The organism is Catellatospora sichuanensis, from assembly GCF_007483665.1.
GTDB classification, from domain to species: domain Bacteria; phylum Actinomycetota; class Actinomycetes; order Mycobacteriales; family Micromonosporaceae; genus Catellatospora; species Catellatospora sichuanensis.
In genome coordinates this window covers 112989-226643 of record NZ_VIQO01000025.1, presented here as the reverse complement: position 1 = coordinate 226643, position 113655 = coordinate 112989, and the positions used below count along the sequence as shown (strand labels likewise).

The 113655-nt window shown below is 72.7% G+C and carries 101 protein-coding genes and 1 tRNA gene (3 of these 102 only partly in view); 47 read left to right on the top strand and 55 right to left on the bottom strand.

Features of this window, described 5'->3' with window-relative positions; genetic code table 11:
• Window positions 1-1570, top strand: the 3' portion of a protein-coding gene (locus FLL47_RS31695) for a glycoside hydrolase family 15 protein (protein WP_144125935.1). Its footprint begins 266 nt before the window's first position; the window shows 1570 of its 1836 coding nt (coding positions 267-1836); its start codon lies beyond the left edge, outside the window; its stop codon occupies window positions 1568-1570.
• A 106-nt stretch (window positions 1571-1676) separates the two neighbouring features.
• On the opposite strand, the gene FLL47_RS31690 is transcribed toward FLL47_RS31695, so the two are convergent.
• Window positions 1677-2351 (bottom strand): esterase/lipase family protein, encoded by a 675-nt coding sequence (locus FLL47_RS31690; RefSeq protein ID WP_144125931.1) that lies wholly within the window; start codon window positions 2349-2351, stop codon window positions 1677-1679.
• Between the two features lie 118 nt (window positions 2352-2469).
• Here FLL47_RS31690 and FLL47_RS31685 point away from each other — a divergent pair, with 118 nt between their 5' ends.
• From FLL47_RS31685 to FLL47_RS31675, 3 genes are all read left to right on the top strand, one after another.
• A complete protein-coding gene (locus tag FLL47_RS31685; protein ID WP_222106283.1) occupies window positions 2470-5238 on the top strand; it encodes a LuxR C-terminal-related transcriptional regulator in 2769 nt (922 codons plus the stop codon).
• Window positions 5239-5391: 153 nt separating this feature from the next.
• Window positions 5392-6735 carry a transaminase gene (locus FLL47_RS31680; protein WP_246158917.1) on the top strand — a complete coding sequence of 448 codons (1344 nt, stop codon included), beginning with the start codon at window positions 5392-5394 and terminating at the stop codon, window positions 6733-6735.
• Window positions 6735-7184 carry an Lrp/AsnC family transcriptional regulator gene (locus FLL47_RS31675; protein ID WP_144125925.1) on the top strand — a complete coding sequence of 150 codons (450 nt, stop codon included), beginning with the start codon at window positions 6735-6737 and terminating at the stop codon, window positions 7182-7184. The genes FLL47_RS31680 and FLL47_RS31675 overlap by 1 nt, the downstream gene beginning before the upstream one ends.
• A 76-nt stretch (window positions 7185-7260) precedes the next feature.
• On the opposite strand, the gene FLL47_RS31670 is transcribed toward FLL47_RS31675, so the two are convergent.
• The 9 genes from FLL47_RS31670 to FLL47_RS31630 all read right to left on the bottom strand — a co-directional run bounded on the left by FLL47_RS31670 (window position 7261) and on the right by FLL47_RS31630 (window position 16741).
• Entirely contained in the window at window positions 7261-7956 is a 696-nt protein-coding gene (locus FLL47_RS31670) for a class F sortase (protein ID WP_144126019.1), read from the bottom strand.
• Between the two features lie 85 nt (window positions 7957-8041).
• Window positions 8042-8548 carry a hypothetical protein gene (locus FLL47_RS31665; protein ID WP_144125922.1) on the bottom strand — a complete coding sequence of 169 codons (507 nt, stop codon included), beginning with the start codon at window positions 8546-8548 and terminating at the stop codon, window positions 8042-8044.
• A 70-nt stretch (window positions 8549-8618) separates the two neighbouring features.
• On the bottom strand, window positions 8619-9944 hold the full coding sequence (locus FLL47_RS31660; protein ID WP_144125919.1) for a vWA domain-containing protein: 1326 nt from the start codon (window positions 9942-9944) through the stop codon (window positions 8619-8621).
• Window positions 9941-11119: an AAA family ATPase gene (locus tag FLL47_RS31655; protein ID WP_144125916.1), complete on the bottom strand. Its 1179-nt coding sequence runs from the start codon at window positions 11117-11119 to the stop codon at window positions 9941-9943. Before FLL47_RS31655 ends, FLL47_RS31660 begins: the two co-directional genes overlap by 4 nt.
• Window positions 11116-12765, bottom strand: a complete 1650-nt coding sequence (locus FLL47_RS31650; RefSeq protein ID WP_144125913.1) for an ankyrin repeat domain-containing protein — start codon at window positions 12763-12765, stop codon at window positions 11116-11118. Before FLL47_RS31650 ends, FLL47_RS31655 begins: the two co-directional genes overlap by 4 nt.
• On the bottom strand, window positions 12762-13904 hold the full coding sequence (locus FLL47_RS31645; RefSeq protein ID WP_246158915.1) for a leucine-rich repeat domain-containing protein: 1143 nt from the start codon (window positions 13902-13904) through the stop codon (window positions 12762-12764). The genes FLL47_RS31650 and FLL47_RS31645 overlap by 4 nt, the downstream gene beginning before the upstream one ends.
• The gene (locus tag FLL47_RS31640) at window positions 13901-15418 is read right to left on the bottom strand and encodes an SDR family NAD(P)-dependent oxidoreductase (RefSeq protein ID WP_144125906.1); all 1518 of its coding nucleotides are present in this window, start codon (window positions 15416-15418) and stop codon (window positions 13901-13903) included. The genes FLL47_RS31645 and FLL47_RS31640 overlap by 4 nt, the downstream gene beginning before the upstream one ends.
• Window positions 15419-15443: 25 nt before the next feature.
• Window positions 15444-15516 (bottom strand) — tRNA-Cys (locus tag FLL47_RS31635).
• A gap of 388 nt (window positions 15517-15904) precedes the next feature.
• Window positions 15905-16741 carry a patatin-like phospholipase family protein gene (locus tag FLL47_RS31630; RefSeq protein WP_144125903.1) on the bottom strand — a complete coding sequence of 279 codons (837 nt, stop codon included), beginning with the start codon at window positions 16739-16741 and terminating at the stop codon, window positions 15905-15907.
• Between the two features lie 341 nt (window positions 16742-17082).
• Between FLL47_RS31630 and FLL47_RS31625 the strand changes: the two genes are divergently transcribed.
• From FLL47_RS31625 to FLL47_RS31605, 5 genes are all read left to right on the top strand, one after another.
• Window positions 17083-18003, top strand: coding sequence for a DUF4132 domain-containing protein (locus tag FLL47_RS31625; protein ID WP_144125900.1), 921 nt, complete (start codon window positions 17083-17085; stop codon window positions 18001-18003).
• A gap of 67 nt (window positions 18004-18070) precedes the next feature.
• The gene (locus tag FLL47_RS31620) at window positions 18071-22849 is read left to right on the top strand and encodes a hypothetical protein (RefSeq protein WP_144125898.1); all 4779 of its coding nucleotides are present in this window, start codon (window positions 18071-18073) and stop codon (window positions 22847-22849) included.
• The gene (locus tag FLL47_RS31615; RefSeq protein WP_144125895.1) at window positions 22846-24003 is read left to right on the top strand and encodes an ATP-binding protein; all 1158 of its coding nucleotides are present in this window, start codon (window positions 22846-22848) and stop codon (window positions 24001-24003) included. The genes FLL47_RS31620 and FLL47_RS31615 overlap by 4 nt, the downstream gene beginning before the upstream one ends.
• Window positions 23987-27598: a vWA domain-containing protein gene (locus FLL47_RS31610; protein ID WP_144125892.1), complete on the top strand. Its 3612-nt coding sequence runs from the start codon at window positions 23987-23989 to the stop codon at window positions 27596-27598. Before FLL47_RS31615 ends, FLL47_RS31610 begins: the two co-directional genes overlap by 17 nt.
• A gap of 49 nt (window positions 27599-27647) precedes the next feature.
• On the top strand, window positions 27648-29540 hold the full coding sequence (locus tag FLL47_RS31605) for a hypothetical protein (protein WP_144125889.1): 1893 nt from the start codon (window positions 27648-27650) through the stop codon (window positions 29538-29540).
• A 77-nt stretch (window positions 29541-29617) separates the two neighbouring features.
• On the opposite strand, the gene FLL47_RS31600 is transcribed toward FLL47_RS31605, so the two are convergent.
• The 4 genes from FLL47_RS31600 to FLL47_RS31585 all read right to left on the bottom strand — a co-directional run bounded on the left by FLL47_RS31600 (window position 29618) and on the right by FLL47_RS31585 (window position 33246).
• Window positions 29618-30382, bottom strand: a complete 765-nt coding sequence (locus FLL47_RS31600) for a SigB/SigF/SigG family RNA polymerase sigma factor (protein ID WP_144125886.1) — start codon at window positions 30380-30382, stop codon at window positions 29618-29620.
• A gap of 170 nt (window positions 30383-30552) precedes the next feature.
• Window positions 30553-31329 (bottom strand): GAF and ANTAR domain-containing protein, encoded by a 777-nt coding sequence (locus FLL47_RS31595; RefSeq protein WP_144125883.1) that lies wholly within the window; start codon window positions 31327-31329, stop codon window positions 30553-30555.
• A gap of 52 nt (window positions 31330-31381) precedes the next feature.
• Window positions 31382-32134 carry a GAF and ANTAR domain-containing protein gene (locus tag FLL47_RS31590; RefSeq protein WP_222106282.1) on the bottom strand — a complete coding sequence of 251 codons (753 nt, stop codon included), beginning with the start codon at window positions 32132-32134 and terminating at the stop codon, window positions 31382-31384.
• A 269-nt stretch (window positions 32135-32403) separates the two neighbouring features.
• Window positions 32404-33246 carry an SDR family oxidoreductase gene (locus FLL47_RS31585; RefSeq protein ID WP_144125880.1) on the bottom strand — a complete coding sequence of 281 codons (843 nt, stop codon included), beginning with the start codon at window positions 33244-33246 and terminating at the stop codon, window positions 32404-32406.
• Between the two features lie 159 nt (window positions 33247-33405).
• Between FLL47_RS31585 and FLL47_RS31580 the strand changes: the two genes are divergently transcribed.
• Both FLL47_RS31580 and FLL47_RS31575 read left to right on the top strand, forming a co-directional pair.
• Complete coding sequence (locus FLL47_RS31580) at window positions 33406-33660, top strand: DUF6343 family protein (RefSeq protein ID WP_144125877.1); 255 nt, start codon at window positions 33406-33408, stop codon at window positions 33658-33660.
• Between the two features lie 66 nt (window positions 33661-33726).
• Complete coding sequence (locus FLL47_RS31575; RefSeq protein WP_144125874.1) at window positions 33727-34080, top strand: VOC family protein; 354 nt, start codon at window positions 33727-33729, stop codon at window positions 34078-34080.
• A gap of 40 nt (window positions 34081-34120) precedes the next feature.
• Here the strand turns inward: FLL47_RS31575 and FLL47_RS31570 are convergent, their stop codons facing one another.
• Complete coding sequence (locus FLL47_RS31570) at window positions 34121-34699, bottom strand: TIGR03086 family metal-binding protein (protein ID WP_144125870.1); 579 nt, start codon at window positions 34697-34699, stop codon at window positions 34121-34123.
• A 108-nt stretch (window positions 34700-34807) separates the two neighbouring features.
• On the opposite strand from FLL47_RS31570, the gene FLL47_RS31565 reads away from it, so the two are divergent.
• Together FLL47_RS31565 and FLL47_RS31560 are read left to right on the top strand one after the other, a co-directional pair.
• Window positions 34808-35413: a putative antibiotic biosynthesis monooxygenase gene (locus FLL47_RS31565; protein WP_144125867.1), complete on the top strand. Its 606-nt coding sequence runs from the start codon at window positions 34808-34810 to the stop codon at window positions 35411-35413.
• Window positions 35414-35451: 38 nt separating this feature from the next.
• Window positions 35452-36072 carry an SGNH/GDSL hydrolase family protein gene (locus FLL47_RS31560; RefSeq protein WP_144125864.1) on the top strand — a complete coding sequence of 207 codons (621 nt, stop codon included), beginning with the start codon at window positions 35452-35454 and terminating at the stop codon, window positions 36070-36072.
• 9 nt (window positions 36073-36081) lie between these two features.
• Here FLL47_RS31560 and FLL47_RS31555 read toward each other — a convergent pair whose 3' ends face one another.
• Window positions 36082-36492 (bottom strand): sensor histidine kinase, encoded by a 411-nt coding sequence (locus FLL47_RS31555; RefSeq protein WP_246158913.1) that lies wholly within the window; start codon window positions 36490-36492, stop codon window positions 36082-36084.
• A 242-nt stretch (window positions 36493-36734) separates the two neighbouring features.
• Here FLL47_RS31555 and FLL47_RS31550 point away from each other — a divergent pair, with 242 nt between their 5' ends.
• Genes FLL47_RS31550 through FLL47_RS31540 form a run of 3 tightly spaced genes read left to right on the top strand, consistent with a single transcriptional unit; the run spans window position 36735 to window position 39101 of the window.
• On the top strand, window positions 36735-37454 hold the full coding sequence (locus FLL47_RS31550; RefSeq protein ID WP_186316017.1) for a glycine zipper family protein: 720 nt from the start codon (window positions 36735-36737) through the stop codon (window positions 37452-37454).
• A 32-nt stretch (window positions 37455-37486) separates the two neighbouring features.
• Window positions 37487-38497, top strand: coding sequence for an aldo/keto reductase (locus tag FLL47_RS31545; protein ID WP_246158911.1), 1011 nt, complete (start codon window positions 37487-37489; stop codon window positions 38495-38497).
• Window positions 38498-38510: 13 nt separating this feature from the next.
• A complete protein-coding gene (locus FLL47_RS31540) occupies window positions 38511-39101 on the top strand; it encodes a TetR/AcrR family transcriptional regulator (RefSeq protein WP_144125861.1) in 591 nt (196 codons plus the stop codon).
• Window position 39102: 1 nt separating this feature from the next.
• On the opposite strand, the gene FLL47_RS31535 is transcribed toward FLL47_RS31540, so the two are convergent.
• Together FLL47_RS31535 and FLL47_RS31530 are read right to left on the bottom strand one after the other, a co-directional pair.
• Window positions 39103-39762 (bottom strand): class I SAM-dependent methyltransferase, encoded by a 660-nt coding sequence (locus FLL47_RS31535; RefSeq protein WP_144125858.1) that lies wholly within the window; start codon window positions 39760-39762, stop codon window positions 39103-39105.
• A gap of 64 nt (window positions 39763-39826) precedes the next feature.
• Window positions 39827-40525 (bottom strand): hypothetical protein, encoded by a 699-nt coding sequence (locus tag FLL47_RS31530; RefSeq protein WP_144125856.1) that lies wholly within the window; start codon window positions 40523-40525, stop codon window positions 39827-39829.
• A gap of 75 nt (window positions 40526-40600) precedes the next feature.
• Here FLL47_RS31530 and FLL47_RS31525 point away from each other — a divergent pair, with 75 nt between their 5' ends.
• Window positions 40601-41677, top strand: a complete 1077-nt coding sequence (locus FLL47_RS31525) for a hypothetical protein (protein WP_144125854.1) — start codon at window positions 40601-40603, stop codon at window positions 41675-41677.
• 58 nt (window positions 41678-41735) lie between these two features.
• Here FLL47_RS31525 and FLL47_RS31520 read toward each other — a convergent pair whose 3' ends face one another.
• Entirely contained in the window at window positions 41736-42233 is a 498-nt protein-coding gene (locus FLL47_RS31520) for a hypothetical protein (RefSeq protein WP_144125851.1), read from the bottom strand.
• A gap of 307 nt (window positions 42234-42540) precedes the next feature.
• Window positions 42541-43467 (bottom strand): LysR family transcriptional regulator, encoded by a 927-nt coding sequence (locus FLL47_RS31515; RefSeq protein ID WP_144125848.1) that lies wholly within the window; start codon window positions 43465-43467, stop codon window positions 42541-42543.
• Between the two features lie 95 nt (window positions 43468-43562).
• Here FLL47_RS31515 and FLL47_RS31510 point away from each other — a divergent pair, with 95 nt between their 5' ends.
• Together FLL47_RS31510 and FLL47_RS31505 are read left to right on the top strand one after the other, a co-directional pair.
• The gene (locus tag FLL47_RS31510; protein WP_186316016.1) at window positions 43563-44711 is read left to right on the top strand and encodes a DMT family transporter; all 1149 of its coding nucleotides are present in this window, start codon (window positions 43563-43565) and stop codon (window positions 44709-44711) included.
• 349 nt (window positions 44712-45060) lie between these two features.
• Window positions 45061-45777, top strand: coding sequence for a hypothetical protein (locus tag FLL47_RS31505; protein WP_144125842.1), 717 nt, complete (start codon window positions 45061-45063; stop codon window positions 45775-45777).
• 158 nt (window positions 45778-45935) lie between these two features.
• Here the strand turns inward: FLL47_RS31505 and FLL47_RS31500 are convergent, their stop codons facing one another.
• From FLL47_RS31500 to FLL47_RS31490, 3 genes are all read right to left on the bottom strand, one after another.
• Window positions 45936-47414, bottom strand: a complete 1479-nt coding sequence (locus FLL47_RS31500) for a saccharopine dehydrogenase NADP-binding domain-containing protein (protein WP_144125839.1) — start codon at window positions 47412-47414, stop codon at window positions 45936-45938.
• Window positions 47411-48706 (bottom strand): type III PLP-dependent enzyme, encoded by a 1296-nt coding sequence (locus tag FLL47_RS31495; protein WP_246158909.1) that lies wholly within the window; start codon window positions 48704-48706, stop codon window positions 47411-47413. Before FLL47_RS31495 ends, FLL47_RS31500 begins: the two co-directional genes overlap by 4 nt.
• A gap of 108 nt (window positions 48707-48814) precedes the next feature.
• Window positions 48815-50338 (bottom strand): M28 family peptidase, encoded by a 1524-nt coding sequence (locus FLL47_RS31490; protein ID WP_246158908.1) that lies wholly within the window; start codon window positions 50336-50338, stop codon window positions 48815-48817.
• A gap of 161 nt (window positions 50339-50499) precedes the next feature.
• On the opposite strand from FLL47_RS31490, the gene FLL47_RS31485 reads away from it, so the two are divergent.
• Window positions 50500-50733: a hypothetical protein gene (locus tag FLL47_RS31485; protein ID WP_144125836.1), complete on the top strand. Its 234-nt coding sequence runs from the start codon at window positions 50500-50502 to the stop codon at window positions 50731-50733.
• 15 nt (window positions 50734-50748) lie between these two features.
• Here FLL47_RS31485 and FLL47_RS31480 read toward each other — a convergent pair whose 3' ends face one another.
• On the bottom strand, window positions 50749-51525 hold the full coding sequence (locus FLL47_RS31480) for a nucleotidyltransferase domain-containing protein (protein WP_144125833.1): 777 nt from the start codon (window positions 51523-51525) through the stop codon (window positions 50749-50751).
• Between the two features lie 306 nt (window positions 51526-51831).
• On the opposite strand from FLL47_RS31480, the gene FLL47_RS31475 reads away from it, so the two are divergent.
• Window positions 51832-52497, top strand: a complete 666-nt coding sequence (locus FLL47_RS31475; RefSeq protein ID WP_144125831.1) for a hypothetical protein — start codon at window positions 51832-51834, stop codon at window positions 52495-52497.
• 32 nt (window positions 52498-52529) lie between these two features.
• Window positions 52530-54158 carry an acyl-CoA dehydrogenase family protein gene (locus FLL47_RS31470; protein WP_144125828.1) on the top strand — a complete coding sequence of 543 codons (1629 nt, stop codon included), beginning with the start codon at window positions 52530-52532 and terminating at the stop codon, window positions 54156-54158.
• A gap of 11 nt (window positions 54159-54169) precedes the next feature.
• Here the strand turns inward: FLL47_RS31470 and FLL47_RS31465 are convergent, their stop codons facing one another.
• Together FLL47_RS31465 and FLL47_RS31460 are read right to left on the bottom strand one after the other, a co-directional pair.
• Window positions 54170-54622 carry a hypothetical protein gene (locus FLL47_RS31465; RefSeq protein WP_144125825.1) on the bottom strand — a complete coding sequence of 151 codons (453 nt, stop codon included), beginning with the start codon at window positions 54620-54622 and terminating at the stop codon, window positions 54170-54172.
• Between the two features lie 116 nt (window positions 54623-54738).
• Window positions 54739-55077: a DUF4190 domain-containing protein gene (locus FLL47_RS31460; RefSeq protein ID WP_144125822.1), complete on the bottom strand. Its 339-nt coding sequence runs from the start codon at window positions 55075-55077 to the stop codon at window positions 54739-54741.
• A gap of 204 nt (window positions 55078-55281) precedes the next feature.
• Between FLL47_RS31460 and FLL47_RS31455 the strand changes: the two genes are divergently transcribed.
• The 3 genes from FLL47_RS31455 (at window position 55282) to FLL47_RS31445 (ending at window position 59983) form a co-directional block, all read left to right on the top strand.
• Window positions 55282-56013 (top strand): Type 1 glutamine amidotransferase-like domain-containing protein, encoded by a 732-nt coding sequence (locus FLL47_RS31455; protein WP_425457781.1) that lies wholly within the window; start codon window positions 55282-55284, stop codon window positions 56011-56013.
• Window positions 56014-56270: 257 nt separating this feature from the next.
• Window positions 56271-59018, top strand: coding sequence for a carbohydrate binding domain-containing protein (locus tag FLL47_RS31450; RefSeq protein ID WP_246158906.1), 2748 nt, complete (start codon window positions 56271-56273; stop codon window positions 59016-59018).
• Window positions 59019-59365: 347 nt separating this feature from the next.
• Window positions 59366-59983 (top strand): hypothetical protein, encoded by a 618-nt coding sequence (locus tag FLL47_RS31445; RefSeq protein ID WP_144125816.1) that lies wholly within the window; start codon window positions 59366-59368, stop codon window positions 59981-59983.
• On the opposite strand, the gene FLL47_RS31440 is transcribed toward FLL47_RS31445, so the two are convergent.
• Window positions 59944-60393 (bottom strand): NUDIX hydrolase, encoded by a 450-nt coding sequence (locus FLL47_RS31440; protein ID WP_144125813.1) that lies wholly within the window; start codon window positions 60391-60393, stop codon window positions 59944-59946. The genes FLL47_RS31445 and FLL47_RS31440 overlap by 40 nt on opposite strands.
• Window positions 60394-60676: 283 nt before the next feature.
• Between FLL47_RS31440 and FLL47_RS31435 the strand changes: the two genes are divergently transcribed.
• The 4 genes from FLL47_RS31435 (at window position 60677) to FLL47_RS31420 (ending at window position 64786) form a co-directional block, all read left to right on the top strand.
• The gene (locus tag FLL47_RS31435; protein ID WP_144125810.1) at window positions 60677-61747 is read left to right on the top strand and encodes an endonuclease/exonuclease/phosphatase family protein; all 1071 of its coding nucleotides are present in this window, start codon (window positions 60677-60679) and stop codon (window positions 61745-61747) included.
• A 129-nt stretch (window positions 61748-61876) separates the two neighbouring features.
• On the top strand, window positions 61877-62377 hold the full coding sequence (locus FLL47_RS31430; RefSeq protein WP_144125807.1) for a hypothetical protein: 501 nt from the start codon (window positions 61877-61879) through the stop codon (window positions 62375-62377).
• Between the two features lie 15 nt (window positions 62378-62392).
• A complete protein-coding gene (locus FLL47_RS31425; RefSeq protein WP_144125804.1) occupies window positions 62393-63349 on the top strand; it encodes an asparaginase in 957 nt (318 codons plus the stop codon).
• 264 nt (window positions 63350-63613) lie between these two features.
• Window positions 63614-64786: a hypothetical protein gene (locus FLL47_RS31420; RefSeq protein WP_144125801.1), complete on the top strand. Its 1173-nt coding sequence runs from the start codon at window positions 63614-63616 to the stop codon at window positions 64784-64786.
• A 54-nt stretch (window positions 64787-64840) separates the two neighbouring features.
• On the opposite strand, the gene FLL47_RS31415 is transcribed toward FLL47_RS31420, so the two are convergent.
• The 6 genes from FLL47_RS31415 to FLL47_RS31390 all read right to left on the bottom strand — a co-directional run bounded on the left by FLL47_RS31415 (window position 64841) and on the right by FLL47_RS31390 (window position 73444).
• The gene (locus FLL47_RS31415; protein WP_144125798.1) at window positions 64841-67000 is read right to left on the bottom strand and encodes a transglycosylase domain-containing protein; all 2160 of its coding nucleotides are present in this window, start codon (window positions 66998-67000) and stop codon (window positions 64841-64843) included.
• Between the two features lie 83 nt (window positions 67001-67083).
• Complete coding sequence (locus FLL47_RS31410) at window positions 67084-67938, bottom strand: SMP-30/gluconolactonase/LRE family protein (RefSeq protein WP_144125795.1); 855 nt, start codon at window positions 67936-67938, stop codon at window positions 67084-67086.
• 82 nt (window positions 67939-68020) lie between these two features.
• Entirely contained in the window at window positions 68021-69790 is a 1770-nt protein-coding gene (locus FLL47_RS31405; RefSeq protein ID WP_144125792.1) for a serine/threonine-protein kinase, read from the bottom strand.
• A gap of 161 nt (window positions 69791-69951) precedes the next feature.
• Window positions 69952-70320, bottom strand: coding sequence for a PH domain-containing protein (locus FLL47_RS31400; RefSeq protein WP_144125789.1), 369 nt, complete (start codon window positions 70318-70320; stop codon window positions 69952-69954).
• Between the two features lie 28 nt (window positions 70321-70348).
• The gene (locus tag FLL47_RS31395) at window positions 70349-71440 is read right to left on the bottom strand and encodes a CaiB/BaiF CoA transferase family protein (protein WP_144125786.1); all 1092 of its coding nucleotides are present in this window, start codon (window positions 71438-71440) and stop codon (window positions 70349-70351) included.
• A gap of 18 nt (window positions 71441-71458) precedes the next feature.
• Window positions 71459-73444: a hypothetical protein gene (locus FLL47_RS31390; RefSeq protein ID WP_144125783.1), complete on the bottom strand. Its 1986-nt coding sequence runs from the start codon at window positions 73442-73444 to the stop codon at window positions 71459-71461.
• 193 nt (window positions 73445-73637) lie between these two features.
• Here FLL47_RS31390 and FLL47_RS31385 point away from each other — a divergent pair, with 193 nt between their 5' ends.
• Window positions 73638-74717 (top strand): YihY/virulence factor BrkB family protein, encoded by a 1080-nt coding sequence (locus FLL47_RS31385; protein WP_144125780.1) that lies wholly within the window; start codon window positions 73638-73640, stop codon window positions 74715-74717.
• On the opposite strand, the gene FLL47_RS31380 is transcribed toward FLL47_RS31385, so the two are convergent.
• Window positions 74718-75203: a glutathione peroxidase gene (locus FLL47_RS31380; protein ID WP_144125777.1), complete on the bottom strand. Its 486-nt coding sequence runs from the start codon at window positions 75201-75203 to the stop codon at window positions 74718-74720.
• 57 nt (window positions 75204-75260) lie between these two features.
• Here FLL47_RS31380 and FLL47_RS31375 point away from each other — a divergent pair, with 57 nt between their 5' ends.
• Entirely contained in the window at window positions 75261-75719 is a 459-nt protein-coding gene (locus FLL47_RS31375; protein ID WP_144125774.1) for a hypothetical protein, read from the top strand.
• A 61-nt stretch (window positions 75720-75780) separates the two neighbouring features.
• Window positions 75781-76941, top strand: coding sequence for an acetyl-CoA C-acyltransferase (locus FLL47_RS31370; RefSeq protein ID WP_144125771.1), 1161 nt, complete (start codon window positions 75781-75783; stop codon window positions 76939-76941).
• Here the strand turns inward: FLL47_RS31370 and FLL47_RS31365 are convergent.
• A complete protein-coding gene (locus tag FLL47_RS31365; protein WP_186316015.1) occupies window positions 76925-79759 on the bottom strand; it encodes an AfsR/SARP family transcriptional regulator in 2835 nt (944 codons plus the stop codon). The two genes, FLL47_RS31370 and FLL47_RS31365, sit on opposite strands and share 17 nt — an antisense overlap.
• Window positions 79760-79979: 220 nt before the next feature.
• Here FLL47_RS31365 and FLL47_RS31360 point away from each other — a divergent pair, with 220 nt between their 5' ends.
• Window positions 79980-80954, top strand: a complete 975-nt coding sequence (locus tag FLL47_RS31360) for a GNAT family N-acetyltransferase (protein ID WP_186316014.1) — start codon at window positions 79980-79982, stop codon at window positions 80952-80954.
• Here FLL47_RS31360 and FLL47_RS31355 read toward each other — a convergent pair whose 3' ends face one another.
• The gene (locus tag FLL47_RS31355) at window positions 80955-81404 is read right to left on the bottom strand and encodes a VOC family protein (RefSeq protein ID WP_144125762.1); all 450 of its coding nucleotides are present in this window, start codon (window positions 81402-81404) and stop codon (window positions 80955-80957) included.
• Window positions 81405-81461: 57 nt separating this feature from the next.
• On the opposite strand from FLL47_RS31355, the gene FLL47_RS31350 reads away from it, so the two are divergent.
• Window positions 81462-82067, top strand: a complete 606-nt coding sequence (locus FLL47_RS31350; protein ID WP_144125760.1) for a CGNR zinc finger domain-containing protein — start codon at window positions 81462-81464, stop codon at window positions 82065-82067.
• A gap of 1 nt (window position 82068) precedes the next feature.
• On the opposite strand, the gene FLL47_RS31345 is transcribed toward FLL47_RS31350, so the two are convergent.
• Window positions 82069-82251, bottom strand: coding sequence for a DUF4236 domain-containing protein (locus tag FLL47_RS31345; RefSeq protein WP_144125757.1), 183 nt, complete (start codon window positions 82249-82251; stop codon window positions 82069-82071).
• A 28-nt stretch (window positions 82252-82279) separates the two neighbouring features.
• On the bottom strand, window positions 82280-83197 hold the full coding sequence (locus FLL47_RS31340) for a PfkB family carbohydrate kinase (RefSeq protein ID WP_144125754.1): 918 nt from the start codon (window positions 83195-83197) through the stop codon (window positions 82280-82282).
• Between the two features lie 225 nt (window positions 83198-83422).
• Between FLL47_RS31340 and FLL47_RS31335 the strand changes: the two genes are divergently transcribed.
• A complete protein-coding gene (locus FLL47_RS31335; RefSeq protein WP_144125751.1) occupies window positions 83423-84196 on the top strand; it encodes a hypothetical protein in 774 nt (257 codons plus the stop codon).
• 145 nt (window positions 84197-84341) lie between these two features.
• Entirely contained in the window at window positions 84342-85397 is a 1056-nt protein-coding gene (locus tag FLL47_RS31330; protein WP_144125748.1) for a mechanosensitive ion channel family protein, read from the top strand.
• Here FLL47_RS31330 and FLL47_RS31325 read toward each other — a convergent pair.
• Window positions 85391-86431 (bottom strand): S66 family peptidase, encoded by a 1041-nt coding sequence (locus FLL47_RS31325; protein ID WP_144125745.1) that lies wholly within the window; start codon window positions 86429-86431, stop codon window positions 85391-85393. The genes FLL47_RS31330 and FLL47_RS31325 overlap by 7 nt on opposite strands.
• Before the next feature lie 42 nt (window positions 86432-86473).
• The gene (locus tag FLL47_RS31320; RefSeq protein ID WP_186316013.1) at window positions 86474-86821 is read right to left on the bottom strand and encodes an Imm51 family immunity protein; all 348 of its coding nucleotides are present in this window, start codon (window positions 86819-86821) and stop codon (window positions 86474-86476) included.
• Between the two features lie 326 nt (window positions 86822-87147).
• Here FLL47_RS31320 and FLL47_RS31315 point away from each other — a divergent pair, with 326 nt between their 5' ends.
• A complete protein-coding gene (locus FLL47_RS31315) occupies window positions 87148-87570 on the top strand; it encodes an NUDIX hydrolase (RefSeq protein ID WP_246158922.1) in 423 nt (140 codons plus the stop codon).
• Here FLL47_RS31315 and FLL47_RS31310 read toward each other — a convergent pair.
• Together FLL47_RS31310 and FLL47_RS31305 are read right to left on the bottom strand one after the other, a co-directional pair.
• Window positions 87560-91546 carry an AAA domain-containing protein gene (locus FLL47_RS31310; RefSeq protein WP_144125735.1) on the bottom strand — a complete coding sequence of 1329 codons (3987 nt, stop codon included), beginning with the start codon at window positions 91544-91546 and terminating at the stop codon, window positions 87560-87562. The genes FLL47_RS31315 and FLL47_RS31310 overlap by 11 nt on opposite strands.
• A gap of 122 nt (window positions 91547-91668) precedes the next feature.
• Entirely contained in the window at window positions 91669-92334 is a 666-nt protein-coding gene (locus FLL47_RS31305) for a TetR/AcrR family transcriptional regulator (protein WP_144125732.1), read from the bottom strand.
• Between the two features lie 48 nt (window positions 92335-92382).
• Here FLL47_RS31305 and FLL47_RS31300 point away from each other — a divergent pair, with 48 nt between their 5' ends.
• Together FLL47_RS31300 and FLL47_RS31295 are read left to right on the top strand one after the other, a co-directional pair.
• Window positions 92383-93087: an ABC transporter ATP-binding protein gene (locus FLL47_RS31300; protein ID WP_144125729.1), complete on the top strand. Its 705-nt coding sequence runs from the start codon at window positions 92383-92385 to the stop codon at window positions 93085-93087.
• Window positions 93080-93817 (top strand): ABC transporter permease, encoded by a 738-nt coding sequence (locus tag FLL47_RS31295; RefSeq protein WP_144125726.1) that lies wholly within the window; start codon window positions 93080-93082, stop codon window positions 93815-93817. The genes FLL47_RS31300 and FLL47_RS31295 overlap by 8 nt, the downstream gene beginning before the upstream one ends.
• A 5-nt stretch (window positions 93818-93822) precedes the next feature.
• Here the strand turns inward: FLL47_RS31295 and FLL47_RS31290 are convergent, their stop codons facing one another.
• The 3 genes from FLL47_RS31290 to FLL47_RS31280 all read right to left on the bottom strand — a co-directional run bounded on the left by FLL47_RS31290 (window position 93823) and on the right by FLL47_RS31280 (window position 96941).
• Window positions 93823-94905, bottom strand: coding sequence for a DUF5925 domain-containing protein (locus tag FLL47_RS31290; protein WP_144125723.1), 1083 nt, complete (start codon window positions 94903-94905; stop codon window positions 93823-93825).
• Between the two features lie 78 nt (window positions 94906-94983).
• Entirely contained in the window at window positions 94984-96441 is a 1458-nt protein-coding gene (locus tag FLL47_RS31285; RefSeq protein ID WP_144125720.1) for a PhoX family protein, read from the bottom strand.
• A 143-nt stretch (window positions 96442-96584) separates the two neighbouring features.
• Window positions 96585-96941: a MazG-like family protein gene (locus tag FLL47_RS31280; protein ID WP_144125717.1), complete on the bottom strand. Its 357-nt coding sequence runs from the start codon at window positions 96939-96941 to the stop codon at window positions 96585-96587.
• Between the two features lie 88 nt (window positions 96942-97029).
• Here FLL47_RS31280 and FLL47_RS31275 point away from each other — a divergent pair, with 88 nt between their 5' ends.
• Window positions 97030-98157, top strand: coding sequence for a DNA polymerase III subunit beta (locus FLL47_RS31275; protein ID WP_144125714.1), 1128 nt, complete (start codon window positions 97030-97032; stop codon window positions 98155-98157).
• Window positions 98158-98291: 134 nt separating this feature from the next.
• Here FLL47_RS31275 and FLL47_RS31270 read toward each other — a convergent pair whose 3' ends face one another.
• Genes FLL47_RS31270 through FLL47_RS31260 form a run of 3 tightly spaced genes read right to left on the bottom strand, consistent with a single transcriptional unit; the run spans window position 98292 to window position 100537 of the window.
• Window positions 98292-98840, bottom strand: a complete 549-nt coding sequence (locus tag FLL47_RS31270; protein WP_144125711.1) for an NUDIX hydrolase — start codon at window positions 98838-98840, stop codon at window positions 98292-98294.
• A gap of 24 nt (window positions 98841-98864) precedes the next feature.
• Window positions 98865-99704, bottom strand: coding sequence for an NUDIX domain-containing protein (locus FLL47_RS31265; RefSeq protein ID WP_144125708.1), 840 nt, complete (start codon window positions 99702-99704; stop codon window positions 98865-98867).
• A 50-nt stretch (window positions 99705-99754) separates the two neighbouring features.
• Window positions 99755-100537 carry a hypothetical protein gene (locus tag FLL47_RS31260; RefSeq protein ID WP_144125704.1) on the bottom strand — a complete coding sequence of 261 codons (783 nt, stop codon included), beginning with the start codon at window positions 100535-100537 and terminating at the stop codon, window positions 99755-99757.
• A 116-nt stretch (window positions 100538-100653) separates the two neighbouring features.
• On the opposite strand from FLL47_RS31260, the gene lysX reads away from it, so the two are divergent.
• Window positions 100654-103950 (top strand): bifunctional lysylphosphatidylglycerol synthetase/lysine--tRNA ligase LysX, encoded by a 3297-nt coding sequence (gene lysX, locus FLL47_RS31255; protein WP_144125701.1) that lies wholly within the window; start codon window positions 100654-100656, stop codon window positions 103948-103950.
• A gap of 184 nt (window positions 103951-104134) precedes the next feature.
• Window positions 104135-105049: a polysaccharide deacetylase family protein gene (locus FLL47_RS31250; RefSeq protein ID WP_144125698.1), complete on the top strand. Its 915-nt coding sequence runs from the start codon at window positions 104135-104137 to the stop codon at window positions 105047-105049.
• 23 nt (window positions 105050-105072) lie between these two features.
• Here FLL47_RS31250 and FLL47_RS43205 read toward each other — a convergent pair whose 3' ends face one another.
• Window positions 105073-105975 carry a hypothetical protein gene (locus tag FLL47_RS43205; RefSeq protein ID WP_186316012.1) on the bottom strand — a complete coding sequence of 301 codons (903 nt, stop codon included), beginning with the start codon at window positions 105973-105975 and terminating at the stop codon, window positions 105073-105075.
• A gap of 235 nt (window positions 105976-106210) precedes the next feature.
• Between FLL47_RS43205 and FLL47_RS31235 the strand changes: the two genes are divergently transcribed.
• Entirely contained in the window at window positions 106211-106963 is a 753-nt protein-coding gene (locus tag FLL47_RS31235) for a DUF2127 domain-containing protein (RefSeq protein ID WP_144125689.1), read from the top strand.
• A gap of 162 nt (window positions 106964-107125) precedes the next feature.
• On the opposite strand, the gene FLL47_RS31230 is transcribed toward FLL47_RS31235, so the two are convergent.
• Window positions 107126-107548: a YidB family protein gene (locus FLL47_RS31230; protein ID WP_144125687.1), complete on the bottom strand. Its 423-nt coding sequence runs from the start codon at window positions 107546-107548 to the stop codon at window positions 107126-107128.
• A 124-nt stretch (window positions 107549-107672) separates the two neighbouring features.
• Between FLL47_RS31230 and FLL47_RS31225 the strand changes: the two genes are divergently transcribed.
• Window positions 107673-108071, top strand: coding sequence for a hypothetical protein (locus FLL47_RS31225; RefSeq protein WP_144125684.1), 399 nt, complete (start codon window positions 107673-107675; stop codon window positions 108069-108071).
• Window positions 108072-108164: 93 nt separating this feature from the next.
• Here FLL47_RS31225 and FLL47_RS31220 read toward each other — a convergent pair whose 3' ends face one another.
• The gene (locus tag FLL47_RS31220; RefSeq protein ID WP_144125681.1) at window positions 108165-108935 is read right to left on the bottom strand and encodes an IclR family transcriptional regulator; all 771 of its coding nucleotides are present in this window, start codon (window positions 108933-108935) and stop codon (window positions 108165-108167) included.
• A gap of 35 nt (window positions 108936-108970) precedes the next feature.
• Here FLL47_RS31220 and FLL47_RS31215 point away from each other — a divergent pair, with 35 nt between their 5' ends.
• Together FLL47_RS31215 and FLL47_RS31210 are read left to right on the top strand one after the other, a co-directional pair.
• Entirely contained in the window at window positions 108971-109660 is a 690-nt protein-coding gene (locus tag FLL47_RS31215) for a bifunctional 4-hydroxy-2-oxoglutarate aldolase/2-dehydro-3-deoxy-phosphogluconate aldolase (RefSeq protein WP_246158904.1), read from the top strand.
• On the top strand, window positions 109650-110747 hold the full coding sequence (locus FLL47_RS31210) for a sugar kinase (RefSeq protein WP_144125675.1): 1098 nt from the start codon (window positions 109650-109652) through the stop codon (window positions 110745-110747). The genes FLL47_RS31215 and FLL47_RS31210 overlap by 11 nt, the downstream gene beginning before the upstream one ends.
• Before the next feature lie 114 nt (window positions 110748-110861).
• Here the strand turns inward: FLL47_RS31210 and FLL47_RS31205 are convergent, their stop codons facing one another.
• Entirely contained in the window at window positions 110862-111407 is a 546-nt protein-coding gene (locus FLL47_RS31205; protein ID WP_342780362.1) for a 2'-5' RNA ligase family protein, read from the bottom strand.
• Between the two features lie 65 nt (window positions 111408-111472).
• Here FLL47_RS31205 and FLL47_RS43200 point away from each other — a divergent pair, with 65 nt between their 5' ends.
• A complete protein-coding gene (locus FLL47_RS43200; RefSeq protein ID WP_186316011.1) occupies window positions 111473-112015 on the top strand; it encodes a hypothetical protein in 543 nt (180 codons plus the stop codon).
• 82 nt (window positions 112016-112097) lie between these two features.
• On the opposite strand, the gene FLL47_RS31200 is transcribed toward FLL47_RS43200, so the two are convergent.
• The gene (locus tag FLL47_RS31200; protein WP_144125672.1) at window positions 112098-112841 is read right to left on the bottom strand and encodes an SIR2 family NAD-dependent protein deacylase; all 744 of its coding nucleotides are present in this window, start codon (window positions 112839-112841) and stop codon (window positions 112098-112100) included.
• A 22-nt stretch (window positions 112842-112863) separates the two neighbouring features.
• Window positions 112864-113655 carry the 3' portion of a hypothetical protein gene (locus tag FLL47_RS31195; protein ID WP_144125669.1) on the bottom strand. 9 nt of this gene lie beyond the right edge of the window, so only the last 792 of its 801 coding nucleotides appear in the window; its start codon lies off the right edge, out of view; it ends in the stop codon at window positions 112864-112866.
• Window positions 113648-113655 carry the 3' portion of a metallophosphoesterase family protein gene (locus tag FLL47_RS31190; protein WP_222106281.1) on the bottom strand. 931 nt of this gene lie beyond the right edge of the window, so only the last 8 of its 939 coding nucleotides appear in the window; its start codon lies off the right edge, out of view; it ends in the stop codon at window positions 113648-113650. The genes FLL47_RS31195 and FLL47_RS31190 overlap by 17 nt, the downstream gene beginning before the upstream one ends.

The following is a 113655-nucleotide window of genomic DNA, read 5'->3' as shown; positions in this document are numbered from 1 at the left end:
CCTGGCGACCGGGCCCAACCGGCACGGCCACGGCCACGACCTCGGCGTCGCCGCACCCCACCTGCTGATCCGCTCGGTAAGCTGCCGCGACGGCGAGGTCGACGTACGCGTCAGCTACCAGCCGCGCCCCGAGTACGGCCTGCTGCGCCCGCTGCTGTCCCCGGTCGAGGGCGGGCTGACCGCCCGCGGCGGCGCGGAGTGGCTGGTGCTGACCACCCCGACCGAGCTCGCCACCCGCAACTGCGACGCTGAGGGCGGGCTGACGCTGCGGGTCGGCGACGAGGTGTGGTTCGCGCTGCACCGCTCGACCCTGGAGCAGGAGCCGGCCCGGGTCTGGTCGCAGGAGGAACTCGCCGATCGCATGACGGACACCGTGCAGGCCTGGCGGGCGTGGTCGAAGCTGCACCAGAACTACGAGGGCCCGTGGCACGACCTGGTGCACCAGAGCGGCCGGGTGCTGCAGGGGCTGACCTTCCGGCCCAGCGGGGCGATCGTCGCCGCGGCGACCACCTCGCTGCCCGAGGGTGTCGGCGGCGAGCGCAACTGGGACTACCGCTACTCGTGGGTGCGCGATGCGAGCTTCACCATGGAGGCGCTGTGGGTCGCCGCCTGTCCCGACGAGGCCGACGACTTCTTCGCCTTCATGACCACCGCCGCGGCCGCCGCGATCGGCCCGGACACGCCGCTGCAGATCATGTTCGGCGTGGGCGGCGAGCACGACCTGTCCGAGCGCACCCTGCCGCACCTGCGCGGCTGGCGCGACAGCCGGCCGGTGCGGGTCGGCAACGGGGCGTGGAATCAGCAGCAGATCGACGTGTACGGCGAGCTGCTCGCCGCCGCGTACCGGTTGTCCGACAAGATCACTGGGATGGACGAGGACATGCGCTCGTTCCTGGTGGCGCTGGCCGACGCCGCGGCCGTCCGCTGCCACGAGACCGACCAGGGCATCTGGGAGGTACGCGGCCCGGCCCGGCACTTCGTCTACTCGAAGGTGATGTGCTGGGTGGCCCTGGACCGGGCGATCAGACTGGCCGAGCGGCTCGAGGCGCAGGACCGCGTCCCGCAGTGGACGACCGCCCGCGACGAACTTCGCGAGCGCGTGCTGCGCGACGGCTGGAACGCCACCGCCGGGGCGTTCACACAGTACTTCGGCTCGGCGGACCTCGACGCGTCCTGCCTGATGATGCCGATCGTGGGCTTCCTGCCTGCCGACGATCCGCGCATGCTGGCCACCATCGAGGCCATCGCCGACCGCCTCACCGACGACCGGGGACTGGTCTACCGCTACCGCGCCGAAGGCGGCGTGGACGGCCTCGCCGGCGAGGAGGGCACCTTCCTGCTGTGCACGTTCTGGCTGGCCCAGGCACTGGCCGAGGCGGGCCGGGTCAACCGGGCCACCGAGGTCTTCGAACGCGCCGCCGCGTACGCCAACGACGTCGGCCTGCTCGCCGAGGAGGTCGACCCGCACACCGGTGAGCTGCTCGGCAACTTCCCCCAGGCCTTCAGCCACATCGGCCTCGTCAACGCCGCCTGGGCCATCACCCAGGCCCGACACCGCGCCGCCCTCTGACGGAGGAAGGGCACCTTGTCTGACGCCTCCCCACGGGAGAGCGCCCTCGCAGGGGGCGGCGCGTGCGAGGGCGCTCCCGGCGGCGCAAGGCCGTCGGTCCGTCCGGTCAGGACTTGAGCAGGGTGCGGACCCTCTGCGACACGGGGTCGCTGACCAGCAGCCAGGCGTGCTCGATGCAGCCCACGTTGGTGTTGGCGGCGCCGGACAGGATCGTGCTCTGGTCGGGGTTGATGAATTCGTCGCAGTTGGACCAGTAGGTCTGGTAGCGCACCCCGCCCGGCGTCTCGTCGCCGGCGTTGAGGTCGCGCAGGAAGGAGCTGTCCGGGGCCATCTCCGCGCAGGAGGTGATCAGCCAGGAGCAGATCGGGGTGAGGTTGGTGCCATGGTTGGGCCCGCCGAGCGACACCCACTGGTCCACGTACGACGTGCCGCCGAGGAACTTCAGGTACCACCGGGAGTTCAGGCTGCCCATGGAGTGCGCGACGATGTCGACCTTCGCCGCGCCGGTCTGCGCGCGCACCGAGTCGACCAGCGAGCGCAGCTGTGCGGCGGTGGTCTTGTTGGACTGCGCGATGTCGTACGACATCGCGAACAGCCTGCCGCCGCTCCACCCGTCAGCCTTGAAGTCGGCGATCATGTCGTTCCAGTTCCAGGCCCCGCCCTTGTAGCCGTGCACGAAGATGACCGGATCGCGTTCGGCGGCCTGGGCCGGCGACGGTGCGATCACGACCATGGCGAGTACGGCGCACAGCGAGCTGAGCAGGCCGGCTGACTTTCGCATCTGTCCTCCTCGATGGAGATCGGTGGGACAGAGCGTGGGTGATGTCGGGCGTGCTTCGCATCCGTGAAACAACGCATCGGTCTTTCGCACGACGTTAACTTGTGAGTAACTTCTGGACGTGACCCCGTTCCCGAGCCCGCTGCACGGCCGCGACAGCGCACTGCTGTCGCTGACGTCCATGCTGGACGGGGCCCGCGCCGGGCGCGGCGGTGCGCTGCTGCTGCGCGGACAGCCGGGGTTCGGCAAGACCGCGCTGCTGGCGTACGCGATGGGCGAAGCCCGGGGTATCCAGGTCTTGCACGGGTGCGGGATCGAGGCGGAAGCGGACCTGGCCTTTGCCGGGCTGCACCGGGTGCTGCGGCCGGTGGCCCGGCGCGTGCCCGAACTGCCCCCGCGGCAGGCCGAGGCGCTGCACCGGGTGCTCGACGGCGAGGCCGACGAGGCCGACAACCGCGCCTGCCTGCTGCCGGCCGCGCTGCTCGCGCTGCTGGCCCTGCTCGCGCAGGACGGGCCGGTGCTGGTCTGCGTGGACGACGTCGACCTGCTGGACCGGCCGTCGCGCGAGGCCCTGGCCTTCGCCGCCCGGCGGCTGGACCCCGCCGACGCGGTCACCGGTGAGGCGGTCGTCATCCTGCTCGCCTCCCGCGACGACGACGAGCTGCCGCCACCGGGGCTGCCGGTGCTGGCGCTGTCGGCGTTGGACGACGCGGCCTGCGCCGCGGTGGTGGACCGGGTCGCGCCGGTCGCCGTGGCCGAGGGCGTACGCCTGCGCCTGGCCGCCGCCGCGGCGGGCAACCCGCAGGCGGTCACCGAACTGGTCGGCGCCCTGACGCAGGACCAGCTGCACGGGGTGTGCCCGCTGCCCGAGCCGCTGCCGCCCTGCGTCGGCCTGCAGCGCTCCTTCCTGCGCCGGGTGCGGGCGCTGCCGGAGCAGGCCCGGCGGCTGCTGCTGATCGCCGCGGCCGAGGAGGAGCTGGACGCGAACCTGTTGATGCGCGCCGCCGACGCGGCGGGCATCGACCTGTCGGCGCTGGAGGCGGCCGAGTCGGCCGGGCTGCTGCGCGTCGGCCCGACGGGCGTGGAGTTCCGGCACCCTCAGGTGCGCGCCGGGATCTACCAGACCGCGCCGCTGTCGCACCGCCGCGCCGCGCACGCGCTGCTGGCCGGGCTGCTGGACGAGACCCACCGGCCGCTGCGCCGGGCCTGGCACCGGGCCGCGGCGGGCCTGGCGCCCGATCACGAACTGGCCGAGGAGCTGGAGTCGGCGGCCGCCGCCGCGCGCCGCCGCGGCGGGTTCGCGACCGCGTCGGCGGCCTACGAGCGCGCGGCCGAGTTGAGCACCGGCGACGACGGCGCCAAGGCGCGGCGGCTGGCCGCGGCGGCCCGCGACGCCTGGCACGCGGGCCGCTCCGCGCACGCCCGTGACCTGCTCGACCGCGCCCTGCCGGTGGCTCCGGGCGCGGCCGCGCGCGGCGAGCTGGAACTGCTGCGCGGCGACATCGACCTGCGCGACGGCCGGGCCACCGATGCGTACGAGGCGCTGCTGACCGCCGCGCACCGGCTCGTCCCCATCGACCCGGAACTGGCCATCCGGGCCATGATGCGGGCCGGTGAGGCGGGCGTGTACGCCGGGGACCACCGCCGGTTCCTGCAGGTCGCGGCACAGGCGGCCCCACTGCGCGGGGCGGGCTGCTCGCCGCAGGCCACGGTGATGCTGGACTACCTGGAGGCGCTGTCGGCGATCTTCCTGGGCCGGTTCGGCGCGGCGCTGGCCCCGCTGCGGGCGGTGCTCGACGGCGCACCGCGCATCGACGACCCGTCCGCGCTGATCTGGGCCAGCATCGCCGCGCTGATCCTCGGCGACAACGCCCAGGGCCGGGTGATGGCCTCGCGCGCGGTCGCGCTGGCCCGCGGGCGCGGGGCGCTCACCATGGTGCCCAAAGCCCTGGAGTTCAGCGCGTACGCCGAATTCTGGACCGGGCGGCACGCCGCCGCGACGGCCAACGCGCTGGAGGGCCTGCGCGCCGCCACCGAGACCGGCCAGGGCAACGGCGCCTGCCACCACCTGGCCGCGCTGGCCCTGCTCGACGCGATCCACGGCGACGAGCAGACCTGCCGGCTGCGCGCCCGCACCGCGCTGGACCGGGCCGGCCTGTACGGGCTCGGCCTGCCCGCCGCCCTCAGCACCTGGGCGCTGGCCTTCCTCGACCTGTCGCTGGGCCGCCACGCCGACGCCGCGGGCCGCCTACGCGGGCTGGCCAGGGCCGGGCCCGGCCAGGGGCACATGGCGGTGGCGGCGCTGTCGGTGCCGACCTACGTGGAGGCCGCGGTACGCAGCGGGGCGACCGACGCGGCACGGGCCGCGTTCACCACGTTCGAGCCGTGGGCCGACAGCACCAGCAGCCCGGACAACCTGGCGCTGGCCGCGCGCTGCCGGGCCCTGCTCAGCGAGGGCGGCCAGGCGGAGGAGCACTTCCGGGCGGCGCTGGAGCTGCACGCCGTCGGCGAGCGCGCCTTCGAGCGGGCCCGCACCGAACTGCTCTACGGCTCGCTGCTGCGCCGCCGCCGCAAACGCACCGAGGCCCGCGTCGAGCTGCGCAGCGCGCTGGAGTCGTTCGAACGCCTGCACGCCGACCGCTGGGCCGCGTGGACCCGCGCCGAACTACGCGCGACCGGCGAGTCCGCCCGGCAGCGCCTGGCCGAACCCGACGGCGAGCTGACCCCGCAGCAACGCCAGATCGCCCGCCTCGCCGCCCAGGGCGCCACCAACCGCGAGATCGCCGCCCAGCTGTTCCTCAGCCCCCGCACCGTCGAGCACCACCTCGGCAACATCTTCGCCAAACTCGCCGTCCGCTCCCGCGTTGAACTCGCCAAACTCCTACCCTGAACCCGCCCTGAGGAAAGGAAGGGCACCTTCACATCGCTATGTGTAGAGGAAGGGCACCTTCTTAACCTGGGCTTCGGAATTCAACGCATCACCGGAGTTTGGCTTTAGAAATCGTGTTAATGTGCGGCCATGACCACCCTTGATCGTAGTCGGGTGACCGCTCTGGTGGACCGGGAACGCGACTCCTACCGCGCCGAGCACCCCGAGTCGATGCGCGTGCACGAGCGGGCCGAGCACCTGTTCGGGCGGGTGCCGATGACGTGGATGAGCAAGTGGTCCGGCGGTTTCCCGCTCGCGTACGCCACCGCGCACGGCAACAAGATCACCGATGTGGACGGTCACACCTACCTGGACTTCGCACTCGGCGACACCGGCGCCATGGCCGGGCACAGCCCCCGGGCCACGGTGGCCGCGGTGCACCGGCGCATCGCCGTCGATGGCGGCATCACCACCATGCTGCCCACCGAGGACGCGGAATGGGTCGGCGCGGAGCTCACCCGCCGCTTCGGCCTGCCACGCTGGTCGTTCACGCTGTCGGCGACCGACGCCAACCGCTGGGCGGCCCGGCTTGCCCGCCTCGTCACCGGCCGGCCGAAACTGCTGGTCTTCTCGTACTGCTACCACGGCTCGGTCGACGAGACGTTCATCGTGGTCGGACCGGACGGTGCGCCGCGCAGCCGTGCGGGCAACGTCGCCCCCGCCGTCGATCCGACGCAGACCACCCGCGTGGCCGAGTGGAACGACCTCGCCGCGGTCGAACGCGAACTCGCCCACGGCGACGTCGCGGCGATCCTCACCGAGCCCGCGCTCACCAACATCGGCATCGTGCTGCCCGAACCCGGCTTCCTCACCGGGCTGCGCGAGCTGGCCACGAGGTACGGCGCGCTGCTGATGATCGACGAGACGCACACGATCTCGGCCGGCCCCGGCGGCATGACCGCCCGCGACGGGCTGCGCCCGGACCTCTTCGTCATCGGCAAGTCGCTGGGCGGCGGCATCCCGTGCGGGGCGTACGGCCTCACCGAGGAGATCGCCGCCCGGGTGCACCGGATCACCGCCGCCGGCGCCGCGGACATCGTCGACGTCGGCGGCGTGGGCGGCACCCTCGCCGGCAACGCGCTGTCGCTGGCCGCGATGCGGGCCACGCTGGACGAGGTGCTCACCGACGACGCGTTCGCGCACATGATCCGCCTGGCCGGGGACTACACCGAGGACGTGCGGCGCATCCTGGAGACCGCCGACGTGCCGTGGTCGGTCACGCAGCTGGGGGCGCGCGCGGAATACCGGTTCACCCGACCCGCGCCGCGTACGGGTGGCGAGTCCGCGGCGGCCGCCGACGACCTGCTCGACGAGTACATGCACCTGTACACGCTCAACCGCGGCATCCTCATGACACCGTTCCACAACATGGCGCTGATGTGCCCGGACACCTCCGACGCCGACATCGCCCGGCATACCGAGGTGTTCGAGCAGGCCGTCGCGGAGCTGGTCGGCTGATGGAGCTCGACGCGACCGACAAGGCGCTGATCCGGCGGCTGCAGGTGGACGGGCGGGCGTCGTACACCGACCTCGGGCAGGAGGTCGGGCTGAGCGGGCCCGCCGTACGCCAGCGCATCCAGCGGCTGACCGACGCCGGGGTCATGCAGATCGCTGCGGTCACCGACCCGCTCAAGACGGGACGTCCCGTGATGGCCCTGCTGGGCATCCGCACCGACCGCGACGCCGCAGCCGTGGCGGCGGCGCTCGGCGAGCTCGACGCCGTCGTCTACCTGGTGGCCACCGCCGGCTCGTTCGACCTGTTCGCCGAGGTGGTCTGCGCCAGCATGGCCGACCTGTCCGCGCTGATCAACGACCGCGTCCGCCCCATGCCCGGCGTGGCCGCGATCGAGTCCTTCCCGTACTTCGGCATCCACGTCCACCGCTTCACCTGGGGCGTCCCCGACTGACCCGGCCCGGTCCAGCCCGCATCGATCATGAAGTTGTGGCGGCGACACGCTGTCGAACCGTGCCACAGGTTCATGATCAACCAGTTGATCGGGCGGGGCGGGTCTTGGTGAGGGTGGCGAAGACGACGATGTTGTTGAGGTAGTTGCGGTCGGTGCGGTCGTAGGGCGGGCCGCAGGTCACCAGGCGCAGGCCCATGTCGTCGGTGGCGCCGTAGACGCGGTGGGCCGGGAACTCGTCCTTGGGGAAGGACTTGACGACGTCGACGGTGAAGGTGGCCAGGGAGCCGTCGAGGCGCTGCACCTCGATCTTCGTGCCGGGTTTGAGGGAGCCCAGCTGGAAGAACACGGCGGGGCCGCTGGTACGGGTGTCGACATGGCCGACGATGACCGCGTTGCCGCGCTCGCCGGGACTGGGCCCGTAGCGGTACCAGCCGGTCAGCTCCGGATGTTTCAGCTCGGGCACCTGCAGGCTGCCGTCGAAGTTGGTGCCCATGGTGACCACCACCGCGTCCACCTTGATCGACGGGATCTTCACCCGCACCGGCGCGGACCGGTCCAGCGGCCGGATCCCGCGCGCGTCGGGCCGCCGGTCGGTGTCGACGAGCTGGTAGCGCCCCGACGCGTCGTCGGAGGGCTGGGGCGGCCCCGCCGGGGTGATCAGGAACGCCGCCGCGATCAGCCCGATCCCGGCCAGCGCCGCGCCGGCCAGCAGCAGGATCGCCCTGCGGCCGGTGCGTCCCCGGCCGCGGTGGCGGCCCCGCGCGCGCCCGATCTCCGACGCGGGCAGCGGCACGACCTCAGGCGCGGAAACGGCTCGGGGCGCGGACTCGGGAGCGGGTCCGGTGCCGGACGCAGGCTCAGGCGCAGTGGTGGCCACGGTACCTCCGACGCAGCATCACGAGGGCGCCCAGGCCGGACACGGCCAGCAGGCCGGAGCCCGCGCCCAGCAGGGCCCGGCTGGGGCCGTCGGAGGTGGACCCGCCACCGCCCGCGGGTGCGCCGGTCGGCGAGACGACCAGCGTGCCGGCGCCCGTCTCGCCGTCACTGCAGGTGACGTTGAGCTGGTAGGTGCCCGGCAGTGTCGTCGACGGCACGGTGAGCTCGGCGTTGAACGCGCCCGGCCCGCCCTCGGTGTACGGGTTGAGCGTGATCTCGGACGGCCCGCCGATCGTGGTGCCGCTGACCGAGGCGGAGACCGCGCCCGCGCCGCAGTACGCGGCGAGTGTGAACCGGCCGCCCGGGGCGACCGCGGACGGGTTGACGGTGACGTCGGCCGCGGCGAGCGCCACCGACGGCGAGACCAGCGTCGCGGCGGCGACGCCGATGGCTGCGGACAGGGCCGCACGCCGAAGAGACGTACCCATGGCTGCTTTTCCTTCCCCGAGATCCGAAGATCTTCTGGGTATTACAAAAGCACCCTTTCTCGGACGCAGCTCATGTTTTGCCTGAAGTCATGGTGATCGGGATGGCCTCGATCCAGGATGGAGGCTTGGGCGCGTCCGCCCCGACGAGGCCGGCGATGATCCGGGTACGCGACAGCGCCGCGTCCGGCCACGGCGTGTACCCGTCGGTCAGCACGATCACGAAGTGCGGCGGCTCCGGCACGGCCAGCGCCGCGGTGATGCCCACCCGCATGTCGGTGCCGCCCCCGCCGGCCAGCACGACCTCGCCGACGGTGGACACCCGCCGCGCGGCGTGCACGTCGGCGTCGCAGGCCAGCACGGCGACCCGGTTGCCGCGTACGCCCACCGCCCGCAGCACCCCGCCGACCTCGGCCAGCACCGCGGCCAGGTCGTCGTCGGACATGGAACCCGAGGTGTCGATCACGATCGCCACCCGCGGCAGCGGGCGCCGCAGGCTCGGCAGCACCACGCCCGGCAGCGCGGCCCCGCGCCGCGACGGCCGCCGGTAGGTGTAGTCGACCGCGCCGCCCGCCCAGGCCGCCGCCTCGCGCACCGCCCCGGCGAGGGCCTGCCGCCAGTCGATCGTCGGTTCGAGGATCTGCTCGGCCCAGCGCTGCCAGCCTGCGGGCACGGTGCCGCGGCCGCGCGCGTGGGCCCGCACCGCCTGCGCGGTCTGCCGCCTGATCGCGTCGGCCTCCACCCCACGCACGATCGGCGCCGCCCCCTCGGCAAGCTCCCACGGCGACTGGTGCCCGTGCGCGCCCGAGCCGCACTCGACGGACGGGCAGTCGCAGGCAGCAACCCCGTTCGCGTCGCCGCTTGCGGCGGACCCGGCGCAGCGGCCCCGGCAGCGCGGGGTCGCGGGCAGCGACGGCAGGTACTGCTCGAACAGCCGGCCGGTGGGCAGGTCGTACAGCGCCGGGTGGATGCGGCCCTCGGGCAGCGGCAGGCCGTCCGCGACCAGGTCGTCGTTGATCTCGCAGTCCTGGGCGAGGTTGACCCGGTGGTGGTCGGCGCGCTCGTCTGCGGTCAGCCGGTCGGCCCGGCCGTGGTGGTCGCGCAGCAGGTGCGCCACCTCGTGGATCCACACCCCGGCCAGCTCCTCGACCGGCGTCTCCGCGACGAAAGCGGGGGACACGTAGCAGCGCCAGTGCCGGTCCACGCCCATCGTCGGCACCCGCTCGCTGGGCACCACGGTCAGGCTGTACAGCGCGGTGGCCAGGTAAGGCCGTTCTCCCGCCGCCCGGAACCGCGCGGCCAGCAGCTTCGCCCGGTCCAGCGGAACGCCGCGCGCCGCGGACGGGACCTGCTCCGCCGCTCCGCCCGGCTGCGGGCCCGCGGTCGATGCCGCGGTCATCGCGCCGCCGGGAGCATTCCCGACAGGCTCAGCACCTCGACGAAGGCGTCGATCGCGGCCGGCACCGGCCAGTCCGTGTCCCGCAGCGCGGCCAGGTCCAGCGCGGCCCGCGCGGCGACGTCGGGCACCCCCGCGTCCACCGCCTTGGCCAGCACCACCCAACCCGCGTCCCAGCGCTCGTGGGTGGTGCGCGCCTGCACCGCCGACACCACTGCGGTCAGGAACGCCAGCTGGCGGTCGCCCCGCTCGGGCAGCGCGAACGCCTTCGGGTCGGCCAGCACCCGCTCGGGGTCCGGCAGGTCCAGCTCCTCCAGGTACGTGCTGAACTCCAGGCCCGCGCCGTCTCCCACCGCGCCCACCAGGGCCGTGGTCAGCGCATCCCGGCCCGTGTCGGTGGCCAGGTGGAAGGCCAGCAGGCGCAGCGCCATCTCCCAGCTGCGCGGCGACGGCCAGGCACCACCCCGGCTGTCCGCGTCGGCGGGCAGGTGGTGCACCAGACCCGGCCGCGCGGTCAGGAAACCCGCGACGGTGCCCCGGGCACGGGCCACCGCTCCCGCCGTCCGCGCCGGATGCACCACCGGCACGGTGATCGCGGGCCAGGTGCCGGCCAGACCGCGGGCGACGACCCGCGGATCGTGCGTCCAGTGCAGGTGTACGAAGCGGTTGGCCAGCGGTGGGCTCAGATGCCAGCCGTCGGCCGCGCTCGCCGGCGGGTTCGCCGCCGCGACGATGCGGATCGACGCCGGCAACTCCAGGCTGCCGACCCGGCGCTCCAGCACCACCCGCAACAGCGCGGCCTGCACCGCCGGGGGCGCGGACGACAGCTCGTCGAAGAAGAGCAGGCCCTGCCCGGTACGCGCGAGCCGCACCGCCCAGTCCGGCGGCGCCATCGGCACCCCGTCGGCGGCCGGGTCGTCGCCGACGATGGGCAGCCCCGCGAAGTCCGAGGGCTCGTGCACGCTGGCGATCACCGTCTCCAGCGGCACGCCCAACCCGGCGGCGAGCTGCTGCAGCGACGCGGACTTGCCGATGCCCGGTTCGCCCCACAGCAGCACCGGCAGGTTCGCCGACACCGCCAGCGCCAGCGCCTCCACCCGGGGATCGGACACCGGCTCGCTACGCCACGCCCGCGTCGCCGCGATCAGCTCGTCCGCCGCCCGCAAAGCCTGACTCACTCGTGCTCCTCGATGTATTTCGCGATCAGTTTGAGGTCGCGGTGGTTCTCGCCGCTCTCGTCCTCGTAGTACTCGAAGCCCTTGTACTCGACGAGGTCCGTGACGGAAGTGCCGTTGTCGTCCTCGGCCCGCGGGTCTGCGCCCGCCTCGAGCAGGGCCAACACCAGCGCGGGTGTGCCGACCCAGCCCACCGCGACGTGCAGCGGGGTGCGCCGGCGGTGGTCACGGGCGTCGATGGGCAGGCCCGCGGCCAGCAGCCGGGGCAGCAGCACCTCGTGGTCGAGGCAGCGCAGCAGGTGCAGCAGGGTCGAGCCGCGGCCGTCGCGCACGTGCGGGTCCAGGCCCGCGTCGAGCAGTGCCAGCAGCGTGTCGGTGTCGCCGTGCAGGATGGTCTGCATCAGCTCGCGCCGCTGGTCCTGCAGCGCCCGGGGCAGCCGCGTCCTGCCGTCGGTCCAGCCCTGCTGGGCGGCGAAGCAGCCGGCCACCTTGCCGCCGAGCGCCCGCAGCGCCTGCTCCCGCTGCACCTCCTCGGGCGTGTGGTCGAGAGGTGCGAGCCGCCCGCCGGCGTTGTCGATGCGGTGCCACTGACCCCGGCAGCGCACCCGCACCGGCCCGAACGCCGGCCCGCGCGCCGCGGTGGGGTCGCCGGGCGCGTCCGGGAACAGCGCCGCGCGCACCAGCGGGTGCAGGTCCGCCGGCGTGATCAGGCCGCGATAGAGCAGTTCCAGATCAGGGGGTACGCGGTACAGCGGCTCGGCCAGCGCGGGCAGGTCGCTTCGGCGCTCGTCCTCGCCGAGCATCCTGGCCCGCACCGTGTCGCCGTCCGGGGTGAACAGGAAGCGCAACCGCCAGTCCGCGTTGAGCACCACGCCCTCGGCGGCGTACCGGCGGGCGAGCACGCGCACCGCAGGGGCGAGTGCGATCAGGTGCAGCCGGTGCCCGAGCACCTGCTCGCGGGTCACCTTGTAGTGGCTGTACCGGAAGGCGGGCAGCGTCTCGTCGAACTCCAGCCCGGCCTCGCGCCAGGCCTCGGCCAGCCGTTCGGCGGCGAGCAGGCCCGCGGAGCGTTCGGCCCGGGAGGGCGCCCCGTCGCCGCTCGCGGCGGCGAAGCCGTCGTACGGCACCGGCGCACCGTCGGCGGTGAGGAACGGCAGGCGGAACGCGTCGCCGCCGTACGCCCGGCGTAGCCCCGCCGTGTCGTCTGCGTGCCACAGGTGGCCGGGCAGTTCGGGGCCGGGCGCCTTGCCCAGCGGTGCCACGGTCAGTCGTAGGCGCTGCGAACCGTCCACGGTCTTGGGCAGTTCGATCTGCAGTGCCACGGTGTCCTGGTCGACCACGTCCAGGCGGGGCGCGAGCGTGAAGGTGAGCCCCGTGGCGAGGCTGGTGCGCCCGCCCAGCGCCCGCGGCAGGTGCCAGCGCAGCAGGTCGGGCGCGAACCCGGCCAGTTCCGCGCCGATCCGCTCGGCTGTTTCGGCACCGAACCGGCGGCCCACCTCGGCGAGGTCGACGTCCGTGTCGACCCGGCCCGCCGCGCAGGCACCGCGCCAGTCCCCGGCCAGCCGCCGGTCCATGCACCCGGCGATCATCCGGGGCGGCACGGCGTAGCGGCGCACCCGCTGCCAGACGGTCAGTTCGGCGTCGGTCACCGGTACACGCTCGCGATCGCGCTGATGTCGGGGTGCGGCTGCTCGGCCGGGCCGAGGGTGGCCGCGGCCAGTCGCCGCAGCCGGCGCGGCACGCCGTGGTTGATGCCCAGGTAGCGCAGCGGCATGTCGTCGTTCAGTGCGGCCAGCAGCAGTTTCGCGCCGCGTCCGGTAATGCCGGTGAAACGCAGGTCCAGCCGCCGGAGCCGGCTCGCGGGCAGCACCGCCGCCAGCGCCGCGGCGCCGGCGTCGCCGACCGTGTTGGGCAGCGCGCCCAGCGCCCGCTCCGACGGCGGCCGGGCCAGGTCGAGTGCCGTCCAGGCGCCGAGCCGCGCCGCCAGCGCGGCCACCCCGGCCGGGGTGAGGCCGTTGCCGCCCAGGCCCAGCGTCATCGGCAGGCCCTCGACCGCTTCGCCGAGCGCGGCCGCGCCTTCGTCGCCGAGGTGGTTGGCAGCCAGGTAGAGCTCGCGGACCCGGCCGTCGCGCACGATCGCCGACAGCGCCGGCACCGCGTCGGGACGCAGCCCGTTGCCGCCCAGGAACAGTCGCTCCAGCGGTGTGGCCCGGTGCGCCAGCACTCCGGCCAGGGCCTGCAGGCCGTGCCGGGTCAGTCCGGTGTTGACCAGGTCCAGGGTGCGCAGCGTGGTGTTGGCGGCCAGGGCCGCGCACAGCCGGGCCACGCCCTCGTCGCCGATCGGGTTGCGCTTGAGCCACAGCGCCCGCACCGTCGCGTCGGCGGCGAGCCGGTCGGCGAGCGCGCCCGCGCCGTCCGCGTCGATGCGGTTGCAGCCCAGGTACACGGTCTGCACGTGATGGCCGGGCGCGAGCGCGTCGGCGACCGCGCGGGCCCCGTCGCTGCCCAGGCCGTTGGTGCCCAGCAGCAGGTGGGTGGCGTGCGGGAAGCGTACGGCGGCCTGCACCACCCGGGCCGCGACCACCGGGCCCAGGCCCTGCTTGCACAGGTCGAGGCGGCCGTCGGGCTGCAGCGTGCCGCGCGGGAAGTCCTCGGACGCGGCCACCCCGGCCGGGTCGGCCAGCCGGGTCAGCAGCGCGTCGAAGTCCGCCGGATCGGCCAGGCCCGCCTCAGGGTGGGCGATCGCCGGGCAGCGCACCGGATTCGCGGCGGTCTCGTGCTCGGTCACCATGCCACCTGCCGGTAGTCCTTGAGGAACGCCCCGTGCACCGGGTCGCCGGCCTCGGCGCGCACGATCGGGTCGTACACCCGCGCGGCGCCGTCGATCACATCCAGCGGCGGGCGGAAACCGGCCTCGCGCTGGGCCTGCTTGTCCGGGTGCGGCCGCTCGTCGGTGACCCAGCCGGTGTCCACGCTGTTCATCAGGATGCCGTCGCCGTGGTAGTCGGCGGCCAGCGTCCGGGTCAGCATGTTCAGCGCGGCCTTGGCCATGTTGGTGTGCGGGTGGCGCTCGGTCTTGTTGTCGCGGGAGAAGCTGCCCTCCATCGCCGACACCTGCACCACGTGCCGCACCGGGTGCGGCGCGGCGGCCAGCAGCGGCCGCAGCCGCGAGGTCAGCAGGAACGGCACGAAGGCGTTGACGACGTGCACCTCCAGCCACTCGCGCGGGCTGACATCCTGGGCGTGCAGCGTCCAGCTGTTGACCTCGCGCAGGTCCAGCGGCTGGCCGGTCTCGTCGGTGTGCCCGGCGGGGAACAGCGCCTGGGCCAGTTCGGGCAGCACCAGGGCGGTGTCCGGGCGGTGGCGGGCGGGTGTGGCGGCGATCGCGGCGGCCGGGCCGGTCAGCGGCAGCAGTTCGGCCGCGCGCACCTCCCGGTGGTATGCCGCGGGCCGGTGCAGGGTCTGCGCGGCGTTGTTGACCAGGATGTCGAGGTGGTCCCAGCGCTGCCCGACGGCGTCGACGAGGCCGAGCACCCCGGCCAGGTCGAGGAAGTCGGTGCCGTGCACGTGCAGCCGGTGCGACCACTGGCCTGCATCGGGCAGCGCGGCGAAGCGGCGTGCCGCGTCCCGCGGAAAGCGGGTGGTGACCAGCACCTCCGCGCCGTCGCGCAGCAGCTTGAGCGCGATGTGGAAGCCGATCTTCACCCGGCCGCCGGTGACCACGGCGCGGCGGCCGGTCAGATCGCAGCGGGCGTCGCGGCGCGCGCGGTTGTGCTCGGCACACGGCGGGCACAGCTGGTGGTAGTCGGCGTCGACCTGCCGGAACCGCTCCTTGCACACGTAGCAGCGGCGCGGGCGGTGCAGCAGCGCCCGCGCGGGGGCGACCGGCTCGTCCGCCCCGGCCCGCACGGTCGGGTTCCCGTGGGGGAGCGGGTGGTGAACGGCCGCGGCGTGGGGAATCTCCTCGCGGAAACGGCTGGCGGTGGCCAGCAGCTGCCGGTCGATCTGCTCGCGGTGTGCCGCCCGGTCGGCCTTTCGGCGCTTCTTGCCGCCCCGGTGCGCCTCGGCGACCGCTCGCTCGACGGCCAGCGCCGCGGGCGCGCCCAGCTCGCCGCGACCGGCGGCGGCCAGCACCCGCAGGCAGGCGTCGAGATCGGACGGTGTGATCGGGCGGGACGGGGTCACCGGTTCCGGCGTTGCCGCGGACTCGGGTGTTGCCGCGCGGCCGGGCGTGGCCGCAGGGCCGGTCGGGGCAGCCGCGGGCACGCGTGCCGCCGGCACGTCCGTGCTGCTGTGCGGCATGCACCCTCCCCAGGTCCGGTAGGGGCGAGACTGGTCGGATTCGAACCGACGTCCTCCAGCTTGCAGTCAAGGCGCGACGACCTCTGCGCTACAGCCTCGCCGCGCGGGACGATACCCGACCCGACCGACAGACGACCGACCCGGCCACCGCAGGCCGCGGAGGCAGCGGTGAACAAGGGCACCTTCCTCCACGTATGGCTCTGTGAAGGTGCCGTCGCCCTCCTCAGTGGACGGTGCGGGAGGGGTTCGGGGCAATAGAAAGCGCCCGTCTTGGCAACCACGGGGGAAGTCGCCAAGACGGGCGTCATGTTCGAGCATAGCGCTACCTGAAAGCTTTGGCCACTCCGGGTCGGCAACAGCCGGCGAGAGTGGCATCACATCGTGTTTTTGCTGGTCAGCTCGTTGTCGCAAGGACCGGCGTGCGCGTTGCTCGGAGGTTGCTCGAAGGTTGCTCGGAGCATCGTGAAGGGACGGTCGGTGGCGGGCTCAGCACCAGACGGCGCCGACCTGCGTGACGACCAGTGCGGCCTGGCCGCGTCCGGCGCGGGCCGAGGCCGCCCGGCGGGCCGGGTCGAGCATGTTGCGACCGATGGCGGTCCGGGCCTCCCGGTCCGGGCTGATGACCGTCACCTGGGCACCGGCCGCCTTGAGCTCGGCGACGTGTCGGGCGGTGCTGGTGACCAGCCCGCCGCCGACGGTCACCGGCGCGATGATGACCACGCGTTCGTGCCCCCGGGCCAGGTCGGCGTTGGTCGCCGAGCGCATCCCGCCGTCGATGTAGCGGTGGCCGTTGACCGCCGCGGGCGGCCATACCCCCGGCACCGCGCAGCTGGCGGCGACGGCGTCGATGAGCTCCACCCCGCTGTCGCGGTCGAACACGGTGAACTCGCCGGTGTGCGCGTCCGACGCGGTGATCTTCAGGGGCTGCGCCGGCCAGTCGACCACGGGCAGCCGGGACGCGATGACCGCCTTGCGCTCCTCCGGCGTCATCGACGCGGCGGTCAGCGCGAGCGCGCCGAGCCGGGCCCGGTACTGCTCCGGGGCGCGGCTGCGCACCATCGCCCACCCGTACGCCAGCAGCGTGCGCATGCCGAGGCGCGCCGCGACCTCGTCCTTCGGGTCTTCGAGCTGGGTCTGGTAGCGCTCCTCCAGGCTCGGCTCGGTGGCCATCAGCGAGGCGACCACCGACCCCGCCGACGTGCCGACGAGCAGGTCTGCGGTGCTCAGATCCACCCCCGCCTCGGCGAGTCCGGCCAGGATCCCCAGCTCCCACGCGATACCGGTGACCCCGCCGCCACCGAGTACGAGCGCTCTGCCCTTCACCGCCGCCTCCTTGACCACCGCCGACGCCCTGCCCCGCGACCCGTCGGAACCGGTTCGCCGGGCGAACCGTACGCGCCGCTGGACCTCCGACGGTACTCCCGACGTGTGCGGTCACGCCCGTTTATGCCGCTGACATGGCCGTGCGCACGGCCCCGCGGCCGGTCCGGCGGGCCGCCCCGGCGCGGCAAGGGACCCCGCCGCGCGCCGCCGCGAGCGGTGTGGCCGAATGGTTCCCGGTCGGTATGCCGCGGACGGGGCGGGGCCGCGACCAGCCGTGTACGCCGGACTGTCGGCACGGTGGTTTAGCGTCCGGTGTCTTCGACAGGGAGGTGGCCGTCCACATGGGATGGTTGGTGGCATCGGGTGGCTATGAAGTCACCCTGCGCGGCAGCGATCTGATCGCCCGCAACGCCAAGGGCAAGGAGCTGAAGTCGGTGCCGTCGGCGCTGCGCGACGACCCGGTGGTGACCGGGCTGCGGCAGCTCACCGAGTGGCTGGGTCGGCATGAGGCGCAGTGCCGGTCCGACATCGAGCGGTGGATGGTCCGCTCGCTGCCGGTGCCCGTCGCCGTGCTGGCCGACGTGTGGGCCGACGAGACCTGGCGCGCTGCGCTGACCGACCTGCTCGTCGGGGTGCTCGACGACGACGGCGCGTTCGACCCCGACGAGGTGGGATTCCTGCGCGACGCCGCCGCCGGGCAGATCGGCATCGTGAACCTCGACGGCGACACGGTGCGGCGGCCCGCCGCGCGGGTGGTGATCCCGCACCCGGTGACCCTGCCCGACCTCGACGACCTGCGCGAGTTCGCCGCGGACCTGGGCGTGTCCCAGTCCGTGGACCAGTTGTTCCGGCAGATCTTCGTCCGCCCGGCCGAGGCGGATCCGTCCGCTCGGCGCATCGGGGAGTACGCCGGGGGCAAGTACGCCGAGCTTCGCCACCTGACCGCCCGCGCCACCAAGCTCGGCTACCCGGTGCGCGGCGGCAACGCGGTCTGCCGCGTGTTCGAGGTCGGCGTCACCGTCGAGGCGCGCTCCTGGGTCGGCTCGGACGACCCGTACTACGAGACCGAGACCGGGGACCTGGTCTTCACCGACCGCACCGGCACCTCGCTGACCCTGGGCGAGGTCGGTCCGGTCGCCTGGTCGGAGGGCACCCGCATGGCCGCCGCCCTGTACGCCGGGCGCGTCGTGGAAAAGGACGAGGACGAAGACGCGGGCGAGGACGCGGGCGACGCGGACGAGGACGAGGGGGACGAGGCATGAGCGAGCGCAGCGAACGAATCATGAACGCCGCATGGCATGACGGAGCCGAGCGCAGCGAGGTGCGGGCATGAGCGAGCAGAACATGACGCTGCTGGAGGCAGGGGCGGTGCTGCCCGCCGGGGCGCCGGTGGCCAAGGACGACACCGTCGACGCGCTGACCTCGCGTGCCTACCGGCACCCCGTGCTGGGCGAGCGCACCGTGGTGCGGCTGGTGCCCGGGACCATCGGCGCGGCCGAGGACCTGAGCATGGAGTTCCTCGGCTTCGACAAGCCCGCCCCCGTCAACGAGGTGGGCCTGGTCCGCCAGCAGGCGCTGGGCTTCCCGGCCTGGGCGCTGGTCCACGATCCGGCCAACGGCCACCACGCGCTGGCGCTGGTCAAGGAGATCGAGCGGCTGGCCCGGCAGGCGAAGTCGCGCATCGGCCCGGCCAAGGACGGCTTCAACGCCCTCGGTGAGCGGCTGGCCCGCGCCGTGCCGCACTTCCTGCCGACCTTCTATGAGGAGGCGGGCCGGGCGTTCCTGGCCGCCGACAGCACCACGTACGCGGCGACCATGTTCGGCAAGGCGCGCGACGCCGAGCGGGCCTACGCGCTGCGCATCGACGAGGAGCGCCAGCACGCGGTGTTCCTGGAGTTCGCGCTGGCCGGCGCACTGACCGCGAAGGCGCTGTCGCAGCACGCCCGCGAACTCGCCGCGCGCTGCACGCCCGCGGACGCCTACGAGCGCTTCCTGCGGCTGTGCGTGGAGCGGACCCTGGGCGGGCTGCCGCCGTACGCGCAGATGCACACCGACCTGCGCCGCCTGGCCAAGGCCGCCAAGCTCGACCAGGCCGAGGCCGACCGGCAGGTGCTCGGGCAGCTGCTGTCCGCGCCGTCGCTGTCGCGCGCACCGGAGGGCTTCTGGGCCGCGTACGCCGGGCCGCTCTCCGAACTGGCCGCCGCCGACCCGGCCCTGCGCGGCCGCCTGCTGGGCATGTTCCCGCAGCACGTCGCCGACGACGTCTGGCTGGAGGTGCTGGAGCGCGCGGGGGCGACCGCCGCGCTGACCGAGCCGCAGGGCACGGTGCCCTTCGCGGCGGAGTCGCCCGACGGCCCGGCGGGCTGGCTCGGCCGCTTCGACGTGCACCGCCAGCGGCGGGGCTGGCGGCTGAGCGGCCGCTCGGCGCACCTGCTGGCGCTGCTGGACCGGATGTCAGGGCGACTGAAGGCCGACGGGCTGCCGGTGGTGCTGTGCCGCCGGCACAGCGGCGTCGACCTCGACCTGCTCGACGCGTGCCTGGCGCTCGGCGTGCCGGTGGCCGATCCGGAGACCGCCCGCTATCTCGTCTCGCGCTGGCTGACCGACGAGCGGGAGGGCCGCCGCGACCTCGTCGCGCTCGCCGGGGACGGCCGGTTCCTGGGTGCGCTCGCGGAGGCCGTCGAGCAGCACCTGCGTCCGAACTACCGGGAGATCACGGGCGACCCCGAGCGGGTGCGTGCCGTCACGGCCGTGCCGGGCCTGCGCACCGCGGCGCACGCCCTGCTGGACCGGCTGGCCGCGCAGACCGCGGGACACGGCCTGCCCACGCTCGGCGCACACCTGGACCGGCTGGCCGTGCTGGGCTGCCCCGACGGCGTCGCCGTCAACCCGGAGGCGGCCGGGCAGCTGCTGGGCCACGACGTCGCCGCGCTGCTGGGCCGCACCCTGCGCACCGGGCTGCTCGACGAGCTCGGCTGGCCCGCGCTGGAGGACGCCGTCGCCCGGCTGGGCGTGACCGGCACCGACGACGAGGACAACCTCGCCGTCGTGGCGCAGTGGCCGCACCTGGTGCTGCGCCGCGGCGACCTGGTACTGGTGGTCGGCGAGCACGGCGTGGAGCTGGAGCACATGCTGCGCATCCCCGCCGACCAGCGCCACTACCTGTGGCGGCTGGTGCTGCGCTACGTCGACCGCCAGCTGCTGGTCTGCTGGGACATCGGCCGGGAACGGTCCGGCTACTGGAGCGGCGCGCCCGACGACGTGTTCACCGTGCCCGACAACGCCTTCGACATGAGCGACGTCGCCTCGCTGCCGCTGCCCCGTGGCGGCCGCACCGCCGGCGGCCGGCCGCTGCACGTCGGCGACCGCAGCGAGCGGCGCGTCGGCCGGGTGCTCACCGACGGCGTGACGCACTGGGTGGTGCGCCACAACGGCACCACGCTCGTCTGCCAGGAGTTCGACCCGGTCACCGGCGAGCGCGGCCGGGCCAGCCTGCCCGCGTTCTTCGAAGACGGCGCGGCGGACTCCGAGACGCTGGTGCTGGGCTCGTCCCGGCTGGCGCCGCGCGACCCAGGCGCGCCGGGCGCCGAGAGTGCGCTGCTCGGCTGGCGGGTGCGCCGACGCGCCGACGGCAGCCTGGCCGGACAGTCGACCGACGGCACCGCATACACCCTGCCCCCCACGGTCGCGAAAAGGGGCGAACTGGTCGGGGCGCTGCACCTGCCCGGCTCGGACGTGGTCTGCGGGGTGCTCTCCACGCACCACTGGCGCAACAGCACGCTGACCCTGGTCGACCCCGAGGGCCTGGTGCTCGGCGAGTACACGCCCCCGCAGGGCCCGTCGGCGTACGCCCGCGGCACCCGGCTGGTGCCCACGGCCGGCTACTGGCACCTGCTGCGTCCGCGCGACGAGGCCGGTTCGGCGGCGCTGCGCGCGGTCACCGACGAGGAGTGCGCGGCGCTGCTGGGCGAGGCCGTCGAGGCCGTGTCCGCCGCGGCGGACGCCGCCGCCGCGCAGGAGGCGCTGACGGATCTGGTCGCCCGGCATCTGCCCGCGGTCACCGACCCGTCGCTGCGGGCCGGGATCGGCGGGCTCGTGGAACGCGCCGCCGCGCACGTCACCCGGCTCGCCGAACTACGTGACCGGTGCGAAGGCCGCGCCGCCGCGACGGCCGCCGCGCCGGCCGAGCAGTGGGCCGGCGGCGTGCAGGACCATGTGCTCGCCGCCGCGCTGTCCGGTCTCATGCCGTACTGCTACAGCCGCGGCGACAGCGCGGTCCGGCTGCTCACCGGGACCGGCGCGGCGTTCACCGCCGCCGAAGCGCCCACCGGGCAGCTGGACCTGCAGGCCGACGACGACTGGTTCGACGTGCTCGGCGTGCTGCCCGCGGTGATGTACCGCGCGGCGAGCCCGGTGACTTCTCCGGAGCACCGGGCCGCACTGCTGGAACTGCTCGACGTGTGCGCCCGCAGCGGGCTGCTCGCGCCGGGCGCCAGGCTGCGTCAGATCCAGCTGAAGTCGGACAAGCCGGTCGACGAGGACGGACTGCCCGGCACGGTGCTGACCTTCGGCGCACGCCGGCTGCTGGTGCTGTCGGCCGACACCGACGACCGCGAGGTGACCGGCCTGGAGTACGCCCCCGACGGGGTGTTCGCGGCGCTGCCCGGCTACGCCATCACCAGGGAGAAGGCGCTCGACCCCGGCATCGCCACGCCCGACGTGCTCGCGGAGTTCACCCGCCTGCTGGCCGAGCACGGGCCGGTCGCCTGGCAGCAGGACCGGGTCGCCGTGCTGTCCGACGCCGCCGGGATCAGCCTCGCCGAGGCCACCATGGTGCTGGCGGGCCTGCCGCAGCACCCGTGGCACAAGGCGGAGTCCGAGCCGGTGCGCGAGCAGCTCGGCGGTGTCGACGCCGCGGCCGCGGCCGCCGCCGCGTCCCGGATGCGGCTGGGCCACGTGACCGTGACCGCGCGCACGCTGTCCCTGCTGCTGCCCACGGACCTCGGCACGCTGTGGCGGGACGGTCCGGCGATCGGGGCGTTCGCCGCCGCCTGGACGGAGCGCCACGGCGTACGCCGCCCGGTGCGCGACGAGCTGATCGTCGCCATCGACAAGGCCGGTGTGGACGGCTCGATGAACGCGTCCGACCTGATCCACGGCATCGCCAGCCCGGACACCTGCCGCTGGCTGCACGGCACGGTCAAGGGCATCGACGACGAGGACGTGCTGGTCGCACTGGCGAAATGCGTGCCGTGGCTGGTCTACCACCTGCCGGCCGACGACCCGATCCGGGCCGCGCTGCCGCGCGTGGTGGAGCTGGCCCAGGCCCGGCTGGCCGACCCGGGGCTGTCCCTGCCGGTCGGCTACATCATGGAGAAGAAGGCCGACGCGATGCTCGCGGCGACCGGTGCCACCCCGGTGACCGGCCCCGACGGCGTCTCGGCCGGTGCGGTGCTGCTGCCACCGGACACCGGCTGGCGCGTGGTGCACCTGCGCCCGGCGCTGCTGACCGGCGCCGACGACCCGGTGCTGCACGTGCTGCGGGCCAAGCTGGAAAGCCACGACGAGGGCACCTTCGCCGCGCTGCACGCGCTGGCCGGGGGCCAGCTCGCCCGGCTGGTCGGCTACCCGGTGCCGGCCGGGATCGACGGGTTCGCCCAGGACCCGACCCGTTCCGTGCCCGACCTGGTGGCACGGGTCGCGCAGGAGCGGGGCCTGCCCGCCGACGCGGCAGCGCTGTACCTGCAACTGCTCGCGCTGCCCGACCCGACCGACCGCAACACGGCGCTGTGGACGGGCTGGAAGCCGGCCCGGCTGAAGGCGGCCCGTGCCGCGCTGGCCGCCACGGACCTCGTGGTCGAGGCCAAGCGGCCGCGGGCCGGGCGCAGCCTGTTCCTGCCCGGTGGCTGGCTCGCGCTGAAAGCGCCGCACCTGCCGCTGGAGCGCTGGAAGCTGCCGCTGCTCATCGGCGGCGAGAACGGCGTGTCCGGGCTGGACATCGTGCTGCCGGTCGCGCCCGCGCCGCAGCTGTTCGACCTGGCCTGGGACAGGATCACCGCGGGCGACGGACCCCGATTCGACGAGCTGGTAACCGAGAGGCGCCGATGACCACCACCACCGCAGCCCGGCAGGTCGACCCTGCCGAGCACGCGCACGCCGGCGAGCTGGCGTTCCTGGCCGCGTACGACGGCGGGCCGCGCCCGCCCGGCTGGCGGCTCACCCCGCGCGCCGTGGTCACCTTCATCACCGGCAGCGACGGCCGCGAGCTGGAGCTGGCCAAGGAGGACCGCCGCGACGGCCTGCCGCACAAGCTGACCGTGCCGGCGAAGTTCGTCGGCGAGCGGGCCCTGATCGAGCGGTGCGTGGTCACCCTGGCCGGGGAGCGCGGCCTGCTGCTGGTCGGCGAACCGGGCACGGCCAAGTCGATGCTGTCGGAGCTGCTGTCCGCGGCCGTCTGCGGCACCAGCGAGCTGGTCGTGCAGGGCACCGCGGGCACCACCGAGGACCAACTGCGCTACGGCTGGAACTACGCGCTGCTGCTGGCGCACGGCCCGAGCAGCGAGGCCCTGGTGCCCTCGCCGATCCTGTCGGCGATGCGCACCGGCGGGGTGGCCCGCGTCGAGGAGATCACCCGCTGCCTGCCCGAGGTGCAGGACGCGCTGGTCTCGCTGCTGTCCGACCGCCGCATCGCGGTGCCGGAGCTGGCCGGCACCGACGGCGCGACCGTGCACGCCGCGCCCGGCTTCACCCTGATCGCCACCGCCAACCTGCGCGACCGCGGCGTGTCGGAGATGTCGGCGGCGCTCAAGCGCCGCTTCAACTTCGAGACCGTCGGCCCGATCGGCGACCTGGCGGCCGAGACCGCGCTGGTGGGCCGCCAGGCCCGCGCCGCGCTGGAGCGGGTCAAGGCCCCGTTCGCGGTCGACGACGCGGTGCTGGAGGCGCTGGTCACCGCGTTCCGGGACCTGCGTGAGGGGCGTTCGGTCGAGGGCTGGGACGTGGAACGCCCGTCGACGGTCATGAGCACCGCCGAGGCGGTCGCCGTGGCGACCTCGCTGGCACTGGCCCAGGCCTACTTCCCCGGCGACCGGGACGTGCTGTCGCTGCTGCCCGGGCACCTGCTCGGGGTGGTGCGCAAGGACGACCCGGCCGACGGCGCGAAGCTGCTCGGCTACTGGGACGGGGCGGTGCGCCGCCGCGCCGAGGACGGCGCGCGGCTGTGGCGGCGGCTCTGGGAGCTGCGCGATGTCCTCGGTGGCTGAGACGACGGCGCTGGACGGCGACCCGGCGGTCGCCGTCGCCGAGCTCGCCGGGCAGCGCGACCCGTTCCTGATCGGCGTGCGGCACCACTCGCCCGCGCTGTCGGTCGTGCTGCCCGACCTGCTCGACCGGTACGCGCCCGAGGTGCTGCTGCTGGAGCTGCCGCCGGAGCTGGGGCAGTGGCTGCCGTGGCTGGCCGACGCGGCCACCACGGCGCCGGTCGCCCTCGCCGGGGCCGTCGGCGACGCCGGGCCCGCGTTCTACCCGTTCGCGGACTTCTCACCGGAGCTGGTCGCGGTGCGCTGGGCGGTGCGCCACGGCGTGCCCGTCGTGCCGTGCGACCTGCCGCTGGCCGACCGTGCCTGGCACGAGCGGGAACAGTCCGTGCCGGGCCCGGCGGGGCAGCGGTTGTCGCTGGCGGGGGCGCTCAAGGGCGCCGCCACCGGCCGTGCCGACGAGGACATGTGGGACCGGATGGTCGAGGCCCGCGCGCCCGGCGCCGACCCCGAGGCGGTACGCCGGGCGGCGCTGCTGGTCGGCTGGGCGCTGCGCCGCGACGCCGAGACCGGGGACGGGGTGTCCACGCTGGACCTGCGCCGCGAGGCGTACATGCGCGGCTGCCTGGCCGAGCATGCGGGCAAGCGGGTCGCGATGCTGGTCGGCGCGTTCCACGCCCCGGCGCTGCGCGAAGCGGGCCCGGCGAACCCGGCCGCGGCGGGCACGAAGGTGGTGACGTCGCTGGTGCCGTACACCTTCGGGCTGCTCGACGCCCGGTCCGGCTACCCGGCCGGCATCCGCGACCCGCAGTGGCAGCAGTCCGTGCTGACCGCCGCGGGCGACCCGGCCCAGGTCGAGGCGGCGGCGCTGACCGCCGTCGTCGCGGTGTGCGCCCGGGTGCGCGCCGCCGGGCACCCGGCCGGACCCGCCGAGGCGCGCGAGGCGGTCCGGCTCGCCGTCGACCTGGCCCGGCTGCGCGGGCTGCCCGCCCCGGGCCGCGGCGAGCTGGTCGAGGCGCTGCAGAGCGTGCTCGCGCACGGCGAGGTGCTCGGCCGCGGCCGCGTCGTCGCCACCGCGATGGAACACGTGCTGGTGGGGGACCGCCGCGGGCGGCTCGCCCCCGGCACCCCGCGCTCCGGCCTCGGCCCCGCGGTCCGTGACCTGCTGGCCGCGCTGCGGCTGCCCGGGCCCGGCGACGCCGCCAAGGACACGCGCCTCGACCCGCTGCGTTCCGATCTGGACCGCCGCCGCGAGGTCACCCTGCAGCGGCTGGCCACCTGCGGTGTGGCGTACGCCGAACCGGTCGCCGGCGACGGCGGCGCGGGCGGCGTCGACGCGATCACCACCCGCTGGCGGTTGCAGTGGACCCCGCACACCGAGGCCGGCATCGAGGTCGCCGGGCTGCGCGGGGTGACCCTGGAACAGGCCGCCGAGGGCGCGCTGGCCGAGCGCCGCCGCCGCGAGACCGCCGCGGGCGGCCCGTCGGCGGCCGAGGTGATCGAGGGCCTGCACGCCGCCGCGGTGTGCGGCCTGCCCGCGCTGGCCGCCCGGCGGCTGGCCGAGGTCGCCGCGGTGCTGCCCGCCCAGGGCTCGCTCGCCGAGGCGATGGCGGCGCTGGCGCTGCTCGACCGGCTGCGTGTCGGCCACGTGCCGGGCCTGCCCGAACCGGACCGTACGGCCGTCGCGGCGACCGCCGAGGTGGTGGAGACCGCCGCCGTTCGCCAGGTCGACGGGCTCGCGGGTTCCGAGGACGTCGACGACGCGCGGGCGCTGGCCGCGCTCGCCCAGCGCGCCGAGGCGTCCGGGTCGGCACTGCGGCTCACCGACGCGCTGGCCCGGCTGGCCGCCCGCGGTACGCCGCTGATGGCCGCCGCCGCCGGTGCGGTGCGGGTGCTGCTCGGCCACGTCCCGCCGGAGGAGTTCGGGGTGCGCGTGGCCTCCTGGGTGGACACCGCGGGCACCGACGAGGCACGCCGCGCCCTGCAGGGGCACGTCAGCGGTCTGCTGGCCGTCGCCGAACCGCTGCTGCAGGCCGCCTCCGGGGTGCTGACCGGGCTGCTCGACCGCGTCGAGGCGATGCCCGACGAGGCCTTCCTGACCCGGCTGCCCGCACTGCGCGGCGGCTTCCACACCGCCAGCCCCGCCGGGCGCGACCGGCTGCTGGCCGTCGTCGACGAACGCCTCGGCGGACACGTCGCTGACCTCGGCGACGTCGACGACCCGGACGGACTGCTGGCCAGGCTGCTGGCCGACCGCGCGGGCCGGGCCGCACTGGTGGAATTGGGCCTGCTCGGCACCGACGGCCCGGCGTCCCACCCGTCGGCTGAAAGCACGGCCGGGTCCGAGGCCCCGACGGTAGGCGCGGAGATGTCCGGCGCCGGTGCGCCGGGAACGGCTGCGGCGACCGGTCCGGATCACCGCTCGACGCCGGACACCCGTGTCGCCGGAGTTCCTGCGGGCAGGACCGTCGACAAGGCGGCCCGGCCCGCGCCGAGCGGGGAGCTGTCGCCCGCCGACCGGTGGCGGCTCATCCTGGGCCGCGACCGCGCCGGCATGGGTGGCAAGGCCCGGCGGTACGCCACCGCCCTGGACGAGCTCTACGGCATGGGACGGGGTGAGGGCGCGCGCGAGGACCGCAGCGCGGGAGCGGGACGCGAGCCGTCGTTTCCCGGCGTACGCGAGTGGTCCGAGGAGCTGTCCGCGCTGTTCGGACCCGGCGTACGCGAGGAGGTGCTGGCCGCCGCCGTGGAGTCCGGCCGCCTCGACGCGGCACTGGAGCTCGACCCCGACGCGGTGCGCCCGTCCATGGACCTGCTGCGCGACGTGCTGTCGCTGGCCGGTGGCCTGCCCGAGGCGGCCGTGGCCCGGCTGCGCCCGCTGGTGGCCCGCATCATCGCGGAGCTGACCAGGGAACTGGCCACCACGCTGCGCCCGGCGCTCAACGGACTCACCACGCCCCGGCCCACCTCCCGCCCCGGCGGACGGCTGGACCTGGCCCGCACCCTGCGGGCGAACCTGGCCACCAGCCGCCGCGGCGAGGACGGCCGGGTCACCGTGGTGCCCGAGCGGCCCGTGTTCCGCACCCGTGCCCGCCGCGGCGTGGACTGGCGCCTGGTGCTGGTGGTGGACGTGTCCGGCTCCATGGAGGAGTCGGTGATCTGGTCCGCGCTCACCGCGTCGGTGCTGGCCGGGGTGCCTGCGCTGAGCACGCACTTCGTCGCGTTCTCGACCGAGGTGGTGGATCTGACCGACCGGGTCGGCGACCCGCTGAGCCTGCTGCTGGAGGTGAAGGTCGGCGGCGGCACGCACATCGCGGCCGGGCTGCGGCACGCCCGTTCGCTGGTCACCGTGCCCACGCGCACGCTGGTGGTGCTGGTGAGCGACTTCGAGGAGGGGTACTCCATGGGCGGCCTGCTGGCCGAGGTGCGCGCGCTGGTGGAGTCCGGCGCGACCGTGCTGGGCTGCGCCAGCCTCGACGACGCCGGACGGCCGCGCTACTCGGTCGCGGCCGCGGGACAGCTGGTCGCGGCAGGCATGCCGATCGCGGCGCTGAGCCCGCTCGAATTGGCCCGCTGGGTCGGGGAGCAGGTACGCCGGTGAACACGACGAGCAGGGAAGACGGCGTGCGCCACGGCAGAGGGGAGCGGCGGTGAACGGGCTGCCCGCGGTGACCGCCCCGGCCCTGGCGGAGACGCTCGACGCGCTGCCGGGCCGGTTGCGCAAGAAGGTCGACGAGGCCGTGACCCGGGCCGCGGCCTGGCCCGTGTCCACGGCGGACGACCAGGTCACGGTCACCGTCGACGAGGGCACCACGGTCACGCTGACGCTGACCGGCGGAGTGGTGCGCACCGGGGCCGACGCCCGGTGCAGCTGCCTGCTCGCGCCCAACTGCCTGCACCGCGTGGCGGTGCTGGCGCTGGCCCCGGTCCACGACGGCCTCGACGACGAACCGCAGCCCGACGAACCGCACAGCGCCGGCCCTGCCGATGCGGACGGCAAACCGGCAGCGGACGGGGTCGGCTCGACGGCACAGGCAGCCCCGGGCCCGTCCGGGCCCACCGTGGACGGAGCGGCGACGGCATCCCGCGAGACCGGCTCCGGCGGCGCCGATCCCGGTGACGTGCCGGTCCTGCTCACGCCACGGCAGCGGGACGCGGCCGAAGGGCTGTGGCGGGCCGGGGCGGCGGTGCTCGCGGCGGGCACGACGGGCAGCGGGCTGGTGCTGCGTACCGCGCTGCTGCGGGCCGTGCACGAGGGCCGCGCCAACGGCCTGCACCGGGCCGCCGCGGCAGGCACCCGGGTCGCCGCCGGGCTGCAGGCGCTGCGCGAGTCGCAGCCGCAGTTCCGGCTGGCCGAGCTCACCGACGACCTGCGCGAGCTGCTGACCGTGTCACACCGGCTGCGCGCCGACGACCTGCCCGCCGGGCAGTCCGCGGACCTGCTCGGCGTGGCCCGCCGCGGCTACGACCCGCAGGCCGGGCTGCGCCTGTACGGCCTGTGCACGGTCCCCGTCGTCGCCGAGTCCGGCTACGCGGGCACGGCCACCTACGTCGTGGACCGCGCCGGTCGGCTGTGGACGGTCACCGACGTCGCCCCCGGCGGCGCGGACCGGGCCGCCCGCTCCGGCGACACGGTGGTGGCATTGGGCGAGGCCGGGCTGACCCACCGCGAGCTGACCCGCGCGGGAATGATCGTTTCTGGGGGCACGGCCAGCGCCTCAGGCCGGCTCGGCGCGGGCAGATCGGTGCGCGCGGTGCGCGCCGCCGGGGCGGCCTGGACCGAGCCGCCCTTGCGAACGCTGTGGGAGGAGCCGCTGGACCAGCAGGTCAGCCGTGCCTTCGCCGCGCTCGCCGAGCCGGTCGGGGATCGCCTGGCCGGATCCGACCTGGTGTTCCTCTCCGTACGCCTGAGCGGCGCGGCCACCGGTGACGCGGTGCTCGCGGAGACCGCCGACGGGGCTCCGGTGGTGCTGACCGTGGCCGACGACCACCCGGAGCTGGCATACCGGGACAACCTGCGGCTGCTCGGCGCGGCGGCAGGCCTGGAACTGCTGGTGGTGGGCCGTCCCGACCCCGGTCGGCGGGCCACCGTCGAGGCGCTGTCGATCGGCATCGCGCCCGGCACCGGCGACGGGCTGCGCCTGCCGGCGGCCTGGTCCGGCCATGCCGACCTGGGATACGACCGCCTGCACCGCAGCCAGCTGCTGTCCGGTCAGCAGCAGGCGGCCGTCGCCGGGCGCCCGCCCGCGACCGGTGATCCGGCGCTGCAGCTGCTGCGCCGCCACCTGGAACGGGTGGTCAGCGGCGGCCGGGGCGTGCACGCGCTCGCCGACGACCAGGAGCGCCGGCTGCGGCGGGCCCGCCTGGACCTGGGCGCGTACCTGTCGGCCGAGCTGGGCACGGCCGCCCGGTTCCGGCCCCGGGACGCGTTCGGCCGCCTCACCGGCGACGACGCGGAGGGCTTCACCCGGGCCTGGCTGTCCGCGGCGGTGTACGAGCGGGCCGCCACACAAGCCCTCATCGAGGCCTCGTGGCTGTCGTGACATGAACCGCGTCGCCGGAAGCCGCACCGAGGTGAGGATCGGGCTCATCTCGGCGCGGTTTCCGGCGCCGGCCGGCCTCATTCCGGTATCGCCGCCCGCAGCCGGTCGAGCGTCTGTTTGAGCAGCCGGGACACGTGCATCTGGGAAAGGCCGATCTCGGCGGCGATCTCGGCCTGGCTCATCCGGCAGTAGACCCGCATGGCGAGGATGCGCCGTTCCCGGGGCGGGATCGCGGCCAGCACGGGGCGCAGTGACATGCGCTCCTCGACGGCCTGGTAGCGCGCGTCGACGTCGCCGATCCGCTCGATGAGGTCGGCGCCCGCGGTGCCGGAAGGCGGGGCGTTCAAGGAGATCACCCGGTATGCCTGCCACGATCCCACCGCGGTCAGCACGTCGGCCAGTGCAAGGTCCAGGTGGTCGGCGATGTCGGCCGCGCCGGGCGTGCGACCGCGCTGCTGGCTGAGTTCACTCGCCGCGGCGGCCACCACGTGGCCCATCTCCTTGACCGCGCGGGGCACCCGCATCCCCCAGGCGGCGTCACGGAAGTGCCGCTTGACGGCGCCGAGGATGAACGGCACCGCGTATCCGCTGAACGGGATCTCACGCTGGGGGTCGTAGCCGTCGACTGCTTTGATCAGCGCGAGGGCGGCGACCTGGGCGAGATCCTCCAGGCGCTCCCCGCGTCCGGCGAAGCGCCGGGCGAGCCGCCGGGCCATGGGCAGGTTCTCCTCGATGACCCGGGCGCGGATCCGGGCGCGTTCGGGGTCGTCCGCCGCCAGTTCGGCGCGCGCCTGCAGCAGTTGTTCGGTGGAACGGACCGGGCGCTCGGCAGAGATGGTCATACGGATCAACGCCCTCGACGGCTGGAGGCAGCGGCGTGCCGACCGGCCGGAAGCCTCTGCTGAGGCCACCGGTGTTGCCTGGTCTGACCGCGGGGTCTGGGCGGTGTGAAGGAAACGGTCGGCGTGGTTCACCCGACGCCGACCTGATCAGAGTGTCTCCGATCGTGTGCTCAGCCTACGCTGCCGTCGTGGTGGCGCAAGCGGATCGGCGGCTGCCCGGCAGCCATGGGCGTCGATCGTTCGGGCAGGACCGGCTCCGTCCCGTCGACCACCGCGCGGGCCAGTTCGGACAGCCGGCGGTTTTCGCGGCGGGCGGTCTCCCGCAGCAGGGTGAACGCCTCGTCCATGTCGATGCGGCGGCGTTCCGCGATGACGCCCTTGGCCTGTTCGATGATGATGCGGCTGTTGAGCGCGGTCTGCAGCTGCTCGGCGAGCGTCTCGTGGTGACGGATGGCGCGGGCCTGCAGCAGCCCGATCGTGGCCACGTCGGCGAGCGCCTGACCCAGCTGGATGGTGTGGTCGTCGAGCTTGCCGGGCCGGGCGCCGAAGAGGTTCAGGGCCCCGATGACGTCGGTGCGCAGGCGCATCGGCAGGGCGTGGACGGAGGCGAATCCACTCTGGGCGGCCTGGGCGACGAAGCGCGGCCAGCGGTCGGCGGCCGAAGACAGGTCGGGGACTGCCACCGCCTCGCCGGAGTGGAAGCACTCCGGGCAGGGTCCCTCGTCCGTCTGCAGCTGGAGCAGCTCCAGCAGCCGGGTCTCTTCGGTGGAGGCGGCCGCGACCCGCAGCGCGCCGCGCTGGTCGGTCAGCAGCAGGCCGGCCGCAGCCACGCCGAGCACCTGCGAGCACCGCACCGTCACCTGGTGGAGGAAGTCCATCAGGTCGAAATCGTCGACGAGGGTGTCGGCCAGCTCGACGAAAGCGTCGGCCAACTGTCGTTCTCTCATACGCGTCTCCCCCCACAACGATAGTCCTCGACGTGGTTTCGGTATCGGGCGGTCACGCGGGCACTCCCTCATCGTGATCATGGTTGTCCAGCGGATCGGGCTCGAACCGCAGCCGGCGCTCCACGACGTCGCGGGCCACATCGCCCAGCCTGCGATCGTGGGCGTAGGCGTAGGCGCGCAGCCGGGCGAAAGCAGCCTCGGCGCTGGTGCCGAGCTGCGCAATGATCATTCCGGTGGCCTGGTGCACCTGAGCCTGGTGCGCGGTCGGGTCGTCGCGCTGCCAGGCCAGTTCGGCGGTGTCAGGTTGTTGCCCCGCCACGCCGTCGAGCAGGGTCAGGGCGGCGGTTTCGGCGAACGCCAGCGCGTCGGCGAGCTCGTACCGGCTCATCGCGCCCGGCCGGGAGCGGTACAGGTCGAGCACGCCGAGCCGGATCGCGCCGAACTGCAGCGGCAGGGCGAACACGGCCTGCGCGCCGCTGCCCAGGGCGGCCGGGGTGAACACCGGCCAGCGGGTCAGGCTCTCGGACGACGACAGATCCAGCGCCAGCACCGGACCGCCGGAGGCGAACGCGTCCACGCACGGGCCCTGCCCGTAGGTCAGCTGCCACTCCTCAAGCTCCGCGGCGACCTGATCCGACGTGTGCACGACGTCGCGGACCGTGGAACTCACCATGATCGTCAAACCGGCCCCGTCCACATGCACGCCCTCCACCGCGGCGGCGCAGATGTGCGCCAGCGTCACAGGGGCGCCCTGCGTCTGCTTGCCGACCTGTGCCCAGACCCGCATGACCCGCTCATTGATCATGCTGCGCCGCTTGCCGGTGCTCTGCTCCGGCGCACGGCCAGACCCGGACGCACCACGCCGAGGTGAAATCGCGGGACGGCGACGATCGAACCAAGGATGCTCACGGAGACCTCCACGGAATCGACGTGCGTGACGTCGCCGGGGTCCGGAGCCAACGTATGCCTTCAGCCTACGCTGATCCGCGCCGGGATCGAGGGTCCGGAACGCGTCCGCGGAGCCGCGGGTCATCCGCCGGGCGGGCATGTTCCTGGGCGGGCGGATCCGGTGGCTCAGCCCAGCCGCAGCAGCTCCTCCAGGTTCACCGCGGGCGCACCGGTCAACCGCTCCACGGTGCCGGTGGTGGCGGCCAGCTCCCCCCGGGCGATGGCGAGGTACGTGCTTACCCACGCCTCGACCTGCCAGCCGGGAGCGCCGTAGGAGGCCCGGGAGGCGTACGCCTCCTCGACGGTCTCGTCGTGGTAGCTCGTCTGCCGCCCGGTCACGAACGTGATGATCTCGGCGACCTGCTCCAAAGTCAGCGCCTGCGGCCCGCTCAGCTCGTACGTCTGCCCGTCGTGGCGGCCGGGCTCGCGCAGCACCAGCGCGGCGACGCCCGCCACGTCGGCGATGGACACCCCGGCCACCCGGCCGTTGCCCGCCGGACCGCGCAGTACCCCGTCGCGCCCGGCGAACAGCGGCAGCATCTCCAGGTAGAGGTTGTTGCGCAGGAAGGTCCAGGCCAGCGGGGTGTCCCGCAGGTGCTGCTCGGTGGCCCAGTGATCGCGGGCGAGCGTGAACGTGGCGTCGGGGCCCGCGCCGAAGAACGAGGTGTACACCAGCCGGCGCACCCCGGCGGCCACTGCGGCGTCGATGAACGTGCGGTGGTCGTCGACCCGCTCGGCGGACTCCGCGCCCGAGACCATGAACACCGTGTCCACCCCGGTCAGCGCGTCGCGCACCGCCGCGCGCTCGCCGTACGCCGCTCGGCGCACCTCCGCGCCGGGCAGTTCGGGGGCGCGGCCGGGGTCGCGCACCAGCAGGCGCTGGGGCAGCCCGGCCTCGGCGAGGCGCTGCGCCACCCGCAGACCGAGCCGGCCGGTGGCCCCGGTGACGGCGATCGTAGCGCCGGACATGTGCCTCTCCCGCCTGGTAGGGGTCGGTTCTCATGGTAGGTGCGGGGCGGGCGGCCTACGCGGTGGCGCGGCCCGCTCCGGCCGGATCCGGCCGTTGCGCCACATTGCCGATCATCCTGAGCCGTCCTGATGCGGACTAGAATGGCAATCGAGGCCACGATGACAAGACAGAAGCCGGACGGCACCCACGATCACCCGTACAGCGCGCTGAACCTCCGGCTGGCACTGGCCGGGTTCGGACTGGTGTTCGCGGGCGTGCTGGCGGTCATCTCGTTCGCCTTCGGACTGACCTGGCTGGGCTGGTTCAGCGTGCTGCTGATGGCCGTCACGGTCGTCGACCTGATCGTGATCACCCGCCGGCGGCGGCAGCGCCGCCGGGAGGACCACGGCGCGCCGCACTCGCTCTTCGAATGAGCCCACCGTGCGAACCAGACCGCGGAAGCGTTCTGCTGCCCAGGTCAGGCGGCATATCATCAAGACATGATCAACGGTATGCATGCTCTGATCTACAGCACGAACGCCGACGCCGACCGCGCCTTCTTCCGCGACGTGCTCGGCTTCCCGCACGTGGACACCGGTGAGGGCTGGTTGATCTTCAAGGCGCCGCCCGCGGAGATCGCCTTCCACCCGGCCGACGCGCACACCCGCTGCGAGCTGTACCTGACCACCGATGACGTGGAGTCCACGGTGGCACAGTGGAGCGAGCGCGGCCTGGAGATCATCGTCGCGCCCGCGAAGCGCGAGTGGGGCACCGAGGCCGTGGTACGCCTGCCCGGCGGCGCGACCCTCGGCGTCTACCAGCCGACCCACGTCACCGCCTTCAGCGCGGCCTGAGCCCGCCCACCACCGCACCTGCGGCCAAGGGGCCCACGGGTCAGTCCGGGGCCCAGGACGGATCGCGGCCGAAGGCGGCCAGCAGGCGGTCCTGCGCGTCGGCTCCGTCGGGCAGATCGAAACGCGGGCCGATGACCCCTGCCCCGCGGTACGCGTTCTCCTCGGTGTCGAACCAGTCCGCGACCACCTTCACCGCCTGCGGGTCCAGCGCCGGGTCGACACCCAGCGCCACGGCCAGGTCCCAGGCATGGATGAGATGGTCGGCGGTGAGCTGGTAGGCGTACTCGCTGGCGGCGGTGTCGCCGAAGGACAGATGCACGATCCGGTCCATCGCCCCGGGCGCGGTGACCGCGGCCTCGGCCTCGCGGGCCGCGTCGGCGGCCGCCGTGACGGGATCAGCGCCGAGCAGGTCGCCGGCGAACCGGTCACCGACGTCGTCGACGGTGGCCCCGGCGAAGATCGGCACGGTCCAGCGGTCCTCGCCCACCAGATGATTGACCAGCGTACGGACGTCCCACTCCGGGCACGGCGTGGGCGACGACCACTGCTGCGGCCGCACCTGCGCGACGCGGTCGGTGAACTCGGCCAGACTGGCCCGGTAGCCGTTGAGCAGGTCCATGGCATCCACCTCGCCAAGCAGTATATGCAGGCAGAACGGGCCGAGATCCGGCTTCGGCGACCCGGGTGGCCGGTCGGGACGTACCGTCGGGGGGACGGGAGGTCCGCCATGTTCGTTCAGGTCATCCGCGGCCGCGTGGCCGACCCCGATGCGGCACGCGAAGCATTCGAACGCTGGGTGCGCGAGCTGTCCCCGGGCGCCGACGGCTGGCTCGGCAGCACCGGCGGGGTCACCGCCGACGGCCGGCTGGTCGTGCTCGCCCGGTTCGCCTCGGCGGAGGCGGCCCAGGCCAACAGCAGGCGTCCCGAGCAGGACCGCTGGTGGCAGGAGACCGCGCCGCTGGTCGCCGACCCGACCTTCCACGACAGCGCGGACGTGCGCGGGTATCTCGCCACCGGTTCCGACAAGGCCGGCTTCGTACAGGTCATCACGGGCCAGACCACCGACCCGGACCGGATGATGGACAGCGTCGTACGGCTGTCGGCCAGCCTGCACGCCTTCCGCCCGGACCTCATCGGCGGCACGGTGGCTCTGCACCACGACGGCACCTTCACCGAAGCGGTGTACTTCACCTCGGTGGAGCAGGCCCGCGCGGGCGAGCAGCGGCAGCTGCCGCCGGAGCTGCAGGGCGCCCTCGACCGGGCCGAGGAGCTGACCTCGATGCTGTCCTACCACGACCTGACCGACCCCTGGCTGCTGTCGCCGCCGCGCTGAGGGTCGCGCCCGCGGGGCCGGGCGCTTAGCATGGGCCGGTGATCTTCCAGCCACGTCAGCGCATCGTGTTCATCGGCGACAGCATCACCGACTGCGGCAGGCGCGACGCCGCCGCGCCCTACGGCAACGGCTACATGAGCCTGGTGCAGGCCCTCGTCACCGCCGACCGTCCCGAACTCGGCCTGAGCTGGGCCAACCGCGGCATCAGCGGCGACACCGTGCGCGACCTCGCCGCCCGGTGGGAGCGCGACGTCGTCGAGGAGCAGCCCGACTGGCTCAGCGTGAAGATCGGCATCAACGACGTCTGGCGCTTCTTCGAGAACCGGCCCGACGCCGCCGTGCCGCTCGACGAGTACGCGACGACGCTGCGCTCGCTGCTCGCCACGGCGGTCGAGCGCACCGGCTGCCGCCTGATCCTCGCCGACCCGTACCTGATCGAGTCCGACCGCGACGACCCGCAGTACGCGATGACCGGCGACTACGCCGCCACGGTCGCCGCGCTGGCGAAGGAGTTCGGCGCGCTGCACGTGCCCGTGCAGGCGGCGTTCGACCGGGTGCTCACCTCGACCCGGCCCGCCGACTGGGCGCACGACCGCATCCACCCGAACCTGGCCGGCCACGCCGTCATCGCCCGCGCCTTCCTGGACGTCATCGGCTGACCGCCCGCCTCAGCGGCGGGCCGCTGCTTCCGGCGTACCCGCGAGTTCTTCGTCGAGGGCCGCGGCCCGCGGCAGGGTGACCGTCACGACCAGGCCGCCGCCCTCGCCCGGCACGGCCCGCACGTCCCCGCCGTGCGCGCGGGCGACCGCGCGCACGATGGACAGCCCGAGTCCCGCGCCGGGCGCGGCCGCGAGCCGGTCGCCGCCGTACCGGTGGAACGGCTCGAACAGGCTCGGCACCTCGTAGCGGGGGATGACCGGCCCGGTGTTGGCCACCCGCAGCTCGACCGTGCCGTCGCCGCGGGACGTGGTGGACACCAGCAGCCGGCCGCCCGCCGCGACGTTGTGCCGGACGCCGTTGTCGCCAGGTTCTGCGCCGACCGACGAGGGCAGCCAGGCTGACGGCAACCAGCCCGGCATGAGCCTCGACGACCCGGAGTTCCAGGCCGCCATGAAGAAGTGCGACAAGTACGCCCCCGCCCCGCCCGGCGAAGGCCCCACCACTCACCGCGAGGGCTGAACCCGCGTGATGATCATCCGACTTGCCTGGCACGTGGGCGAATGCCGCGCCAAGATACGCCCGATTGCCAGGCAAGTCGGATGATCGAGACCGTCCGGGGGTGGGGGCGGGTGGGTAGGGTGCGCGTATAGGGGCGTATGCGGTGGGGGCGCTGTCGGCGCTGATCCAGGTCGCGGTGGCTGCCGTGGCCGGATTCCTGCTGGGTACGGGCGGGGCCGTGGTCGCCGCCGGAGCGGTCGCCGTGGTCGCGGTGCCGTACGGGTGGGCGGTCGGGCGGGTGCGGGCATATCCGCCGAACCTGCGCGGGGTGGCGCTGTTCGCGGTCGACCACAGCTGGAGCCTGGCCAACACCATCGCCGGGGCGGGCTTCCTGGCCGTCAACCTGGCCCGCGGGCACCACCTGGACCCGCCGCGCTGCTGCCGTCGCGGCCGGATCGACATCCACGAGCAGGCCATGCGGGGGTACGCCACCACGCTGGGCAACGTGATCGCCGGTGGCACCCCGGCCAACGAGCGCCACGAAGACCTGCACGTACGGCAGGCGCGCCTGCTGGGGCCGCTCTACCTGCCGCTGGTCGGGCTCAACTACGTCGTGTTCAGCGTGCTGCCGGTGTGGTGGCTCTACCACGACCATGACGGCTATCCGATCACCGGGCCGGGCCGCTACTTCACCCGCGGCGTCTACCTGCACGTCTGGCACGAGGCCTGGGCGTATCGCCGGGACGTCCGGGACCGGTACGGCGACCTGCCCGTGCCCAGGCCGGGCCGCCGGTTGTCGCGGCGGGTCCACCGCAGGGAGCGCCTGCGGCGCGGATCGCCAGGTGAAGGTGACCGCGCTCACTATACGAATGACAAAACTTGAAATCTGTCATCTGTCAGTCGTATCGTATCGGCATGGCTACCGACATCATGAAACTTCGCAGTCTGGGCACCTCCGGCCCGCGCGTCTCCGCTCTGGGGCTCGGCCTGATGGGCATGTCCGACCTGTACGGCCCCGCCGACGAGGCGGAGAGCATCGCCACGATCCACGCCGCCCTCGACGCCGGGATCACCCTGCTCGACACCGGTGACTTCTACGGCATGGGCCACAACGAGCTGCTGCTGCGCGACGCGCTCAAGGGCCGCCACCGCGACAACGCCGTCATCAGCGTCAAGTTCGGCGCGCTGCGCGACGCCGCGGGCGGCTGGAACGGCGTCGACACCCGGCCGGTCGCGATCAAGAACTTCCTCGCGTACACCCTCAAGCGCCTGGGCACCGACCACGTCGACATCTACCGCCCGGCCCGGCTCGACCCGAACGTGCCCATCGAGGAGACCGTCGGGGCGCTCGCCGACCTGGTCAAGGCGGGCTACGTGCGACACATCGGCCTGTCCGAGGTCGGCGCGTCCACGCTGCGCCGGGCCGCCGCCGTGCACCCGATCGCCGACCTGCAGATCGAGTACTCGCTGATCTCCCGCGGCATCGAGGCCGACATCCTGCCCACCGCCCGCGAACTCGGCATCGGCATCACCGCGTACGGGGTGCTGTCCCGCGGCCTGCTGTCGGGCCACTGGTCCCGCGACCGCGCCACCGTGGCCGGGGACTTCCGCGGCCACCTGCCCCGCTTCGCCGGCGACCACCTGGACCGCAACCTGGCCCTGGTCGACGCGCTGCGCGAGGTCGGTCAGGACAAGGGCGCCAGCGTCGCGCAGATCGCGGTGGCCTGGGTGTCGGCCCAGGGCGACGACATCGTGCCGCTGGTCGGCGCGCGCACCCGGGCGCGGCTGGAGGAGTCGCTGGGCGCGCTGCCGGTCGTGCTGACCGAGACCGACCTGGCCCGGATCGCCTCGGCCGTACCGGCCGGATCGGTCTCCGGAGACCGCTACGACCCGCATTCGATGTCGGCGCTCGACAGCGAGAGGTAAGGTCTGCCTCGTTATGGCAGATGCTCCGCTCACACCTGACCGGATCCTGGAAGCGGCGGAGGAGGCCCTCCGCCGCTACGGGCCGGCGAAGGCCAACGTCGTCGACGTCGCGCGCGCGCTCAACGTCAGCCACGGCACCGTGTACCGGCATTTCCCCAGCAAGGCCGCGCTGCGCAACGCGGTCGCCGAGCGCTGGCTCGCGCGGCTGTCCGAGCCGCTGGCCGTGATCGCCGCCGAGCGCGGCCCCGCCCAGCCGCGGCTGCGCCGGTGGCTGGACGCCCTGTGCGACGCCAAGCAGAGCCGGGCGCGCGACGAGCCGGAGCTGTTCACCACGTACTACCACCTGGCGCTGGAGGCCGACGAGGTGGTCCAGGCGCACGTCAACGCGCTGGCGGCGCAGCTCGGCGAGATCATCGCCGACGGGGTGGGCCGCGGCGACTTCACGGTCGGCGATCCGTTCCGGATGGGCCGGGCCGTGTTCGACGCCACCAGCCGCTTCCACAATCCCGCGCACATCGCCGAGTGGAACGACCCCGACATCAAGGCCGCGTACGAGGGCGTGTGGCTGCTGATCCTCAGCGGCCTCGGCGTGCCGCAGCGGTGAGTCAGGCCTTCGCCGGCCCGCGCAGCTCCCATACCCGGGTGTGCTTGACCGTCACGCTCTCCAGTGCGAACGGCACCGGCACGTCATAGGCGGCCACCTCGCGGAACAGCGGCTTGGGCAGGAACGCCCGGTCCGGGTCGCCGACCAGCACCCGCGCGCCGTTCTTGGCCGCCCGGCGCAGGAAACCGAGCATCCGGTCGGCCATCGCCTGGCTGTAGAACACGTCCCCGGCCAGCACGATCTCGGCATCGGCGGCGTCGCCGCCCAGGATGTCGGCCTGGTCCACGGACACCTGCGCGCCGTTGGCCGCGGCGTTGAGCCCGATCGCGGCGGCCGACAGCGGGTCGATGTCCACCGCGCGCACCGACGCCGCCCCGGTCAACGCCGCGGCGACCGCGACCAGCCCGGAGCCCGCGGCCATGTCCAGCACCCGCTTGCCCGCCACCGTCTCCGGGTGGTCGAACAGGTGACGGGCCAGCGCCTGCCCGCCGGCCCAGGCGAAGGCCCAGAACGGCGGCGGCTGCTCGCTGCGGTACTCGCCCTCGGTCAGCTCCCACAGGCCGATCGGCTCGTCGGCCTGGTGCAGCTTGAGCTCCGGCAGGAAGGGCACCGGGGCGAGCGCGGCGTACGAGCGGACGAAGTCAACAGCGGTGTCGGTCACCCCCGAAGTGTGCCGCCTGCTCGGCCGGGCCGCCCGTGCAGGGCCGGTGACGCCTGCCACCGCTTCATAACGCTCTGATCGGACCCTGCTCCTCGATCGTGATCGGGATCCGGGTGCCGTACCGTTTCGGCAGCTCGACCCGGGCTTCGTCGATGTCCTCGGCGGCCACGCCGACGGTGATCCCCGATCCCTGGCCCTTGCCGCCGACGGAGTTGACGTTGATGCCCCGTTTGCGCCAGTAGGCGAAGTCGGCGGAGATGCGATCGCCGAAGGCGGTCAGCGTGGCCGCGCTGAAGCGGGCGTCGCGCAGGTAGAGGCAGATGTCGGCGCCGGCCTCTTTCATGATGAAGGTGTCGAACGCGGCGTCGGGCACCCGGTGGACGGCTCCCTCACCGCGGTCCTCCACGATCTGCACCCCGGCGAAGGACTTCTGAAATCGGCTGTTCCCGGCCGCCGAGATGCGGTCGAGGGCGTCGAGCAGCGGGCCGTTGGCCGGGTACACGTCCATGCCCTGGGTCTGGTACGAGCTGGGCATGGGGCGGCCCTCGCGGCAGCCCGCGGTGGGTGTGCCCGAGGTGTCGTGCGGCAGCCGTGAGCGCGGTGTCTCGACTGCGGGGCTGCCGTCAGCGGCGCCGGAGGCGGGCGGTGTCCCGGGGCCGCCCGGTGCGGCGCCTGCCTGGTCGCGCTGGCCCGCGCATCCGGCGAGCGCGGTGGCGAGCAGGATCGCCGCGAGCAGGCGGCCGTGCGAGCGAGGGATCGTCATGTTGGGTAGACGCCGTGCCGCGCCTGCCGGTTGCGTCTGGGTGGTTTGCCCCGTTTAGAGGGTATGAAGCGATTCGTGCTCCTTGCGGCGGCGGTGCTGGCGACGGCTGTGGCGCTGTTGTCGGCCCCCGACCCGGACAGTCGGCCGTGGCCCGGCAAGCCGGATCCGGCCGCTGCCGGCGCGCCGGATCCGGCCGCGTCGGGGGAGACCGCCGTGTCGCCGGCCGCACAGACCGCCGAGCCCGCCGCACCGTTCGCGGAGAGTCCGTCGCGCCTGGTGCCCGGCGCCGCCGCCAAGGCCGGGCAGCCGATCGCCATCCACACCGCCGACCTGCCCGCCAGCGAGGCCTCGGGTCTGGTGGCCAGCCGCCGGCATCCCGGGGTCTTCTACTGGCTGCGCGACGGGGGCGGCGCCACCACGCAGCGGCCGCGGGCCGCGCTGTGGACCATCCGGCTCGGCGAGGACGCGCAGTCCCATCCCGTACGCCGCGGGGAGAACTTCCCGTTCGCGCAGGTCTTCGACGGGGCCAATACCGACTGGGAGGACGTCGTCATCGACGACGACGACAACCTGTGGATCGGCGACATCGGGGCGAACGACTGCGTGAGCAAGCAGTATCTCTACCGCACTCTGGAGCCCGAGCCGGACACCGACGACCCGTTCGTGGTGACCGCGAAGTATCCCCTGGCTTTTCCCGACCCGGCCCCGGGGTGCAGGACCCGCAACGCCGAGGCGATGCTCTGGCTGGACGGCGAGCTCTACATCTTCGCCAAGACCACCAACTCCCCGGTGTACCGGGCGGTGCTGCCCGCCGAGCGCAACGCGCCGGTCGCCCTGCTGCCGGTGACGAAGTTCGACCACGCGGTGAACAAGATCTCGGTCAGCACCGTCTCCGACGACCGGACCCGGCTGACCCTGGCCGGCCACTCCCGGTACTGGGTGTTCGCGGCCGATCCGGCGCTGACCGGGGACGCTTTCCTGCGCAAGGCGATGAGCGGCAAGCCGGTGCACACCGACACGTTCGCATCGGCGGCGGGCAACGCCTCGGTGGAGGGCGGCAGCTACGTGCCGGGCACCCACGACCTGCTCTTCGTCGCCGAGAACAAGGAGATCTTCCTGGTGCCCGACGGGCCGGTCGCCGACGTCCGCTGAGGTCCCGGCGGGTCGGACCCGTGCCGCGGGAGGGGCGGCACGGGTCCGGCAGCGTTGGTCAGCAGCCGCCGCAGTTGTAGAACAGGATGTCCCAGTGGTTGCCCTCGTCGGTGTAGAGGTTGCCGGCACCGGAGCGGTACTGGTAGCCCCAGCCGGAGATGTAGCCGACGTAGGTGAAGTGGGCCTTGATGTAGTTGCCGATGCACGCGTACTTGCTGATGTCGAGCTTGTAGCCGTTCCAGTGGCTGTAGGTGCCGGAGGAGTGGCCGGTCTCGGTGCCTGCGGTGATGTTGATGGCGCAGCCGCTGGCGCTCTTGAGCGTCTTGATGCCGTTGATGGTGACCTGGCGGACGTCGGTGAACGAGGTGCAGCTGGCGTTGTTGCGGTTGCTGCAGTTGCCGCTCGAGGACCAGGTGATGCCGGCTGCGCTCAGCTGCGAGGCCGCCTGCGAGTGGGTGAGGAACGTAGCGGCATGCGCGGGACTGGCGAACGCCAGCACGGACGCGATGACGCCGGCGACGACCACGGTGAGGGCCCGGGGTACGAAGCGGGACATGGGGATTCTCCTGGGGGTGTTGGAGTTAAATGCCGTCCGCTGCGCAGCGATGGGAAGATTTCTACCACACATAGAAATGTGACGCTAGATAGCAAAGTGTCACGCAGCTTGTCGTGATCCGGTGTGGACGGCGACGCCTCGCTCCACCGATCGAGCCACTCACCTAGCAGCCTAGGACGGTCTAGCCATGGTGCCGGGCACCATGACGACCCCGTGTTCGCCTGGTCAAAGGTGCGCCGCGCAGTGCACAGCGGAGCCGGTCCGCCGTGGCGAGCCGAAGGACGACGCCCGCGGCGGCGGGCGCGGATCAGCCGGTGCGCGCCCGCATCGCCCGGTCCAGGCCGCGCATCCGCGCGGTGACCAGGTCGACCACCACGCGGCTGGCGGGGGAGAGCTCGCCCTCCCGGTGGACCACGGCGAACGTCTCGTACATCGCCGGGCGCAACGGGGCCCAGCCCAGCCCGGCGGGCAGCCGGTCGCCAAGACCGTGCAGCACGCCCCGCCAGGTGACCGTGTCGGCCAGGCCGCGGGCCGCGATGTCCAGCGCCGTCTCGGTGTCCTCCACCTCGATCCGGGGACGCAGCGGGTGGCCGGTGCGCTGCACCGCCTGGGCGAGCTGGCGGCGGGTGGTGTCGGTCTCGCGCCAGCTCGCGTCGGGCAGCACCAGCTGGGCGGCGGCGAGATCGGCGGGCGTGATCCGGGCGTGCAGCCGGGTCGGGTCGGCGCTGACGTACACCAGCTCGTCGCGCAGCACCGGGGTGACGACCATGTTCTCGTCCTCGACCGGCAGCGCGATCACCGCCGCCTCCAGCCGGCCCTTGCGCAGGTGCTCGAGGACCTCGGCGGAGTTCTGCCCGACCAGCTCGATCCGCACCCCGGGGTGGCGCTGCAGCACGTCGGCGACCAGGTCGGCGGCGAGGTAGAACCGGGCGGTGCGGAACACCCCGAAGCGCACCGTGCCGGTCAGCAGCTCCCGCACCGAGGCGACGGCCCGCCCGGCCTCGTCGACGGCGGCCAGCGCGGCGGACGCGTGCGGCTGCAGGGCCCGGGCCGCCTCGGTCGGCACCAGGCCCCGCCCGACCCGCCGGAACAGGGTCGTGTCGAGCTGCTGCTCCAGCAGCCGGACCTGCTCGGAGATCGACGGCTGGGCATAGCCGAGGGCGCCCGCGGCGGCGGTGAACGAGCCGTGCTCCAGAGTGGCCAGGAAGCAGCGGAGCTGGTGCAGCGAAAGCAAGGTGCTCCCTCGGTTCGATCTATAGGAAATGCCTTTGGACAGCGCTGGAAACCAAGGCTACCTCGATGGCTGAACCCGACCTACCGTTCTGTGTCATGACCACCACCGTCGCCGCGCCCGCCGCCGTGAGCACGCCGCAAGCCCGCTCGGTTCGGCGTGGCACCGTGCTGGTGCTCGTCTCCGCGACGGGATTCGGCATGTCGGCGGTGTTCGCCAAGCAGGCGTACGCGGCCGGGTTCAACGTGCCGACCATGCTGGCCGGCCGGTTCGCGCTCGCGGCCGTGCTGCTGTGGGCCGTGGTCGCCTGGCGGCGCGCGCCGCTGCCCCGCGGGCGGGCTCTGGCCGTCTGCGTCGGGCTCGGCGCGGTCGGTTACGCGCTGCAGGCCGGGTTCTACTTCGGGGCGCTGGCCCGCATCGACGCCTCGCTGACGGCGCTGCTGCTGTACGCGTACCCGGCGCTGGTCACCGTGCTGGCGATCGCACTGCGCCGCGAGCGCCCGGACCGCCGCAGGCTGGCTGCGCTGGCCTGCTCGGCGGCGGGCATGCTGCTGATGCTCGGCGCGGGCGGCGTCGGCGGCTCGGTCGCGACCGGGGGAGTGCTGCTGGCGCTGGGCGCCGCGGTGGCGTACGCCCTCTATCTGACTGTCTCCGCCGGTCTGCCCGCCGGCCTGGACATCTTCGCGGTGACCGCGGTGGTCTGCACCTCGGCGGCCGTCAGCCTGGCCGCCGCGGGCCTGGCCACCGGCAGCCTGCACACGCCGCACCAGGCGTCGGGCTGGGTGTGGATCGTGCTGCTGGCCGTGATCTCCACGGTCGTCCCGATCGCCGGGATGTTCGTCGGCGTACGCGACGTCGGCGCCTCCGCCGCGGCGATCCTGTCCTGCGCCGAGCCCGCCGTGACGGTGGCCACCACCGTGCTGGTCTATGGCGAGCGCCTCAGCCCCGTCCAGGCCGCCGGTGGCCTGGCCGTCCTGGCCTCGGTCGCCGTCCTCCAACTGCGCCGCCGTGCTCCGCGCCGCCCCCTTCCCTCACTCGCGCCCCAGGTGCTTGCCGCCGCCGACCCGGCGTCGGACGACGTTCCTGCCGAGCCCGCGGCCGCAGCCGTGCGTGTGGGCGGCCGTGCCGTGCGCCGCCGCCTTGCCCGCCGCGCCCCCTCGGGCCCCGCCGCGAGCACCCGTCCGGCCGCCGACCCCGTTCCCAACCGCCGCGACCAGCGCACCCCCCAACACCCCGCCCAGAGGTAAGGAAGGGCACCTTCCCATCGCTATGCGTCATGGAAGGGCACCTTGTTAACGCGCCGGGCGCGTGACCTGCGACGCAGCGGTCCGTCGGTGGGCAGTTCGGCGACGCCGCATCGGCGTCCGATCGGCGGCCCGCTGGCTCGATAGCCGGCCTCCCTCGGTGGTCATCGCATTCCACCACCGGCCCAACGTCGGCTCCACCACGCGGCGACATGCTCAACGCGTGCACACTGCGGCACCCGACACCTGAGCGCGGACGGGGACGGTGCGGCGGCGAAGCGCAGCGGTATCGCCGCGGGCCTGATTCGGCGGTATCGTGCGCCGTTCCCTCGCCGAGTTCAGGAGCAGGACGTTGAGACACCTCATACCGCTGGTCGTCGTCGCCGCGTTGCTCGCGGGTGGCTGCGGTCCGGCCGCCCCGGTCGCCGCACCCACGCCGCCGTCGTCGCCGGTGGCATCGCCCACGCCATCCGCACCGGGCGCCCCGTCGCCCGCGGCCTCGCTGACCCCGATCCAGTTGATGGAAACGGCCATGGTCAGCGATGAGCTCCTGACGACGGTGGTGAACTCGGGTGGCCTGGAGGTCGTGCGCGCGTCCGACCGCGACTCCTGGCCGGGTTTCCCGGTCGGCATCGTCACCGCGTGCGGCGAGCGTTCGGCTTCGTCCACCGCGGACGCGAAGCGGGTCCTGACTCACGTGCGGTCCTGGACGATCGGCCAGGCCGGGATCGTCGGGCAGGACGTCTTCGTGCTGCCGAAGGAGCAGGCCAAGGACGTCGTGGCCAAGGTCGAGCCCATCCTGAAGGGGTGCAAGTCCTACCGCGAGGCGGGTGTCACCTTCCGCAAGATCGAGAGCACGAAGATCAGCGTGGATTCCGCTCTTTACCACGGTGCCGCGGCCTGCTACAGCGATCAGTCGACCAAGCAGGTGGTGTGCTACACGTACTTCGGGCGCGGGAGGGTGGTGATCCTGGTGAACACCTATGGACCTGACCAGGAGTCGACCGAGTTGCTGACGACGCAGGTCAAGTCGGCCGTCGAGTCCCGGCTCACCCAGCTGCCCGGGTGAGCGCCATGCCGGTCGGCCTGACCGGGCGCTGACCATACGGGCCGCCCGGGACACGCCCGAACGCGCAACGGCCCCGGTCACCAGCAGGTGACCGGGGCCGCGGCGTTAAGAAGGTGCCCTTCTACAACACATAGCGATGTGAAGGTGCCCTTCCTTTCCTAGACCAGGAAGTTTTCGAAGGCCCAGGGTTCGGTGTCGTCGCCGGTCTTCGGGCGGAAGTTGGCGAACGGGTCGTAGTACGAGCTGCGGGGGGTCCAGTCGGTGTGGACCGACGGGACCGGGCCCAGGTACGGGTTGGCCACTTCGAGGACGGCCTCGGCGTCGAGGTCGTCGGGGACGCACAGGCCCCGGTTCGGGTTGTTGACTATCCAGTAGACCGCGCCCAGCACGGACGCGGCGACCTGCAGCGTGGTGGCGTTCTGGTGCGGGACCAGGGCGCGCGACTCGTCGATGCCCAGCTGCGAGCCGACCCACCAGCCGTTGAGCTCGTGGCCGAGCAGGAGCACGCCGAGCTCGTCGATGCCGCTGATGATCTCGTCGTTCATGATGCGCTGGTTGGTCTGCAGTTCGTAGCCGTTCATGTGGCACTCGTGCAGGCTGTTCAGCGCGGCGTCGGAGGGCTGGTACGCGTAGTGCACGGTGGGGCGGTAGACCGCCTTGCCGTCCTCCCACACGGTCAGGTGGTCGCTGATGGTGAACGCCTCGCCGTGGCGCACCACCATGCCGATGATGGGGCCGCCGAGCGGCACCCAGGAGCGGACCTTGGTGGTGATGCCGGTCTGGGCGAGGCAGATCTGGTTCTGCGGACCCGACTCGTGGGTGTACGCGTGCTCGGGCAGCTTGGGCTCGTGCGTGCCCCAGCCCATCTCGGCGGGCGCGATGCCCTCCTCGTAGAAGCCCTCCACGGACCAGGTGTTGACGAACTCGCCGACCTGCTTGGGCTTGTCGCTGACCTGGGTGTCGCGCTCGGAGATGTGGATGACCTTGGTGCCGGTGTGCATGCCCAGCGCCGCGAAGTCGCGGTTGGCCAGGGCCTCCTCCAGCTTGGCCTTGCGCTCGGCGTCCAGCGGCTTGGACAGGCGCTCGGGCTCCTTGAGCATCGCGGTGGCGATGTCCAGCAGCGCGATCTTGGCCCAGTGGCTGACCAGGCCGGGGTTCGCGCCGTGCTCGACGATCGCGGTGGGGCCGTCGGACTTCCAGCCCTTGGCCCGCTCGCGCAGCTTCATGTGCCGGGCGTACAGCGTCCGCGACTGCGGGGTGGCGGCGAGCTGGTCGGCGTACGGGTCCCACTCCTCAACGGAGGTGTCGACGTAGAGGGTGCCGTGGCGCTGGCACCAGTCGATGATCACGCCGGTGTCGATGTTCCACGCCAGGTTGATCAGGACGTCGCCGTCGCCGACGTACTCGGCGAGCTTGGTCTCGATGTTCTCCGGGGTGATGCGCTCACGCACGTAGGTCGCGCCGGCGGCGGTGACCTCCGCGGCGGTGTGGGCGAGGTCCTCGAAGTCCATCACGGTCAGACGCGTGAAGTCCATGTCGACGTGGCGCAGCAGCAGGGGCTGCAGGCACTGCGACACCGAGCCGCTGCCGAGCAGGAGGATGCGGCCGCCGAAGGCCAGCTTGGGGATCGTGTTCACGCGTTGTCTCCGATACAAAACGTTGCTAAAGGTGCAAAACCGTTGAAGCCAACGGAAGAATACGTGGTGGTGTAGGCGCCGGTGCCGAGGATGTCGACGTAGTCGCCCGGTCTCAGATCCAGGGGCAGCCGGTAGGGCGCCTTCTCGTAGAGGATGTCGACGCTGTCGCAGGTCGGCCCGGCCAGCACGACCGGACCGGTCGGCTCCCCGTCGCGCGCGGTGACCAGGCGGTACTGGATCGCCTCGCCCTCCGTCTCGGCCAGCCCGCCGAAGCGACCGATGTCCAGGTAGACCCATCGGTGATCATCGTCGTAGGACTTCTGCGACACGAGCACGACCTGCGCCCGCAGCACTCCCGAGTCGGCCGCGATGAAGCGGCCGGGCTCGATCGCCAGCGACGGCCGCCAGGGGCCGAAATGTCGCTCGACCGCGGTGTTGATCGCATCGGCGTACGCCTGGATCGGCGCGACCGGCTCCTGGTATCCGGTGGCGAAGCCGCCACCGCAGTTGAGCAGCGTCAACTGGACGCCGCGCTCACCCAGTTCGCGGAACACCCGCGCGGCCTGGGCGATGCTCGGATCCCACCGGGACGGGTCCAGCTGCTGCGACCCGACGTGGAACGACACCCCGATCGGCACCAGCCCGAGGGTGCGGGCCTGATCCAGCAGCTCCACCGCCATGTCCGGGGAGCACCCGAACTTGCGGCTCAACGGCCACTGCGCGCCGGCGCTTCCGGCCAGCAGGCGGCAGAAGACGGCGGAACCGGGGGCATGCTCGGCCAGCTTGCGCAGCTCGGCCTCGCTGTCGAAGACGAACATGCGTACGCCGCGATCGTAGGCGTAGCGGATGTCCGCAGCCTTCTTGATCGTGTTGCCGTACGACAGCCTGCTCGGATCGGCGCCTTCGGAGAGGCAGAGGTCGATCTCGGCGGGGCTCGCCACGTCGAAAGAAGATCCCAGCCGGGCCAGAAGCCTGATCAGTATCGGCTGGGGGTTCGCCTTGACCGCGTAGAAGACCTGGGTCTCGCGGAAGGCGTCGGTCAGGCGGCGGTACTGCTGCGCCGCGACCTTGGGATCAATGACCAGGTAGGGAGTCTCTCGCTGGTCTGAATCGAGGAAGTCCTGGATCTCGCGGTTTCCTGCCGCGATCATGGTGACCAGGGTCTTGCCGTTGGTCATCGCCATCGTCTCGCTAATCCTCCAGTGAAGGTGTTGAATGCGGCCGTTCGATTGCCGACGGTGGAGTCTAGGGCCAAAGAGTGAACGGACAGCCCTCGGGATGCCGCGACGCACTGTGTCGATACTCATACTCCGAGTGGGTGACGTTGAGCTTGCGAAGTGACCGGAGCCCCACCCGTGCCGCCGGAACAGCGCAGGTGGGGCTCCGATGATCGACAGGCGTCAGGACACCGTGATCTTGACGTCGTCGACGCCCGCCTCGACGAGGCTCGCCGTGGAGGCGTCGGCGGCGGTGATCAGGATCCGCACCGACTGGCCCGCGTACGCCGAGATGTTCCAGGTGCCCAGTGCCCACGAGCCGTTGCGGTTGCTGGCCGCGCCCGCCTGGGTGAACAGCGTGGTGGTGCCCCCGTTGTGCGCGATGGAGACCCGGAAGTAGTCGGCGCTGGACGAGTTCGAGCCGTGTGCCAGATACCAGTTCAGCGCCAGGTTGATCGTTCCGCTGGCCGGCAGGGTCACCGCCGGGGAGCGGACGCTGCTCACACCGCCGTCGAGGTCGTAGTCGCCCGCGGCCGTGCCCGCCAGCCGTCCGGTGACCAGGTCGTTGGTCCCCGAGACCGTGGTGCCCAGCTGCTTGGCGCCGCTGGAATTGGTGTCGCCCGGGTCGCCGCGCTCCCATGCGCCGGTCGTGGCGGTGTCGGTGGCGCCCGGGTTGGTGGTCCAGCCGGTCGCCGTCTCGAAGGTGTCCGTCCACACCGAGGTCGCCGGGGTGCCGGTGGCCAGCGTCCAGAGGGCGTACGCCGCGGCGTCGCCGGCCCGGTTCAGCACCGTGTCGTTGATGTTGGACGGGTAGGTGTCGCAGGACGCGTGGTAGCAAGGGTCGTAGTCCCCGGTGGTACCGCCCCACTTGGCGACCTGCGCCGAGGTCTTGTTGGCGCTCGCCCCGGCGGCCACGCCCGAGGTCTGGATGCCGACCGCGTTGAACGACGCGTCATCGGAGCGGCCCGCGCCCTCGACGTTCTCCTCCGGGTTCAGGCCCGGGAAGTTCGTGTCGTAGTACGCCTTCAGGACCTGCCCGATGCTGGAGGTGATCCGGTTGATGAAGTAGCCGCCGTTGGTGGAGCCGACCATGTCGAAGTTGAAGTAACCCTTGATCTTGGTGCGCTCCGCCGCGGGCAGGGTGTTGGCGTAGAACTGCGAACCGTTGAGGCCCTGCTCCTCGTCGGTCCAGAAGCCGAACCGCACGTGGTTGAGCATCGACGGGTTGGTCGCGGCGAGGGTGAGCGCGATCTCCAGCAGGGTCGACGAGCCCGAGGCGTTGTCGTTGATGCCCGGCCCGGCGGCGACGCCGTCGAGGTGCGCACCGAACATGTAGACCGTGTTGGCGTCGCCGCCCGGCCAGTCCGCGATCACGTTCGGGCCGGCCCCACTGGTGCAGCCGGAGGTGCAGTTCTGCCTGACCACCGAGAACCCCGCGGCGACCAGCTTGTTGTAGACGTAGTTCACCGACGCGGTGTAGCCCGCGGTGTTGGCGCGGCGGTTGCCGCCGTTGCTGGTGGCGATGGTCTGGAACTGCTGCAGGTGCGCCTTCACGTTGGTCAGTGAGATGTCCGGCGCGGCCAGGGCGAGTGCCGCGGCTCGCGCGGCGACGGGCGCCGGGGCGGCCGTGGCGGCCGCGGGGGCGGCCAGCGCGGTGCCCGCCAGGGCGAGGGCGAGCAGGGCGCGTTTTGCTGCGTAGGGTCGCAAGGCCTGACTCCTCAGGGGATCACGGGTGTGCCGGGGGTTACCGGCAGGCGCAGACTAGCCATCGAAATGATTAATGCGAATAGATGGAAGTGGTGGTTGACCGTTCCGTGACCTGCGCCCGGCGTCGGCCTCATCCATCGTTCAGTTGCGCTGGACCGCGCATGATCGTCGGCAAACCCGACGGAGCGACAGGGAACCTGATCAGCACGACGGGCAGCACGCCCGATCACCTCAGGTCGTCCTCGCGCGGCATGATCGCGGTGGTGCGGCACATCACGTACCAACGCGAAGTCCGCGCCGGCGTCACGGTCACCGTGTACTCCACGCTGCAGGAAGTCCGCGAGAAGGGGTCGCCGATGCCCGCCGGGATGCTCGCCCGGCGAGCCCTCGGCTGAAGTCGCGCGGCCGGGTCAGCGCGTCCAGCGGGTGCGGGCGTCGGCCACGACGTCGGTGATGAGTCCCATGGAGGCCAGGCCGTCGGCGGCGGTGAACGGCACGTCGTCGCCGGCGCGTGCTCGGACGACCCGCTCGCACAGGTCGGCCCACTGCGGCAGCACCTCGGCGGTGTGCCGCGCGCCGCCGGTCTTCGTCGTCACCTCGCCCGTGGTCAGCGTGTGGTGCAGCCGGCCCGGCCCGGTCGCCGCCCACAGCACCGGATCCGCGGGCACCGGCATGTCCGGCGGCAGCGCCGCGAACTGTGGCGTCGCCCGGGCGGCGAAGTCCGCCCAGTAGCCGGACAGGTTGTCCAGCAACCACCGGCGCAGCACGCCTTCGTCGAGTGCCACCTCGGGCCGCTCGCCCAGGATCGGCAGACCGTGGCGCGCCAGTTCGAGCCAGGTCACGGGGTTGAGCTGCCCGCCGGCCTGCGCAGGCTGGAAATCGCCCGCCAGGATCTGCGGCGCGGTGTCGCCCTCGGCCGGAGGTGCGGCGAGCTGCGCGCGGGTCAGGTAGATGCCGTCGTAGACCGGGCCGTCCTCGGGCAGTGACAGATGCGCTTTCGCCAGTCTGGCCAGTTCCTCGGCGGTCGGCACGCGATCCATGACCGCGACGAAGTCGATGTCGCTGCGGCCCGGCCAGTAGTCGCCCAGCGGCACCGAGCCGGTGACGAACAGCCCCGTCACCAGGCCCCGCACCCGCTCGTCGAGCGCCCGGACGTGCGCGGCGGTCACCCAGAGTTCCTCGAACACCCGGCGATTATGCCCGCGCCGCCGCCACGCCGCCGTCCCGCGGTGGTCGCCGCCGCGCCGCCGTCCCGCGGTGGTCGCCGCCGCGCCGCCGTCCCGCGGTGGTCGCCGCATGCGGCAGTTTCGGGGAAAGTGGAGCAATGTCCGCCCGCATTCGTGCACTTTCCCCGAAACTGCAGCGGCGGCACGGCGGCACGGCGGCACGGCGGCACGGCGGGGCGTGATGTGCGTGGTGGCATTACGGCGTGGGGGCAGTCGGTCGTACCGCTGGGGGTGACGGGAGGGTCGGGGCGGCCTAGGCTGTCGCGAATGGCAGACGACGAGCGTCGATCGGTGCGCCGGTTCTCCCGGCTGCTCAGCCCGGCCGGGCTGGTGCTGGCGGGCCTGCTGTTCGCGGCCCCGTTCCTGACCGTGTCCTGTGACGCGCCCGGCGGCTACGGCCGGGCCGCGCCGGGCGGCACGACCACCTACACGGGTTGGGACCTGGCCACCGGCGGCACGCCGGACGTCACCGCGGACAAGCTGCTGCCACCCGAGCAGCAGCGCAACGATGTGCTCGCCCCGCAGCCGCTGGCGGGCACGGTGCTCGTGCTGCTCGTGGTCGGCGTGCTCATCGCGATCGGGGTGGGCCGGGCCCGCACCCGGCGCGGCGTGGTCGCCGCACTCGCCGCGATCGCGGCACTGTTCCTGCTGGTCAACCAGGCCACCGTGCGGGTGCTGGTGGAGGAGCGGCTGCGCGAGCAGCTCACCGGGCCGCTGCCGGCCGGCAAGGATCTCGGCGACTTCGTACACGACCAGGGCGGGTTCGGGTTCGCGCTGCTGGCGCTGGTGCTGGTGGCACTGGGCAACCTGGCCGGCTGGGTGCGGCTGGTCCGGGGCCCTGGCCAGGTGGCGGCCGCGGTGGGCGGCGAGGCCGTGACCGCAGCACCCGAGCAGGGCGGGCCAGCCGCGACGGCGGTGCTTCCGGAGGGCTAACGCTCGTTCAGCCGGTAGGGCAGGATGTGGAGATGGTCGCCACCCACGAGGTCTTCAATCAGGTGCCGCCGCTGGCCGGGCACGACGTCGCCGCCGACCCGGCGCTGCTTTCCGCGGTGGTCCGCGAGGGCGCGACCTGGCACCTCGACGACCTGCACCGGCTCGGCCGGCTCGCGGGCACCGAGCAGGCGCAGCGCTGGGGCGACGAGGCCAACCGGCACACCCCGCAGTTGCGCACCCACGACCGGTACGGCAACCGCGTGGACGAGGTCGACTTCCACCCGTCGTGGCACGAGCTGATGCGGGTCGCCGTCAGCGAAGGCCTGGCCGGCGGGCCGTGGGCCGACCCACGGCCGGGCGCGCACGTGGCTCGCGCCGCCGGGCTGCTCGTCTGGAGCGTCGTCGAGCAGGGCCACACCTGCCCGATCTCGATGACGTACGCCGCGGTGCCCGCGCTGCGCGCCCAGCCCGACCTGGCCGCGCGCTTCGAGCCGCTGCTGACCGGCCGGGTGTACGACCCGGGCCTGCGCGCCCCGCAGACCAAGGGAGGTCTGCTCGCGGGCATGGGCATGACCGAGAAGCAGGGCGGCTCGGACGTGCGCACCAACACCACCACGGCCGCCCCCGCCGGGGACGGCACCTGGCTGCTGCGCGGGCACAAATGGTTCACCAGCGCGCCCATGAACGACCTGTTCCTCGTACTGGCCCAGGCGCCCGGCGGCCTGTCCTGCTTTCTGGTGCCCCGGGTGCTGCCCGACGGCACCCGCAACACCTTCCGCATCCAGCGGCTCAAGGACAAGCTCGGCAACCGCAGCAACGCCAGCAGCGAGCCCGAATTCGACGACACCGTGGCCTGGCTCGTCGGCGAGCAGGGCCGGGGAGTGGCCGTCATCATCGAGATGGTGTCCCTGACCCGGCTCGACTCGGGCCTCGGCTCCGCAGCCGGTATGCGGGCCGCGCTGATGCAGGCCGTGCACCACGCCCGGCACCGGCACGCGTTCGGCGGCCCGCTGCTGGACAAGCCGCTGATGCGCAACGTGCTGGCCGACCTGGCGATCGAGTCGGAGGCCGCCACGACGCTGGTGATGCGGGTGGCCGGCGCGGTCGACCGGGCCGCCCGCGGCGACCGCGGCGAGCAGGAGTTCGCCCGGCTGGCCACCGCGCTGGCCAAGTACTGGGTGTGCAAGCGGCAGCCGGCGATGGTCGCCGAAGCCCTGGAATGCCTGGGCGGCAACGGCTACACCGAGGACTCCGGCATGCCGCGGCTGTACCGGGAGGCGCCGCTCAACGGCATCTGGGAGGGCTCGGGCAACGTCAACGCCCTCGACGTGCTGCGTGCGCTGTCCCGGGAACCGCAGAGCCTCGCCGCGTACGAGCAGGAGGTCGCGGCGGGCCTGGGCGGTGATACCCGGCTCGATCAGGCCTGGCAGGAGCTGCGCAAGGAGCTGGCCGACACGGCCGACGCCGAGCTGCGCGCCCGGCGCATCGTCGAGCGGATGGCGCTGGTGCTGCAGGGTTCGCTGCTGGTCCGGCACGCGCCGGCCGCGGTCGCCGACGCGTTCTGCGCCTCGCGGCTGGCCGGCGACCGCGGCCTGGCCTTCGGCACCCTGCCGCCCGGCCTCGACCTCGCCACGATCCTGGACCGGGTGCCCCCGGCCTGACCGCGTGGCCGTCAGGCCGGTGCGACCGCGATGAGCAGGGCCAGCAGACCGCCGATGATCACGATCCAGTGTGCCGCCAGCAGCGGCACGGTGAGCATGACCTCCCGGTCCGCGGTGTTGTAGGCACCCCGGTTGTCCTGGAGCAGCCGGGCGCGGTCGTCGGCGGGCAGGGCGAACTCGGCGAACAGCGCTTCCGCGCGGCGGCGGTGCGTCTCGACCTCCGACCGGACCACCGTCACCACCCCGATGCCCAGCCCGCCGATCACGATCATGGCCAGCCCCGCCACGGCGGTCCCGCCGCCGACCGGCCACTCCCGGTTGATCGCCTCGGCGAGCAGCGACAGCCCGAACAGCAGGGCCGACGCACCCAGGCAGGCGGCGCTCCAGGTCGCGGCGACCCGCAGGCGGTGGCGGATCTGCGCCCGCTCCTCCTGCCACAGGCGCAGGCACAGTTCGAATTCCATCGCGCGCTCCCCAAGATCGGTGACGCGCCAGGCTAGCGTTTCGTCGCCGGTCGCGCTGCCCCTCTCGACGCGGTCGGCGGGCCCGGTCGCGTCGTCCGTGCCCGCGCGGCGGCAGGTCAGGACGTGGCGCCGACCGTGGCGACGCTGAACAGGCCGAACGTGCCGAACATCGTGACGGCCATGACGCACCACAGCACGAAGAAGGCCGCCATCAGGCCGGTCAGCACCCAGCCGACGACGACGCCGGCATTGGCCAGCTCGATGCCGCGCTCGCCCGTGGCCGCGATCTGCTGCTTGGCCTTGTTGCCGAAGTAGATGCCCAGCGGGGGCAGGACGAAGATGCCCAGCGCCAGCGACAGGATCGCGTACGTGTTGTACGGCGGCTGCGGCGGGTAGTGGCCGTACGGGTACGGCGGCTGCTGCGGTGGTGGGGTCTTCGGCTGCTGGTCGGTCATGGTGGCCCTCCTCGGACGCTCTGCCGTGCAGGCTAGGTCACCCCCGCCACCGGTCGTCGTGGCAGCACGACGGCCAGTGGGTGTTAACAAGGTGCCCTTCCTCTACGCATAGCGTTAAGAAGGTGCCCTTCCTTTACGTCGGTGGTCGGATGTGGACAGAACTTCGGCACGACCGGCGGGCCGCGCCGGGTGTGGCATGATCACCTGATGGCCCGTCCACCGCAGATCTTCGCCGCGTCCGGACTGCTGCGCCCGCCGCCGGGCGTCCCGCCGCGAAAGCGCAGCCTGCTGATGGAGCACGCGGTCTCGCTGACCGGGGTGCGCCGCGCCAGGATCTGCTACGTGCCGACCGCCGTGGGCGACGACCCCGCCGCGATCGCCGCCTTCCAGCAGGCGTTCGACGACACCGGGCACACGGTCACCCACCTGCGGCTGTTCCCGCAGCCCAACCACGCCGACGTGCGGGCGCACCTGCTGGCGCAGGACCTGATCTGGGCCGGCGGCGGCAGCGTGGTCAACCTGCTGGCCGTGTGGCGGGCGCACCGGCTCGACGCGGTCATGCGCGAGGCGTGGGAGGCGGGCGTGGTGCTCGGCGGCGGCAGCGCGGGCAGCATCTGCTGGCACGTGGGAGGCAGCACCGACTCGTTCTCCGACGACCTGGACCCGGTCACCGACGCGCTGGCGTTCCTGCCGTACAGCAACGGGGTACACCACGACTTTCCGGACCAGCCCCGCCGCGAACGGTTCCACCAGTACGTCGGCAGCGGCCTGCTGCCCGCAGGCTACGCCACCGACGACGGCACCGGGCTGCACTACGTGGGTACCGAGCTGGCCGAAGCCGTCACCAGCGCCGAGGGCGCGGACGCGTACCGGGTCGAGATCGGCGCCGCGGGTGCGGTGAGCGAGCGCCCGCTGGGAGCGCGGCTGCTGTCCTGACCCGGTCCGGAAGTGCGGCCGATGCACGGGCCGCGCGGTGCGGCGTACCCGCCGGGTGTTGAAAGGAATTTCAGTCGCCTCTGTTGCAGGGGTGGCGGGTCAGGCGCATGCCATAGATGAGTGCGGCTCTTTACATGCCTGAAATCTGTTGCTAGCTTTCAGAAACTTTCAATCGCCTTGCGCAAGAACGGTGTCCGCATCCACAACGGATGGACCGGCCTCCGTCGATGCCGCACGGCCCCGTGTGAGGAGCTGTCGTGAGCGCTCGACGTCGTGCTCGCGCCCGGTGGGGAGCAATGCTGCTCGCCCTGACCGGTCTCGTCGCGAGCCTGGTACCGCTGCTGACGCTGCCCGCGTCGGCTGCCAACACCGTCACCGTGTTCTACCGGCCGAACGCGGCCTGGACCACGGTGAACATCCACTACGCGCCGACCGGCGGGGCGTGGACGACCGTGCCGGGCGTGGCGATGGACGCCGCCTGCACCGGCTGGCGGAAGAAGACCATCGACCTGGGTACGGCGACCGGGCTGCAGGCGGTGTTCAACAACGGCTCCGGCACCTGGGACAACAACAACGGGGCCAACTACGCCCTGGGCACCGGAAACGTGACCGTGTCCGGCGGAGTCAAGGGCACCGGCGACCCGTGTGCCACCGCCTCGCCGTCCCCGTCGTCCTCACCGGCCGCGGGCAACGACGTCACCGTGTTCTACCGGCCGAACGCGGCCTGGACCACGGTGAACATCCACTACGCGCCGACCGGCGGGGCGTGGACGACCGTGCCGGGCGTGGCGATGGACGCCGCCTGCACCGGCTGGCGGAAGAAGACCATCGACCTGGGTACGGCGACCGGGCTGCAGGCGGTGTTCAACAACGGCTCCGGCACCTGGGACAACAACAACGGGGCCAACTACGCCCTGGGCACCGGAAACGTGACCGTGTCCGGCGGAGTCAAGGGCACCGGCGACCCGTGTGCCACCGCCTCGCCGTCGCCGTCGACTTCGCCACCGGGCTCGCCGTCCCCGACGCCGTCCACCTCGCCGAGCACCCCGCCGCCCGCCACGACCGGCACCATGCTCGGCGGCGACCCGCGCAAGGACGCCATCTACTTCGTGATGACGGCCCGGTTCTACGACGGCGACACCGCCAACAACCGCGGCGGCAGCCAGCACACCAAGTCCGGCAACGCCGCCAACGGCGACCCGATGTTCCGCGGCGACTTCTCCGGCCTGATCCAGAAGCTCGACTACATCAAGGGCCTGGGCTTCTCCGCCATCTGGATCACGCCGGTGGTGCTCAACCGGTCCGACTACGACTACCACGGCTACCACGGCTACGACTTCTTCCGCATCGACGCGCGGCTGGAGTCGCCCGGCGCGAGCTACCAGAGCCTCATCGACACCGCACACGCCAAGGGCCTGAAGATCTACCAGGACGTCGTCTACAACCACAGCTCCCGCTGGGGCGCCAAGGGCCTGTTCACGCCGACCGTGTACGGCGTGCGCGACAGCCAGTGGAGCTGGTACTACGACGTGCCCAACCCGTCGTTCACCTACGACGGCCTGTCGGTCGAGCCGGGTTCGGGCAAGAGCCACTACACCGGCGACCTGTGGTCGACGCCGGAGCCCGCCGGAAACACCTGCCGCAACTGGGGCGTGTTCAGCGGCTTCTACAGCGCCGAGGGCTACAAGGTCTACAACTGCCAGTGGCCCAGCCCCACCTCCGGCATGTTCCCGAGCAACCTGTTCCACCAGTGCTGGATCGGCAACTGGGAGGGCGAGGACGCGCGCAGCTGCTGGCTGCACGAGGACCTGGCCGACTTCAACACCGAGAACCCGGCGGTGCAGCAGTACCTGATCGACGCGTACAACCGGTTCATCGACATGGGTGTGGACGGGTTCCGCATCGACACCGCCGTGCACATCCCGCGCGTCACCTGGAACCGCCGCTTCCTGCCCGCCCTGGAACAGAAGCTGATCAGCAAGTACGGCGCCGCCAAGGCCAAGGACTTCTACGTCTTCGGCGAGGTCGCCGCGTTCGTCAACGACAAGTGGAACCGTGGCTCGGTCAACCACTCCGCCCAGTTCTTCACCTGGAAGGAGCGGGCCACCTACAGCGCCAATGACGTGACCGCGGCGATCGAGCAGTTCAACTACGAGAACAACCTGGGCACCGGCAACCAGCCCACCAGCACCAACGCCTTCCTGCAGGGCAACGTCTACCACGCGCCCGACCGCACGCAGTTCTCCGGCATGAACATCATCGACATGCGCATGCACATGAACTTCGGGGACGCGCCCAACGCCTTCAACAACGGCAGGGACAGCGACGACAGCGTCAACGACGCCACCTACAACGTGGTGTACGTCGACTCGCACGACTACGGCCCGAACAAGTCGAGCACCCGCTACGCCGGGGGCACCGACGCCTGGGCCGAGAACATGTCGCTGATGTGGACGTTCCGCGGCGTGCCCACGCTGTACTACGGCTCGGAGATCGAATTCCAGGCCGGCAAGCAGATCGACTGCGGGCCCAGCTGCCCGCTGGCGACCACCGGCCGGGCCTACTACGGTGCCAACGTCGAGGGCAGCGTCACCGCCCCCGACTTCGGCGTGGTCTCCAGCGCCACCGGTGCGGTCGCGACGACCCTGAACAAGCCGCTGGTCAAGCACCTGCAGCGGCTCAACCAGATCCGCCGGGCCGTGCCTGCGCTGCAGATGGGCCAGTACTCGACCGAGGGCGTATCCGGCCAGATGGCCTACAAGCGCCGCTACACCAGCGGGACGGTGGACAGCTTCGCGCTGGTCACCGTCTCCGGCAGCGCCACCTTCACCGGCGTCCCCAACGGCGTATACACCGACGCGGTCACCGGCACCTCCATCACCGTCACCAACGGCACCCTGTCCGCGACCGCCTCCGGCAAGGCCAACCTGCGCGTCTACGTCCTCGCCCTCCCCAACAACCCCGCCCCCGGCAAGATCGGCGCCGACACCACCTGGCTCCACTAGGCCAGAACGAAGGAAGGGCACCTTCTTATCGCTTTGCGATGTAGAAGGTGCCCTTCTTGACGCCTGCCGGCCTCGGTGGTGTGGGCGCCTGGCGGCCCGCGGCCGACGACGGCGGGCGAGCGCGACCGGGCGTATCCGCGCGGTCCGCGGCTCGGGCGCGCAAACTGTACGGTCGGATTGCCGACCGCGGCACCCCCGTCCTGACCAGGCCGAACAGTGGAAAGCGAGCGCCGGACGCGGACGACTGCGCACAAGGCACTAGCTCACAGTGGCATCGGCGTCGCACAATGCGGATCATGCGTTGGTTCGGTCCCCGATGTCCCGTCAGTCCCGAGGAGGACGCCTGGTTGGCGTCGTCCCTGGCGTGGCTCGTGGGCGAGTTCGGCCGTGGGCCGCTGGAACTGCCGCCGGCGCGCCCGGCGGACCTGGTGCCCGCCGGATACCGCGGTGGCGTGCAGGAGGCGCGCACCCTGCTCGACGCGATCTGCCTGCGGATGGGCGTCGACCCCGTACGGGTCGAGCTGGAGCTGCACTCGCGGCAGGTGCCGGACGGGCACCTGCGCCTGCGCGAGGGCCACCCGGTGATCGCGGTGGCGTTCGGGCACGCCGCCGATCCGGTGCCGCTGGTGGCCACGATCGCACACGAACTCGGGCACGTGCTGCTGGTCGGCGACGGGCGGATCAAGCCGGACCAGCCTGACTCCGAGCGGCTCGCCGATCTGGTCACGGTCTACTTCGGGCTGGGCGTCTTCGGCTCCCGGGTGGCGGTGCGGTGCTCGCGCCGCCGGTCCGGCATGACCCTGCCGCTGTACGCATACGCGCTGGCGAACTACGCATGGCACCGCGGCGAGAGCGCGCCGGACTGGCTCGGCGACCTGCGCTTCGGCTCGCGCGTGCAGGTGCGACGCGGGCTGCGGCACCTGGCCTACCGGGCAGCTGACCCGGCCTCGGCCCACTCGCTGTAGGGCGTGCCGTCCCGCAGCCGCGCCAGCGCCGCGCCCGCGTAGCCGACCAGCGGTGATGGCAGCTTGCGCAGCGAGAACCAGTGCAGGTCGGCGCACTTGTCCGGCTCGGCGTTGACCGGGCTGCCGGACCACTGGCGGACCTGGAAGAACAGGTTCAGCCGCGGCGGCGACTCGTGGTAGTGCAGCAGGTGCACCAGCTCGGCGTGCGCGGGGTCGAGGGCGAGGCCGAGCTCCTCGGCCGACTCGCGCACCAGCGCTTCCAGCGGGGATTCGCCCGCCTCGAGATGCCCGGCCGGCAGGTGCCAGCACCCGTCGGACCAGCCCGTGTTGAGCCGCAGACCCAGCAGCACGTCGTCGCCGCGCCGGAGGATCAGGTGTACCGCGACGATCGCCTGTGCCCTGTGCTTCACCTGCGCATTCTCGAACGCCTGTACGAGCGCCGTCAAGCGGCGCGCCGATCGTGTTCGGGCCGGATCTATCGTGACCGCCAGAGCTGGTTGGCCATTTCCCTGGTTGACCGGCCAGCCCTCGATGTCTGACGCATATATCACAAATGAGCCGTTCCGACGGTGAACTCCTTTCTCGCCGTTCCTGAGACGTATGGGCGATTTCGCCGTTACCGTCGTGGTGCCCAGATTCTGGTGGTGACGGCGCGCGTTCAAGCGGAGCCGAGCCGGCGTGAGGAGAGACCGAATGAGACGAAGGCTGTTTGCACTACTGGCCGCCGCGGGGTTGGCCGCCGCCGCAGCGGTCCAGGCCACCCCGGCTCAGGCAGACACTCAGCGAAAGCTCGAGATCGCCACATACAACGTCTACCTGGGTGCCGACCTAGCACCTCTGGCTACCGCACCGACCCCGCAGGAACTCGTCCGGCTGGCCGGGATCGCCTACGACCAGATGGTCGCCACCGACTTCCCCGCCCGCGCCCGAGCCATCTCGCATCTGCTCAGGCGGGACCGACCTGACGTGGTGGGCCTCCAGGAGGTGGCCCTGTGGCAGCGGGGACCACTGGGCGGTTCTCTCCAGATCACCTATGACTTCCTGGACATCCTGCTCCGCGAGCTGGCCACGGCCGGTCTTCGTTACCATGCCGCCGCGGTCAACACCACGAACACCACCACCTTGCCCATCAGCGCCACTGAACAGGCGAGCTTCACGGACCGGGACGTGATCCTCGTACAGGACCGGGTCCGGGTGACGAACGCGCAGTCGAACATCTATGCCGCAAAGCTCGTCTTCACCACTCCGGCCGGGGTCACCTTCACCAGAGTGCGCGGTTGGTCGACCGTGGACGTGGGTGTCGGACACAAGCGGGCGCAGGTCCGGGTGGCCAACACGCATTTGGAGCCCGCGCCGCCGGCGATCCGAAACGCCCAGGGCCAGGAGCTGCACACCGCACTGGCGCAATCGCCGCTTCCGGTCGTCGCGGTCGGCGACTTCAACGCCACACCCACGGACGCGACAGGCCCGTACGGCACGTTCGCCACCGGCGGCTATGACGACGCCTGGCTGGTCGCCCGTGGCGCAGCGGACGGCTTCACCGCCCTCCAGGACGCCGATCTCCGCAATGTGCCGTCCAAGCTGGACCGGCGTCTCGACTACGTCTTCTACCAGCCCGCACAACTGTCGGCTGTCTGGGCCGAGCTGATCGGGGAGGAGCTGCGAGACCGGACGTCCACCGGCTTGTGGCCTTCCGATCACGCCGGTCTGGTGGTGACGCTGCGCCTCAACTCCAAGGGAACCGGTCACGATTCCGGCCGGTGATCAGAGCGGCGAGTGCAGTCGGGCACCACAGTCCCGCCTCGGAAACGTAGCGGCCCCGCACCGGTCAGAGGTGCGGGGCCGCTCATGTATCGTTTTGTCCGGTGCGGACGGCGCGTTTAGGATGCCGCCATGACCACCCCCGTCACCACCACGGCCGACCAGAGCCTCAAGCCACTGCGACTGCTGTTCACGCTCGCGCTGCTCGGCTACGTCGCGCTTTACCTCGGCTTCCAGTTCCTGCGCTGGATCCTGCCCGCGGAGCACACGACCCTGATCTCCCGTTCGCAGTCGGCCGGTTTCCTGGACCTGTTCCTCATGGCGTTCCCGCTGGTGGCCGTCCTGATCGCCACGCACCTGAGCCCGCAACTGGCCGGCTCGAAGATCTTCGCGCTGGTCGCGCTGATCGAGTACGCCGTGGCGGTCCTGCTCGGCGGCGTCACCTTCCTGATCGGACTGGGCGGCCTGGGCTGGGTCGACACGTTCCCGGAGACGATCGACGCGCTCGGGCACGTGGTGCTCGCCATCGCCCGCCTCGGCCTGGTGGCCCTGGCCGGATACGCCGTGCTGCGCGTCTTCCTGGCCCTGGGCGGCCGCGTCACGCTGCCCACGGCGCTCAACCCGCCGGCCTGAGCACGGGGAGCTCGGATGGGCAACCGGGTCCTGCTGCTGGCCACCAAGGACACCATCGCGTACCGGCGGCGCGCCGGGCGTGAGTCCGTCGCGTCGGGCGCGGAGCTGCTCGCCGCGGCGGGCCCGGTCGGCGCGGACGTCACCGTCGTGGACGTGACCTCCGAGCCGGGCTGGGACATCTCGCCGACCACCATGCTGGCGCTGGGCCGCCGGGTGCGGCAGGCGGCGGGGGACTACGACGGCGTGGTGCTCACCCACGGCGTCGACACCGTCGAGGAGACCGCGTACCTGGTGGACCTGATGGCGGGTCCGGCCGCCGAGCGGGCCGCGATCGTGCTGACCGGCGCGGCGCGGGCGCTGGACGACGACGACAGCGACGGCCCGGCCAACCTGGCCGCGGCGCTCACCGCCGCGGCCGACCCGGCGGCGCGGGGCCTGGGCGCCGTCGTCTGCGCGGGCGGCGAGCTGCACGCCGCACGCTGGGTCACCCTGGCGGACGCGTCCGCCGGGTTCAGCTCGGCGCCGCACGGGCCGCTCGCCCGCGTCGTGGACGGCCGGGTGCAGCGCCTGGCCGTGGCGCCGCCGCGCCCGCCGTACGGCGGCGGCGAGCCGGAGTGGGACGTCGCGCTGTTCAAGACCCACCCCGGCATGGACCCCGGGCTGCTCGGCGGCCTGGCCGACCGCGGCGTGCAGGGGGTCGTGCTGGAGGGCACCGGCCAGGGCAACGTGCCGGCCAGCCTGTTCGCCGCGATCAGCGACCTGGTCGACGGCGACATCCCCGTGGTGATCGCCTCCCGCAGCCACCACCCGGCCGCGCCGGGCGAACTGCCGCGCGACGTGGGCATGGCCGAGCGCCTCGGCGCGATTCCCGCCCGCGGCCTGCGGGCGGAGAAGGCCCGCGTCGCACTGATGGCCGCGCTCGGCGACGGGTACGGCGTGGACGCCGTGCGGGACTGGTTCACCCGTCTCTGACGGAAAGGAAGGGCACCTTCACATCGCCATGCGTTGTAGAAGGTGCCCTTCCCATCGTTTGAGCTGGATCGTGGCTGCCGGCGCCGGTCACCCGGTCGGGTGAGCCTTTCACCCGCGAGGCGGCGGGACCACCGGTCCGGACTACCGTGTCGCACACCCGGTCCGTCCATGTGTAAGACAGTTGACTGTCAATCGCTCTGATTTGCCCTAGTCTGCGGCTTGAATACCGTTGCCGCGCCGTGCGCGCGAGATCTGGGGAGCGCCATGGACGTCAGAACCGTCGGCGGGACGACGCGCCTGCAGCCGGACTTCACCCGGGTCAACGAGTTGGCGGTGCGGACAGAACGGCTGCCGCGGCGGGAACGTGACGGCGTGCTGCCGTTCCCCGGCGCGATGTGGCTGTGGGTCGGGCTGTCGACGCTGCTCCGCCTGGCGGTGTGGGCGGCCGCGGCCGTGTTGGGCGTGGCCGTCGTCGCGGCGGCGGCGGTGCAGCCCGGTGTGCCGGGGCCGGTGCTGTTCGCCACGGCGGCCGCGCTGCTGGTCGCGCTGCTGGTCCGGGTCGGCCGCGGGCTGCGCCGGCGCAGTGAGGCGAGCAGGCAGGCAGCGGTGGCCCGGGAGTACTGGTCCTGGCGGCGGCCTCCGGTCCGCTTCGAGCGCGAGCCCGCCGCCCTGGACCTGCCGTCGTGGCTGAGCGATCCGATGCACCGGCGGCTGCTGCGCGTCGTCCGCCCGCGCCGCATCGCCCCGCACGCCGACCGGGTGAGCTGGGCCCACCGCTGGGCGCGCAGCCGCGAGCTGCGCGCGGTGGTGCCCCGGCTGACCGGAGTGACCGCCCTGGCCGCCGTGCTCACCGTCGCCGCGTGGCGGGCCGGCTGGCTGAGCGTGCACGCCCCGGCGGCGGTGCCCGCGGACGTGGAGCTGGGCGACCGGGTGCCCAACCCGGACGTGCTGGCGGCGCTGGACGTCGTGGTCGCCGCCGTGGCCGACTACACCTGGCACCTGGTGGACATGGTGCCGCTGCTGGGGCTGGCCGACGTCCTCGGCTGGGCGCGCCCGGCGGCGCTGGCCTCCGGCGGCCTGCAGGACGGCCTGGCCGTGGTGTTCCGGCTCGCGGTGCTGCTGATCCTCGCCGCGACCGCGGCCGCGATGCTGGGCCGCCGGGTCGACGTCGACGCGAAGCCGCCGCTGCTGGCCGGGCAGGTCGAGCGTGCCCTGGTGGAGGAGCTGGTGAAGGCGCGGCGGCTGCTGGAGGGCGGGACCGGGCGGCACGACCAGCGGCTGTTCGACGCCGCCTGCCGCCGGTTGCGCACCGACGCCGTCGCCCTGCCCGCGCCGTACGAGCAGTGGACCGCCGAGTCGCTGTGCCACGCGCTGGCGCTGGAGCAGTCCTGGATGAGCGACTGGCGGGTGCCGGAGCAGCGCTCCGTGCTGTCCTGAGGGCAACGCGCCGCCCCACCCGTGCGGCGGGTGGGGCGGCGGTCCGGGAGGGCCTCAGTTGAGGATGTCGCTGGAGGGCGGGTTGAAGTCGCGCACCGGCTTGTCCTTCAGGGCGTACTTCAGCGAGTTCGTCACCGCGTCCAGCGGCATGTTGTAGTTGCCGTCGCCGGCCACGTTCTTCACGTAGTCGGGGTCGGCGATGAAGCTGGCCGCGGCCAGTTCGGGCGTGAACCCGACGAACCAGGCGGCCCGGGTGTCGTCGGTGGTGCCCGTCTTGCCCGCGATCGGGCGCTCCATCATGGGGTACACGCGGGAACCGGTGGACCAGTCGCCGCAGCTGCCGCGGGCGGCCTTGTACCCGGTGACGCAGCGCGCGGCGTCGGTGGCGGCACGGGCCACGTCCTGGCTGAACACCCGGCTGCACTGCGGGGCGGCGGCTTCGACCTGCTTGCCGTCGACGGTCGTGGTGAATTCGGCGCCCTGCGGCGTCTTGATGGACAGCACCGGGCTGGGCTTGCAGTACATGCCCTCGGCGGCGACGGTCGCGTACGCGTTGGCCATCTCCAGCGGGGTCGTGTCGGCGACGCCGAGCGTGAACGCGCCCCACTTGTCGGCGTGCTTGGGCGAGGCGTGCAGCCGGTCCACGTCGGTGTGCCAGACCAGGCCCATCTTCTCGGCCATCCGGACCGCCTTGTCCGAGCCCACGGCCTGCTCCAGTTGCACGAAGTAGGTGTTCACGGACTTGCCGAAGCCGGTGTAGATGTTGTGCTTGCCGGTCATGCTGCCGCTGGCGTTGGACGGGCACCAGCGGTTGCCGCAGGCGGCCGGCCCGCCGGGCTCCACCACGTAGATCGAGGTGTAGCGGTGCGGTGCGTAGAACGACTTGGACATCTTCATGCCCGAGTCCAGCGCGGCGACCATGGTGAACATCTTGAACGTCGACCCGGCCTGGTAACCGGGGATGTCACCGCCGCCCAGCAGCGGCGCGACCGTGTTCGGGTAGCTGCCCTTGACGTTGAAGGACCGCTTGATCGGGTCGGAGTTCGGGCCGTTCTTGCTCTGGTCCATCGAGTAGACGCGGTTGACCGACATGACCAGGACACGGCCGGTGCCGGGCTGGACCACCACGTTGCCGTACGCCAGCCGCATGTCGGTCTTGGACCGGCTCAGCAGGTCCTTCATCGAGTACGCCTGCAGGTTCGGGTCGAGGCTGGTCACCACCTTGAAGCCGCCGGTGCGCAGCTTGTCCAGCCGGGCCACCGGGTTGGGCCCGAACGCCGGCTGCTGCATCCACCAGTTCTTGAAGAAGTCGCAGAAGAAGCCCCAGTCGCGGTTGGCCGCGGGCACCGAGCCGCAGTCGCGCGGCGGGCTGCTGAGCTTCAGCTTGATCGGCTCGGCGGTTGCCTTGTTGGCCTGCTCGGTGGTGATGAAGCCGAGGTCGGCCATCCGCCGGATGACGTAGTTGCGCCGGTCGAGTGCCGGGGTGGTCTGGTTCGCCGGGTCGAACGACGAGGGCGCCTTGACCAGGCCGGCCAGCGTGGCGGCCTCGACCAGGGTCAGGTTCTTGGGCTCCTTGGAGAAGAAGATCTGGGAGGCGGCGTAGATCCCGTACGCCCGATGGCCGAAGTAGGCCATGTTCAGGTAGCCCTCCATGATCTGCTGCTTGGTCCACTGGCCTTCCAGCTTGATCGCGAGCCGGATCTCGTTGAGCTTGCGCTGCGGGGTCTGCTCGGTGGCCGCGACCGCCTCCTGGGCCGTCGTGGCGCTGTCGCGCAGGGCCATACGCACGTACTGCATGGTCAGCGTGGAGGCGCCCTGGGAGACCTCGCCCTGCTGGCGGTTGGCCACGAAGGCGCGGGCGATGGACTGGAAGTCCACGCCCATGTGGGAGTAGAAGCGGGCGTCCTCGGCGGCGAGCACGGCGTTGACCACGTTCGGGTTCAGCGAGCTCAGCGGCACGAACTTGCGATGCTCGTCGTAGAACATCGTGATCAACGACTTGCCGTCGTTGGCGTAGACGTACGTGGTCTGGCCGACCTGATGCTCCTTGAGCTGGGTCGGCAGGCTCTGATAGATGGCCGCGCCCTTCATGGCTCCGATGCCCGCCGGTACGGCCAGCGGTAGCGAGGCGAGGGCAAGCACGACCCCACCCAGGACACCGGCGCGGAGCATTCCGCTGTACCGGCCGAAAGCGCTGATTAACCGCTGCACCATAGCCACGAATATAGGCAGCTCAGCATACCGAAGTGAGGCAGATTCACTAATGCTTATGCGGATCGGTCCCGTGTGGAGAAAGCTCAACCGCGAAAGCAGTCCGCGGGCCGCCCCACCACGTCCACCGGCTGGTGGGCGTAGACCAGGCCGGCGTGCGGATCGTCGGGCCGGCCCACCGCCGCCGTCGTGATCACCAGGGTTTCCAGCCGGGGTCCGGCGAACGCACAGCTGGTCACCAGCGGGGTCGGCAACGCGACCACCCGGTCCAGCCGGCCGTCCGGGGTGTAGCGGCGCACCGCGCCCCCGGCCCACAGCGCCACCCACACCCCGCCCTCGGCGTCCACGCACATGCCGTCGGGGTGACCCTCGTCGATCCGGGTGAAGGTGCGCCGCGCCCCCGGCTGCCCGGAGCCGAGGTCGTAGTCGTAGGCGTCGACGCGGCCGGTCGGGGTGTCGATGTGGTACATCGTCGCGCCGTCGGGCGACCAGCCCAGCCCGTTGCTGATGGTCAGCCCGGTGAAGACGGTCGTCAGCGCGTCCGCGCCCGGATCGAGGCGGTAGAGCGCACCCGCGCCGGGGCGCTCGTCGTAGGCCATCGTGCCCAGCCACAGCCGCCCGGCCGGGTCGGCCTTGGCGTCGTTGGAGCGCATCCCGTCGGTGTCACCGGGGTAGCCGGGCAGCCGCTGCCGGCCCCCGCCGGGCAGCAGGCGCACCGGACCTTCCGGCAGGCAGGCCACGAAACCGCCGCCGCAGGCCGGCACCGCCGCGCCGACGTGCGCCGAGGTGCCCACCTCGCCGGACTCGCCGCCGTCGGCGGAACGCCACAGCACCCGGCTGCCGAGGATGTCGACCCACCAGACCCGGCCGTCGCGATGTGCGTACAGCGGTCCTTCACCCAGCTCACAGCGCCGGGAGTCGAAGACCTCCACGTCCGACATCGGGTCACCTCTCGGCCTGCTTCACGGGCTCACCCGCCGCCCACGCCGCCCACCCGCTTCACCATAAACCGGGCGGGCCGGCTCAGAAGGCGCTCTGCCACATCGAGATGTTACGGAAACGTACCCGCCACGGCGCGACGCCGACCTTGCCCACCGTGGACACGCCCAGGATCACGCGGCCCTCCACGAACTGCGCGTTCTCCACCGGCACGCGGGTGAGTTCCTTGGTGCCCAGGTACACGCGGAACTGCGGCCCGGCACCGGAGATCGTCACCTTGGTGAACTTGCCCAGCGTCAGCGGCTTCTCCAGCGGCGGGAAGTCCATCAGCGTCCGGACGACTCCGTCGCCGTCGCCGTGGCGCATCATGCGGACCTTGTCCTGGCACACCCGCAGCTCGTAGCCGCGCAGGGCGCGATAGCGGAACCAGATCCCGGCGCAGGCCCCCTTGTCGATCAGGGCAACCTCCACCTCGACCCGGAAATTGGTCCGGTTGTCGTCCGGGCCGCTGCACTGGTAGCTCCAGTCCTTCAGGGTGGTCACCAGGAACGACTGATTCTCGTAACGGCAGGTGGCCCCGTTGACGTCGTCCTCGCGCACCGGCCAGCTGATCGGCCGGTTCAGCTTCTCGAACCGGTAGGGGTCGGGACGCGACGGTTTCGGTGAGGCCGAGGGAGACAGCGAGACGGCCGGGGACGGCGTCGGGGACGCGCTCGGGCTCTGGCTCGGGCTTGGCGACGGCGTGGGGGAGGCGCTCGGCGAGGCGGTCGGCGACGGCGCCGCGGCGAACCCCGCCGGCAGCGCGCCGGTCAACAGGGCGACGGTGAGGCCGCCCAGCAGCAGCGTGGTCGCGCCGAGCCCGGCGGCGGCCGGTTTGGCCCAGCGCGAGTCGCGCAGCCGCGGCGTGTCGGTCTCCGGCCGCAGGCTGGTCGGATCGGCGTCGACCACCGCGAACTTGCTGCCCGCCTCGGCCGCCGCCGCGGCCTGCCGGGGCAGCTCGCCGGAGCTCAGTGCCCGGTCCGGCCCGCGGGTGAGCAGCCGGTCCAGCAGGTCGCGGGCTGTCGGCCGGTCGGCGGGGTCCTTGGCCAGAGCCGCCTCGACCAGCTCACGCAGCGGCCCGGTGAGGCCGTCGAGGTCGGGTTCGGCGGTCATGATGCGTACCGCGACCGCGGGCATCGAGTCGGCGGCGAAGGTGATCCGGCCGGTGCCCGCGAACGCGACCACCGCGCCCCAGGCGAACACGTCCGCGGCCGGGGTCAGCGCCTTGCGCGCCTTGGTGTCCAGGCGCTCCGGGGCCATGTACGCGACGGTGCCGATGAGCTGGTCGGTGCGGGTGTTGCCGGGCTGCCCCTCGACCGCGCGGGCGATGCCGAAGTCGATGACCTTCGGCGTGCCCGGCGCCAGCAGCACGTTGCTGGGCTTGAGGTCGCGGTGGATGACGCCCGCGCCGTGGATCGCGGTCAGCGCGGTGGCCACGCCGATGGCCAGGCCGTGCAGGTTGGCCGGGGTCAACGGGCCGCGCTGCTGCACCACGCTGGACAGGCTGGGGCCGTCCACGTACTCGACCACCAGGTAGGGGGAGTCGTGGTCGGGGTCGGCGTCGAGCACCTCGGCGGTGCAGAACGGCGGCACCTGCTTGGCCCGCTCCACCTCGCTGCGGAAACGCTGCCGGAACTCGGGCTCCCCGGCCAGGTCGGCCCGGATCACCTTGACCGCGACGAGGCTGTCCTTCGGATCGCGGGCCAGGTAGACACTGCCCATGCCGCCCTCGCCCAGGCGTCCCAGGAGCGTGTAACCGCCCAGCTCACGAGGGTCCGTGGGCCGCAGCGGCCGCGAAGCGTCGGCGCCGACCATGATGGAGCGATCTCCCGTTCTCGATGCCCGTCGAGGCCGCGGCATGACGCGCCGCGGCCTTACGGACTGTCCCCGCTGAGTCACGCGACATCCTGCCATTTGCCGGCCGTCGCCGTAACCCTGCCGCGTCACCAGACGCCTGACGGGGGCCGAGAGGTTGCTCAGCTCGTGATGCGGTGCAGGATCAGATCGTGGACATGGTGTGACTTCTCGTCACCGCGGAACTCCATCTCGTACACGTGCGTGCCGACGTTGATGGCGATCGCGCCGGTCGAGAAGAACTGCCCGGCCCAGGACTTGTTGCTGACCACGCTCACGCTGGTGATCTTCGCGTAGGGGATGCTGGTGATCGCGGTCTTCTTGCCCACAAAGGACTTGTCCTGAATGATCACGCGGCGGTCGGTGAGCCCGATGAAACCCGTGCCCGCCCCGATGGCGTCGTAGACAGCGATCACCTGCTCGCCGGGCAGCAGCCCGCTCTGGATCTGGGCGAGCTGCTCCTTGCGGTCGTACACGATGCTGGTCGTCATGCCCTGACGCTAAAGGCGGCCCGCAACCTCAGCCCGGCTCGCACCAGTCGGCCAGGACCTCCGCGGTGTGCTCGCCGGGCAGCGCCGGAGGCCGGTCCAACTCGGCCGGGGTGCCGGAGAACCGCGGCGCGGGTGCGGGCTGCGTCACACCGTCACGCACCACGTACGTGCCCCGCGCCGACAGCTGCGGGTCGGCCGGCGCCCGGCCCATCGACAGCACCGGGGCGACACACGCGTCGGAGTCGGCGAACAGCTGCGCCCAGTGCGCCTGGGGCGCCGCCGCGAACCGCTGCGCCAGCCGCTCGCGCAGCTCGGGCCAGCCCGCCCGGTCGTACTGCGGGGTGTCGGCCGGCAGGTCCAGCCGGGCCAGCAGCACGGCGAAGAACTGCGGCTCCAGCGCGGCCACCGCGACGTGGCGGCCGTCGGCGGTGGCGTACACGTCGTAGAACGGCGCGCCGCCGTCGAACAGGTTCACGCCGCGCTCGTCGAGCCAGGTGCCGCCCGCGTGCATGCCCCACTGCATCGCTGTCAGGTGCGCCACCCCGTCCACGATGGCCGCGTCGACGACCTGGCCCGGTTCGCCGCCACGCACCCGCCACAGCGCGGCGAGGATGCCGGCCACCAGATACATCGCCCCGCCCGCGAAATCGCCGAGCAGGTTGAGCGGGATCTGCGGCGGACCACCGGCCCGGCCGATCGCGTGCAGCGCGCCGGTGACGGCCAGATAGGTGAGGTCGTGCCCGGCGGTGTGCGCCCGCGGGCCGTCCTGGCCCCAGCCGGTCATCCGGCCGTACACCAGCTCCGGGCGGCGGTGCAGGCACACGTCGGGCCCGAAGCCCAGGCGCTCGGCGACGCCCGGCCGGAAGCCCTCGATGAGCACGTCGGCCCGGTCGACCAGGCGCAGCAGCAGCGCCACGCCGTCCGGGTCCTTCAGGTCGACGGCGACCGCGCGCTTGCCGCGGTGCAGCAGGTCGAACCGCGGGTCCACGGCGGTGACGCCGCCGCCCGGACGGTCCACCCGAACCACGTCCGCGCCCAGGTCGGCGAGGTACATGCCGCAGAACGGAACGGGGCCGATCCCCCCGACCTCGAGCACCTTCAAGCCGTCCAGCGGACCCATGGCGGTGATGGTACGCAGCTATTCGCGGCTGAAGGTCCACACCCCGTTGGTGTCGATCACGACCACGACCGTGCCGCGGGGCAGCATGGTCTCGCCGGTGAAGTCGCCCTCCTGGTTGATCAGCGTGGCGCTGTCCGAGCCGATCGCCTGCACCGTGAACTTGCCGGTGCCGCGGTGGTCGAACGCGACCTTGACCGACTCCGCCGCCGTGCGCGGGATCAGCAGCACGTCCGCGCCCACCCCGGACGCGGTGCCGCTGAACGTCTGCGCGGACGCCAGCGGCCGTACCACCATGCGCCAGCCGCCGTCGGCCTGGATGCTCACCGCGTCGGGCCGCATCTCGCCCAGGTCCAGCGGACGTACTCCCTCATAGCTGTCCGCGGCGCTGACCAGCGTCTGGATCTCCTGGCCGTCGGCTTTGACGGTGCGGACCACGAACGGGCCCGTGCCGGCGTAGGTGAGCGCCACGGTGTGGAAGGTGTCGCCCAGCTCCACCGGCACCACCTGCGGTCCGACGCCCTCGAACACCTGGTCCTGCGGCAGTGCCTCGGTGGCCCGCCGGCTCGGGGTCGGGATCGGTCGGCCCTGCGCCTGCCGGGTCGGCTCCGCTTCGGGCACCGCGCCGATCGCGGTCGCGCTCGGGTCGGCGACCGCGGCCGGTGAGCCGTCACCCCAGCGCACGGCGAGGAATCCGCCCACGCCCAGCACGGCACACAGCATCAGTCCGGCCGCACCGGCCAGCCCCCAGACCCACCACGGCCGACGTGAAGGCGGCGCGGCGTGCGCGGGCACGTGCTGTGCCGCGTGGGCGGGCACGTGCGAGGCGTCGGGCTGCGGCGTGGCCGGGTCGGCCGCCGGCTCCGCAGCGAACGCCATGACCGGGACCCCCGTGACCGGTACGCCTGCCGTCGGTATGCCGCGATCTGCCGCGGGGTCCTCCGAGGACGCCGCGTCGGGCGGCGACGGCCACGCGATGCCCGAGGTCAGCGGGGCCGTGGCGGCAGGTTCGGGCGCAGGCTGCGCGAGTTCGGCAGCCGTGACAGCCTCGGGTGTCGTGGCGGCGAAGTCGGGCAATCCGATGCCCGCGGCCTCCGGCGGCGCGGCCATGGCCACCGGTTCGAGTTCCGGCCGTGCCGCCGTGGCGGCTGCCGGTTCCAGCTCGGGTGGTGCGATCGGGGCTGCCGCCGGTTCGGGTTCGGGTCGCGCCCACGTTGTCGCCGCCGGTTCCGGCTCGGTCGGCGTCGGCACCCCCGGCATCGGTTCATCCGTCGGCTCGGCCGCGGGAGTCGCTCCGTCGTCCTCGGTCGCGCGGGCCCACGTCGGTTCGGCGGACACCGCGGGTTCGTCGGTCCAGGCCGGTGCGGCCTGCTCGTCGGTCCAGGCCGGTGGCGCCTCGTCGGGCAGGGCCGGTTCGGGTGCGGGCTCGGTGATCCAGGTGGGCTCGGCCGTCATCGCGGGATCGACCGACCAGGCCGGCCGCGGATGCTCGTCGGACCACACCGCGTCCGCGGCCGCGTCCATCGCCATGGCGGTCTCTGCCGCCAGGACCGGCGCCGGTTCCGGTTGCGCCGCGGCAGCCGGTCCGGCGTCCGCGGCCGGTGTCACCTGCTCAGCCGTCGCCGGTTCGGGCGCCTGCATCGCGGCGGCCGACACAGGCTCCGGGTGTGGCGCCGGGTCCACGTCGGTCGCGGCGGGTTCGGCGACCGCGTCCCCGTCCGACCAGGCCGGCACCGCGTCGGGCACCGGGTCCGACAGCGGCACGCCGGCCACGGGTCGTTCGCGCGGCGGCGTCGGGTTGCCGATGAGTTCGTCGAGGCTGGTGAACGGCCCGTCGTCGTCGGGCAGCTCGAACATCAGGGTGGGGTCGTCGGCCCCGTCGCTGACCCAGAACTGCCAGTCGTCGGGCGCGGGCGGCCAGGCAGGATCGGGTCGCCAGCCCGTCGGCGGAGTCCAGTCCTCCGGAGGCTCCGGCCATCCCGGTGGTGAGTGGTACTTCCAGCCCATCGCCCTACCCCCGTCGTACTTGCCGCAGCGCACCGACGTGCACTGCCGTCACCGGGGGTGACCTGATAATACGTGCCGGACGCGGTCCGTGTGCGTGATCCACAGACGACGCCGTGACCGTGCCGAGCTTGTCGGGCGCCGTTCACCTCTGATGTCATACGGGGGTATCGATCGCGCGGTGGCGGAGGCAGCGGTGGCACGTACGAGGGAACCGGGCCGGGCACACCGGGAGCGGCTGCTCCACATCCTGGCCCGCGGGCCGGAGCGGCCGTCGCAGCTGAGCTTCCGCGCCTGGCTCGGGGTGGCCCGCCGCACCGTGGTGGAGCTGCTCAACGACGAACTGGCGGACCGTGCCGCGGCACTGACCTACTACAGCGTGACGTCGATCCTGCCGGGCATGCTGGTGCTGGTCGCCGGGGTGGGCCTGTTCGGCCGCGCGACCGGCGACGCGGTCGCGGAGAACCTGAGCCAGCTGACGCCGCCACCGGCCCGGCCCGCCGTGCTGGAGATCATCGACAATCTGCGTTACGACCAGCGGGCGGCGGGGGTGGCCCTGGCGGTCGGTCTGGCCATCGCGTTCTGGTCGGCGACCAGCTATATCGGCGGGTTCATGCGCGCCGCGAACGTGATCTACGACGTGCCGGAGGGCCGGCCGCTGTGGAAGACGGTGCCGGTGCAGCTGTTCGTCACCGCGGTGACCGGCGTGTCACTGGCCGCGAGTGCGCTGGCCGTGGTGCTCAGCGGCCGGGTGGCCACCAGTGTGGGGCGCGCGTTCGGCGTCGAGGACACCACGGTGAAGGTGCTCGACGTGGTGAAGTGGCCGGTCCTGGTGGTGGTGATAAACCTGCTGCTGGCGCTGCTCTACTGGGCCGCGCCGAACGCCCGGCTGGGCGGGTTCCGGTGGATCACACCGGGCACCATGGTGGCGATGGGCACCTGGATCACGGTGTCGGGCGGTTTCGCGTACTACATCGCGACCTTCGACTCGTACAACCGGACCTACGGCGCGCTCGGCGGCGTCATCGTGTTCCTGGTGTGGCTCTGGCTGACCAACGTCGCGGTGCTGCTCGGCGCGAAGTTCGACGCCGAACTGGGCCGGGCGCGGGCCATCGCGGCCGGTATGCCGCCCGACGCCGAGCCGTACCTCCCCCTGCGCGACGTGCCCAAGCAGGAGCAGCCGCGCAACGGGCTGCCCGCCCTGGAGGCAGCCCCCGCGGCCCCCGCGGACCAGCCGGCGGACGAGGAGGTACGGCCCGACGAGGGCCGGCCGTGATCAGGCCAGGGCGCGCTCGACGGTCCCGACCAGCTCGGGCGACTCCGGGGTGACCTGCGGGCGCAGCCGGGCGACGACCGCGCCGGACCGGTCGACCACGAACTTCTCGAAGTTCCACTTCACGTCGCCGGCCTCGCCGTCGGCATCCGCGGTCTGCGTGAGCAGGTCGTACAGCGGGTGCCGGGCGGGGCCGTTGACGTCGACCTTCTCCGTCAGCGGGAAGGTCACGCCGTAGTTCACGTCACAGAACTCGGCGATCTCCTCGGCGCTGCCCGGTTCCTGCCCGGCGAACTGGTTGCAGGGCACGCCGAGCACGACCAGCCCCTGGTCGGCGTAGGCCTCGGCGAGCTTCTGCAGGCCGGTGTACTGCGGGGTGAGCCCGCAGCGGGAGGCGACGTTGACGACGAGCACGGCCTTGCCGCGGTACTGGGCGAGGTCGGCGTCGCCGCCCTGCAGGGTCTTGATCGTTACGTCGTAAAGGCTCATGGGGGCCAACCATAGCGCCGGTGCCGGGACCCCGGGCGGTCTGTCACGATGTCCGGCATGACGAGCATCGAGCCCGATCCCGGCGTGAGCCCGGCGGCCCGCGCCGCCCGCGCCGCGGGATGCGCCTTCGTGTCCCTGGCCGTCTGGATGGGCCTGGCCTACGCGGTGATCCAGCTGCGGGGCTGCGTCGGCGGCATGGAGTGCCTGGGCGATGCGCTCGGCGTCATCTTCCTGTGCCTGCTGGGCGCGGCGCTGTCGATGTGGGGCCTGCTGCGGCTGGCCCGGGTGCGTCCGGCGTGGCAGGTCGCGCTGGCCGGGCCGGGGGTGTTCCTGCTGCTGGCGTTCGGTCTGCTGGGGCGGTCCTTCCGGAACGTGCCGCAGCTGTGGGTGGTCGCCATCATGGCCGCGTATGCGCTGGCCGCGGTGCTGGTGGACCTGCGGGTGTCCGGCCGGGCGCGCTGGATCACGGTCGGTGTGCTGGTCGCGCTACTGGTGGCGGGACTGGCCCGGTTCTGATCGCGGATCCGCGCCGAGGACCTGAGTGACCGTTCAGGTTACTTCGCAGTAGGCTGCTGTCATGCGTGATGCGGTGATCATCGGAGCGGTGCGTACCCCTGTCGGCCGGCGCAACGGCGGCCTGTCCGGCGTGCACCCCGTCGACCTGGCCGGGCAGATCCTGCAGGACCTCGGCGACCGCACCGGGTTCGACCCGGCCGACGTCGACGACGTCATCCTCGGCTGCGTCTCGCAGACCGGCGAGCAGTCCTGGAACATCGGCCGCAACGCGGTGCTCGCCGCGGGCTGGCCGGAGACCGTGCCCGGCACCACCCTGGACCGCCAGTGCGGTTCCAGCCAGCAGGCCGTGCACTTCGCCGCCGCGACCGTGCTGTCCGGCCAGGCCGACTTCGTGGTGGCCGCGGGCGTGGAGTCGATGAGCCGGGTGCCGATGGGCTCGTCTGTCGGCGAGCTGGGCTTCCCGTACGGACCCGAGGTCCGCAGCCGCTACGCCGGGGTCGAGGGCTTCGCCGGGGACGCCCCGGTGCCGTTCAACCAGGGCGTCGGCGCGGAGATGATCGCCGCCCGCTGGGGCTTCGGCCGGGCACAGCTAGACGAGTACGCGCTGGCCAGCCACCACAAGGCCGCGGCCGCCTCGGACGGCGGGCTGTTCGCCGCGGAGATCGCGCCGGTCGGCGACGTGTTCGCCGACGAGGGCATCCGGCGCGAGACGTCGCTGGCGAAGCTGGGCCAGCTGGCGACCCCGTTCAAGGCCGACGGCGTGGTCACCGCGGGCACCGCGTCGCAGATCTCCGACGGCGCGGCCGCGATCGCGGTCACCACGTCGGCATGGGCCGCCGAGCACGGGTACGCCCCCATCGCCCGCATCCACACGGCCGTGGTGGCCGCCGACGACCCCGTGATCATGCTCACCGCGCCCATCCCGGCGACGGCCAAGGCGCTCAAGCGGGCCGGGCTGTCCATCGCCGACATCGGCGCGTACGAGGTCAACGAGGCGTTCGCGCCGGTCCCGCTGGCGTGGCTGGCCGAGACCGGTGCCGACCCGGCCCGGCTCAACCCGCGCGGCGGCGCGATCGCGCTCGGGCACCCGCTGGGTGCCAGCGGCGCGCGGCTGCTGACCACGCTGGTGCACCACATGCGCGACAACGGCATCCGCTACGGGTTGCAGACGATGTGCGAGGGCGGCGGCATGGCCAACGCCACCATCATCGAGCTGCTGTAGGCACCGGCAGCTTTGCGCTGACGCGCTCGGCCTCGGGATTGCCGAGCGCGGTGAGGATGTCGACCGCCTGCTGCCATGCCTGCCGGGCCCGCTCGGGATCCCCGGCGGCCAGCCGGCTGTCGCCGATGTGGTCCAGCACGCCGGCCTCGTTGAAGCGGTCGCCGGACTGCCGGACCAGGCCCAGCGCCTGCTGGAAACACCGGTCCGCCTCGTCGTGCGCGCCGAGATGGTGATGCGCCTTGCCCAGGCTGTCCCAGGTGGCCGCCTGGCCGTTGCGGTCGCCGAGTTCCTCCAGGATGGCCAGCGCCTGACCACATCGGGTGAGCGCGTGCCCGTACTCGCCGAGCTGCGCGTGGTCCCAGCCCGCCGCGTTCAGCGCCCGCGCCTCGCCGTAGCGGTGGCCCGCCGCGCGGAACAGTTCCAGGGCCTGCTCGGCGTGGCCGAGCGCCTCGCGCCAGCGGCCCTCGCGCTCCAGCGCCCAGCCGATGCCGCGGTGGATGTGCGCCTGCCCGTGCTGGTCGCCGACGGCGGCGTACAGCCGCAGCGCGTGTCCGTAGTGCTCATGCGCCTCGTCCAGGCGGCTCTGGCGGGTCAGCACGAGCGCGAGCCCGCGGTGGGCCTTGCCCTGATCGCCCTGATCGCCCGCATGCAGCGCGGCGGCCAGCTCGAGGTGGTGGATTTCGGTCAGGTCGTGCCAGCGACCCTGGTAGTCCAGGAACGTCTGGACCGTCCACGCGAACCGGCCGACATCCCCGACGGCCTCGGTCGCGCCGGCCTGCCGGATGCAGGCCAGCAGCACCGGATGCTCGGCGGTGAACCAGCCGAGCGCTGCCGCGTGGTCGGCGACCTCCTCGGCCCGGACCCCGGGCACGATCGGCGCCAGCGTGATCGTGTCGCGGTGCGGCGACAGCAGCCGAGCCGCGGCGAACGCCGTGTGCAGGTAGTGGTCCAGCAGTCGGCGTGACGCGGCGTGCCGGTCGGCAGGCGGCTCGTCGGCCATGGCGAGTTCCGCGGCGTACGCCTTCAGCAGGTCGTGCGAGCCGAACCGACCGGCCGGGCCCTCGGTGACCAGGTGAGCCTGTGCCAGCGTGTCGAGCGCCTCGCGGGCCTGCGCCACGGGCACCGCGGCGAGGCTGGCCGCGGCTGCCGGGGTCAGGTCCGGGCCGGTGTGCAGCCCCAGCAGCCGGAACATCCGCGCGGCGGGGTCCGGCAGGCTGCGGTAGGACCAGGAGAAGACGGCTCGCACGTTCGTCGCAGCGTCCCAGCCGGCGAGGGCGTCGAGCCCTTCCTGCCCGGCGCGCAGCTGCGCGGCCAGTTCACCGAGCGCGGCATCGGGCGAGGTCGCGGCCTTCGCGGCCACCACGGCCAGCGCCAGCGGCAGCCCACCGCAGATCCGTACGATCTCGTCGACCGCAGCCGGCTCAGTGGACAGACGGTCCCGGCCGAGTCGGCGGCTCAGCAGCTCGCGTGCCTCCGCCGCGTCGAGCAGTCCCAGCGTCAGCGGCCGGGCGCCCTCCGTCACGACCAGGGCGGGCAGCTGTTGCCGGCTGGTCACCAGCACGAGGCAGCCGGGCGAGCCGGGCAGTAGCGGGCGCACGTGCTCGGCGTCGCGGACGTTGTCCAGCACCACCAGCACCCGCTTGCCGGCCAGCAGGCTGCGGTACAGCCCGAGCTGGCCGTCCAGGGTCGTCGGCATCCGGTGCGGTGGCACGGCCAGCGCGTCGAGGAAGCCGCGTACCGCTTCCGCGGTGCTCAGAGCCGTGCCGGCGGAGTCGTAGCCGCGCAGGTTGAGGTAGAGCTGGCCGTCCGGGAAGCGGTCGGCGATCCGGTGTGCCCAGCGCACCGCCAGGGTGGTCTTGCCCACCCCCGCGGTGCCCGAGATCGCGGAGATGACCACGGTGGTCAGGCCGGTCGTCGGGGTATCGGGCAGCAGGTCGTCGAGGCGGCGCAGCTCGTCGGCCCGGCCGCTGAACACGGGCGTGTCGGCCGGCAGCTGTGCCGGCACCGTGGGCATGTGCGTCCCGGCCACTGCCCCGCCGTAGGCGAGTGTGTCCAGCTCGGACACCCTCACCCCGGTCAGGTGGGGGTCGTCGCGCAGCACCGCGGCGTGCAGCCGGCGCAGTGCCGCCCCGGCGTCGATGCCCAGCTCGTCGGCGAGCCGGACACCGGCCGCCCGGAAAACCTCCAGCGCGTCGGCGCGCCGTCCGGCCCGGTACAGGGCCAGCATCAGCAGCGCGAGCAGGCTCTCGCGGTACGGGTTGGCGGCGGCGAGCGCGGCGAGCTCAGGAACCGCCTCGGCCTGGCCGCCCAGGTCCAGCCGCAGGCCGAGGCTCTCCTCACGGGCCCGCAGGTGCTCCTCCGACAGCCGTTGCACATCCTCGGCCAGCAGCGCGTCGGCGGGCAGGTCGGCGTAGGGCTCGGCGCGCCACAGCAGCAGCGCGCGCTCGAACAGGTCCGCGGCGGCGGGGTCGTCGCCGGCGCGGCGGGCGGCCCGGGCCTGGCCGAGTAGGTCGGCGAAGGCGAGGCTGTCCAGCTCGGCGGCGGTGGCGGCGATCCGGTAACCGCCCGGGCCGTGGGCGACCCGGGCCGGGTCGCCGAGGGCGGTGCGCAGGCGGTGCACGTACACCTGCAGGGTCTTGCGGGCGGTGGCGGGCGGGCTGCCGTCCCACAGCGTGTCGGCGAGCCGGTCCGCGGAGATCGGCTGGTTGGCCCGGCTGAGCAGCACGGCGAGCAGGCGGCGCAGCATCGCGGCCGGCAGCTCCACCGGCTGCCCCTCGCGGTGCACCGCCAGCGGTCCCAGCACGCCGAATGTGATCACGCTTGCTCCCATGTCCCGCCCAGGGTGTCGGACCGTCCTGTCGACGGTCAAGTCAGCGCGCAACCGCCGCGCAACCGGCCGCGCGGAGGATGGCGGCATACACGGTGGGGCGTGGCGATGCGGCCTGTCGGTCTGTCAACGGGGGCGGGCCGCCGGGCCGCCCTTCCCCGTGCCGCAAAGTCGATGGCGTGAACGGGGTGAGGCGCGCTACAACACCGGTATGACTGTGGCGCTGTTCGATCCACGGCTGGGTCTGCGCGAGCAGCTGGCGTGCTGGCATGAGGTGGTCGCGGCCGCGGACGCCCAAGACGACCCGGGGCATGGGTCCATGCCCCCGGCGGCGCGCGCCGCGGCGCTGCTCGCGCCCCGTCCGGACGGCCGGGTGTTGCGCTGGCTGGGCTGCGCAGACGGCGAGGTGGTGGGGCTGGCCGAGCTGTTCCTGTCCGATCGGGAGAACCTCGGCTGGGGTTTTGCCGAGGTGATCGTGCATCCGCGGCACCGCCGGTCGGGCCACGGGTCCGCGCTGCTGGCCGCGATGCGCGCGGCCGCGTCCGACGCGGGCCGGGACACGCTGGTGCTGAGCGCGGTCCGGGGCACCCCGGGGCCGGACTGGGCGGCGGCGTCGAGCGCGCGTAAGGCGCAGGAGCTGTGGGAGTCGGAGGTCGACCTGGGTTCGCTCGACCCGGCGGCGCTGGGGGACCGCCCGGTGCCGGGATACCGGCTGGTGTGCTGGTCCGAGGAGGCGCCCGAGGAACTGCTGGCCTCGTATGCCGAGGCGGTGGACGCGATGGCCGACTCGCCCGACGGCGGGCTCGGTTACCGGTCCGCGCCGAACACGCCTGACCTGGTGCGGGCCAGGGAGCGCTGTGCGCGGGCGGCCGGGTTGCAGCGGCGGGTGGTCGCCGCGGTGCATGAGGCCAGCGGAACGGTGGCCGGGCTGACCGTCCTGGAGGTCCCGCTGCTGGCCCCGGAACTCGCCCACCAGGACGACACCGTGGTGGTGCCCGCGCACCGGGGGCGCGGGATCGGGCTGTGGCTGAAAGCGGAGATGGTGCGCCGGCTGGCCGCCGACGGCGGGGTGGTGCGCCGCGTGCGCACCACCACCGACCCGTCGAACGGCCACATGCTGGCGATCAACGACCGGCTGGGGTATCGCCGCATCGGCGTGCGCGAGCAGTGGAAGCTGTCCGTCTGATCACTGCACGCAGAACTCGTTGCCCTCGGGGTCGGCCATCACCACGTGGTGGGTGCCCGGTTCCTGCACCTCGCGCAGGATCGTGGCGCCGATGCCTTCCAGGCGCTTGACCTCGCCGTCGCGGCGCTCCGGACCGGCGTGCAGGTCCAGGTGCAGCCGGTTCTTGGCCTGCTTGGGCTCGGGGACCCGCTGGAACAGCAGGCGGCGGCCGAGGCCGGTGCCGCTGACCGGCTGCACCGGGTCGTCGGGGTGGCGCACCGCGGCCAGGTCACGGAAGGCCTTGCGGCCGTCGACCTCCAGGTAGAGATCATCGCCGAGCACGCCCTGGTCGATCAGCTGGTCGATCAGGACGGAGTTGTCCTCGACCTGGTAGCCCAGGGCCTGTGCCCAGAACGCGGTCTGCGCGTGCGGGTCGGCGCAGTCGATGACGACCTTCCAGTCCAGTGCCATGACGCTCTCCTCTCGTCCGGTCTGTACCTCTGCCATGTAACCACATATAGTGGTTACATGGAACCGGGCTTCGTGTTGCGTCCACCATCGGGTGGGGTGTTCCGGTTCGATCCCGGCACGCTCTGGCTGGACCTGCTGGTCTCCGGCGGCCCCGGTGACCTGGCGGTGTTCGAGACGCTGCACGCGCCGGCCGATCTGGCCACCTGGTCGGAGCTGTGCCGGCTGCGCCTGGATCCGGCGCGGGTGCACGTCACCGAGGCAGAACTCGCGGCCGTGGTGCGGCTGCGCAACGGGCTGTGGGAGCTGGCCCGGGCACTGATACACGACCGCCCGGCCCCGCCCGGGATCACCGCACTGGTCGACGACGCGGCGGCGCGATCCCCGCTGGCCCCCCGGCTGCAGGCCACAGGTGCCCGCTTCGATCGGGTGTGGACGCTGCCCGCCACCGGCACACAGTTGCTGTCGACGGTCGCGCGGGACGTCGTCGACGTGCTGACCGGCCCGTATGCTGACCGGGTGCGCGAGTGCGGCGGGCAGAGATGCGGCCTGGTGTTCCTGGACACCTCCCGGCCCGGCAGTCGCCGCTGGTGCTCGATGGAACGCTGCGGCAACCGCAGCAAGGTGCGCGCCCTGCGTGAGCGGCGCGCACCTGAGCCGGGTTAGCTCAGCTCTTGCCGCCCTTGTCCTGCTTCCAGGACCACGGGCCAGGCAGGTCGACGCGGTGGGCACGGGTGCGGGAGTTCCACGACCAGCGACCGATGCGCAGACTCCAGGAGGACATGCCGCCCTTGGTGAAGTTGAACCGCAGGGGGCCGAATTTGAAGGACTTGCGGAACAGCAGGCTCATGCACCCCATGTAACCGCACGCGCACCACTCAAAACGTCTGACCGCGTGCCAGTAGCCCGGCGAGGTCAAGCGGGTCCACTTCGGTCGCCGTGACCGTGCAGGCGTGTGCGCCGGTAATCGCACCGTACGCCGCACAACGCTGCGGCGGCAAGCCGCTGAGCAGTCCATACAGGAATCCGGCGGCGAACGCGTCGCCCGCGCCGTTGGAGTCCACCACCGGCCGCGGCGGCGGCACCGAGGCGAACCGGCGCACCGTTTCGTCGTCGCTGGTCAGCAGGTAACCGCCCCGGTCGCCGTCGGTCGCGACCGCGACCCGGGCCCGGCCCAGCGCCAGCACCCTCCGCAGCGCCGCCTCGGGGTCGGCCAGCGCCGTCGCGGAGACGAAGACCACATCGGCGGCCGCGGCGAACTGCTCGTGGTACGGGTTCTCGCCGTCCCAGTTGTGCAGGTCCGTGGAGACGGTCACGTCGAGGCCCGCGAGCTGGGCCAGGGCGTGCGCGCCAGGATGGGTGATGCAGACGTGCACGTGGCGGCAGCCCGCGGCCAGCTCCGCCAGCAGCGGTACGGGGAAGCGGTCGTGCTCGCCGCCGCGGCTGACGTCGTACAGCGACAGCCGCCGCCCGTCCGGGCCCACCAGGTTGACCGCACGCTTGGTGCCGGTGCTGCTCGGCAGCTCGGTGAACCCGATACCCGCCTTCTCGTGCAGCGCCCGCACCAGCGCGCCCTCCGGGTCGTCGCCGAGCACGTCGACGTGGTGCGTACGCAGGCCCAGTGCCTGCAACCCGAGCGCGAGGAAGTCCCCGGTCTGGCCGGCCCGCGTGGTGATCGCCGGAACCAGGTAGCTGTCCGCGTAGGGCAGCGGCAGCTGCGGGACCTCGACGATGGTGTCCACGCCGGCGCCGCCGAGCACCAGCACATCGAGTTCACGGTGATGAGGAACACGCATGGTGTGTCGCCCTTCGTCGATGGGTAGTCGACGTTTCAGCCCGTACGGTCCGCAGCCGAGGTCATGCGGCATCCGCCGAGGTCGCGACGTGTCGTCGCCGATCATCACGGAGACCGGGCCGCCGCGTCAAGGCATTCGCGCCGCACGGCGACCTTGGCGGAGCCTGACTAGGCTCCGGAAGCTGTGCCCCGGGACCGCATCGGGGCACCGATGGGGAGGAACCACGTGAAGACACGACGTTTCGGGGTAGCGGCAGTAGGCCTGATCGCACTCGCCACCCTGGCGACCGGGTGCAAGTCGACGGGGCAGCCGGGCGCGAGCACATCCGCCAGCACGTCGGCGTCGGCGTCGGCGCCCGCTCAGACAGCGGCGGCCGCCGAGGCGCTCGCCGCGGCGGCGGGCAAGCTCAAGCAGACCACGGCCAAGATGACGATGACCATGTCCGCGGGCGTGGCCGGCGCGAACGTCACGGGCCGGCTCGACGGGCCGGGCCGCAAGACCGCCTCGACGATGGACGTCATGGGCATGAAGATGGAGTTCGTCCAGATCGCCGACGAGGTGTGGCTGAAGGCCGCCGACGTGCCCGGCATGCCGAAGGGCTGGATGCACATCGACGTCACGAAGCTCGGGCCGCAGAGCTCGCTTCGCAAGTCGCTGGAGGACCCGTCCTACAGTTCGAAGATGCTGGCCACGGCCACGCAGGTGCAGTGGGACGGCACCGGAAAGGTCAAGGGCGTGCTCGACCTGAGCCAGGCGCCGTCGGTGAACTCGTCGATGGCGGCCACGCTGGGCGAGAAGGTCAAGGCCGTGCCGTTCACCGCGACCATCGACGACCAGGGTCGGCTGACCTCGGTGACGGTCGCCCTGGGCGAGCTGGCCCCGACCGCGGGCCTGGGCGACATGAAGATCGGCTACAGCGACTTCGGCGCTCCGGTGACCATCGACAAGCCGACCGGCGAGATCGTGGAGGCCCCGGCCGCGGTACTGGCCGCCCTCTGACGCCCCCACGGCGCTGACGCCACCCGCACCCGTTTCCCGGGCGCGGGTGGCGTTTCACGTATCGGGAGCCGGGTAGGCGTGGCAACGTGATCACTGCACCCGTTGTGAGAGGTGGACCCGTGCCGACCTGTCCAGGGGTCCGCTGATGGACGCCCAGCACCTGCTGCGCGCCGTGGTCGTGGTGGCCGCGGCGCTGCTGGCGGCCCTGATCGCCGGATGGCTGTCCGCGGTGGTGGTGCGCCGGATCGGCCGTCGCCGCTACCGCCGCTTCATGGAGCACCTCAGCCAGGCATGCCGCCGGCCGTGGCGGGCGGTGCTCGTGGTGGTGGCCCTGCTGGTCGCGCTGCCGTTCACCGACCTCGCCGGCCCGGCCCGCGAAATGGTGCACCATGCCCTGGTCATCGCCCTGATCGGGGCGTCGGCCTGGCTCGTCGTGCGGGTGCTGTTCGTGCTGGAGGACGCCGCGTTCCGGCGGCTGCCCGTGGACGTGGCCGACAACCGGCGCTACCGGCGGGCCCGCACCCGGATCGGCATGCTGCGCAGGCTCACCGCGGTCACCGTCACCCTGCTGGCCGTCGCGTCGATCCTGATGACCTTCGCGCCGCTGCGTACCCTGGGCGCGTCGCTGCTGGCCTCGGCCGGGCTGGCCGGGGTGGTGGCGGCGCTGGCCGCGCACGCCACGCTGGCCCACATCTTCGCCGGTCTGCAGCTGGCCTTCACCGACGAGCTGCGCCTCGACGACGTGGTGGTGGTCGAGGGGGAGTGGGGCCGTATCGAGGAGCTGCGGCTGACCTACGTGGTGGTGCGGCTGTGGGACGAGCGGCGGCTGGTGCTGCCCACCACCTACTTCACCACCACGCCGTTCCAGCACTGGACCCGCAACGACTCGCGGGTGCTCGGCGCGGCGACGCTGCACCTGGACCACCGCATGCCGGTCGACGCGCTGCGCGCCGAGGCGCAGCGCGTCGTGGAGGCGTCGCCGCTGTGGGACCGGCGCGACTGGGTGCTGCAGGTCGTCGACACCACCGAGACCACCATGGCGGTACGCGTGCTGGCCTCGGCCGACGATGCCGCGAAGGCCTACGACCTGCGCTGCGAGATCCGCGAGAAGCTCATCGCGTACGTCCGCGAGCACCACCCCGAAGGCCTGCCGCAGACCCGGGTCGCGGTGATCTCCCCGCCCGAGCCGCGTGATCAGTAGCGCACGCTGATCCGCCGCTCGACCGCGTCGACCCGGACGTCGCCGCCGATCGGCAGGATCAGCTGCGGGTCGGTGTGGCCGATGTCCAGGTCCAGGACGAGCACCGCGTCGGGGGCGTACGCGGCCACGGCCTGCCGGACCGCGTCGAGCTGCTCGGCCCGGTACGCCGCCTTCTGCTCGGCCGTGGGACGCCGCTCGAAGTTCCAGGCCATGGGCCGTCCGACCAGCACGGCCGCGAAGCGTCCCAGCATGTCGCGCTCGCCCATGTTGCGCAGCGTCCGGAAGACCTCGTCGGCGCTCGGCATCTCCTCCGAGGTCTCCACGACCAGCACGTGCCCGTCGAAGCGCTCCGGCGGCGCGACGAAGCCCGCCTGCGACAGCCAGGACAGGATCTCCAGGCAGCCGCCCCACAGCGGGCCCTCCACGACACGCTGTGGTCCCTCCCAGGTCCAGCCGTCGACCGGCCACATCCGCGGCGGCACGCCGCGCAGCGAGGCGTCCGCCCAGTCGTTCGGTTCGTCGCCGTGGTCGGCCGATGCGGTCAGCTCGTGCCAGCCGGAGGTGAACAGGGCCGCGCGCAGGCTGCTCGCGGACAGCGGGTGCATCCCGCCGCCGCGGGCCAGCGAGGTCATCACGGCACCGCCGTGATACGCCACGATGCCGAGGCCGAACAGGTGATTGAGCAGGTTGGTGTTGTCGGAGAAGCCGAAGAACGGCTTCGGGTCCGCCCGGATCACGTCGTCGTCGAGGTGGCGCAGCACGGTGATCTGGTCGTCGCCGCCGATGCTGGCCATGACCGCGGCGATCGACGGGTCGGCGAAGGCCGCGGTGATGTCGCGGGCCCGTTCGTGCGGCGCGGCGGCCGCCGCGCGGGTGGTCGGGAACTCCACCGGGACCAGCCCGAACTCATCTCGCAGCCGGGACAGGCCCAGGTCGTACACGTCCGGGAAGACCGCGGGCAGCCCAGCGCTGGGGGACAGGATCGCGATGCGATCGCCGGGGCGGGGTTTGGGCGGGTAAGTCATGTCGGCCATGGGCCGGAACCTAACCGAAAGGTCCGGCCGCAGCATCCGATATCAGTCGAGCAGGCCCTGTTCCTCGGCGCGGGTGATGGCGTCGGCCAGCACGTCGAGGTCGACGACCGCGTCGCGGATGGCGGCGGCCACCTCCTGCAGCGGTTCGGTCTCGGCAGCGCGTACGGAGAACAGGTCGGCCTCGGAGTCGAACTCGACCTGGTCGAGCACCTCCGGCGAGCGCTCGGACAGCAGCACCTGCACCACGCCCTCCCAGGCGTAGCCGTTGCCGAGCCAGCCCTGCTCGTCGAAGATGTCCACGTAGTCGTCGAAGTCGTCGAAGGTCAGGCTGAACTCACCGGAGTCGTGCTCGACCAGTGCGCAGGGGTCGAAGTCGGGGTCACGTGCCATGCCCGCGAGCATAGGCCGCGGCATATGTCATTGCGGTTTCGTCGAAAGGCCGACTTCGCCTCCGCCGAACCGGTGAATTTCGCGCGGTCAACCTGCTGTTCGCAGCGCGTCCACCCGCGGGGCACGCGAAGCGGGGGAGTCCAGGCCGAAGCTGCGCGGGTCACCGACCATCACGCCGGCCGGCCCGCCGGCCCGCCGTCGCCGGGGTGTCGCGCTCGGCCGAATTCTGGCAGGTGTGAGCAGGAACAAGCGCTCTGAGTGGCGAATCAGCGGTTCGACCATCTGTGCGACCGCGCGAGAACGTGGCAGGCTTTCTCTTCGTGACGATGGTCAGGCAGTGGCAGCGGGTCTCGGCGTACGGGTTGGCGCGCGAGGGCGACACCGTGCTGCTCGTGCAGATCGGCCGCAGCGCCCACGGGGACCTGGGCAAGTGGATGCCGCCCGGCGGCACCATCGAGCACGGCGAGCACCCGGCGGAGACGGTGGTGCGCGAGTTCGCCGAGACCACCGGCCTGGAGGTCCGGGTCGACGCGCTGCTGGAGGTCGGTTCGGACCACCGGCAGCTGACCGGCGGCATCGACTTCCACGGCGTGTTCATGCTCTACGGGGTGACCGTGCTCGGCGGTGATCTGCGTCCTCAGCCCGATGGCATCATGGTGGAGCCCAGCTGGCATTCGGCGTCCGAACTGGACCAGATCCCCATGCTGGACGCGATGCGCGACGTGCTGCGCAGCGCCGTCAAGAAGTAGCGCTGCCGCCGATCGTCTCCCTGCGGACCTGGCGCAGCGTCTCGGTGATGCGCGGCCCGCGGCGGGCGAAGCCCAGTGCCGTGGTGGCCTCGGCGACGACCTCGTCCTCGGTGCGGTTGAGGCCGTCGCTCTCGATCCAGCGGATCAGGTCCGCCAGCGTCTGCCGCGGCACCTCGGTGATCTGCGTCGCCGATGGCAGCTCGGGTCTGGGCAGGCTGCGCGGGGTCGCCGACGGCAGCCGCAGGGTGACGCCCTCGGCCACGGAGTCCATCGGCAGCCCGGCCGACTCCGACACCGCGAGGTCGTACACGGCCCGCGCCTTGGCGATCTCGACCTCGCGCTGGCGCATCCAGTCCGTGGACCAGATTCGGTGGAAGCGCCAGCCCAGCCGCTCCAGGTGCTGCTGGCGCAACCGGTCGCGGTCGCGCACGGTCGGCGAGGCGTGGTACGACGCCCCGTCGGCCTCGATCGCCAGCACCAGCCGCTCCGGATCGTCCGGGTGGGTGGCGGCGAAATCGATGCGGTGCCCGCCGACGCCGTGCTGCACCACCAGCGGGATGCCCGCCGCGGTGAGCTTGGCCAGCACGTCGGCCTCGAACGGGTTCAGCGCCGGGGCGGTGACCGTGGCCAGGGTCTCGCGGCGGCCGCCGGAGGAGGCGTACGCCAGGAAGTCGCGCAGCATCACCGCGCCCTCGGCCCGCAGCCGCTGCGGGTCCATGTCCAGGTGGGTGAACGAGCTGACCACGGTCATCCGGCGGCGGGCGCGGGTGATCGCCACGTTGAGCCGCCGGTGGCCGCCCTTGGTGTTCAGCGGCCCGAAGCGGTAGAGCATCCGCCCGTCCAAACCCTTCGGGTAGCCGACGGTCAGGATCACCGCGTCGCGCTCGTCGCCCTGCACCCGCTCGATGTTCTTGACGAAGAACGGCTCGTGCCCGTGCTCGGAGAAGTACGGCTCCAGCTCCGGCCGGGTGGCCAGCGCCCGGCGCAGCGCGGCGTCGACCCGCTCGGCGTGGGTGATGCCCATGGTGATGACGCCGAGCGACTCGGCGGGGCGCTGCGCGGCGTGCGCGAGGATCAGCTCCACCACCCGGCGCACCTCGGCGTTGCCGCTCTCGCCCGACGCATCCGGGTCGGCCTCGCCGGTGACCAGCACGTGGCTGATGCAGTCGCCGGCGTCCGCGCCCGGGAACGTGGTCAGCGCGTTGCCGTTCGGGCTGTACACGTGCCGGTCGGAGAACGCGATGAGCCGCTCGTCGCGGCTGCGGTAGTGCCAGGCCAGGTGCCGCACCTGCGGCAGCGGCAGGGTGTGCGCGAACGCCTGCAGCAGCGACTCGACGTCGTCGCCGAGCGCGGTGCCGTCGTCGGGAGTGTCGGCGTCGCCGTCGGCGCGCTGGAAGAAGTTGGTCGGCGGCAGCTGGTGCTCGTCACCGGCCACCACGACCTGGCGGCCGCGCATGATGGCGGGCACGCCGTCGACCGGCTCGACCTGGCTGGCCTCGTCGAAGATGACCACGTCGAACAGCACCCGGGCCGGCAGCACCTGGCTGACCAGCAGCGGGCTCATCGCCCAGCACGGCTTGAGCGCGGTGAGCGCGTCCGGCGCCTGCTCGAACAGCCGACGTACCGGCAGGTGCCGGGCCTTCTTCGCGGCCTCCCGGCGGACCAGCTGCTGCTGCTCGGGAAACTCGTCCAGCACCGCCATCAGGTTGCGGGCGGCCAGGTGCCGCACCCGCTGCGCGGCCGCGGTGATGTGCGCGGCGTCGGCGGTGTGGAACTCGGTCACCGCCGCGTGCAGGGCCGCGCCGTGGAACGTCGACAGGTGCTCGTCGGTGAAACGCACGTGCTCCAGCACCGAACTGAGCCACGCGTGGTCGAACGCGGCCCCGGCCCGGGCGGTGTCGCCGCCCACGCCGCGGACCGCCAGCTCGTCCAGCAGCCGCCGGGCCCGCCACTCGACCAGCCCCGCGGCCAGCTCGTTGCGGCGCGCGGTGCGCAGCAGGTCGGCCTGGTCGCCGGCGAGCCGGTCCAGTTCGGGTTGCAGCAGCGTCAGGTCGTCGTTGTCGATCGGCACGTAGCCGCGCAGCGACTCGAGCGCCCCGGTGAACTCGGCGAACACGGCCAGCGCGGCGGCGGCCGACGGGCTGGTGCGCGGCGGCTGCCCGTCGCGGCTCACCACGCGCCAGCGGGCCAGCTCGTCGGCCGCGGCGACGGCGGCCTCGTGCAGCTCGGCGGTGCTCGGCCGGCCCGGCGCGATCCAGTGTGCCCGGATCTGCTTGAGCACCTTGCGGCGCTGCCAGAAGCCCATGCCGGCGCGCTCGGGGCCGGTCGCGGACGCGGTGGCCCAGGCGCCGAGGTCGGCGGTGTACGCCTGCGGCCGCAGCCGCCGCAGCGTCACGTCCACCTCGGACAGCAGCGCGGCCATCTTCTGCGCCGAAGACAAGGTGCCCGGCACGGACAGGCCCAGGTGCGAGGCCAGCGCGGCGAGCTGCTGCCGGGCCGGGGCCAGCGTGGTCGCGGCCTGCCCGGCCAGCGCGTACGCCAGCTGCGCGGCGGCGCGGTCGGGGATCGTCGAGCGGACCCACGGCCCCGGGCCGGGCTCCGGGTCGAACGCGCCCAGCTGCGCCAGCTCCGTCACCGCGGCGCGCAGCCGCGCGGCGGTCGGCGCGTCGAGGCGGGCCAGGTCGTCACCGGACCAGCGCTGCGGGGTCATGTCCGCAGGGCTGATGCCCAGCAGCCGCGACTGCAGCTCGAACATGGACAGGCCCCACGGGTCGTGCCGGGTGTGCAGCGCGGCGTGGTGGGCCGACAGTGCGGTGCGCGCGTCGACCAGGCTGCGGTCGGTGTCCTCGGTGGTCGGCCGGGTCTCGTGGCGCGCCCGCTGCAGCCGCGAGTCCAGGGCCCGCGCCAGCTCGCGGCGGCTCTGCTGGTCGCCGTGCAGGTTCTGCACGAGGTCGTCGAGGCCGACCTGGTTCAGCCGGTCCAGCACCGCGTCGATGGCGGCCCGTTTCTCCGCGACGAACAGCGCCGTGCGCCCGCGTGCCGCCAACGCCATGATCATGTTGGCGATGGTCTGGCTCTTGCCGGTCCCCGGCGGACCCTTGACCACCAGGTGGTGCCCGGCCACCGCGGCGTTGACCGCGTAGCTCTGCGACGAGTCGGCGTCCAGCACCAGGAACTCGTCGGCCGGGGCCAGCCGGTCCGGCGCGTCGGGTTCGACCGGCGCGGTGGCGTACAGCTCGCTCAACGCCCGCGGGTCGCCCGCCAGTGCGGCGATGACCTCACTGCTCTCCAGCAGCTCGCCGTGCTCGGTGATGTCGGCGACCATGGGCAGCTTCTCGTAGAGGAATGTGCCCACCAGCAGCTCCGGGCTGACCGTGAAGCCGCGCACGTCCTGCGCCGCCTTGGCCAGCTGCTCGAACAGCGGCGCAGGATCGTAGGGACCCTCCGGCAGCGCGTCGAGCAGCGTCTCCGGATCGATGTCGAGCCGGTGCTCCTTGAACAGCTTGAACAGCAGCACCGGGTTGACCGTCGGCTCCGGATCGAGGATGAGCGCGAAGTCGGTCTCGGCAGCCGACGTGGTGCGTACGGTCAGCCGGTGCAGCAGCACCGGTGAGCGCGGCGTGCGGTCCGGCTCCCACCAGCTGGCGATTCCGCTGGCCAGGTAACCGACGTCGACGCCGCGTTCCTCGGCGAGGGTGCGCATCCGGGTCCGGATGGTGCGCGCGCGCCGCATCGCGTCGGCGTGCGCGACGTCGTCGGGGAACAGCTGACGCAGCGTCACCGTGCGCCCGGCCGTCAGCATCGTCACCGCTTCCGGCCGCGCGGTGTCCAGCCGCAGCGTGCCGGCCCGCAGATCGCGGTAGTACGCCAGTTGATTACGCCCGGAGTCGTCCACCAGCGCATCCGCCCACCGCCTGGTGGCGAGCGCGACATGGGACGGCTGCGGCAGCTGCGGTGCGCTCTCGGACACGGTCACGGCCCAACGATGGCAGACTCCCGCACCTGCGCCAAGCGCCCCACCGAAAGGAAGGGCACCTGCACATCGCTATGTGTAGCGGAAGGGCACCTTCTTAACCCTGTGTGAGCTGGACCGGCGCGTCAACGTCCGGACTGTCGGTGAACCGGCGCCGCCGGCGGGACGTGGCTCGTGATGACGTGCATCAGGTCGTCGAGCCCGGCGTCGAACTCGGCGTCCCAGTCGGCCGGCTGCGCCAGTACCGCCGAAAGTTCTTGATGCGCGGGCGCCGCGCCGCCCGCGGCCTCGGCCCGGTCGTGCCGGCGCGGGTCGGCGGGTGGGAAACGGCCGGCGACCTCGCCGAGCGAGAAGCCGAGCACGAATGTGGAGACGAGCCGCTCCAGGCGCGGCACCTGCGCCTCTGGCACGCCCGCGTCGAGCAGCGCGCCGTAGATCGCGTCGACCAGGCGCACCGCGTCGGGGGTGACCGCGGGGCGGGCCAGCAGCAGCAGGTACGTGGTGCGGTGCCGGTGGGCCAGCGCGCGGCCCGCGTGGGCGATGGCGCGCAGCCTGACGTGCCACTGCCCGGCCGTGCCCGCCGCGGGCAGCAGCTCGGCCAGCAGCAGGTCGACCAGGCCGTCGAGCAGGGCGTCCTTGTTGCCGACGTGGGGATACAGCGCCATCGGCGTCACCCCGACCCGCGCCGCGACCGCGCGCATGGACAGCGCGTCGAGGCCGCGCTCGTCGGCCAGCGCCAGCGCGGCGGTCAGGATCTCCCGCCGCCGGGCCTCGACACCCTGCTCCGCCATGTTCTACAGTGTAGATCTATACAGCGTAGATCACAAAGGAGGCGCGGCATGCTGCACGCGTCCGGCCTGCGCAAGGTGTACGGCCCGGTCACCGCCCTCGACGGCTTCGACCTCACCGTCGCGCCCGGCGAGATCTGCGGCCTGATCGGCCACAACGGTGCGGGCAAGAGCACCTTCGTCGAGATCGTCACCGGCCTGACCCGCCCGGACGCAGGCGCCGTCACCGTGGGCGGCCTGCCGCCGGCCCGCGCCCGCCACCTCGTCGGCCTCGCCCCGCAGGAGATCGCGCTCTACCTGTCCGTCACCGTCGAGCACAACCTGCGCCTGTTCGGCGCGCTCGCCGGGCTGCGCGGGCGCGGCCTGCGCCAGGCGATCGACGACACCGCGCAGGCGCTCGGCCTCACCGACGTGCTCCGGCGGCCCGTGGGCCTGCTCTCCGGCGGGCAGCGCCGACGGGCCCAGGCCGCGACCGCGATGCTGCACCGGCCCGCGCTGCTGCTGCTCGACGAGCCGACCACCGGCGCCGACCCCGGCACCCGCGCCGCACTGCTGCAACTGCTGCGGGCCCGCGCCGCGGACGGCGCCGCCGTGCTCTACACCACCCACTACCTGCCCGAGCTGGCCGATCTCGGGGCCACGCTCGCGGTCTGCCGGGCCGGGCGGGTCATCGCCCGGGGCAGCCAGGACGAGCTGCGGGCCGGGCACCAGACCCTCGACGACCTCTATCACGCCCTGGCGGTCGATCATGCGTAGCCTCGCCCTCGTCCGGCTCAACCTGGCCCTGCTGGCGGCCGAGCCCGGGGCGGTGATCAGCCGCATCGGCATGCCGCTCGTGATGATCACCGTGCTGCGGCCGCTCTACCGCGCCGCCATCGGCGACCAGGGCACCACCCATGCCGTCACCGGCATGCTGGTGCTGTTCTCGCTGCTGGGGCTGTCCATCGTCGGCGGCTCGCTGCTCACCGAACGCTCCTGGCACACCCTGGACCGGCTGCGGGCCACCCCCGCGTCACCGTGGCAGATCCTGACCGGCAAGGCGGTCGCGCTCGGCGGGGTGCTGCTGGCCCAGCAGGCGGTGGTGCTCGGGTACGGCGTGGTCGCGCTCGGCCTTCGGGTCGCCCGCCCGGACCTGCTCGCGCTGGCGGCCCTGGCCTGGGCGGTCACCCTGCTGCTGCTCGGGGCCGCGGCCGCGATGACGGTACGCAGCCACAGCGAGCTCGGCGCGGTCAACGACCTCGGCGCGCTGCTGCTGTCCACGCTCGGCGGCGCGATGGTGCCGCTGTCCCTGCTGCCCGGCTGGGCGCAGACGATCGCGCCCGCGTCCCCCGGTTATTGGGCGCTGCAGGCGCTGGGCGGCGCGGCGGCCGGGGACACCGCGGCCGTGCTGCGTGGCAGCGGTGTCCTGCTGCTGGTCGCGTTCGCCGCGGGCCTCTACGCCGCCTGGCGCATGAACCGCGGCTGGGGCCGCAGTCGCCTGCTGTGACCCCGTCAGAGGTAGCAGCCGGTGGAGGGTTCGGGTGTCATCTGGATCAGGTCGCGGTCGCCGCGCTGGATGGCGAACAGCTCGGCCAGGGTGGCGCCGGAGGAGCTCAGGCCCGCGGTGCTGCCCAGCCAGGCGCTCGCCTGGGCGAAGGGCAGCGGGCCGACCTCGATCTGGGCCAGGCAGCGGCCCGGGCGCACCACGGCGGGGTGCAGCTTGTTGAGCGGTTCGTTGGTGGTGAGGCCGACGAGGACGTCACGGCCCTGGGCGAGCAGGCCGTCGGTCAGGTTCAGCAGGCGCGACAGCGCCTGGCCGCTGGACTGCTTGGCGGCCGAGGAGATCAGCTCGTCGCAGTCCTCGACCAGCAGCAGCCGCCAGCGCCGCTCCTCCTGCTCGTCGTCGCCGATGGCGACCTCCATCAGGTAGCTGGAGTCGTGGAACAGGTTCTCCGGGTCGAGCACGCAGTCGACCTGGCACCACGACGACCACGCCCGCGCGAGCGCGCGCAGCGCGGTGGTCTTGCCGGTGCCCGGCACGCCGTGCAGCAGCAGCAGGCGGCCGCTGATCGAGTCCGGGGTGAGCGTCATCAGGCGCTCCAGTGAGCCTGCGACGTCGGCGGAGTAGTTGTCCCGGATCGCGTCCCACGCCGGTGTGGTGATCGGCCGGGTGCTGCGCTGCGCGCCGCGCTTGGCGGAGTGGTGCCAGAAGCCCATCGGCACCGTGTCGGCGCGCTCGACGTGGTCCTCGCGCGCGTTGCGCGTGGCGGCGTCGAGGATGCGCAGCGCCAGCTCCTCGGTGGTCGCGGTGACGGTGACCTCGGCGACGCCGCCGCGCCAGCGCGCGGCGCGCAGCGTCCAGCCGTCGCCCGCGGCGAGGTGGCTGCGCAGGCCGTCGTCGGTGGCCACGCGCAGCACCCGCCCCTCCTCCGGCAGCAGGTTGGCCTCCTTGCGGACGCGGGGCAGGCGGGCGGTGTGGGCGTACGGCTGCTCGCCCGTGCTGAACGGGGCGAGGATCATCGCGTCGACGACGTCCCGAGGAGTGTCGGAGTCATCAAGGGTGAGGTTGGTCGACAGCTGTGGCAGAGTGCCCATACGTCGATGATCTCGCAATTGGACCTGCGCACATAGCAGTTTTCCAGCCCGGTCGCCGGGTGGGAGCGCGGGCCGCGCTCAGATGCCGAGTTTCGCCCACGGCCCCCAGATCGCGATGGTCATCCCGTGCACCGCGAGCACGTTCACGAACAGCGTGTGCCCGTCCGGGCTGAATGCGCAGCCGGCGAACTCGTCGGCCTCGCGCGACACCCCGGCGCGGTTGGTCAGCCGGTTGAGCGCGATGTCGAGCACCTGCCCGTGCCGGGTGAGCCCGCGCACGTAGTTGTTGTTCGCGCCGTCCTCGCACAGGATGAGCGTGCCGTTGGGGCTGGTGGTGATGTTGTCCGGGAAGTCCAGTCCGTCGACTGCGGGGGCCTGGTACACCAGCCGGAGCACCTCCTCCGCGCAGTGGTACGCCCAGATCTGCCCGTGGCCGTTGCCGTAGCCGCTGTCGAAGGGCCCGTCGTCCTTCTCCGCCCGGCCCCCGCCCTGCGTGGAGGTGAAGTACACGACGCCCTGCCGGAAGGTCGAGCCCTCCAGGCGGGAGAACAGCGCCGCGCCGCCGTCGCGGCCCTGGTCGCCCACGTGGCGCAGCGCCTTGTGCTCGCTCGTCGGCGCGGGCACGCCCTCGGTGTACGGGAACCTCGGCGCCGGGTCGTCGATGTCGACCCAGGTGACCGGGAAGATCGCCCCGGGCTCCTGCGCGGCCGCGAGGTCCAGCCGCGGGCGACCCTTCACGGCCAGCGCCTGCAGCCGGCCCCCGTCGGCGATGCCCCGCCCGTCGGCGCGCAGCGGATCCGGCGCGCGCGGTGGCAGGTACCGGTAGAAGCAGCTGGCGAAGGCGAAGTTGTCCTCGGTCAGATAGAGCGCGCCGCCCGCGGGGTCGTACGCCACCGACTCGTGCGCGAAGCGGCCCGCCGCCGTGATCGGCTGCGGCTCCACCGCGCCCTGCGCGGGCACCTCGAAGATGAAGCCGTGCCGCTCCCGCAGCAGGTAGTTGCCCAGCCCGGCGACGTCCGGGCCGTGCACGGTCTCCTCGCAGCTGACCCACGTACCCCACGGCATCCGCCCGCCGCAGCAGTTGGTGTGTGTGCCGCTCAGGCTGGTGTGCGAGCGCACCACCTCGCCGTACCGGGTCACCTCGATCGTCGTGGTGCCGCCGCAGGCCGCCGGGTCGTAGGTGACGTGGCCCGGCCCGAACGCCGACCCGGTGATCTTGACCTCATGGTTGCGCACCAGGATCGTGTTGCCGCCCGGTGCCTGGAACGCGCCCATGCCGTCGTGGCTGCCCGGCAGCCGGGAGCCGTCGTCGAGCACCACCGGCCACTCCGTGTCGTGAAACGAGCGGTAGGCGAAGCCCTCGGGTACCCACAGCCGCGGCACGCCGTCGCGCAGGTCGGCCGTGGGTGCGAGCTTGATCCGTGACGGCGGCTGCGGCTTGCTCTCGCGGGCCAGGAAGCCGCTGAAGGGACCGGCGGCGAACAGCCCTCCCGCCACGGCCGCGCCGCCGAGCAGCGAACGCCGGTTGATCACCATTATCGCGCTCACTTCCGTGCGTCGAGGGAACTACGGAGGTGCAACGAGCGAACCGCCCGCATGATCACGCATCGACACCGGCGGAGGTCCTTACGTCGGCGGCGTCCCGCACTGCGCCGTCGCCCGAGGCGCGGCCGCCCAGATCAGCGCGGGGCCGTGTCCTGTCCGCGCTGCGTCGTGAGCGCCTGGTGCGCCGCCATCCGGTCGAGCACCTTCGCGGCCTTGGCCGACAGCACCTCCGCCGGGTCGAAGCCCAGGCTCCGGATCGCCACGAACGCGGCGAGGGCCACGTCGGCCAGCTCGTCGGCGACCTCGCGGGGCGTGTGCGTGACGCCCTTGCGCGGGTTCTGGCCCTGTACGCCGATCCAGGCGCTGGCCGCCTCGCCCGCCTCCTCGGTCACCTTGAGGATGCGCATGGTCTGCTGCTGAGGTCCGCTGCCGTGGTGCGTGTCGAGCCACCGCACCGCCGCGTCCACCGCCCGCCGGCTCGTCTCGTCCACCCGGCGCACCCTACCCGCGCGGCGCGTGGACGGCGGGCATGGCGTCGGCCCTGCCGGGTTGTCGTACCCGGTGGATAGCGTGCGGCCCATGTCGTTGGATGTGACGGTCGGGGCGGGTTCGTTGGCCGAGGCGGCGGCGCAGTTGTTGCGGCTGCTGCCCGTGCGGGCGCATCAGCCCGCGCTGGCCGGGGTGCTGCTGCGGGCCGACGCCGAAGGGCTGGAGCTGGCCGCGTCCGACGGCGAGGCGTGGGCGCGAGTGCGGGTGGCCGCGACGGCGCACACCGACGGCGAGGCGGTGGTGTCGCGGCGTGCGCTGGCCGACACCGTGGCCACGCTGGACGCTCCGCAGCTGCGCCTGTGCACCGAGGGCGCGCGGCTGGCAGTGCGCACCGACCGGGCCCGCTTCGCGCTGCCCCGGCTCGACCTGGACACCTTTGCCCGCCCGCCGCAGGCGCCCGCGGCGGTGGGCGTGCTCACGGGCGCGGACTGGCGGGCCGCCGCCGCGGTGGCCGGCGCGGCCTCCCGGGAGGACGCGCTGCCGCTGTTCACGGCGGTGCGCATGCGCTCCGCGGGCGCGGTCGTCTCGATGCTGGCCACGGACCGCTTCCGGCTCGCCGCGGCGCGTCCGGCCTGGCGGCCGGAGCCCGACGCGGAGCTGGACGTGCTGGTTCCGGCAGCGCTCGTCACCGAGCTCGGCCGCCAGGCGGGCCGCTCGGCCGACGTGACCCTGCATGCGCAGGACGGCCTGTTCGCGCTGTCCTGGCCCGGGTGGACGGTCGGCACGGCATCTCTGGCGGTGGCCTTTCCCGACCGGCAGCTCGACCAGCTGCTGGCGGCGCAGGCCGAGGCGACGGTCCGGGTGGACGCGGACGCCCTGGCCGCCGCGGTCGGCCGGGCGGCGCACTATGCCGGGCCGCGCGGCGCGGTGACCCTCGAACTCGGCGACGGTGAGCTGTGCGTGCGCGGCAGCGACCCGCTGGCCGGGGAGTCGTCCGAGACGCTCAAGGCCGACCTGCTGGGCGACCGGCTGACCCGGCAGTACCAAGCTCGCTACCTGCTCGACGCGCTGCGCCCGTTCGCCGGCCGCCAGGCGCGCTTGGAGATCCAGTCCGCGCTGCGGCCCACCGCGTTCACGGCCGTGTCGCCCGAACCGGGCGTGGACCTGCGCTACCTCGTCGTGCCCCTACGCCCCGCGGACGCGACCCACCATCCCTGACCCACACCCCACCACGGGAACCGCCGGACCCGCCGCCGCGTCGCCGACGCCGTGCGGCCTTGCGGTTTCGGGGAAACTGCAGGAATCGACGTCCCGTTGCGTGCACTTTCCCCGAAACTGCGAGACCGGCATGATCACAGCGGCGGGGCGGTGCCGGCGGCGCGCTGCTCGGCGGCGAGGGTGACCAGCTCCGGGTACCAGGGGCCGTCGGTGAGGAGCAGGCGGCGTGCCTCGTCGAGCGCGTGCGCGCGTACCTCCAGGACGGTCTCGCCGTCGTCGGGGTTGACCGGTGCGCCCTCGACGCTCACCTCGGCGAAGCACCACAGCCAGGCCATTTCCGGGTGCGGCTGGTGCGGCCGGTACGGCGCGGGCTGGTCGGACACCGCGTGATGCGCGCCGACGACGTGCAGCGGGCCGCGCAGCACCGCACCGGCCTCCTCGCGCAGCTCACGGGCGGCGCACTCGGTGACGCTCTCATCGGGCTCGCGGGTGCCGCCGGGCAGGAACCAGACGTCCCGGGCGTCTCGGCAGAGCACGATCCGGTCGCCGGCGAAGCCGACGACGTGCACGTTGGTGACGAGCCGGTCCGGCGGCGGGGTGATGGAGAACCGGCAGTCGACGCCGGCCCACTCCCACCGCTGCGGGGCGAACAGCAACGGAAAACGGTCATGAGGGGACGCCACGGCGGGATCGTACCCGCGGGCGGCTCAGGACAGGGGGTTGGCGGCGGGGACTGCCAGCAGGTCGAGGAAGGCATGCTGGGTGTTGCCGGTGTCGCGCAGCAGCTCGCGGGCCTTGGCGAGGGGGATGAAGCGGCAGGTGACGACCAGGCCGGTGTCCCAGACGCCGGGATCGCCGATGACGGTGTGCCGCCACTGGCCGCGGTCGTCGTCGCTGCGCAGGTGGAAGTAGACGTTCAGGTACGGCCGGCGGGTGTCGGCGAACCGGCCGCTCTGCACGCCCACGACGCCGAGCACGGCCAGCGGGCCGGACACGCCGGTCTCCTCGTACGTCTCCCGGACCATCGCGTCGTTGAGCAGCTCGCCCCGTTCGACGCCGCCGCCGGGCAGGTGCGTGCCGGGCGTGCTCGGATATTCGAAGATCAGCAGCTCCAGTGCGTCGTTCGCGCCGCGCGTGACGTAGCCGGTCACCCGTACGCGGGTGGGCCGGTGCGCACCGATGCCGATGACCGAGACGAACAACCCGACCTGGACCACCGTGACGAGCAGCGCGCCGACCGCCCACCACAGCGGGAAGTCGCCGAACACCGACGCGACGACCAGGCCGAGCCCGAGGCCGCCCGCGATGGGGGCGGTGACCTGCCACCACAGCGGCGCGGCGGCCAGCCGGCGGCGGTCACGCCAGATCCACCACCAGGCCAGCGCGGATCCGGCCAGGGCCAGCACCGCACCGACCGTGTCGAGCAGTCCGGGGCCGTGCGCGTCGCTGAACGAGATCATGCGGGGCCCGTCGTCGGGCAGGGCCAGCAGCAGACCGCCCAGCAGGGTGCAGACCGCCCAGGCGGTGATGACGTGAGCACGGCGCACCTTGGGCTGCTCCTCCACTGACGACGGTGGTTGCACCATATCGGCCCGCCTCACCGTTGTGGGGGAGCGTCGTGGTGTCCGGCCAGCAGCTCCTGGAACCAGATCTTCGCCTTGATCGCGGGCCGCCGCAGTTGCACCTCCCGCCAGGTCGACTTGGCCAGCTTCGCGGCGGCCTTCGGGGTCGGCCTGGTGTAGCGCCAGCGTGCCCAGGGGGAGTGCGGGCGGGCCAGCCGGATCGCGCCGACGATCAGCAGCACCGGGACGAACAGGCCGATCAGCCCGGTCCAGATCTTGCCCTTGACCAGGGTGAGCAGCACCAGCCCCAGGTGGGTGGACGCGATCGCCCCGGCGATCGCCCAGCCGATGCCGCCCGCGGCGGCGGCGGCCAGCATCAGCGAGTCGATCCCGGCCGGGCGTACGCCGAGCACCAGCAGCCCTGTCACGGCGACCGCCACGAACACCGCGTCGATCGAGGTGCGGCCCTTCTCTGACCAGTAGACGTCCTCCAGGTGCAGGATCAGCGCGAACTCGTCGAGCACCAGGGCCGAGCCGATGCCGAACAGCGCGGCGAGGATCGACCGCCAGACGACGTACTCGTCCGGCACGATCAGTGCGGCCACCCCGGCCACCAGCATGAACACGACGCCGAAGACGACGTGGTGGATGTGCAGGCCGCCGCCGGGGGTGACGTTGCCGGGCCACCACTTCACCTGCGCCCGGATCATGCGCACCGAGAACCGGATGAAGACGAACCCGAAGATCACCCCGGCGAAGAAGCAGAACAGGGGCAGGCGGCCGGTCTCCACGACCGTGCGGTGGAACCAGTCGGACACCGTCCCACCTCCGCCTCCATACCTGAGCTTTCATCGTATTTGCTGCGTTAAGTCTAGTGAGTGCCATATGTTCGTGTTGACGGCCTGGATACTTCGCCGACGAGACGAGGTGGCACGTGGACACGGCGACCCGCGCGAAACGCGACTGGCGGGAATCGGTGCCCCGCGTATTCGCCATCCTGATCGCCTGCATCGCCCTGATCAGCGCCCTGGCCGCAGTCGGCGGCGCGATCGGGCACAGCACCCAGACGGTGCGCCGGGTGCTGGACGACGTCCTGATCCCGGTCCCGGCGAACCTCGCGTACGCCGCGTTCATGGCGGTCCTCGCCGCGGCGACCGCACGGCGCAAGCGGATCGCCTGGTGGACCATGATCGTCTACCTGGTCATCGACGTCGGATCGAGCGTGCTCGCGCTCGGCGTCATCACGCTGGTGCCCGAGGGCGAGCTGGTCGACGATGCCGGAGTGCCGCTGTTCAGCGGCTGGGGCCGGGTGGCCACCAGCATCGCCGTACTCGTCGGCGTCGCGGGTCTGGTCATCCTGTTCCTGGCCCGCAACCAGTTCTACGCCCGGATCCGCAAAGGCGCCGTGTGGAAGGCCCTCGCCGTCTTCGCGGGCGTCGCCGCGGTCGGCATCGGCCTCGGCTACAGCCTCGTCGCCGCGTTCCCCGGCACGCTCGGCTCGGACGCCGGCGAGCAGCTGGCGTACGCGGCGGAGAAGGTGCTCGGCGGCGCGTTCGAGTTCGACGTGACCCGCGACGGCGCCGCGCCCGGCTGGGTCAACTTCGTGCTCGGCCTGTTCGGCGCGATCGCGGTGTTTGCGGCCCTGTTCACACTGCTGCGCTCACAGCAGGTCAACTCGGTGCTGGAGCCCGCCGACGAGGTGAAGGTGCGCGGGCTGCTGGACCGCTACGGCGAGCGCGACTCGCTGGGCTACTTCGCGACCCGCCGCGACAAGCTGGCGACCTTCTCGCCCAGCGGCAAGGCGGCGGTCACCTACCGCCCGGTCAACGGCGTGAGCCTGGCCAGCGGGGATCCGGTCGGTGATCCGGAGGCCTGGGGCGGGGCCATCGAGGCGTGGCTGGAGGAGGCGCGCAGCTACGCCTGGACTCCGGCGGCCATGGGCGCGAGCGAGGAGGGCGCCACGGCGTACCACAAGGCCGGGCTGAAGGTCCTCGAACTGGGCGACGAGGCGATCCTGCTGACCGACCGGTACTCCCTCGACGGCCGCGAGATGCGCCAGGTGCGCCAGGCCGTCAACCGGGTCGAGCGGGCCGGATACACCTCGACGGTGCGTCGGCACGCCGAGATCCCGCCCGACGAGATGAAGGAGATCGCGGACCTGGCCACGCGGTGGCGCGACACCGACAGCGAACGCGGCTTCTCCATGGCGCTGGGCCGCCTCGGCGACCCCAACGACGGGCAGTGCGTGCTGGTCGAGGCCCGCGACCGCGACGGCATCGTGCGCTCGATGCTGTCGTTCAGCCCGTGGGGCCGCCGCGGCCTGTCGCTGGACCTGATGCGCCGCGACCACGAGGCCGAGAACGGTGTCATGGAGTTCATGGTCACCGCGCTCATGAACGCCGCGCCCAAGCTGGGTGTGGAACGGGTGTCGCTGAACTTCGCGGTGTTCCGGGCGGTGTTCGAGGAGGGCGGCCGCATCGGCGCCGGGCCGGTCCTGCGGCTGTGGCGGCGGGTGCTGATGTTCTTCTCCAAGTGGTGGCAGCTGGAGCAGCTGTACCGCTCGAACATCAAGTACCAGCCGGAGTGGGTGCCCCGCTTCCTGTGCTTCGGCGAGCGGCGCGACCTGGCCAAGGTCGGCCTGGCCTCGGCGATCGCGGAAGGCTTCCTGACCGTGCCGGGCACCCCGGTCGCGGCACTGGACGCGACCGCGGCACCCGTGCTGGAGGGCCTGCCCGCACCGGCGGAACCGGCCGAGCTGGCCGGTGCGGCCCACGACGAGAGCGTCAACGAGCAGATGGCGGTACGCCTGGCCAAGCTCGAAAGGCTGCGCGCGGACGGCGTCGACCCGTACCCGGTGGGCTTCCACCCGACCGCGACCTGTGGGCAGATCCACGACCGGCATCCGGAGACGCCCGCCGACACGCGCACCGGCGACCGGGTGTCGGTGGCCGGCCGGGTCATGCTGCAACGCGACCATGGCCACATCGCCTTCGCGACCATCCGGGACTGGAGCGGTGAGCTGCAGCTGATGCTCGACCGCGACGTCGCTCCCTGGACCGAGGCCGTCGACATCGGCGACCACGTCGGTGTCACCGGCGAGGTGGTCACCACCAAACGCGGCGAGCTGTCGGTGCACGTCGACACCTGGGAGATCACCGGAAAGTGCCTGCGCCCGCTGCCGGACAAGCACAGCGGCCTGACCGACCCGGAAGCGAAGGTCCGTCAGCGCTACCTCGACCTGATCACCAGCAGTACGGCGCGCGACCTGCTGCGGGCGCGCAGCGCGGCGGTGCACAGCCTGCGCCAGTCGTTCAGCGACCGCGGCTTCATCGAGGTGGAGACGCCGATCCTGCAGCGCATCCACGGCGGCGCGAACGCCCGCCCGTTCACCACCCACATCAACGCCTACGACCTGCGCCTCTACCTGCGCATCGCGCCCGAGCTGTATCTGAAGCGGCTGGCCGTGGGCGGCGTGGAGAAGGTGTTCGAGCTGGGCCGCACCTTCCGCAACGAGGGCGTGGACTACAAGCACAACCCCGAGTTCTCCATGCTGGAGGCGTATCAGGCCTATGCCGACTACGACTCGATGCTGACGCTGACCCGCGAGGTGGTGCAGTCCGCGGCGCAGGCCGCCAACGGCGAGTGCGTGATCGTGCATGACGGGCAGCCGCACGACGTGTCCGGGGACTGGACCGTGCGCACCGTCGACGAGGCGATCTCGTCCGCGCTCGGCGAGGAGATCACCGCCGACACCGACGTGGAGAAGCTGCGCAAACTCTGCGACGACGCGAAGATCCCGTACGACCCGAAGTGGGGCCGCGGCGCGGTGGTGCTCGAGATGTACGAGCGTCTGGTCGAGGAGAAGACCGTCATGCCGACGTTCTACAAGGACTTCCCGACCGACGTGTCCCCGCTGACCCGGCAGAGCCGCGTCGACGCGCGGCTGGCCGAGCGCTGGGACCTGGTCGCCTTCGGCACCGAGCTGGGCACCGCGTATTCCGAGCTCACCGACCCGATCGAGCAGCGCCGCCGGCTCACCGAGCAGTCGCTGCTGGCCGCGGGCGGCGACCCGGAGGCGATGGAGCTGGACGAGGACTTCCTGCAGGCGCTCGAGTACGCCATGCCGCCCACCGGCGGTCTCGGCATCGGCGTCGACCGGCTGGTCATGCTGCTCACCGGTCGGTCCATCCGGGAGACCCTGCCGTTCCCACTGGTCCGCGGGAACCGCTGACCTTCCCGTCGTGCGGGGTGCCGGTCGCAAGCGGCGGGCGCCCTGCCCTTTTCTTCCGCCTTCTGGCGCCCGCCGTTCCCGTCGTGAGGCGAATCCTGCTCGTGAATAGACCGAGCGCGACGATTCGATACGCCCCTTTTGGACATTTTGCTATGGTGCAGATACGTAGGCCGCAGGAGGAGTCATGCGTGCCGGATCAGCACCCGGGAACGGACGGCGCGTGATCGTCACCGCGCTGGTGCTGGGCGTCGTCATCCTCGTCGGTGGATTCCTGCTCGGACACCTCGCCGGCAGCCGCTCCCGGGCCGGGCTCGGCGACCGGCCGGAGGGCGGCCCCAAGATCTCACGTGATCGGGTCGCGCCGCTGGCCCGGCTGGCGCTGCCGCCGCTGCCGCCCCAGCCCCAGCCGATCACCGGGCCCGACCGCCCCCCGCTGCCCGTCGAGCGCGGCGGCCCGTTCGGCAGCCGGTTGACCACCGGCACCCCCGAGGTCGCGCTGACCTTCGACGACGGACCTGACGAGGTGTGGACGCCGCAGGTGCTGGCGCTGCTGCGCGACTACGGTGTGCAGGCCACCTTCTGCATGATCGGTTCCAAGGCCGCCAAGTATCCGCAGCTCGTGCGTGATGTCGTCGCGGACGGGCACACGCTGTGCAACCACAGCTGGAGCCACGACGTGTGGCTGGGCCTGCGCGACGAGGAGACGGTGCTCGCCGACCTGCGCCGCACCAACGAGGCCCTCACCAGGGCGGCACCGTCGGCGCGCATCTCCTACTACCGCCAGCCGGGCGGGAACTGGTCACCGGTCGTGGTGGCCGCCGCTCGGCGGCTGGGCATGACCGCGCTGCACTGGCGGATCGACCCGCACGACTGGCAGCTCGGGCCGTCGCACCGCATCGCGGCCGATGTGACCTCGCAGGCCACCCCGGGCGCGATCGTGCTGTTGCACGACGGCGGCGGCGACCGCGGCCGGACCCTGTCCGCGCTGCGCACCATCCTGGCGAACCTGATCACGCGGTTCCACCTGGCCCCGCTGCCGCCGGGCATGGAAGAGCCCCGGCCATCCGGAACCGGTTGGTTCGGACGGCCGGGGCAGTGATTCACCGCCGCGGTGGCGTGCGGTTATCGCGTCAGAGCGTCGACGACCTGCTGGGCGCGGGTCTCGTGCTTGGCGTAGTGGTACGGGAAGGCGGACACCTGGACCTCCTGGATGGCCAGGGTCAGCGGCATGTCCTGCCAGCCGGTGACGTTGTCGAGGGCCTTGTAGAACTGGGTCGCCGCGTACTTCGGCTGCATCAGGTCCCGCACGGTGCCCCAGCCGGAGGTCGGGCGCTGCTGGAACAGGCCGACCGAGTCGTGGTCGGAGCCCTCACCCTGGTTGGTGTAGTTGTACGACTCCGCGTACACGGTGCTGGCCAGGTTGTACAGCTGGCTCTCCTGCATCGCGCAGGCGACGGCCGCCACGTAGGCGCGCTTGGGCAGGCCCAGCTCCTTGCCGGCCTGCACGATCGCCTGGGCGTTGCGCATCTGGGTCATGTCCAGCCCGGCGACGGGGCGCAGGACCGGCTTGGGGGCGGCCTTCGGCTTCACGGCCACCTTGGGCTTTGCGGCGATCTTGGGCGCTGCCTTCGGGGCGGCCTTGGGCGCTGCCTTGGGGGCTGCGGCCTTCGGCTGGGCCTTGGGCGCTGCCTTGGGGGCTGCGGCCTCGACCGGCTTCACCGCGGTGGTCGCGGCGCGGTCCATCGACCGCGTCGCGGCCTGGTCGGCCACGGCCCGGCTCGCGCTCGCGGTCTGCAGGGTCACCTGGTGGTCGGGTGCGCCGGCACCGGCCGCCACTCCGCCGACCGTGGCGGCGCCCAGGACGCCGACGAGGCCGGTCACTGCCATCAGCTTGCGCGAGTCGGCCGACTTGAGCCGGCTGATCGCCTCCGCGAGGGACTTGAGGGGACTGGTCAGGGGATTCTGGCGGGCGGCCGCTCGGTGACGGCCGACTCCGCGCTGCTCGTGTGCTCCGTTGCCACGCATTCGACGAGCTTAGAAAGGAGATCGACCGGTGCCCACCTGCGAATAGTGGCCCGGACCACTGTTGAGCGCTACGAAGGTGCAGTTCACGGCCCCACTCCAGGCTTTCAGGCTGTGTTGATGTAGTACTTTCGGCTGATGGCAATACGGACATTTCACTCAGTCTTGGTGGCCGACCAATAGGTCTGAAACGGGCTGAAACCGGATAATCTATGAGTCGGAGTCAGGTGGGAGCGCTATGGACTGGAACCTGCTGGCCTGCGCCCGGCACCACCTGAGCTACGCCCCGGACGAGCCCGAACTGCGCGATCACCTGCGGGTGCACACCGTCGAGGGAGCGGCCTGGCGCTGCCTGCGCTGCGGGGACTACGTGCCCGGCCCGCCGCGCGCCGCCGGCCCCGCAGACGAGGCCCCCGTGCCGCTGCGCGGGCAGCTGCTGCGCGACGCCGTGGTGCTGCGGGCCCTGGCGGTCGAGCGCGTGGTCCGCGGTGGGCTGCTGCTGCTGGGGGCGTACGCCGTCTGGCGCTTCCGCGGCGAGCAGCCCGCCGTGCGGGCCGAATTCGACCAGGACCTGCCCCTGCTGCAGCCGCTGGCCGACCGGCTGCACTGGAACCTGGCCGACTCGCCGCTCGTACACCTGGCGCGCACCGCCCTGGCCACCCGGCCGCAGACGCTTTCCTGGATCACCGCCGGGCTGGCCTGCTACGGCCTGCTCCAGCTCGCCGAGGGCACCGGGCTGTGGCTGCTGCGCCGCTGGGGCGAATACCTGGCCGCGGTGGCCACCGCGGCGTTCATCCCGCTGGAGGTGTACGAGCTGATCGAGCGCGTCACCTGGGTCCGCGTCACCGCCCTGCTGATCAACATCGGCGCGGTGGTGTTCCTCGTCTACCGCAAGCGCCTGTTCGGCGTACGGGGCGGCCGGGCCGCATACGACGCCGAACGCCACCACGCCAGCCTCATCCAGGTGGCCCGCGCCGCCACCGGCACGTGACGCCCACGGCTCGCCGAGCGGCAACTCTTGAAGAGTCGCGGCATCCAGAGGCGCTTGAGACCGCGACTCTTCAAGAGTTGCGACCCGGGGATGGACGTGAGCGCCCGCCCGGCGGGGCCGGGCGGGCGCTGGTGCAGACGGTCGCAGATGCGGCCGGTGGTGTCACTGGCCGAACAGCTTGCCCATCATCTGCTGGAGCTGCTGCGGGTCGGGCATCTGGCCCTGCGGCGTCGCCTGGTTCACGATCTCCGGCAGCACCTTGGCGAGGTCGTCGGCGGCCTGGCGCGGCGTGGTGCCGGCTTCCTCCGCCACGTGCTCGAGTGTGCCGCCGCCCAGCGCCTGCTGCAGCTGCGCGCCGGTGACGTTCTCGTTCTTGCCGGTGCCGATCCAGGACTGCACCTGGGGGCCCAGGCCCGACTTGCTCAGCTGATCCACCAGACCGCTGAGGTTCGCCTGACCGCCGCCGCCGCCGCCGCCGCCGCCGCCACCGCCGCCGCCGCTCATCTGGCTGAACAGGCCCTTGAGCAGGCTCTGGATCTGCGGGTCGCTCATCAGCTTCATGATCTGGTTGAGGTCGACTGCCATTTCCCGTTACCCCCGTACTCGGTGCTGGACACTCTTCCTCGACCCTAGGGGGTCGGCCGAACGGCTGAAGCAAAAGCAGCGAAATGGCCTCTGGCATGGACATGCTTCGTCCAGAATGTGCCGCATGACGGAATACACCGATCAAGAGCGCCAGACCCTGCGCACCGCGGCTTTCGGCGCCGTGTTCCTCGTGTCCCATGCGGACCCGGGCTTCTTCGCGAGCTTCAAGGAGAGCATCGCCGGCGCCAAGGCGCTCGCGGGTGCGTCACCCGAGTTGCAGAGCGTGTTCAAATCCGGCGGCCTGCCCGAGATCCCCAAGGGATCCCCGGCCGAACTGGAGTCCGGTGTGCTCACCGCGCTGCAGCAGTCGGCAGGCATCCTGCAGGCCAAGTCACCACAGGACCTGACCGAGTTCCGCTCGGTCATCACCGCCGCCTGCGACCACGTCGCCAACGCCTCCGGCGGAGTCAAGGACACCGAGACCGCCGCCATCGCCAAGGTCAAGTCCGCCATCGGCGCCTGACCGCTCTCGATCGTTCGACTTGCCTGGCACCCGGGCGTATGTGTGGTCAAGATACGCACGGGTGCCAGGCAGGTCCGTTGATCGTGGGACCGGTCAGGGGAGTAGGTGGGCGGCGGCGCGGAGTTGGGTGGCGTGGCGGTGGAGGTCGGTGACGATCTCGGTGACCGTGGTGTCGCGCAGGCGGGCCAGGGGGACGGAGACGCTGATCGCGTCGACGGCCGGCGTACGCAGTGGCACGGCGACGGCCAGGCACATGATGCCCTCGGTGTTCTCCTCGCGGTCCTCGGCATGACCGGCCTCGCGCACCCGGGCCAGCTCGGCGTGCAGGGCGTCGGGGGTGGTCAGCGTGTGCGCGGTGAGCGCGGTCAGCGGCCAGTCGAGCAGGCGGTCGACCTCGGCGTCGGGGCGCGCGGCCAGCAGTGCCTTGCCCAGCGCGGTGGCATGGGCGGGCAGGCGGCGGCCGATCGCGCTGAACAGCCGCAGCGGATGGGCCGATTCGCGTTTCGCTATGTAAACGACGTTCGGCCCGTCGAGCCGGCCGAGGTGCACGGTCTCGCCGAAGCGGGCCGACAGCGCGTCCAGAGCGGCGTTGAGCAGCCCGATCGCGTCATCACTGTCCAGGTAGGCCGCGCCGACCTGCAGGGCGCGGACGCCGAGGCCGAAGCGCGAGCCGGTGGCGTCGGTCTCCACCCAGCCGCGCTGGCTCATCGTTCGCAGCAGACCGTGCAGGCTGCTCTTGGGGATGTCCAGCTCCCGGGACAGCTCGACGAGCCCGCGGGGGCCGCCGGCGGCGAGCGCCTCGAGCAGCTCGAGGGTGCGGTCGGCGGACTTCACCGGCGGGCGGTCGGCCCCCTGCTGGTTCATTGCCAATCCCTTCGTCTGCCACTATGGTCACATACGTGACTGTAGTTCACCAACATGAATGCTCATCTGACGTCATCCGGCTGCTCGCCGGTGACCGGCTACTGCCGGTGGTCATCCTTCCCGACGCGTCCGCGGCCGAGCCGCTGGCCGCCGCGCTCACCGCGGGCGGCCTCCACTCCATAGAGGTCACCCTGCGTACGCCCGCCGCGCTCGACGCGATCAAGCGGCTCGCGGCGTCCTCGGACCTGCTCGTCGGCGCGGGCACCGTGCTGAGCCCCGAGCAGGCCGAGCGGGCCGTCGAGGCGGGCGCCCGCTACGTGGTCTGCCCCGGCTTCAGCGCCGCGGTGGTGCGCCGCTGCCAGGAACTCGGCGTGCCGGTGTTCCCCGGCGTGGCCACCCCCACCGAGATCCAGATGGCTCTCGAAGCGGGCCTGGAGGTGGTGAAGTTCTTCCCGGCCGAGCAGCTCGGCGGCGCCCCGATGGTCAAGGCGTTGTCGGCCCCGTTCCCGGGCGTGCGCTTCGTGCCGACCGGCGGGGTGACCACCGCCAACCTCGCGGCCTACCTGGCCGTGCCGGCCGTGCTCGCGGTCGGCGGCACCTGGATGGTCGCCGCCGACCTGCTGGCCGCCGGGGACTACGCCGAGATCACCCGGCGTACGGCCGCGGCCGTCGCGGCCACCCGGCCGGCCGAGACCGACACGAGGGGAGAGTCCGATGCCCGTTGACGTCCGTCCCGCCGAGGACTGCCGATACGACCTGGTCTCGCTCGGCGAGGTGATGCTGCGCCTGGACCCGGGTGAGGGCCGGGTGCGCACCGCGCGTTCGTTCCGCGCCTGGGAGGGCGGCGGGGAGTACAACGTCGCGCGCGGGCTGCGGCGGTGCTTCGGCATGCGTACCGCGCTGGTCAGCGCGTTCGCCGACAACGAGGTGGGCCGCCTGCTGGAGGACATGATCCTCACCGGTGGCGTGGACACCTCGCTGGTCAAGTGGCTGCCGTACGACGGCATCGGCCGCACCGTGCGCAACGGCCTCAACTTCACCGAGCGCGGCTTCGGCGTGCGCGGCGCGGTCGGCGTCTCCGACCGGGGCCACACCGCCGCCGGGCAGCTGCGTCCCGAGGACGTCGACTGGGAGCACCTGTTCGGCACGCTGGGCGTGCGCTGGTTCCACACCGGAGGCATCTACGCCGCGCTGTCGGACACCACGCCCGACGTGATCGAGGCGGCGATGGCGGCTGCCCGCCGCCACGGCACGGTCATCTCGTACGACCTCAACTACCGCCCCAGCCTGTGGAAGGCGATCGGCGGCAAGGCGCGGGCGCAGGAGGTCAACCGGCGGCTGGCCCGCTACGTCGACGTGATGATCGGCAACGAGGAGGACTTCACCGCCAGCCTCGGCTTCGAGGTGCCCGGCACCTCGGAGGACCTGTCGGACCTGGAAGCCGAGAACTTCGAGAAGATGATCGGCCAGGTCGTGCAGGAGTACGACAACTTCAAGGTGGTGGCCACGACGCTGCGTACCGTGCGCAGCGCGACGGTCAACGACTGGGGCGCGGTGGCCTGGAGCCGCGACGGCTTCGCGCACGCCACGCACCGCCCCGCGTTGGAGATCATGGACCGGGTCGGCGGTGGCGACAGCTTCGCCAGTGGCCTGATCTACGGCTTGATCACCACCGGTGACCTGGGCCGCGCCGTCGAATACGGCGCGGCGCACGGCGCGCTGGCGATGACCACCCCCGGCGACACCTCGATGGCGACCCGAACCGAGGTCGAGGCGCTGATGGCGGGCGCAGGCGCCCGCGTCCAGCGCTGATCACGCGATCGGCAGGACCGCGTTGACCTGCGGAATGTCGCAGGTCAACGCGGCGAGGAGTTAGGAAGGGCACCTTCTATATCGCATAGCGATAAGAAGGTGCCCTTCCTTCGTTCAGGCGGTGGTGGGGAGCGGGTGGTACAGGTCGCGGGCGTGGTCGGCGACGGCCGCGCCGACGACGGTCGCCTCCAGCGGCAGCATGTCCAGGCACAGCCGGATGGCGTCGGTCATGCGTACCAGCGGCACCCGCATGGACAGCGTGCAGTGCGGCACCCAGGCCCCGGGCTGGTAGAACGAGCCGGTCTCGATGCCCGCCGCGGCCAGTCGCCCGTGCACGGCCGCGTGGTGGGCCAGCAGCTCGGCGGTCGGCACCGGGCCGAGCCAGAGCACCCGGCCCAGGAACTGCCCGATGTGGTCGAACGCCAGCTTGATCGGCGGCGCGATCGCCAGCCCCTGCAGCGCCGCCTCGACAGCCGGCCCGTCGAGCACGTCCGCGCTGGTGATGGAGAGATGCGGCCGGTGCTTGCGGTGGGTGAGATCGCGCAGGGTGGGCACGCCCTCGGCCTCCAGGGCGTTCCAGAGGGTACGCAGGCGCGCGGTGGCGACGGGGTCGAGATAGAGCTCCAGGGCGGCGGCCATGGTGGGAGACAGTACCTCCATGATCGTCCTCGGACGACCGAGTATTGACGGCCTAAAAGGTGCATTTCGCCGTACGATCGGACACCGTGAACCTGGATCCGTTCTACGCCGCGGTGGCCGCGATCAACTTCACCCTGCTCGGCCTGTGGCTGGTGGTGGTCACCGACCGCAAGGAGCTCAGCCGCCACGACGCCGCCTCGCGCCGCATGGCCTACCTGGTCTCCCTGCAGTTCGCCATCCCCGGCACGCTGTCCCTGCTGGCCCAGGTCGCCCCGACCGTGGTCCTGCTCTGGCGCACCGCCTTCACCCTGGCCGGCATCGCCGGCGGCATCGGCGCGATCCTGCTCGCCCGCCAGCTCCAGCGCCAAACCGGCACCCACGGCATCGCCAACCTGCTCCGCTACGTAGCCGTCCCCGCCTACGCCCTGGTCACCCTCATCGCCGTACTCCCCCCGAGCGCCGTCAAAGCACTGGGCATCGGCCTCACCCCACTACAACTCGAAGCCGTACTCCTATCCATCCTGGTCTTCCTCGGCGTCCAAGAAGCCTGGGCCGTAGCCATGGCCCCCCGCCCCACGGACACCCCCCACCCCGCGGACACCCCCCACCCCGCCGACGCCCCCCGCTGATCACGACGATCTTGCGCGAATGGTGGGTGCGACACGCCCACAACGGGCATACCCAACGGTTCACGCAAGATCGTCGCGATCTTCAGGACGGGTGTGCGGCGATGAGGGCGGCGACCATGCGGGGGACGGCTTCGCCGATGGGGTCGCGGACGACCTGGTCGGCGACGACGTCGTACGGGGTCGGCTGGGCGTTGACGATGGTGGTCTTCGCCCCTTCGGTCATGGCGATGGCGCACAGCGACGCGGCCGGCTGGACCTGCAGCGACGTGCCGACGGCCCAGAAGATCCGGCACGCCTTGGCGATCGAGCCGGCCTGGTTCAGCGTGTCGCTGTCCAGGTTCTCGCCGAACATGATCGTGCCGGCTTTGAGGATGCCGCCGCAGGACAGGCAGGCCGGGTCCGGGTCACCGGCCTCGACCCGGTCCAGCGCGTCACGCATGGTGCCCCGCTCACCGCAGCCCATGCAGCGCACCGTGAACATGGTGCCGTGCAGCTCCAGCACCTTGCGCGGGGTCGAGCCCGCCTTCTGGTGCAGGCCGTCGATGTTCTGCGTGATGATCCGCACCGGGAAGCCGGCCCGCTCCAGCTCGACCAGCGCGAGGTGCGCCGGGTTGGGCTGGGCGGTCCACGCCGCGTTGTCGGCACGGGCCCGCCACGAGGCGCGGCGCACGGCCGGGTCGGCCATGTAGTACTCGTACGTGAACATCTTCTCCGCGGCCGGGTCCCTGGTCCATACGCCCTGAGGACCTCTGAAATCGGGGATTCCGGAGTCGGTGGAGATACCCGCACCCGTCAGGATCGCGATCATCGGCTTGCGCTCGTTCATACGGTCCATGTTCCAAGCCGTTTCAAGCCGATTTACCCGGGGCCTGCGTGCATGTCTCCCCGGCTGTCGTCGGCTCACCGCACAGGTGACACCAGGTGGATTCCACCGGCTGGAGTGCCCGGAAGGCAACCAGATCACGCACGTCCTGGACGGCGGAGGGCTGGACGGCGAACGCCCACAGCTGCCAACTGTCCATGCCGTCATAGATCCAGCTGTGAAGTCGAGCGAAGAAGGCCGACTCGCCGCCGCCCCACCACAGGGCCCCTTCGCCGCTTGCTTCCGGAAGCACCGGCGGCAGCCCCGCGTCGGGGATCGACGGCGTGACCTTGTTGGCGACCCTGAACTCGAAGCTCCGGTGGGGCCGATGGCGCAGTTCCGCCAGCAACGCATCACTCTGAAGACGCTGCTCGACATTGCGGTTGAGAACCCTGTATGCGATGGGCTCGCCGTAGTCGACGGCAACGCGGCCGTCTACCAGCACATCCAGGCCCCACGTGAGGTCTCCGTCAACGATCCCGGCAAACGCCCAGCCTTGCTCGGTGAGGTAGGCCGTGGGGCCGCGCCTCGGGCCATGCCTTTTGACCCTCAGGCCATACGTCATGGGATTGCCGACCAGAAGTTTGTAGCCGATGCCGCCGAAGCGTTGCTCGAACCGGACCATCGCTTCGATGATCTCCTCCGGGGCTCTGCTCTCTCGCCCGCAGGCGTCGACGACCCGTCCCTCGGAACGGATCACCTCCTCCGGGGTCGGGTCGAATCGCCGCGCTTGGTCGAGGAATCCCTTCAGTCGTCGGCCCACCGACCGGTCATGGAG

What these genes read in the sequence shown, in the direction of transcription:
- FLL47_RS31690 (WP_144125931.1), bottom strand. Translation starts at nt 2,351, where the DNA reads ATGCGAAAGTCAGCCGGCCTGCTCAGCTCGCTGTGCGCCGTACTCGCC.
- FLL47_RS31675 (WP_144125925.1), top strand. Translation starts at nt 6,735, where the DNA reads ATGGAGCTCGACGCGACCGACAAGGCGCTGATCCGGCGGCTGCAGGTG.
- FLL47_RS31665 (WP_144125922.1), bottom strand. Translation starts at nt 8,548, where the DNA reads ATGGGTACGTCTCTTCGGCGTGCGGCCCTGTCCGCAGCCATCGGCGTC.
- FLL47_RS31660 (WP_144125919.1), bottom strand. Translation starts at nt 9,944, where the DNA reads ATGACCGCGGCATCGACCGCGGGCCCGCAGCCGGGCGGAGCGGCGGAG.
- FLL47_RS31640 (WP_144125906.1), bottom strand. Translation starts at nt 15,418, where the DNA reads ATGCCGCACAGCAGCACGGACGTGCCGGCGGCACGCGTGCCCGCGGCT.
- FLL47_RS31625 (WP_144125900.1), top strand. Translation starts at nt 17,083, where the DNA reads ATGGGATGGTTGGTGGCATCGGGTGGCTATGAAGTCACCCTGCGCGGC.
- FLL47_RS31620 (WP_144125898.1), top strand. Translation starts at nt 18,071, where the DNA reads ATGAGCGAGCAGAACATGACGCTGCTGGAGGCAGGGGCGGTGCTGCCC.
- FLL47_RS31615 (WP_144125895.1), top strand. Translation starts at nt 22,846, where the DNA reads ATGACCACCACCACCGCAGCCCGGCAGGTCGACCCTGCCGAGCACGCG.
- FLL47_RS31610 (WP_144125892.1), top strand. Translation starts at nt 23,987, where the DNA reads ATGTCCTCGGTGGCTGAGACGACGGCGCTGGACGGCGACCCGGCGGTC.
- FLL47_RS31600 (WP_144125886.1), bottom strand. Translation starts at nt 30,382, where the DNA reads ATGACCATCTCTGCCGAGCGCCCGGTCCGTTCCACCGAACAACTGCTG.
- FLL47_RS31595 (WP_144125883.1), bottom strand. Translation starts at nt 31,329, where the DNA reads ATGAGAGAACGACAGTTGGCCGACGCTTTCGTCGAGCTGGCCGACACC.
- FLL47_RS31590 (WP_222106282.1), bottom strand. Translation starts at nt 32,134, where the DNA reads ATGATCAATGAGCGGGTCATGCGGGTCTGGGCACAGGTCGGCAAGCAG.
- FLL47_RS31585 (WP_144125880.1), bottom strand. Translation starts at nt 33,246, where the DNA reads ATGTCCGGCGCTACGATCGCCGTCACCGGGGCCACCGGCCGGCTCGGT.
- FLL47_RS31580 (WP_144125877.1), top strand. Translation starts at nt 33,406, where the DNA reads ATGACAAGACAGAAGCCGGACGGCACCCACGATCACCCGTACAGCGCG.
- FLL47_RS31575 (WP_144125874.1), top strand. Translation starts at nt 33,727, where the DNA reads ATGATCAACGGTATGCATGCTCTGATCTACAGCACGAACGCCGACGCC.
- FLL47_RS31570 (WP_144125870.1), bottom strand. Translation starts at nt 34,699, where the DNA reads ATGGACCTGCTCAACGGCTACCGGGCCAGTCTGGCCGAGTTCACCGAC.
- FLL47_RS31565 (WP_144125867.1), top strand. Translation starts at nt 34,808, where the DNA reads ATGTTCGTTCAGGTCATCCGCGGCCGCGTGGCCGACCCCGATGCGGCA.
- FLL47_RS31555 (WP_246158913.1), bottom strand. Translation starts at nt 36,492, where the DNA reads ATGCCGGGCTGGTTGCCGTCAGCCTGGCTGCCCTCGTCGGTCGGCGCA.
- FLL47_RS31545 (WP_246158911.1), top strand. Translation starts at nt 37,487, where the DNA reads ATGGCTACCGACATCATGAAACTTCGCAGTCTGGGCACCTCCGGCCCG.
- FLL47_RS31540 (WP_144125861.1), top strand. Translation starts at nt 38,511, where the DNA reads ATGGCAGATGCTCCGCTCACACCTGACCGGATCCTGGAAGCGGCGGAG.
- FLL47_RS31530 (WP_144125856.1), bottom strand. Translation starts at nt 40,525, where the DNA reads ATGACGATCCCTCGCTCGCACGGCCGCCTGCTCGCGGCGATCCTGCTC.
- FLL47_RS31520 (WP_144125851.1), bottom strand. Translation starts at nt 42,233, where the DNA reads ATGTCCCGCTTCGTACCCCGGGCCCTCACCGTGGTCGTCGCCGGCGTC.
- FLL47_RS31510 (WP_186316016.1), top strand. Translation starts at nt 43,563, where the DNA reads ATGACCACCACCGTCGCCGCGCCCGCCGCCGTGAGCACGCCGCAAGCC.
- FLL47_RS31485 (WP_144125836.1), top strand. Translation starts at nt 50,500, where the DNA reads ATGATCGTCGGCAAACCCGACGGAGCGACAGGGAACCTGATCAGCACG.
- FLL47_RS31475 (WP_144125831.1), top strand. Translation starts at nt 51,832, where the DNA reads ATGGCAGACGACGAGCGTCGATCGGTGCGCCGGTTCTCCCGGCTGCTC.
- FLL47_RS31470 (WP_144125828.1), top strand. Translation starts at nt 52,530, where the DNA reads ATGGTCGCCACCCACGAGGTCTTCAATCAGGTGCCGCCGCTGGCCGGG.
- FLL47_RS31465 (WP_144125825.1), bottom strand. Translation starts at nt 54,622, where the DNA reads ATGGAATTCGAACTGTGCCTGCGCCTGTGGCAGGAGGAGCGGGCGCAG.
- FLL47_RS31460 (WP_144125822.1), bottom strand. Translation starts at nt 55,077, where the DNA reads ATGACCGACCAGCAGCCGAAGACCCCACCACCGCAGCAGCCGCCGTAC.
- FLL47_RS31435 (WP_144125810.1), top strand. Translation starts at nt 60,677, where the DNA reads ATGAGACGAAGGCTGTTTGCACTACTGGCCGCCGCGGGGTTGGCCGCC.
- FLL47_RS31430 (WP_144125807.1), top strand. Translation starts at nt 61,877, where the DNA reads ATGACCACCCCCGTCACCACCACGGCCGACCAGAGCCTCAAGCCACTG.
- FLL47_RS31425 (WP_144125804.1), top strand. Translation starts at nt 62,393, where the DNA reads ATGGGCAACCGGGTCCTGCTGCTGGCCACCAAGGACACCATCGCGTAC.
- FLL47_RS31420 (WP_144125801.1), top strand. Translation starts at nt 63,614, where the DNA reads ATGGACGTCAGAACCGTCGGCGGGACGACGCGCCTGCAGCCGGACTTC.
- FLL47_RS31415 (WP_144125798.1), bottom strand. Translation starts at nt 67,000, where the DNA reads ATGGTGCAGCGGTTAATCAGCGCTTTCGGCCGGTACAGCGGAATGCTC.
- FLL47_RS31410 (WP_144125795.1), bottom strand. Translation starts at nt 67,938, where the DNA reads ATGTCGGACGTGGAGGTCTTCGACTCCCGGCGCTGTGAGCTGGGTGAA.
- FLL47_RS31405 (WP_144125792.1), bottom strand. Translation starts at nt 69,790, where the DNA reads ATGGTCGGCGCCGACGCTTCGCGGCCGCTGCGGCCCACGGACCCTCGT.
- FLL47_RS31400 (WP_144125789.1), bottom strand. Translation starts at nt 70,320, where the DNA reads ATGACGACCAGCATCGTGTACGACCGCAAGGAGCAGCTCGCCCAGATC.
- FLL47_RS31395 (WP_144125786.1), bottom strand. Translation starts at nt 71,440, where the DNA reads ATGGGTCCGCTGGACGGCTTGAAGGTGCTCGAGGTCGGGGGGATCGGC.
- FLL47_RS31390 (WP_144125783.1), bottom strand. Translation starts at nt 73,444, where the DNA reads ATGGGCTGGAAGTACCACTCACCACCGGGATGGCCGGAGCCTCCGGAG.
- FLL47_RS31380 (WP_144125777.1), bottom strand. Translation starts at nt 75,203, where the DNA reads ATGAGCCTTTACGACGTAACGATCAAGACCCTGCAGGGCGGCGACGCC.
- FLL47_RS31375 (WP_144125774.1), top strand. Translation starts at nt 75,261, where the DNA reads ATGACGAGCATCGAGCCCGATCCCGGCGTGAGCCCGGCGGCCCGCGCC.
- FLL47_RS31370 (WP_144125771.1), top strand. Translation starts at nt 75,781, where the DNA reads ATGCGTGATGCGGTGATCATCGGAGCGGTGCGTACCCCTGTCGGCCGG.
- FLL47_RS31360 (WP_186316014.1), top strand. Translation starts at nt 79,980, where the DNA reads ATGACTGTGGCGCTGTTCGATCCACGGCTGGGTCTGCGCGAGCAGCTG.
- FLL47_RS31355 (WP_144125762.1), bottom strand. Translation starts at nt 81,404, where the DNA reads ATGGCACTGGACTGGAAGGTCGTCATCGACTGCGCCGACCCGCACGCG.
- FLL47_RS31350 (WP_144125760.1), top strand. Translation starts at nt 81,462, where the DNA reads ATGGAACCGGGCTTCGTGTTGCGTCCACCATCGGGTGGGGTGTTCCGG.
- FLL47_RS31345 (WP_144125757.1), bottom strand. Translation starts at nt 82,251, where the DNA reads ATGAGCCTGCTGTTCCGCAAGTCCTTCAAATTCGGCCCCCTGCGGTTC.
- FLL47_RS31340 (WP_144125754.1), bottom strand. Translation starts at nt 83,197, where the DNA reads ATGCGTGTTCCTCATCACCGTGAACTCGATGTGCTGGTGCTCGGCGGC.
- FLL47_RS31330 (WP_144125748.1), top strand. Translation starts at nt 84,342, where the DNA reads ATGGACGCCCAGCACCTGCTGCGCGCCGTGGTCGTGGTGGCCGCGGCG.
- FLL47_RS31325 (WP_144125745.1), bottom strand. Translation starts at nt 86,431, where the DNA reads ATGGCCGACATGACTTACCCGCCCAAACCCCGCCCCGGCGATCGCATC.
- FLL47_RS31320 (WP_186316013.1), bottom strand. Translation starts at nt 86,821, where the DNA reads ATGGCACGTGACCCCGACTTCGACCCCTGCGCACTGGTCGAGCACGAC.
- FLL47_RS31315 (WP_246158922.1), top strand. Translation starts at nt 87,148, where the DNA reads ATGGTCAGGCAGTGGCAGCGGGTCTCGGCGTACGGGTTGGCGCGCGAG.
- FLL47_RS31305 (WP_144125732.1), bottom strand. Translation starts at nt 92,334, where the DNA reads ATGGCGGAGCAGGGTGTCGAGGCCCGGCGGCGGGAGATCCTGACCGCC.
- FLL47_RS31300 (WP_144125729.1), top strand. Translation starts at nt 92,383, where the DNA reads ATGCTGCACGCGTCCGGCCTGCGCAAGGTGTACGGCCCGGTCACCGCC.
- FLL47_RS31295 (WP_144125726.1), top strand. Translation starts at nt 93,080, where the DNA reads ATGCGTAGCCTCGCCCTCGTCCGGCTCAACCTGGCCCTGCTGGCGGCC.
- FLL47_RS31290 (WP_144125723.1), bottom strand. Translation starts at nt 94,905, where the DNA reads ATGGGCACTCTGCCACAGCTGTCGACCAACCTCACCCTTGATGACTCC.
- FLL47_RS31285 (WP_144125720.1), bottom strand. Translation starts at nt 96,441, where the DNA reads ATGGTGATCAACCGGCGTTCGCTGCTCGGCGGCGCGGCCGTGGCGGGA.
- FLL47_RS31275 (WP_144125714.1), top strand. Translation starts at nt 97,030, where the DNA reads ATGTCGTTGGATGTGACGGTCGGGGCGGGTTCGTTGGCCGAGGCGGCG.
- FLL47_RS31250 (WP_144125698.1), top strand. Translation starts at nt 104,135, where the DNA reads ATGCGTGCCGGATCAGCACCCGGGAACGGACGGCGCGTGATCGTCACC.
- FLL47_RS43205 (WP_186316012.1), bottom strand. Translation starts at nt 105,975, where the DNA reads ATGCGTGGCAACGGAGCACACGAGCAGCGCGGAGTCGGCCGTCACCGA.
- FLL47_RS31235 (WP_144125689.1), top strand. Translation starts at nt 106,211, where the DNA reads ATGGACTGGAACCTGCTGGCCTGCGCCCGGCACCACCTGAGCTACGCC.
- FLL47_RS31230 (WP_144125687.1), bottom strand. Translation starts at nt 107,548, where the DNA reads ATGGCAGTCGACCTCAACCAGATCATGAAGCTGATGAGCGACCCGCAG.
- FLL47_RS31225 (WP_144125684.1), top strand. Translation starts at nt 107,673, where the DNA reads ATGACGGAATACACCGATCAAGAGCGCCAGACCCTGCGCACCGCGGCT.
- FLL47_RS31220 (WP_144125681.1), bottom strand. Translation starts at nt 108,935, where the DNA reads ATGAACCAGCAGGGGGCCGACCGCCCGCCGGTGAAGTCCGCCGACCGC.
- FLL47_RS31210 (WP_144125675.1), top strand. Translation starts at nt 109,650, where the DNA reads ATGCCCGTTGACGTCCGTCCCGCCGAGGACTGCCGATACGACCTGGTC.
- FLL47_RS31205 (WP_342780362.1), bottom strand. Translation starts at nt 111,407, where the DNA reads ATGGAGGTACTGTCTCCCACCATGGCCGCCGCCCTGGAGCTCTATCTC.
- FLL47_RS31200 (WP_144125672.1), bottom strand. Translation starts at nt 112,841, where the DNA reads ATGAACGAGCGCAAGCCGATGATCGCGATCCTGACGGGTGCGGGTATC.